Origin of the sequence: Streptomyces griseomycini, from assembly GCF_014203535.1 — a bacterium.
GTDB classification, from domain to species: Bacteria; Actinomycetota; Actinomycetes; order Streptomycetales; family Streptomycetaceae; genus Streptomyces; species Streptomyces griseomycini.
In genome coordinates, this window is the sequence record NZ_JACHJI010000005.1 from 509,539 (window position 1) to 619,612 (window position 110,074).

Annotated in this window: 105 protein-coding genes and 29 pseudogenes (2 of these 134 running past the window's edge); 77 read left to right on the plus strand and 57 right to left on the minus strand. The window is 69.5% G+C overall.

What is annotated here, in order from left to right:
• Both FHS37_RS16910 and FHS37_RS16915 read right to left on the minus strand, forming a co-directional pair.
• Window positions 1-368: the start of a LacI family DNA-binding transcriptional regulator gene (locus FHS37_RS16910; RefSeq protein WP_229890018.1), read on the minus strand. The gene continues 649 nt to the left of window position 1, outside the view; only the first 368 of its 1,017 coding nucleotides appear in the window; the start codon lies at window positions 366-368; its stop codon lies beyond the left edge, outside the window.
• Window positions 369-532: 164 nt separating this feature from the next.
• Window positions 533-2,062, minus strand: coding sequence for a glycoside hydrolase family 43 protein (locus FHS37_RS16915; RefSeq protein WP_184821922.1), 1,530 nt, complete (start codon window positions 2,060-2,062; stop codon window positions 533-535).
• A gap of 116 nt (window positions 2,063-2,178) precedes the next feature.
• Here FHS37_RS16915 and FHS37_RS16920 point away from each other — a divergent pair.
• The 3 genes and pseudogenes from FHS37_RS16920 (at window position 2,179) to FHS37_RS16930 (ending at window position 4,010) form a co-directional block, all read left to right on the plus strand.
• A pseudogene (locus FHS37_RS16920) lies at window positions 2,179-2,981 on the plus strand (IS5 family transposase).
• Window positions 2,982-3,032: 51 nt separating this feature from the next.
• Window positions 3,033-3,518: a universal stress protein gene (locus FHS37_RS41105; protein WP_375372307.1), complete on the plus strand. Its 486-nt coding sequence runs from the start codon at window positions 3,033-3,035 to the stop codon at window positions 3,516-3,518.
• Between the two features lie 111 nt (window positions 3,519-3,629).
• Window positions 3,630-4,010 (plus strand): hypothetical protein, encoded by a 381-nt coding sequence (locus FHS37_RS16930; protein ID WP_184821924.1) that lies wholly within the window; start codon window positions 3,630-3,632, stop codon window positions 4,008-4,010.
• Between the two features lie 126 nt (window positions 4,011-4,136).
• Here the strand turns inward: FHS37_RS16930 and FHS37_RS16935 are convergent, their stop codons facing one another.
• The gene (locus tag FHS37_RS16935) at window positions 4,137-4,451 is read right to left on the minus strand and encodes a hypothetical protein (RefSeq protein ID WP_184821926.1); all 315 of its coding nucleotides are present in this window, start codon (window positions 4,449-4,451) and stop codon (window positions 4,137-4,139) included.
• Between the two features lie 413 nt (window positions 4,452-4,864).
• Here FHS37_RS16935 and FHS37_RS16940 point away from each other — a divergent pair, with 413 nt between their 5' ends.
• The 3 genes and pseudogenes from FHS37_RS16940 to FHS37_RS16945 all read left to right on the plus strand — a co-directional run bounded on the left by FHS37_RS16940 (window position 4,865) and on the right by FHS37_RS16945 (window position 6,210).
• The gene (locus tag FHS37_RS16940; protein ID WP_184821928.1) at window positions 4,865-5,050 is read left to right on the plus strand and encodes a hypothetical protein; all 186 of its coding nucleotides are present in this window, start codon (window positions 4,865-4,867) and stop codon (window positions 5,048-5,050) included.
• Window positions 5,051-5,225: 175 nt separating this feature from the next.
• Window positions 5,226-5,396 (plus strand): annotated as a pseudogene (locus FHS37_RS39525) (RNA polymerase subunit sigma-24); the annotation flags it as partial.
• Window positions 5,397-5,751: 355 nt separating this feature from the next.
• Complete coding sequence (locus FHS37_RS16945) at window positions 5,752-6,210, plus strand: ATP-binding protein (protein WP_184821930.1); 459 nt, start codon at window positions 5,752-5,754, stop codon at window positions 6,208-6,210.
• Between the two features lie 75 nt (window positions 6,211-6,285).
• Here the strand turns inward: FHS37_RS16945 and FHS37_RS40505 are convergent, their stop codons facing one another.
• Window positions 6,286-6,414 (minus strand): hypothetical protein, encoded by a 129-nt coding sequence (locus FHS37_RS40505; protein ID WP_268254595.1) that lies wholly within the window; start codon window positions 6,412-6,414, stop codon window positions 6,286-6,288.
• A 129-nt stretch (window positions 6,415-6,543) separates the two neighbouring features.
• Between FHS37_RS40505 and FHS37_RS16950 the strand changes: the two genes are divergently transcribed.
• The 6 genes and pseudogenes from FHS37_RS16950 to FHS37_RS16975 all read left to right on the plus strand — a co-directional run bounded on the left by FHS37_RS16950 (window position 6,544) and on the right by FHS37_RS16975 (window position 10,301).
• On the plus strand, window positions 6,544-7,887 hold the full coding sequence (locus FHS37_RS16950) for an endonuclease domain-containing protein (protein ID WP_184821932.1): 1,344 nt from the start codon (window positions 6,544-6,546) through the stop codon (window positions 7,885-7,887).
• A 344-nt stretch (window positions 7,888-8,231) separates the two neighbouring features.
• Entirely contained in the window at window positions 8,232-8,555 is a 324-nt protein-coding gene (locus tag FHS37_RS40765) for a helix-turn-helix domain-containing protein (protein ID WP_308439493.1), read from the plus strand.
• A complete protein-coding gene (locus FHS37_RS41305; protein ID WP_435883573.1) occupies window positions 8,501-8,866 on the plus strand; it encodes a transposase in 366 nt (121 codons plus the stop codon). Before FHS37_RS40765 ends, FHS37_RS41305 begins: the two co-directional genes overlap by 55 nt.
• A pseudogene (locus FHS37_RS16965) lies at window positions 8,842-9,353 on the plus strand (transposase); the annotation flags it as partial. The gene FHS37_RS41305 and the pseudogene FHS37_RS16965, both read left to right, overlap by 25 nt.
• Before the next feature lie 132 nt (window positions 9,354-9,485).
• Entirely contained in the window at window positions 9,486-9,845 is a 360-nt protein-coding gene (locus tag FHS37_RS16970; protein ID WP_184821934.1) for a peptidase inhibitor family I36 protein, read from the plus strand.
• A gap of 249 nt (window positions 9,846-10,094) precedes the next feature.
• Window positions 10,095-10,301: a hypothetical protein gene (locus tag FHS37_RS16975; protein WP_184821936.1), complete on the plus strand. Its 207-nt coding sequence runs from the start codon at window positions 10,095-10,097 to the stop codon at window positions 10,299-10,301.
• Between the two features lie 66 nt (window positions 10,302-10,367).
• Here FHS37_RS16975 and FHS37_RS16980 read toward each other — a convergent pair whose 3' ends face one another.
• A complete protein-coding gene (locus tag FHS37_RS16980; RefSeq protein WP_184822179.1) occupies window positions 10,368-11,258 on the minus strand; it encodes a LysR family transcriptional regulator in 891 nt (296 codons plus the stop codon).
• Between the two features lie 181 nt (window positions 11,259-11,439).
• Between FHS37_RS16980 and FHS37_RS16985 the strand changes: the two genes are divergently transcribed.
• On the plus strand, window positions 11,440-12,663 hold the full coding sequence (locus FHS37_RS16985; RefSeq protein ID WP_184821938.1) for an MFS transporter: 1,224 nt from the start codon (window positions 11,440-11,442) through the stop codon (window positions 12,661-12,663).
• A gap of 222 nt (window positions 12,664-12,885) precedes the next feature.
• Here the strand turns inward: FHS37_RS16985 and FHS37_RS16990 are convergent, their stop codons facing one another.
• The 3 genes and pseudogenes from FHS37_RS16990 to FHS37_RS17000 form a co-directional block, all read right to left on the minus strand.
• The gene (locus FHS37_RS16990) at window positions 12,886-13,059 is read right to left on the minus strand and encodes a hypothetical protein (RefSeq protein ID WP_184821940.1); all 174 of its coding nucleotides are present in this window, start codon (window positions 13,057-13,059) and stop codon (window positions 12,886-12,888) included.
• Between the two features lie 45 nt (window positions 13,060-13,104).
• Window positions 13,105-13,659, minus strand: a pseudogene (locus FHS37_RS39530) (transposase family protein); the annotation flags it as partial.
• A gap of 129 nt (window positions 13,660-13,788) precedes the next feature.
• Entirely contained in the window at window positions 13,789-14,700 is a 912-nt protein-coding gene (locus FHS37_RS17000) for an alpha/beta hydrolase (RefSeq protein WP_229890019.1), read from the minus strand.
• A 240-nt stretch (window positions 14,701-14,940) separates the two neighbouring features.
• Here FHS37_RS17000 and FHS37_RS17005 point away from each other — a divergent pair, with 240 nt between their 5' ends.
• The gene (locus tag FHS37_RS17005; protein WP_229890020.1) at window positions 14,941-15,378 is read left to right on the plus strand and encodes a hypothetical protein; all 438 of its coding nucleotides are present in this window, start codon (window positions 14,941-14,943) and stop codon (window positions 15,376-15,378) included.
• Window positions 15,379-15,459: 81 nt separating this feature from the next.
• Window positions 15,460-15,930 carry a GNAT family N-acetyltransferase gene (locus FHS37_RS17010; protein WP_184821945.1) on the plus strand — a complete coding sequence of 157 codons (471 nt, stop codon included), beginning with the start codon at window positions 15,460-15,462 and terminating at the stop codon, window positions 15,928-15,930.
• 24 nt (window positions 15,931-15,954) lie between these two features.
• On the opposite strand, the pseudogene FHS37_RS17015 reads toward FHS37_RS17010, so the two are convergent.
• From FHS37_RS17015 to FHS37_RS17025, 3 genes and pseudogenes are all read right to left on the minus strand, one after another.
• A pseudogene (locus FHS37_RS17015) lies at window positions 15,955-16,504 on the minus strand (transposase); the annotation flags it as partial.
• Window positions 16,505-17,107: 603 nt separating this feature from the next.
• Window positions 17,108-18,061: an EamA family transporter gene (locus FHS37_RS17020; RefSeq protein WP_184821947.1), complete on the minus strand. Its 954-nt coding sequence runs from the start codon at window positions 18,059-18,061 to the stop codon at window positions 17,108-17,110.
• 53 nt (window positions 18,062-18,114) lie between these two features.
• Complete coding sequence (locus tag FHS37_RS17025; RefSeq protein WP_184821949.1) at window positions 18,115-18,756, minus strand: mycothiol-dependent nitroreductase Rv2466c family protein; 642 nt, start codon at window positions 18,754-18,756, stop codon at window positions 18,115-18,117.
• A gap of 229 nt (window positions 18,757-18,985) precedes the next feature.
• Here FHS37_RS17025 and FHS37_RS17030 point away from each other — a divergent pair, with 229 nt between their 5' ends.
• From FHS37_RS17030 to FHS37_RS41310, 5 genes and pseudogenes are all read left to right on the plus strand, one after another.
• Window positions 18,986-19,927, plus strand: a complete 942-nt coding sequence (locus FHS37_RS17030; protein WP_184821951.1) for a LysR family transcriptional regulator — start codon at window positions 18,986-18,988, stop codon at window positions 19,925-19,927.
• 729 nt (window positions 19,928-20,656) lie between these two features.
• Complete coding sequence (locus FHS37_RS17035; RefSeq protein WP_184821953.1) at window positions 20,657-21,508, plus strand: arylamine N-acetyltransferase family protein; 852 nt, start codon at window positions 20,657-20,659, stop codon at window positions 21,506-21,508.
• A 407-nt stretch (window positions 21,509-21,915) separates the two neighbouring features.
• Window positions 21,916-22,863, plus strand: coding sequence for an adenosine deaminase (gene add / locus FHS37_RS17040; protein WP_184821955.1), 948 nt, complete (start codon window positions 21,916-21,918; stop codon window positions 22,861-22,863).
• Window positions 22,864-23,092: 229 nt separating this feature from the next.
• A complete protein-coding gene (locus FHS37_RS17045; protein ID WP_184821957.1) occupies window positions 23,093-23,785 on the plus strand; it encodes a carbon-nitrogen hydrolase family protein in 693 nt (230 codons plus the stop codon).
• A gap of 41 nt (window positions 23,786-23,826) precedes the next feature.
• Window positions 23,827-24,033, plus strand: a pseudogene (locus tag FHS37_RS41310) (GNAT family N-acetyltransferase); the annotation flags it as partial.
• Window position 24,034: 1 nt separating this feature from the next.
• On the opposite strand, the pseudogene FHS37_RS17050 reads toward FHS37_RS41310, so the two are convergent.
• Window positions 24,035-24,822 (minus strand): annotated as a pseudogene (locus tag FHS37_RS17050) (IS256 family transposase); the annotation flags it as partial.
• An 11-nt stretch (window positions 24,823-24,833) separates the two neighbouring features.
• Between FHS37_RS17050 and FHS37_RS17055 the strand changes: the two are divergent.
• Window positions 24,834-25,486 (plus strand): annotated as a pseudogene (locus FHS37_RS17055) (IS5 family transposase); the annotation flags it as partial.
• Here the strand turns inward: FHS37_RS17055 and FHS37_RS17060 are convergent.
• From FHS37_RS17060 to FHS37_RS17065, 3 genes and pseudogenes are all read right to left on the minus strand, one after another.
• Window positions 25,467-25,700, minus strand: a pseudogene (locus FHS37_RS17060) (DUF6506 family protein); the annotation flags it as partial. The pseudogenes FHS37_RS17055 and FHS37_RS17060 overlap by 20 nt on opposite strands.
• A gap of 182 nt (window positions 25,701-25,882) precedes the next feature.
• Window positions 25,883-25,957: pseudogene (locus tag FHS37_RS40510) on the minus strand (DUF6207 family protein); the annotation flags it as partial.
• Between the two features lie 220 nt (window positions 25,958-26,177).
• A complete protein-coding gene (locus tag FHS37_RS17065) occupies window positions 26,178-27,353 on the minus strand; it encodes a penicillin-binding transpeptidase domain-containing protein (protein ID WP_184821961.1) in 1,176 nt (391 codons plus the stop codon).
• 361 nt (window positions 27,354-27,714) lie between these two features.
• Between FHS37_RS17065 and FHS37_RS17070 the strand changes: the two genes are divergently transcribed.
• Complete coding sequence (locus FHS37_RS17070) at window positions 27,715-28,149, plus strand: hypothetical protein (protein ID WP_184821963.1); 435 nt, start codon at window positions 27,715-27,717, stop codon at window positions 28,147-28,149.
• A gap of 141 nt (window positions 28,150-28,290) precedes the next feature.
• On the opposite strand, the pseudogene FHS37_RS17075 reads toward FHS37_RS17070, so the two are convergent.
• A pseudogene (locus tag FHS37_RS17075) lies at window positions 28,291-29,070 on the minus strand (transposase family protein); the annotation flags it as partial.
• Window positions 29,060-29,713, minus strand: coding sequence for a hypothetical protein (locus tag FHS37_RS17080; RefSeq protein ID WP_184821964.1), 654 nt, complete (start codon window positions 29,711-29,713; stop codon window positions 29,060-29,062). The gene FHS37_RS17080 and the pseudogene FHS37_RS17075, both read right to left, overlap by 11 nt.
• 530 nt (window positions 29,714-30,243) lie before the next feature.
• Between FHS37_RS17080 and FHS37_RS17085 the strand changes: the two genes are divergently transcribed.
• The 3 genes from FHS37_RS17085 (at window position 30,244) to FHS37_RS17100 (ending at window position 32,685) form a co-directional block, all read left to right on the plus strand.
• A complete protein-coding gene (locus FHS37_RS17085; protein WP_184821966.1) occupies window positions 30,244-31,182 on the plus strand; it encodes a tyrosine-type recombinase/integrase in 939 nt (312 codons plus the stop codon).
• Window positions 31,183-31,901: 719 nt separating this feature from the next.
• Complete coding sequence (locus FHS37_RS17095; RefSeq protein ID WP_184821970.1) at window positions 31,902-32,117, plus strand: hypothetical protein; 216 nt, start codon at window positions 31,902-31,904, stop codon at window positions 32,115-32,117.
• Window positions 32,104-32,685 carry a DUF6262 family protein gene (locus tag FHS37_RS17100; RefSeq protein ID WP_184821972.1) on the plus strand — a complete coding sequence of 194 codons (582 nt, stop codon included), beginning with the start codon at window positions 32,104-32,106 and terminating at the stop codon, window positions 32,683-32,685. The genes FHS37_RS17095 and FHS37_RS17100 overlap by 14 nt, the downstream gene beginning before the upstream one ends.
• 56 nt (window positions 32,686-32,741) lie before the next feature.
• On the opposite strand, the gene proS is transcribed toward FHS37_RS17100, so the two are convergent.
• Both proS and FHS37_RS17110 read right to left on the minus strand, forming a co-directional pair.
• Window positions 32,742-34,154, minus strand: coding sequence for a proline--tRNA ligase (proS, locus tag FHS37_RS17105; protein WP_184821974.1), 1,413 nt, complete (start codon window positions 34,152-34,154; stop codon window positions 32,742-32,744).
• A gap of 56 nt (window positions 34,155-34,210) precedes the next feature.
• Window positions 34,211-34,492: pseudogene (locus FHS37_RS17110) on the minus strand (diadenosine tetraphosphate hydrolase); the annotation flags it as partial.
• A gap of 379 nt (window positions 34,493-34,871) precedes the next feature.
• On the opposite strand from FHS37_RS17110, the pseudogene FHS37_RS17115 reads away from it, so the two are divergent.
• Window positions 34,872-35,063, plus strand: a pseudogene (locus FHS37_RS17115) (IS5/IS1182 family transposase); the annotation flags it as partial.
• Between the two features lie 7 nt (window positions 35,064-35,070).
• Here FHS37_RS17115 and FHS37_RS17120 read toward each other — a convergent pair.
• Both FHS37_RS17120 and FHS37_RS17125 read right to left on the minus strand, forming a co-directional pair.
• Window positions 35,071-35,868, minus strand: coding sequence for a hypothetical protein (locus FHS37_RS17120; protein WP_184821976.1), 798 nt, complete (start codon window positions 35,866-35,868; stop codon window positions 35,071-35,073).
• Window positions 35,869-35,902: 34 nt separating this feature from the next.
• Window positions 35,903-36,583 (minus strand): NAD(P)H oxidoreductase, encoded by a 681-nt coding sequence (locus tag FHS37_RS17125; RefSeq protein WP_229890022.1) that lies wholly within the window; start codon window positions 36,581-36,583, stop codon window positions 35,903-35,905.
• 117 nt (window positions 36,584-36,700) lie between these two features.
• On the opposite strand from FHS37_RS17125, the gene FHS37_RS17130 reads away from it, so the two are divergent.
• Window positions 36,701-37,630, plus strand: coding sequence for an AraC family transcriptional regulator (locus FHS37_RS17130; protein ID WP_221499863.1), 930 nt, complete (start codon window positions 36,701-36,703; stop codon window positions 37,628-37,630).
• Between the two features lie 282 nt (window positions 37,631-37,912).
• Here the strand turns inward: FHS37_RS17130 and FHS37_RS17135 are convergent, their stop codons facing one another.
• Window positions 37,913-38,497, minus strand: a complete 585-nt coding sequence (locus tag FHS37_RS17135) for a TetR/AcrR family transcriptional regulator (RefSeq protein WP_184821982.1) — start codon at window positions 38,495-38,497, stop codon at window positions 37,913-37,915.
• A 137-nt stretch (window positions 38,498-38,634) separates the two neighbouring features.
• Here FHS37_RS17135 and FHS37_RS17140 point away from each other — a divergent pair, with 137 nt between their 5' ends.
• Window positions 38,635-39,504, plus strand: a complete 870-nt coding sequence (locus tag FHS37_RS17140) for a class I SAM-dependent methyltransferase (RefSeq protein WP_184821984.1) — start codon at window positions 38,635-38,637, stop codon at window positions 39,502-39,504.
• Window positions 39,505-39,581: 77 nt separating this feature from the next.
• Here FHS37_RS17140 and FHS37_RS17145 read toward each other — a convergent pair whose 3' ends face one another.
• Window positions 39,582-40,871 carry an MFS transporter gene (locus tag FHS37_RS17145; RefSeq protein ID WP_184821987.1) on the minus strand — a complete coding sequence of 430 codons (1,290 nt, stop codon included), beginning with the start codon at window positions 40,869-40,871 and terminating at the stop codon, window positions 39,582-39,584.
• Window positions 40,872-40,897: 26 nt separating this feature from the next.
• A complete protein-coding gene (locus FHS37_RS17150) occupies window positions 40,898-41,209 on the minus strand; it encodes a hypothetical protein (protein WP_229890023.1) in 312 nt (103 codons plus the stop codon).
• Between the two features lie 535 nt (window positions 41,210-41,744).
• On the opposite strand from FHS37_RS17150, the gene FHS37_RS17155 reads away from it, so the two are divergent.
• The 3 genes and pseudogenes from FHS37_RS17155 to FHS37_RS38845 form a co-directional block, all read left to right on the plus strand.
• Window positions 41,745-42,293 (plus strand): YciI family protein, encoded by a 549-nt coding sequence (locus FHS37_RS17155; protein WP_184822182.1) that lies wholly within the window; start codon window positions 41,745-41,747, stop codon window positions 42,291-42,293.
• A 70-nt stretch (window positions 42,294-42,363) separates the two neighbouring features.
• On the plus strand, window positions 42,364-43,503 hold the full coding sequence (locus tag FHS37_RS17160; protein WP_184821988.1) for a GDSL-type esterase/lipase family protein: 1,140 nt from the start codon (window positions 42,364-42,366) through the stop codon (window positions 43,501-43,503).
• A 265-nt stretch (window positions 43,504-43,768) separates the two neighbouring features.
• Window positions 43,769-43,927: pseudogene (locus tag FHS37_RS38845) on the plus strand (DUF6308 family protein); the annotation flags it as partial.
• A gap of 404 nt (window positions 43,928-44,331) precedes the next feature.
• On the opposite strand, the gene FHS37_RS40515 reads toward FHS37_RS38845, so the two are convergent.
• From FHS37_RS40515 to FHS37_RS17170, 4 genes and pseudogenes are all read right to left on the minus strand, one after another.
• Window positions 44,332-44,460 carry a hypothetical protein gene (locus FHS37_RS40515; protein WP_268254597.1) on the minus strand — a complete coding sequence of 43 codons (129 nt, stop codon included), beginning with the start codon at window positions 44,458-44,460 and terminating at the stop codon, window positions 44,332-44,334.
• The gene (locus FHS37_RS41110) at window positions 44,457-44,762 is read right to left on the minus strand and encodes a transposase family protein (protein ID WP_373304311.1); all 306 of its coding nucleotides are present in this window, start codon (window positions 44,760-44,762) and stop codon (window positions 44,457-44,459) included. Before FHS37_RS41110 ends, FHS37_RS40515 begins: the two co-directional genes overlap by 4 nt.
• A 22-nt stretch (window positions 44,763-44,784) precedes the next feature.
• A pseudogene (locus FHS37_RS40770) lies at window positions 44,785-45,099 on the minus strand (helix-turn-helix domain-containing protein); the annotation flags it as partial.
• Between the two features lie 381 nt (window positions 45,100-45,480).
• Window positions 45,481-46,113 carry a class I SAM-dependent methyltransferase gene (locus FHS37_RS17170; RefSeq protein WP_221499940.1) on the minus strand — a complete coding sequence of 211 codons (633 nt, stop codon included), beginning with the start codon at window positions 46,111-46,113 and terminating at the stop codon, window positions 45,481-45,483.
• 376 nt (window positions 46,114-46,489) lie between these two features.
• Here FHS37_RS17170 and FHS37_RS17175 point away from each other — a divergent pair, with 376 nt between their 5' ends.
• Window positions 46,490-46,840 (plus strand): helix-turn-helix domain-containing protein, encoded by a 351-nt coding sequence (locus tag FHS37_RS17175; protein WP_184821990.1) that lies wholly within the window; start codon window positions 46,490-46,492, stop codon window positions 46,838-46,840.
• A gap of 1,271 nt (window positions 46,841-48,111) precedes the next feature.
• The gene (locus tag FHS37_RS17180; RefSeq protein WP_184822186.1) at window positions 48,112-48,840 is read left to right on the plus strand and encodes an SDR family oxidoreductase; all 729 of its coding nucleotides are present in this window, start codon (window positions 48,112-48,114) and stop codon (window positions 48,838-48,840) included.
• A 471-nt stretch (window positions 48,841-49,311) separates the two neighbouring features.
• On the opposite strand, the gene FHS37_RS40520 is transcribed toward FHS37_RS17180, so the two are convergent.
• Genes FHS37_RS40520 through FHS37_RS17195 form a run of 3 tightly spaced genes read right to left on the minus strand, consistent with a single transcriptional unit; the run spans window position 49,312 to window position 50,415 of the window.
• Window positions 49,312-49,434, minus strand: coding sequence for a hypothetical protein (locus tag FHS37_RS40520; RefSeq protein ID WP_268254596.1), 123 nt, complete (start codon window positions 49,432-49,434; stop codon window positions 49,312-49,314).
• A gap of 14 nt (window positions 49,435-49,448) precedes the next feature.
• The gene (locus tag FHS37_RS17190) at window positions 49,449-49,778 is read right to left on the minus strand and encodes a branched-chain amino acid transport AzlD family protein (RefSeq protein WP_184821992.1); all 330 of its coding nucleotides are present in this window, start codon (window positions 49,776-49,778) and stop codon (window positions 49,449-49,451) included.
• A complete protein-coding gene (locus FHS37_RS17195) occupies window positions 49,771-50,415 on the minus strand; it encodes an AzlC family ABC transporter permease (protein WP_229890024.1) in 645 nt (214 codons plus the stop codon). Before FHS37_RS17195 ends, FHS37_RS17190 begins: the two co-directional genes overlap by 8 nt.
• A gap of 167 nt (window positions 50,416-50,582) precedes the next feature.
• Between FHS37_RS17195 and FHS37_RS17200 the strand changes: the two genes are divergently transcribed.
• Window positions 50,583-51,041: an Lrp/AsnC family transcriptional regulator gene (locus FHS37_RS17200; RefSeq protein ID WP_184821996.1), complete on the plus strand. Its 459-nt coding sequence runs from the start codon at window positions 50,583-50,585 to the stop codon at window positions 51,039-51,041.
• A 33-nt stretch (window positions 51,042-51,074) separates the two neighbouring features.
• Here the strand turns inward: FHS37_RS17200 and FHS37_RS17205 are convergent, their stop codons facing one another.
• Window positions 51,075-51,233 carry a hypothetical protein gene (locus FHS37_RS17205; RefSeq protein ID WP_184821997.1) on the minus strand — a complete coding sequence of 53 codons (159 nt, stop codon included), beginning with the start codon at window positions 51,231-51,233 and terminating at the stop codon, window positions 51,075-51,077.
• 478 nt (window positions 51,234-51,711) lie between these two features.
• On the opposite strand from FHS37_RS17205, the gene FHS37_RS17210 reads away from it, so the two are divergent.
• Together FHS37_RS17210 and FHS37_RS17215 are read left to right on the plus strand one after the other, a co-directional pair.
• Entirely contained in the window at window positions 51,712-52,683 is a 972-nt protein-coding gene (locus tag FHS37_RS17210; RefSeq protein ID WP_184821999.1) for a GNAT family N-acetyltransferase, read from the plus strand.
• Between the two features lie 331 nt (window positions 52,684-53,014).
• A complete protein-coding gene (locus FHS37_RS17215) occupies window positions 53,015-53,581 on the plus strand; it encodes a dihydrofolate reductase family protein (RefSeq protein WP_184822001.1) in 567 nt (188 codons plus the stop codon).
• Between the two features lie 393 nt (window positions 53,582-53,974).
• On the opposite strand, the gene FHS37_RS17220 is transcribed toward FHS37_RS17215, so the two are convergent.
• A complete protein-coding gene (locus FHS37_RS17220) occupies window positions 53,975-54,844 on the minus strand; it encodes an alpha/beta fold hydrolase (protein WP_184822004.1) in 870 nt (289 codons plus the stop codon).
• 243 nt (window positions 54,845-55,087) lie between these two features.
• On the minus strand, window positions 55,088-55,441 hold the full coding sequence (locus tag FHS37_RS41395) for a helicase associated domain-containing protein (RefSeq protein ID WP_511256442.1): 354 nt from the start codon (window positions 55,439-55,441) through the stop codon (window positions 55,088-55,090).
• On the opposite strand from FHS37_RS41395, the gene FHS37_RS17225 reads away from it, so the two are divergent.
• Entirely contained in the window at window positions 55,343-56,299 is a 957-nt protein-coding gene (locus tag FHS37_RS17225; RefSeq protein WP_184822006.1) for an ankyrin repeat domain-containing protein, read from the plus strand. The genes FHS37_RS41395 and FHS37_RS17225 overlap by 99 nt on opposite strands.
• Before the next feature lie 99 nt (window positions 56,300-56,398).
• Window positions 56,399-56,983 (plus strand): hypothetical protein, encoded by a 585-nt coding sequence (locus tag FHS37_RS17230; RefSeq protein WP_184822008.1) that lies wholly within the window; start codon window positions 56,399-56,401, stop codon window positions 56,981-56,983.
• 69 nt (window positions 56,984-57,052) lie between these two features.
• On the opposite strand, the gene FHS37_RS17235 is transcribed toward FHS37_RS17230, so the two are convergent.
• Entirely contained in the window at window positions 57,053-57,229 is a 177-nt protein-coding gene (locus FHS37_RS17235) for a DEAD/DEAH box helicase family protein (RefSeq protein WP_390622713.1), read from the minus strand.
• Window positions 57,230-57,989: 760 nt separating this feature from the next.
• Between FHS37_RS17235 and FHS37_RS17240 the strand changes: the two genes are divergently transcribed.
• Together FHS37_RS17240 and FHS37_RS17245 are read left to right on the plus strand one after the other, a co-directional pair.
• Window positions 57,990-58,829, plus strand: a complete 840-nt coding sequence (locus FHS37_RS17240) for an endonuclease/exonuclease/phosphatase family protein (RefSeq protein ID WP_184822010.1) — start codon at window positions 57,990-57,992, stop codon at window positions 58,827-58,829.
• A 167-nt stretch (window positions 58,830-58,996) separates the two neighbouring features.
• Window positions 58,997-59,377 (plus strand): TrmO family methyltransferase domain-containing protein, encoded by a 381-nt coding sequence (locus FHS37_RS17245; RefSeq protein WP_229890025.1) that lies wholly within the window; start codon window positions 58,997-58,999, stop codon window positions 59,375-59,377.
• A 157-nt stretch (window positions 59,378-59,534) separates the two neighbouring features.
• Here FHS37_RS17245 and FHS37_RS17250 read toward each other — a convergent pair.
• The 4 genes and pseudogenes from FHS37_RS17250 to FHS37_RS17265 all read right to left on the minus strand — a co-directional run.
• Window positions 59,535-59,768 (minus strand): annotated as a pseudogene (locus FHS37_RS17250) (transposase); the annotation flags it as partial.
• 64 nt (window positions 59,769-59,832) lie between these two features.
• A complete protein-coding gene (locus FHS37_RS17255) occupies window positions 59,833-60,300 on the minus strand; it encodes a hypothetical protein (RefSeq protein WP_184822012.1) in 468 nt (155 codons plus the stop codon).
• Window positions 60,301-61,175: 875 nt separating this feature from the next.
• Window positions 61,176-61,793, minus strand: a complete 618-nt coding sequence (locus FHS37_RS17260) for a hypothetical protein (RefSeq protein WP_184822014.1) — start codon at window positions 61,791-61,793, stop codon at window positions 61,176-61,178.
• Window positions 61,794-62,117: 324 nt separating this feature from the next.
• Window positions 62,118-62,279, minus strand: a pseudogene (locus FHS37_RS17265) (IS3 family transposase); the annotation flags it as partial.
• Between FHS37_RS17265 and FHS37_RS17270 the strand changes: the two are divergent.
• The 6 genes and pseudogenes from FHS37_RS17270 to FHS37_RS40780 all read left to right on the plus strand — a co-directional run bounded on the left by FHS37_RS17270 (window position 62,265) and on the right by FHS37_RS40780 (window position 66,862).
• A complete protein-coding gene (locus FHS37_RS17270; RefSeq protein ID WP_184822210.1) occupies window positions 62,265-62,414 on the plus strand; it encodes a hypothetical protein in 150 nt (49 codons plus the stop codon). The pseudogene FHS37_RS17265 and the gene FHS37_RS17270 sit on opposite strands and share 15 nt — an antisense overlap.
• A 443-nt stretch (window positions 62,415-62,857) precedes the next feature.
• Window positions 62,858-63,298 carry a pyridoxamine 5'-phosphate oxidase family protein gene (locus FHS37_RS17275; RefSeq protein WP_184822016.1) on the plus strand — a complete coding sequence of 147 codons (441 nt, stop codon included), beginning with the start codon at window positions 62,858-62,860 and terminating at the stop codon, window positions 63,296-63,298.
• Window positions 63,299-63,855: 557 nt separating this feature from the next.
• Window positions 63,856-64,270, plus strand: a pseudogene (locus FHS37_RS17280) (pyridoxamine 5'-phosphate oxidase family protein).
• Between the two features lie 488 nt (window positions 64,271-64,758).
• On the plus strand, window positions 64,759-65,403 hold the full coding sequence (locus tag FHS37_RS17285; protein ID WP_184822018.1) for a CBS domain-containing protein: 645 nt from the start codon (window positions 64,759-64,761) through the stop codon (window positions 65,401-65,403).
• Window positions 65,404-66,123: 720 nt separating this feature from the next.
• Window positions 66,124-66,393 (plus strand): annotated as a pseudogene (locus tag FHS37_RS40775) (universal stress protein); the annotation flags it as partial.
• 43 nt (window positions 66,394-66,436) lie between these two features.
• Window positions 66,437-66,862: a universal stress protein gene (locus FHS37_RS40780; RefSeq protein WP_229890032.1), complete on the plus strand. Its 426-nt coding sequence runs from the start codon at window positions 66,437-66,439 to the stop codon at window positions 66,860-66,862.
• Window positions 66,863-67,438: 576 nt separating this feature from the next.
• Here FHS37_RS40780 and FHS37_RS17295 read toward each other — a convergent pair.
• Window positions 67,439-67,918: a nuclear transport factor 2 family protein gene (locus FHS37_RS17295; RefSeq protein WP_184822020.1), complete on the minus strand. Its 480-nt coding sequence runs from the start codon at window positions 67,916-67,918 to the stop codon at window positions 67,439-67,441.
• A 1,547-nt stretch (window positions 67,919-69,465) separates the two neighbouring features.
• On the opposite strand from FHS37_RS17295, the gene FHS37_RS17300 reads away from it, so the two are divergent.
• On the plus strand, window positions 69,466-69,813 hold the full coding sequence (locus tag FHS37_RS17300) for an STAS domain-containing protein (RefSeq protein WP_184822022.1): 348 nt from the start codon (window positions 69,466-69,468) through the stop codon (window positions 69,811-69,813).
• Between the two features lie 898 nt (window positions 69,814-70,711).
• Here the strand turns inward: FHS37_RS17300 and FHS37_RS17305 are convergent.
• Entirely contained in the window at window positions 70,712-71,386 is a 675-nt protein-coding gene (locus tag FHS37_RS17305; RefSeq protein WP_461791949.1) for a lytic polysaccharide monooxygenase auxiliary activity family 9 protein, read from the minus strand.
• Window positions 71,387-72,715: 1,329 nt separating this feature from the next.
• Here FHS37_RS17305 and FHS37_RS17310 point away from each other — a divergent pair.
• Both FHS37_RS17310 and FHS37_RS41120 read left to right on the plus strand, forming a co-directional pair.
• A complete protein-coding gene (locus tag FHS37_RS17310; RefSeq protein ID WP_184822027.1) occupies window positions 72,716-73,486 on the plus strand; it encodes a calcium-binding protein in 771 nt (256 codons plus the stop codon).
• Between the two features lie 378 nt (window positions 73,487-73,864).
• Window positions 73,865-74,350: pseudogene (locus tag FHS37_RS41120) on the plus strand (transposase family protein); the annotation flags it as partial.
• Between the two features lie 277 nt (window positions 74,351-74,627).
• Here the strand turns inward: FHS37_RS41120 and FHS37_RS17320 are convergent.
• A complete protein-coding gene (locus tag FHS37_RS17320; RefSeq protein WP_184822029.1) occupies window positions 74,628-75,005 on the minus strand; it encodes an STAS domain-containing protein in 378 nt (125 codons plus the stop codon).
• Between the two features lie 213 nt (window positions 75,006-75,218).
• Between FHS37_RS17320 and FHS37_RS17325 the strand changes: the two genes are divergently transcribed.
• The 4 genes and pseudogenes from FHS37_RS17325 to FHS37_RS17335 all read left to right on the plus strand — a co-directional run bounded on the left by FHS37_RS17325 (window position 75,219) and on the right by FHS37_RS17335 (window position 76,947).
• Window positions 75,219-75,647 carry an ATP-binding protein gene (locus tag FHS37_RS17325; protein WP_184822188.1) on the plus strand — a complete coding sequence of 143 codons (429 nt, stop codon included), beginning with the start codon at window positions 75,219-75,221 and terminating at the stop codon, window positions 75,645-75,647.
• Between the two features lie 100 nt (window positions 75,648-75,747).
• Window positions 75,748-75,999: a hypothetical protein gene (locus FHS37_RS17330; RefSeq protein WP_184822031.1), complete on the plus strand. Its 252-nt coding sequence runs from the start codon at window positions 75,748-75,750 to the stop codon at window positions 75,997-75,999.
• Window positions 76,000-76,450: 451 nt separating this feature from the next.
• Window positions 76,451-76,621 (plus strand): annotated as a pseudogene (locus FHS37_RS41400) (DUF8691 family protein); the annotation flags it as partial.
• Between the two features lie 170 nt (window positions 76,622-76,791).
• Window positions 76,792-76,947, plus strand: a complete 156-nt coding sequence (locus tag FHS37_RS17335) for a DUF6131 family protein (protein ID WP_184822033.1) — start codon at window positions 76,792-76,794, stop codon at window positions 76,945-76,947.
• Between the two features lie 82 nt (window positions 76,948-77,029).
• Here FHS37_RS17335 and FHS37_RS40785 read toward each other — a convergent pair.
• The 5 genes and pseudogenes from FHS37_RS40785 to FHS37_RS40790 form a co-directional block, all read right to left on the minus strand.
• Window positions 77,030-78,158: pseudogene (locus FHS37_RS40785) on the minus strand (IS630 family transposase).
• A 36-nt stretch (window positions 78,159-78,194) separates the two neighbouring features.
• Window positions 78,195-78,530, minus strand: coding sequence for a glyoxalase superfamily protein (locus FHS37_RS17345; protein ID WP_184822035.1), 336 nt, complete (start codon window positions 78,528-78,530; stop codon window positions 78,195-78,197).
• A gap of 462 nt (window positions 78,531-78,992) precedes the next feature.
• Window positions 78,993-79,517 (minus strand): copper chaperone PCu(A)C, encoded by a 525-nt coding sequence (locus FHS37_RS17350; protein WP_184822037.1) that lies wholly within the window; start codon window positions 79,515-79,517, stop codon window positions 78,993-78,995.
• The gene (locus FHS37_RS39580; protein WP_311136967.1) at window positions 79,429-80,460 is read right to left on the minus strand and encodes a transposase family protein; all 1,032 of its coding nucleotides are present in this window, start codon (window positions 80,458-80,460) and stop codon (window positions 79,429-79,431) included. The genes FHS37_RS17350 and FHS37_RS39580 overlap by 89 nt, the downstream gene beginning before the upstream one ends.
• Window positions 80,355-80,663: pseudogene (locus FHS37_RS40790) on the minus strand (hypothetical protein); the annotation flags it as partial. The pseudogene FHS37_RS40790 and the gene FHS37_RS39580, both read right to left, overlap by 106 nt.
• 110 nt (window positions 80,664-80,773) lie before the next feature.
• On the opposite strand from FHS37_RS40790, the gene FHS37_RS17360 reads away from it, so the two are divergent.
• The 7 genes and pseudogenes from FHS37_RS17360 (at window position 80,774) to FHS37_RS17385 (ending at window position 86,480) form a co-directional block, all read left to right on the plus strand.
• Entirely contained in the window at window positions 80,774-81,262 is a 489-nt protein-coding gene (locus FHS37_RS17360) for a DUF4265 domain-containing protein (protein ID WP_184822190.1), read from the plus strand.
• 109 nt (window positions 81,263-81,371) lie between these two features.
• Window positions 81,372-81,599, plus strand: a pseudogene (locus FHS37_RS39590) (IS6 family transposase); the annotation flags it as partial.
• Between the two features lie 258 nt (window positions 81,600-81,857).
• A pseudogene (locus FHS37_RS39595) lies at window positions 81,858-82,346 on the plus strand (IS6 family transposase); the annotation flags it as partial.
• 249 nt (window positions 82,347-82,595) lie between these two features.
• On the plus strand, window positions 82,596-83,642 hold the full coding sequence (locus FHS37_RS17370; RefSeq protein WP_184822039.1) for a glucose 1-dehydrogenase: 1,047 nt from the start codon (window positions 82,596-82,598) through the stop codon (window positions 83,640-83,642).
• Window positions 83,643-83,669: 27 nt separating this feature from the next.
• Window positions 83,670-84,179 carry a gluconokinase gene (locus tag FHS37_RS17375; protein WP_184822041.1) on the plus strand — a complete coding sequence of 170 codons (510 nt, stop codon included), beginning with the start codon at window positions 83,670-83,672 and terminating at the stop codon, window positions 84,177-84,179.
• A gap of 519 nt (window positions 84,180-84,698) precedes the next feature.
• Window positions 84,699-85,694: a GNAT family N-acetyltransferase gene (locus FHS37_RS17380; RefSeq protein WP_229890247.1), complete on the plus strand. Its 996-nt coding sequence runs from the start codon at window positions 84,699-84,701 to the stop codon at window positions 85,692-85,694.
• Window positions 85,695-86,279: 585 nt separating this feature from the next.
• Window positions 86,280-86,480: a hypothetical protein gene (locus FHS37_RS17385; RefSeq protein ID WP_184822043.1), complete on the plus strand. Its 201-nt coding sequence runs from the start codon at window positions 86,280-86,282 to the stop codon at window positions 86,478-86,480.
• 210 nt (window positions 86,481-86,690) lie between these two features.
• Here FHS37_RS17385 and FHS37_RS40525 read toward each other — a convergent pair whose 3' ends face one another.
• Window positions 86,691-86,861 carry a DUF6207 family protein gene (locus tag FHS37_RS40525; protein ID WP_184822045.1) on the minus strand — a complete coding sequence of 57 codons (171 nt, stop codon included), beginning with the start codon at window positions 86,859-86,861 and terminating at the stop codon, window positions 86,691-86,693.
• Between the two features lie 293 nt (window positions 86,862-87,154).
• Window positions 87,155-88,120, minus strand: a complete 966-nt coding sequence (locus FHS37_RS17395; protein WP_184822047.1) for an NAD(P)-dependent alcohol dehydrogenase — start codon at window positions 88,118-88,120, stop codon at window positions 87,155-87,157.
• A 100-nt stretch (window positions 88,121-88,220) separates the two neighbouring features.
• On the opposite strand from FHS37_RS17395, the gene FHS37_RS17400 reads away from it, so the two are divergent.
• From FHS37_RS17400 to FHS37_RS17410, 3 genes and pseudogenes are all read left to right on the plus strand, one after another.
• Window positions 88,221-88,904 (plus strand): TetR/AcrR family transcriptional regulator, encoded by a 684-nt coding sequence (locus FHS37_RS17400; RefSeq protein ID WP_184822049.1) that lies wholly within the window; start codon window positions 88,221-88,223, stop codon window positions 88,902-88,904.
• 113 nt (window positions 88,905-89,017) lie between these two features.
• Window positions 89,018-90,705, plus strand: a pseudogene (locus FHS37_RS17405) (ISAzo13 family transposase).
• Window positions 90,706-90,989: 284 nt separating this feature from the next.
• Complete coding sequence (locus FHS37_RS17410) at window positions 90,990-91,412, plus strand: VOC family protein (RefSeq protein ID WP_184822051.1); 423 nt, start codon at window positions 90,990-90,992, stop codon at window positions 91,410-91,412.
• Between the two features lie 73 nt (window positions 91,413-91,485).
• On the opposite strand, the gene FHS37_RS17415 is transcribed toward FHS37_RS17410, so the two are convergent.
• Window positions 91,486-92,976 (minus strand): SulP family inorganic anion transporter, encoded by a 1,491-nt coding sequence (locus FHS37_RS17415; RefSeq protein WP_229890246.1) that lies wholly within the window; start codon window positions 92,974-92,976, stop codon window positions 91,486-91,488.
• 424 nt (window positions 92,977-93,400) lie between these two features.
• Between FHS37_RS17415 and FHS37_RS17420 the strand changes: the two genes are divergently transcribed.
• Window positions 93,401-93,805 (plus strand): MerR family transcriptional regulator, encoded by a 405-nt coding sequence (locus tag FHS37_RS17420; protein ID WP_184822196.1) that lies wholly within the window; start codon window positions 93,401-93,403, stop codon window positions 93,803-93,805.
• Window positions 93,806-93,861: 56 nt separating this feature from the next.
• Here the strand turns inward: FHS37_RS17420 and FHS37_RS17425 are convergent, their stop codons facing one another.
• Window positions 93,862-94,524, minus strand: a complete 663-nt coding sequence (locus FHS37_RS17425) for a VOC family protein (RefSeq protein WP_184822053.1) — start codon at window positions 94,522-94,524, stop codon at window positions 93,862-93,864.
• A 530-nt stretch (window positions 94,525-95,054) separates the two neighbouring features.
• On the opposite strand from FHS37_RS17425, the gene FHS37_RS40795 reads away from it, so the two are divergent.
• From FHS37_RS40795 to FHS37_RS17455, 8 genes and pseudogenes are all read left to right on the plus strand, one after another.
• A complete protein-coding gene (locus FHS37_RS40795; RefSeq protein ID WP_221499867.1) occupies window positions 95,055-95,642 on the plus strand; it encodes a site-specific integrase in 588 nt (195 codons plus the stop codon).
• A gap of 3 nt (window positions 95,643-95,645) precedes the next feature.
• Window positions 95,646-96,080, plus strand: a pseudogene (locus FHS37_RS40800) (tyrosine-type recombinase/integrase); the annotation flags it as partial.
• Window positions 96,081-96,104: 24 nt separating this feature from the next.
• Window positions 96,105-96,443, plus strand: a complete 339-nt coding sequence (locus FHS37_RS38860) for a helix-turn-helix domain-containing protein (protein WP_221499942.1) — start codon at window positions 96,105-96,107, stop codon at window positions 96,441-96,443.
• Between the two features lie 3 nt (window positions 96,444-96,446).
• On the plus strand, window positions 96,447-99,101 hold the full coding sequence (locus tag FHS37_RS17435) for a hypothetical protein (RefSeq protein ID WP_184822055.1): 2,655 nt from the start codon (window positions 96,447-96,449) through the stop codon (window positions 99,099-99,101).
• 74 nt (window positions 99,102-99,175) lie between these two features.
• Window positions 99,176-99,514: an inner-membrane translocator gene (locus FHS37_RS17440; protein ID WP_184822057.1), complete on the plus strand. Its 339-nt coding sequence runs from the start codon at window positions 99,176-99,178 to the stop codon at window positions 99,512-99,514.
• 163 nt (window positions 99,515-99,677) lie between these two features.
• The gene (locus FHS37_RS17445) at window positions 99,678-100,193 is read left to right on the plus strand and encodes a hypothetical protein (RefSeq protein WP_184822060.1); all 516 of its coding nucleotides are present in this window, start codon (window positions 99,678-99,680) and stop codon (window positions 100,191-100,193) included.
• Window positions 100,194-100,302: 109 nt separating this feature from the next.
• Window positions 100,303-100,902 carry a hypothetical protein gene (locus FHS37_RS17450; RefSeq protein ID WP_184822062.1) on the plus strand — a complete coding sequence of 200 codons (600 nt, stop codon included), beginning with the start codon at window positions 100,303-100,305 and terminating at the stop codon, window positions 100,900-100,902.
• Window positions 100,903-101,264: 362 nt separating this feature from the next.
• Window positions 101,265-101,804, plus strand: a complete 540-nt coding sequence (locus FHS37_RS17455; protein ID WP_268254617.1) for an SMI1/KNR4 family protein — start codon at window positions 101,265-101,267, stop codon at window positions 101,802-101,804.
• A gap of 66 nt (window positions 101,805-101,870) precedes the next feature.
• Here FHS37_RS17455 and FHS37_RS17460 read toward each other — a convergent pair.
• The 3 genes and pseudogenes from FHS37_RS17460 to FHS37_RS17470 form a co-directional block, all read right to left on the minus strand.
• Window positions 101,871-102,621, minus strand: a pseudogene (locus FHS37_RS17460) (transposase).
• Window positions 102,622-102,927: 306 nt separating this feature from the next.
• A complete protein-coding gene (locus FHS37_RS17465) occupies window positions 102,928-103,269 on the minus strand; it encodes a hypothetical protein (protein WP_184822066.1) in 342 nt (113 codons plus the stop codon).
• A gap of 11 nt (window positions 103,270-103,280) precedes the next feature.
• A complete protein-coding gene (locus FHS37_RS17470) occupies window positions 103,281-103,517 on the minus strand; it encodes a nucleotidyl cyclase domain-containing protein (protein ID WP_184822068.1) in 237 nt (78 codons plus the stop codon).
• A gap of 148 nt (window positions 103,518-103,665) precedes the next feature.
• Here FHS37_RS17470 and FHS37_RS17475 point away from each other — a divergent pair, with 148 nt between their 5' ends.
• Window positions 103,666-104,493 (plus strand): class I SAM-dependent methyltransferase, encoded by an 828-nt coding sequence (locus FHS37_RS17475; protein WP_229890244.1) that lies wholly within the window; start codon window positions 103,666-103,668, stop codon window positions 104,491-104,493.
• A gap of 34 nt (window positions 104,494-104,527) precedes the next feature.
• On the opposite strand, the gene FHS37_RS17480 is transcribed toward FHS37_RS17475, so the two are convergent.
• Window positions 104,528-105,344, minus strand: a protein-coding gene (locus FHS37_RS17480) for an IS5 family transposase (RefSeq protein ID WP_184822070.1) whose coding sequence is annotated in 2 segments (ribosomal slippage) — window positions 104,528-104,996 and window positions 104,995-105,344 — 819 coding nt in all. Because the reading frame shifts where the segments join, the coding sequence is not laid out codon by codon here.
• A gap of 304 nt (window positions 105,345-105,648) precedes the next feature.
• Here FHS37_RS17480 and FHS37_RS17485 point away from each other — a divergent pair.
• The 3 genes from FHS37_RS17485 to FHS37_RS17495 all read left to right on the plus strand — a co-directional run bounded on the left by FHS37_RS17485 (window position 105,649) and on the right by FHS37_RS17495 (window position 108,766).
• Window positions 105,649-106,500 carry a methyltransferase domain-containing protein gene (locus FHS37_RS17485; RefSeq protein WP_184822072.1) on the plus strand — a complete coding sequence of 284 codons (852 nt, stop codon included), beginning with the start codon at window positions 105,649-105,651 and terminating at the stop codon, window positions 106,498-106,500.
• Between the two features lie 14 nt (window positions 106,501-106,514).
• On the plus strand, window positions 106,515-107,414 hold the full coding sequence (locus FHS37_RS17490) for an IS5 family transposase (protein ID WP_184822074.1): 900 nt from the start codon (window positions 106,515-106,517) through the stop codon (window positions 107,412-107,414).
• 596 nt (window positions 107,415-108,010) lie between these two features.
• The gene (locus tag FHS37_RS17495; protein ID WP_184822076.1) at window positions 108,011-108,766 is read left to right on the plus strand and encodes an SAM-dependent methyltransferase; all 756 of its coding nucleotides are present in this window, start codon (window positions 108,011-108,013) and stop codon (window positions 108,764-108,766) included.
• On the opposite strand, the gene FHS37_RS17500 is transcribed toward FHS37_RS17495, so the two are convergent.
• Window positions 108,751-108,939, minus strand: coding sequence for a hypothetical protein (locus tag FHS37_RS17500; RefSeq protein WP_184822078.1), 189 nt, complete (start codon window positions 108,937-108,939; stop codon window positions 108,751-108,753). The two genes, FHS37_RS17495 and FHS37_RS17500, sit on opposite strands and share 16 nt — an antisense overlap.
• Before the next feature lie 216 nt (window positions 108,940-109,155).
• Between FHS37_RS17500 and FHS37_RS17505 the strand changes: the two are divergent.
• A pseudogene (locus FHS37_RS17505) lies at window positions 109,156-109,520 on the plus strand (transposase); the annotation flags it as partial.
• 125 nt (window positions 109,521-109,645) lie between these two features.
• Here FHS37_RS17505 and FHS37_RS17510 read toward each other — a convergent pair.
• Window positions 109,646-110,074, minus strand: partial view of a serine hydrolase domain-containing protein gene (locus FHS37_RS17510; protein ID WP_221499868.1) — the end only. Its footprint extends 828 nt past the window's final position; the window shows 429 of its 1,257 coding nt (coding positions 829-1,257); its start codon lies off the right edge, out of view; the stop codon is at window positions 109,646-109,648.

The following is a 110,074-nucleotide window of genomic DNA, read 5'->3' on the forward strand; positions in this document are numbered from 1 at the left end:
GGCGAGGCGGGATCGACCAGCGTCCCGATCACGCCGACGGTGCGCCTTCTCAGAACCCGCGACACCCAGTCGCTGTGCGGCTCGGCGAGCGTCAGTACGACATCGAGTCCCGCTGCTGCCGCTTCTCGCCCGGCCCCGGCTATCAGCAGGTTCGCCCATGACCCCTCGAAGTGGGTGACCACGAGATCGAGCACGCTGGACAAGCCGCTCTCGTCCCTCACGCTCTCGCCCTTGGACCCGGCCCGGCGGGTGTAGCCGACGGCCTGCACGGCTTCCATGACCTTCGCGCGGGTCTCCGCCGAGACGTCGGTTCCGCCTCGCAGCACCTTGGACACGGTGGGCACGCTCGTACCGGCGGTTTTGGCCACCAAGGACAGTGTGGGGCGCGATCCGGCTGGTCGGGGAGGCATGGGGGACAGGTTAACTCAACCGGCGAGGAGGCCGTCCGGGGCCGGGGAGGCACCTCAGCCGGGACCGGGCCGACCGCGGGCGGGTGCCCCTCGGGGTACGGCACCCGCCCGCACACCGGGCGTCACACGGACGGCGCCGGGGCGTACTCGAACCAGTCGAAGGCGACCGCACCCTCGATGGCGTACATGCCGATCACACGGCCGGTGAAGCCGCAGGCGACCTCGGTGGACAGGTAGCGCCCGTCCAGTTCGGCGAGCGGCCGGGCGTCCGGGGCGTCGGGATCGTCGAGCCAGAAGGCGATGGTGTCGGGGCCCGTGGTGCCGCCGTCGGTGAGTTCGGGCGACGCGGGCACGAGGCCTGACGTCCGGATCGTGACGGTGAGGGACAGCGGCCCGGCCGGGACCGGTCGGCGGGCCACGGTCTGGCGCAGCGGCCCGATCCGGGCGACGACGCCGACCTCCCCGTCCCCGGCCTCCAGTTCGTAGTGGTGGGCCTCGTCCAGGCGGACGCAGAGACCACCGCGTCCCGTACCCGGGTCGATCATCGTGGTGGCGCGGCAGTCGTGGTGCTGCTGACGGCGGCCGACGAAGGTGTACCCGGGGCGGTCGAGGGTGGGGCCGGTGGCGTTGAGGACCAGCCGGCCAGGGCGCTCGGTGAGTGACCAGGAGCCCTCCGGGCGGGCGAACGGCGAGATCCAGTGCGGCGCGAGAGCGGCCCCGTCGAAGTCGTCGCGGGCGGGCGGGGCCGGAACGGGATGCCAGGCACCGTCCGGGGCCGCGTGGCTCTCGGGAACGGGCGCGACGACGGGCCAGCCGTCCTCGTCCCACTCCACAGGGGTCAGGAACGTCTCACGACCGAGTACGTGCACGTCGGGCGTGAAGCCGCGGGGGCGGACGCCGAGCAGCACCATCCACCAGCTGCCGTCGGGAGCCTGCACCAGGTCGGCGTGGCCGGTGTTCTGGATGGAGCGGGCAGTACCGCTGTGTGACAGCAGGGGGTTGGCGGGCGCGCCCTCCCAAGGGCCGCGCGGCGAGCGGCTGCGGGCTATGGACACGCTGTGGCCGCGTTCCGTGCCGCCTTCCGCGATCAGCAGGTACCACCAGTCGCCGATCCGGTAGAGGTGCGGCGCCTCGGGGTACTTGAGGCCGCTGCCCGACCAGGTGGCGAAAGGCCCCTCCAGCACCTCGCCCTTGACCGGGTCGATCCTGGCCATGTTGATGCCCCCTTCGGGGCCGGAGAAGGCGCACCAGCAGGTGCCGTCCTCCTCCCACGCCAGGTCGGGGTCGATCCCGGTCAGGTCGATCCACACCGGATCGCTCCACGGCCCCTCGGGCCGCTCGGCCGAGACGACGAAGTTGCCGCCACCGTCGACATTGGTGTTGATGACCCAGTAACGGCCGTCGTGGTGGCGGATCGTGGGGGCGTAGAGGCCTCCGGACGCCTTGGCGCCGGGGAGGGGAAGCGGCAGTTGCCCGGGCCGGTCGAGCACGTTGCCGATCTGCTCCCAGTGCACGAGGTCCTTGCTGTGGAAGAGCGGCAGCCCGGGGAAGTACTCGAAGCTGGAGCACACCAGGTAGTAGTCGTCACCGACCCGGCAGACGCTCGGATCGGGGTGGAACCCGCTGATCACAGGGTTGTCGTACAGGTGCACGGAAACGTCTTCCCTTCGAGCCGCCGGGTGCCGTGGAGCGAGTCTAGGCAGTTTCGTTCGGATCAGTCCGTCCTTGGCCCGGATGCGCCGTTGACCGGTGCGCAGGGGGGGCGCGGATCGAGCCGTTGCTCCCGGACCGGACACCGAAGCGGGATGACCGCTGGCGGGACCGCCGCGTGGTGAGTGACGCGATCGCCTGCAAGTTCCAGACCGGCACGCAGTGGGTGCGCCTGCCGGAGAGGTACGGCAACCGGCGGGGCGTCCACAACCGGCTGCGGATGTGGGCCGTGGACGGCACCTAGGAGCGGGTGTTCACCGCCCTGGTGGCCCGGGCCGACGCCGGCGAGGACCTGAACCGGGCCGTGCCGGCGGACTCCACGCCCGTGCGGGCTCACCGGCACACGGCCGGGGCCCGCAAAGAAGGGCCCGGGTAGGCGCGTCGGACAACCATGCCGTCGGCCGCTCCCGCGGCGGACTGACCACCAGGATCCACCTCGCGGCCGGTGCCCGCTGCCGGCCGCTCGCGTTCGTCCTCGCCGCCGGACAGGCCGGCGACGCGCCCGCCTTCACCGACGTCATGGCCCGCCTGCGCGTTCCCCGGCGGCGGGGTCGTCCGCGCACCAGGCCGGACGTGGTCCTGGCCGACGAGGCCTGCTCATCTCGCGCGATCCGCGCCCACCTGCGCGAGCGCGGTGTCCGGGCGGTGATCCCCACTCCGGTGGACCAGCGGAACCACCGGCTGCGACGCGGCAGGCCACCGGCCTTCGACCGTGAGGCACACAAGCAGCGCAACACCGTCGAGCGGTGCATCAACCGCCTCAGGCAGTGGCGCGGCATTGCGACCCGCTACGAGAAGACCGCGGCCGTCTATCTGGCCGGACTCCACGTGGCAGGCGTCTTCCTCTGGTCCGTCCGATGATCCGAACGGAACCGCCTGGCGCGGCGCGTCCTGCAGCAGGCCGAGGAGCGCGTGTACGCCGCGTGCCCTGAGGTACGGGTGTATGGCGAACAGGTCGAGGGGCCGGCCTCCGTCGCCCCGGTCGAGGCGGCGGGCGACGCCGAGCTGCTGGTGCTGGGCTCGCGCGGGCTGAGCCGCATCACCGGACTGCTCGTGGGGTCGGTCGCATCGGCGTCGTGGCGAAGGCGACGCGGTCCGTGGCCCTCGTGCAGGCTGATGCGGAGAGCGAGGACACCGAAAGCACCGGCCGACGGGACGTCGCCGTGCGCCCGGACCGCCGCCGTCCACGCCTCACCCCGCCCTGCCACCCCGGTACGCTGCCCACCTCGTCGACGCGAAGAACGCCGGGCCGGCGAGCAGCAGCTCCGCGGCGTCGCGGCTGAAGGCCTGGGCGAGGTCTACTTCCGCGACGGCGGCCGCCGCGCCCACGGCCTGGAGGCCGAGGTACCGACGCCGAGCACCTCGGGTGCGAGCTGTGAGGGCGGAAGACCGAGCTGACCGGTCGGCCGGGCCGGCGGGGCGAAGCGCGGTAGCCGTCACGCAGGCGGGTTCCCCGTCACCGGGGCCGACGGCGGAGGCGGGCTGTCGAGCAGGGGGTAGCGTTTTGGCATGACGTCAGCGCTGCCCAGGTTCCCGCCGCACCCGATCCGTGGCGTGCGCGTCCTGCACCAGAAACAGAACTGCGCGCCGCACTTCGCGGAGATGGAGGTGGACTTCGAGCCTGCAGCCGAGGGCTTCGCCTTCGAGGTGGCCCAGGGGCTGACGGTGGAGTACGAACCCGCCGAAGACCTGCCACGCTTTTTCGCGGCTGCCGCCGTGGGGATCGAGGAGCAGCTGAGCCTGCCCGAGCACGGAGTGGTGATTGCGACTCGGGTGGTGCTGCGGCGTGCCCGCGCCGATGCGTTCGGCTCTCATGAACTGGCGTTCAAAATCGCGGGCCACCTCACCGCCCGTAAGGCTTTGGGGCGTGCGGGTTGCCCGCGGCTTTGAGCGTCCTCCTATGACGGCTGACGGTTCGGTCCTCACGGTCAGCAGGGCCTCGAGATCCGCCTTGCTGCCGTGTGCGGCTTCCATGGGGGTCGTGCCCGGACCGTTGCGGAGCGGGCAAGGGTGGCGTCAGGGCTGATGGTTCCCGGAGATCACCGCGATCTTCCAGGCAGGAGTTCCGCCGGTCACCTGGATCTCGAAGTGCTGGGGTTTGTCCTCCACGCGGATGACGCCCACGGTGGGGGACTCCGTCGCAGGCGGCGGGACAAGAGTGCCGTTCCGGACCACGATCGACACCTCGCCCTTGCCCACACACGCCGCGTGGAAGGCGTAGGCACCTTCCTCCGGGGCGAACTCGGTCAGTTCCCGGTCCTTGTCGCTGGTGGCTTCGGCTGCCAGGGGCCGCGCGTTCTCGGGCAGGTCCGGAGCCACTCGGCCGGTCATGCGGGGCCGGCCGAGCACGGGTGCAGCACGTGCCGGGCGGCCAGGCCGGCGAACGTGGCCCGGCCGGTGGCCACAGCGGTGCCGGGGGAGCGGGGCAGGCGGTCGGCCATCGCGTCGGTATACGCGGACGGCACAGGGCCGGGGTCGCTCGTGGACGGCCCGGAGCCCGGGCAGGAGCGCGAGAACGTGCGTGCGTGTGCCTCGGGCGGCATCGCCGCGAGCAGCGTGTCGAGCTGACCCTGTGCCCGACGGCCACGTCCGCCTGGTCGCCGCGCTCTTCGACGGCGACGGGGCGAGCGGGGACGCCCGTCCCCGCCTTCCTGGCCTGGACGTCCGCCTCCAGCGGGGCGTGGCCCGGGCGCGTATGCTGCGCCAGTCCGGTGAACCGTCCGCTGAAGGGAAACCGCCCCGCCGTGTTCCAGCAGACCCCCGTCTACGACCGCCTCGTCGCCGAGCGCGGCGACGTCCCCGTCCAGGTCCGCGGTGAAGCCGAGCGCATACACCGCGACCTGGCCCAGGTACTGCGCCAGACGCCCACCCCCCGGCCGAGCGCGCCGCGGAACGTCTTCGACCCGAAGGTCCCTCCCACCGCCCTGTAAGGGCTCAGCCCCCAGGGCACCGGCCGTTCCGTGACCTGGGCAGGACGTTCGTCGTTCCGGATGGTGCCGCCCTTTCCTGTCGCGCTGCGGCGGTGCCCGGCGGAGTGCCGCGTCAGCCCACGACCGACGCGGACAGGCAGGTCCCGGACGCGCCGCGTCACTCACAGCGCCCCGCCGTGCGGCCGCGGCCGTCCGCCGGACAGCGCACCGCGCTCGTCGGCACGTCGATGCCCGCCGCCCCCGGCACATGGTCTCCGTGAGCGAGACTCGAGCGGCGCCGGAGTCGTTCCAGCGGGCGCTGGGAACCCGGGACCTGCAGGGGCTGCTCGACGTACTCGCCCAGGACACCGGCGCCAGCGAAAGCAGCTGCGCACCCTCGCCGCAGAGTCCCTCGGCGAGGTCTGCTTCCGCGACGGCCGCCGCGCCCACGGCCTGGAAGCGGAGTCCACCGACGTCGAACACCTGGAGTCCGGCCGGTAAACGCACCACGGCGTTTCCACGGACCAGGGTTGCTGTCAGTGCCGCTCCATGGTCCTGCACTGCCCACGCCTCTCCCCGGAGCCCCGTGGCCTGCTCCGGCATCTGACACCCGGAAGTGATGGCACCGTGATCAGGAAGTAGCCGTTTGGTGGGGAGTGTACTGAGGTTTTGCGGGCATGAGGGGTGGGCAACTGACTGCGCTTCGGAAGTGAGGCGGACCTGTGGTTTCTGCTGCCCAGAATCGGGACCAGGGGCCGCCTGGTGGCCTTCGTGTAGGGGTTGCCGCCGCGTTCGAGGGCGCCGCGGACATCGCTGAGGCCCGCACCCTGGCCCGCGACTTCCTCGCTTCCCTCCAAGCGGTGCACGGGGTGCCGGTGTCACTGCGCGCGGCCGGCATGGTGGAGTTGGTGGTGAGCGAGCTGGTGACCAACGCCCGTAAATACGCCCCGGGCCCGTGCCTGCTCGACCTGGAAGTCACCGACGGTGCCGTCCAGGTGAGCGTCTGGGACAGCAGCACAACACCGCCGTCCGTGCTGCCGGCCGACCCCCACCGCGTCGGCCAGCACGGCCTGGAACTCGTGGTGGCGGTATCCGAGACCTTCTGCGTCCACCAGGAACCGGTCGGCAAGCGCATCACCGCGACCGTCCACCTCGCCGACACCGCCCGCCGCACCCTGTGACGACCTGAACGGTCCGCACCGACCCCGGTCGCAGCGCCGCCCGGCGGGCTGCCCCCAGGGGGCGGAGGCCGGCTGTCACAGGGTTGCTCTGGCAGTCGGGAGGGTGTCGCGAAGTCCGGTGGCATGTGCGATGTGCTGGCTTTGTGCCAGTTGCAGGTCGTCGGTCGCCGTCGGCTGGTGCCCGTTGTGTTCTTTGCTGGTCATGGTGGGGACGGGGGACGGTCCGCTGCTGACACCGGAGCGGTGTGTACACCGAATTTCACCGCCGTGGGACGGCGCGTCCTCGGGTGGCCGACTGACACGGAACCGGGACGCCGCAATTAGCCTGTCGGTATGTCAAAGCGTGTCATGCCCGGTCGTAGGGACGGCCTGATCACCCTGGTTGCCGCAGATGCCCTGTGGGTCGATTTGACGGCCGACAGTGCTGTACCGACGGCTTCTGGGGCGTTCACCCGCTCTCCTGCCCGTGCCCGGACGGGGCACGTCTTGCTCGGCGGCCGTGTGGTGGCGACGGTGAGGACGAGCGGCGGTCAGTGGAGCGTTCCGGAGGCCGAGGTGCACCGGGCGGCCGCGGAACTGAACGCGGTGAGGATGGACCGGCAGGACCTGGTCCGCATCGGTCCCTTTCGCAGGGGGCCCAGACAGGGGTGCGACGAGGAAACGCCGCTGCGCTGGCGCCAGCGCATCACGGGGGAGCTGCAGGAGCGGGGCGGCCCCGAGCGGGCGGCGCAACGTGAAGTCGGCCGCCCGTACCACCTGGCGGGGATCGACTGGCGACAGGTACTCGTGGAGCGGACCCGCGACGGGACACAGCGCACGTGGTGGCTGCCGCGCGCTGTGGTCAGGCTGCTGGACGCGGCCGAGCACGCCGAAACGCAGTGGGTCCAAGCCGCGCGGACCCGCCAGGAAAGCGCAGCCGTCACCGACCCGCCCTCCCACCCCCGGCAGACCCAGAACGCCGGCGGTCGGCAGACGACGAACCCCAAGAGCCCCACCGCCTCACTGCGCCCGTACCACAAAGAGCTGGAAGGCCAGCTGTACTCGGCGCTCAGCAGGAAGCCCGGTACTTCCCGCAGGGTGGCCGAGTGGGCGTGCGCCGTCTGCCGCGCTGCGCCCGCCACCGTGCTCGACCACTGCCACGAACACGGCTACGTCCGCGCCCCCCTCTGCCAGTCCTGCAACACACAAGAGCGCCCAGACCACCTGTACAGCAACGACATCCGTGTGGCGAACCGCTACACACGCCTCTTCCACACCGACACCGCCGCCTGGCTCCACCACTGGCACCGCTGCCCCGGCTGCCGCGCACGCACCACCCTGCCCCTGCCGCACCTCGCCGCGTGGACCGCCTTCATAGCCTGCCGATCACTGCGCCCGACCCACCCTGCCCCCCGTGGACGCAAGCCCTGTGGTGTCCTGCGCGTGTCCTGGACAGGCAGCCAGAACACGCCCCGTTCCTGCCTGCTCACCGTCGCCGTCGACTTCTGCCCCTCCGGCGAACACCGCGTCCTGGCGCGCGTCCCCTACCGCGAGGCCGCCGAGCGGTTTCGCGTCTGGTTGACCGAGACGGCCCCTGCCGTGGCCGCTGCGGCCGGCCCTGACCGCCTGGACGGCCTCCCCGCACAGTTCCGGCCTGTCATCGCAGACACCAGTGGCGAGGACCTAGAACTGTTCTGAGCGGGGCCACTGACGTCGAGCACACGGAGTTCGGCCTGTAGGCGGTCCCGTTGCGGTGGCTTCATTACTGACCTTCAAAGCGTGGTGCCGGAGGGCTGACGGCCCAGGATCCCTGCGGTCCGCCGAGTACATGAGGTATGCCCAGGGCGGTGGTCTGCCGGCGAGCGCCGGGGTCTCCGTGAGAAGTCGTGGATGGAGGCGGCCGAACGGTTCCGGCACGGCGACGAGGACACGGTCATCGCCCATGATCTGCGGGTCAGCGTCCGGTCGGTGCAGCGCCGGCGCAAGGCCCGGTCGCAGGAGGGCCGGGGGCTCTGGCCTCGAAGGGCCCGGCGTCGCTGCCGTTGCTGAGCGACGAGCTGTTCGCCGTGCTGGAGCGTGAGCTGTTCAAGGGGCCGGTGGCGCATGGCCGGCCGGACCAGACGTGGACCCTGTCGCGGATCAGGACGCTGATCGGGCGCCGGTTCCACAAGAGCTGCACCGTGCAAGGGGTGGCCGCCCTGCTCAAGCGGCACGGCTGGAGCCGCCGGGTCCCCGCCCGCCGCGCGATCGAGCGGGACGAGGACGTGGTGGCCGGATGGGTGAAGGGGACCAGGCACCAGGCGGAAGGACCGTGGCGGCGCTCGACTCCCGGCTCGCCCCCGAGGACGAGGCCGGCTTCTCGATGACGCCGCCGACCACCCGCACCCGGTCCCGCCGCGGCCACGCTCCCGTGATCCGCCTCCGGGGCCGCTCCCGCCGCCGCCCATCGGTCGCCGCCCTGGTCTGCTACAAGGCCGGGGAGCCTTCCCGGCTGACCTGCCGGCCCTGCCCCGATGCCCGGCCCGACGGACGCAAAAGCGTCTCCTGGAAGGACTACCGCGACCTCGTCCAGACCGTCCACCAGCAGCTCGGCGACCCGATCGTGCTGGTCCGGGACGACCCCGACACCCACCTCACCGCCGTCCGACGAACCAGCTGGACCGGTCGCGGGCGGTGACCGACTCTCCCCCTGGCTTCGCCGGGGGCACCCCCCACCCACGTCGGAGCGGCTCGGCGGGGCCCAAAAGCGCGCCCAGGCCGGTCGACCGCGCCCGTCCGGGCAGCAAGCACCACCTCCTCACCGACGGCCAGAGCATCCCGCTCGCGGTCTCGCTGACCGGCGGCGACCGCGGGCGACGTCACCCAGCTGCTGTCCCTGATCGACAAGATCCCAGCGGTCGCGGGAGTCGTCGGCCGACCGCGACCACGACCACGACAAGTACCGCCGGCTCCTTCGCTAGCGGGGCATACGTCCGGTGATCGCCGAACGCGGCCAGCCCCACGGCACCGGCCTGGGCACCTTCCGCCGGGTCGCAGAGCGGACGATCTCCCGGCTGCACGGCTTCCGCCGACCGCGCGTCCGCTGGGAGGGACGCGACGACATCCACGAAGCCTTCCTCGGCCTCGCCGTCTGTCTGATCACCCACCGCCACGTCCAGAAGCTTTGCCGGGGCCGGTCGTCCACTCATACCCGGACGCGAACCCCACCTCTGGGTGATTGCCGCACATCGCACCAGACCGTGAGGATCGACTAGTTCATCCCGTACGCAGTGAAGGAGCGTGCCGCCATTCTCACCGTGACCGCCGCGAAGCTCCGCAGAGCCGTCCTCGCCGCGGCAGCCGCCCTCGCCCTGGTGCCCGTGACCGCGACCGACAGTGCCGCCGCCACCTGCACCGCCGACCACTTCTGCCTGTGGGAGGACGCTCCTCACGACAGTCCGATGGCATCGTTCGTCAACGGCACCGACGACACCGGCCGCGTCGGGCTTCCTGGCGGAGGCCGCACAGCCCAGAACAAAACCCAGCACGACTGGTGTGTGTGGTCGAAGCGGGACTACGGGGGGTCGAAGGCTGTGATCCACCCCGGTGAGTGGGTGAGCGCCCCGTTCACCGTGTACTCGCTGCTGCCGGAGACGACTTGGCGGTGCGTCACCTGAGTCCGGTGTGACCGTCCGCGACTCGCGGACACGGCCCGGCGGGTGGCCGGCCGCCCGCCATGGCGACGACCGACCCCGAGGCCCGGAAGCAGCGCCGCAGGACGCCGAGGTGCTGCTGCCGGCGGAGTGCAGGGGCGGCTGCGACTGGCTGGACCCGGTCCGCGCGATGCACGCGGTACGCGCGGCCGCCGACGGCACCGGGCGGCTGACGGTGTCCTGGCCACGCTGACCCAACTTGACGAGACACGGGTGGCAGCGGACGCCCTGGAGCACGACTTGACCCGGGCCGCCCGCAAGCGAGGAACATCCTGGCAGCAAGTCGCCGACGCGTCCGGGCCGGCCTCCCGCGCGAGCGCCGAGAGCTGGTTCGTCCGCCTGGAACACGACGCCGCCAGTTACCGCGGCGGCCACTGCCCCGGGCAGCAGCGCGTCGAGCGGGCACGCGACCGGGGGTGACGCCCGGTGCCGCGACCACGGCGGCACCGGTCCGGGCCTCGCCGTCGCCCGCGACCTGGCCCACCGTCAGTCCAGAGCGTCGGCCACCGCGTCGGCGAAGGCGCGGACCCACGCGGTCTCGCGGCCGCCGCGCCAGACGAGGCCGAGTGCGGAGTCGGGGAGGCCGGTCACCGACACGTACGCCACATCCCGGCGCTGATGGTGTTCGGTGGTGGGGTGGCACAGCAGCATCACGCCCCGGTTGGCCGCCACCAGTGACAGGCCCTCCTGGAGAGTGCTGACTTCTGGTCCCTGAGGTATCGGAGTGCCGGAGGGAGTGCGGGTGGGTGCCTGCGCCTCGCGCCAGTAGTCCGGCGCCGGGGCGGCGATGCCGACGAGTGGTGCGGTGGCCAGGTCCTCGGCGTCCAGGCCTGTCCGGTCGGCGAACGGATGCCTGCGGGAGACCGCCAGGTACTGCGGCTGGCGGGAGAAGACCGGTCCGAGTACGAGTGCCGGCTCCGCGACCGGCAGCAGTACCACGGCGATGTCCACTTCGTCGCGGTGCAGCGGTCCGAAGGGGTCGGAGAGCGGCAGTTCGGCGATCCGGGTGGCGGACTCGGGGAATCGGTCCTCGAACTCGCCGATCACGTCCATGAATCCGTATCCCACGACGCCCTGGAATCCGATGCGCAGCGGCCCGCTGAGTCCGGAGGCCGCCGCGCGGGCGTTGTCGACGGTGTCGCGCAGGGCGGTGTAGGCGGGGCGGAGGGCGGTGAGGAAGTCCTCGCCGAGCCGGGTGAGGCGCACCCGGCGACTGGTGCGGTCCACCAGACGGGCCCCGATGCGCTGCTCCAGGGAGCGGATCAACTGGCTGACGCGGCTCTGGGACACGTACAGCCGTTCGCCGGTCCGTCCGAAGTGCAGTTCCTCGGCGAGGACCAGGAAGCATTCCAGCTCACGGATCTCCACCGTGCCCACTGCTGCCCGCTGTCCGCCGGTGGTACCTGGTCCGGCCACCGCCATGGTGCAGCTCCCTCCTGCCTGGTGCGGTCCGGTGCGGGCTGCACTCTGTCCGCGCCGTCGTTCGATTAGCCCACCTCATGGAAGCATGAGAACTCCGTGCTTGTTCCGGCTGCGGCGGGGCAGTTGGCTTGGGGCCATGGCAGAAGTTGATGACCTGTCCGTGGCCGCGCCCGCACCGGGGAGATCCCCGAGGAGCGGGTGGCCCGCGGTGGTGGCCGTGGCGGCCGGCACCTTCACCGTGGTGACGTCCGAGATGCTGCCGGTGGGCCTGCTCACCCCCATCAGCGGTTCGCTGGAGGTGAGCGAGGGCACGGCCGGTCTGACACTGACCGTCACCGGTCTGGTCGGGGCGGTCTCCGCGCCGCTGATCACCGCGGTGATGGGCCGTATCGACCGACGCGTGGTCCTGTGCTCCTTGATGGTGCTGGTGGCGGCGGCCAACGTGGTCGCCGCATGGGCGCCGAACTTCGCGATGATGATGGTGGCCCGGGTGCTGGTCGGCATCGGGATGGGCGGTGTCTGGGCGCTCGCCGGCGGTCTGGCGGTGCGGCTGGTCGCGGCCAGGTCGACCGGTCCGGCGACCTCCGTGATCTTCAGCGGTATCGCCGTCGCCTCGGTGGTGGGCGTGCCGGCCGGTGCGTACATCGGTGAACTGGCGGGCTGGCGCGAGGCGTTCTACTCCGTGGCCGGGCTGGCGCTGCTCGTGGCCGTGGCCATGGCCGTGCTGCTGCCGCCGCTGCCCGCCGAGGAGGCGGTCGCGCTGGGCGGTGTGCTGCGGCTGCTCAGCAACCCCCGGGTGGCCACCGGGCTCGCGGTGGTGGCCCTGCTGGTGACCGGCCACTTCGCCGCGTACACCTACGTGCGGCCGGTCCTGGAGGAGGTCTCGGGCGTCGGGGCGTCGATGATCGGCACGTTGCTGCTCATCTACGGCATCGTCGGCATCATGGGCAACTTCGCGGTCGGTGCCCGGGTGGGCCGGTCGGTGCGCGGCACCCTGCTCCTGATCAGCGGCACGCTGGCCGCCTCCGTTCTGCTCGTGCCGTTGCTCGGGCTGTCCGTGACGGGTGTGGCGATCCTGCTGGTGGCGTGGGGTCTGGCCTACGGCGGTGTGTCGGTGAGCACCCAGGCCTGGCTGGCCCTGGCCGCCCCCAGCATGCGGGAGGGCGTGACCTCCCTGTTCGTGGGCGTGTTCAACGCAGCCATCGCCCTGGGAGCCTTCGCGGGCGGCCGGATGGCGGACGGCTTCGGCACCCGGTCGGTACTGTGGCTGGGCGGCGCGCTGGCGCTGGGCGCACTCCTGGTGACCTCACTTGGACGCGCCCCCTCACCACGCGACGCCGGAACCAGAGCCGCGGCCTGAGCGGCTCGGTGGGACGGCCCCGGACCGGCCGGACCACCCAGCCGGCCGGACCGCTCGGCAACAGCAACCGGCCCACCACAACGACACCGAGCCGACCGGCCGCAATGCCCCGCGCCGTGCAATGCTGGAAGAACTGTTCACCGGCGCGACCCCGCGGCGTCGAGGTGGGGCGAGCGCGATGCAGGCGGCATCCCGGACGTGCCTGTGCCCCATGCATTCTCATCACCACGTCAGCAGGTCGGTGAGTTCGGCGTCGGTCGCCGGCCTGAGTGTCGACAGAATGTGCCGGGCCGCGGACAAGTCGTGGTGGATGCCGTCCACGCTCACGGGGTAGATCAGGCCGTCACGGTGCAGGCGCAGCTCCCGGTGCTCGTAGCTGCCCTCACAGGTCACCAACTGGCGGCCTCCGCCGTCATTCGTCCAGTGAACCGGGTCCTAGAAGGTGCCACCAGCGCCCTGGTAGCCCTTGTCGCCGTAGCGAACCAGGCCGACCTCGGCCAAGGCGTCGATGACGCCGCGGGCGCGGGCCGCCTTGATGTCGTGCGCGGCGCCGGGCAGTGCGGCGGAGGCCCACAGCAGGCGGCCGAACGGGTCGGCGAGGACTTGGGACATTCCTCCCGTGCCTGCGGTGCCTGCCCGAGGAGAGGTGCCGGTCGGCGGCGATCCGGTCAAGGGTCGAGAGGGTGCCGTCCAGGATCACGAACGCCTTGACTGCCGCGTGTTTGAGGGTCTGCCGAAGCGTGGGAACCAGCGCGGCCAGGAGGTCCACGGCCTCGCGGACGTGGCGGTAGACCGTGGTCACACCTGTGCCGGAGGAGGCCGCCGGCTGAGCGCAGGTGTCACCGCAGCGCAGGTGGGCCAGGACGAGCAGGACCTGCCGGTTCGGGGGAGGCGCCGCCGGCGGGCGCCGACCTGTCGGCGGCGCTCGGCGATCCGACCGGTCAGGAAGCGCAAGTGTGAGCTGGACAGGTCGACCGCGGACGGGGAGGCGAGCACGACGATGCTCCTGGTCAAGCGGGTGGTCTTGGTTGTGGACTCGCCTGCCAGGAGCTTCACACCTTCATGTGACCAGGGTGCAGCTCCCCTCGCCGCGGCCGGCGCGAGGTCGGATGACGCGTGTACCGATCAATCCTCGTTGGGCCGCCACAGCCAGCGCAGAGCGTCCGGCAGCAGGACACCGCCGTGGTTGGGGCTGTGTCCGCCGTCTCCCAGGACAAGGCGGAAATCGTAGCCCGCTTCAGCGAGAGCGGCTGCCACCCGCAGGTTTTCGGCGAGCCAGTTCCGCTGCGGCTCATTCCAGTGCAGGTCGCGGTGGCCGCTTTGCATGAAGACGCGCAGCGGCTTGCGGGGGACGCGGGAGATGAGGTCCGGGTAGGGGTTGCCGCCCGGCATCTGCGTGAAACTGGACAGGTATCCGATGACGCGGCGGAACCTGTCCGGACGCAGCCACGCGGCGGTGAAGGCACAGTTGCCGCCGCTGCTCCCGCCGCAGATGCCCCACTGGTCGGGTGACTGGGCGATGGTGTACCGCTCCGCGACCTGCGGGATGATCTCGGTGAGGAGGAAGGTGACGTACTGGTCGTCGAAGGCGTCGTACTCGTTGTTGCGGTTCTTCGGCCTCTCCGCACCGGGGAAGACGCCGGGATCGACGAACACGCCGATGACGACGGGGATGTCGCCGCGGTGAGTGAGGTTGTCCAGGACGACCGCGCCGCGTACCTCCCCTGCGGGGTCCAGGTACCACCATCCGTCCTGGAACACCATCAAGGATGCCGGTTTTGCTGGGTCATACCGTGCAGGCACGTGGACCCAGAACTTCCGGAAGGTCCCCGGGTAGACCTTGCTGTCCCTCCACTCGAACGCAACCGTCTCGCCGGCAGGCACGCCCTGCTGCGGAGCGGAATCGGGTCCGTGGACGTAGCGCACGTCCGACTGGTCGATCGGAAGTGGCCGGTAGGGCATCTCGATGGTCACGGGAAGCAACCGTAGGACGATCACCGCCCTTGACCGCAAAGAATTTTCGTCCAGACGCTCCACCCCGCAGCTTCAGTGCGAGGTGGAAAGGGCTCAGTGTGGTCAAAGTGTCCCGCTCACGTCAGAAGCGGTGCGAGGGTGGTGGCTTCTGGTAGAACCGGGCCGTGACCTCTCCGGAGCCGGCCCGATGGCTTTTTGCCCGACGACGGCCCGTCCGCTGCCCCGACCCACTCCCTGGAGCCCGTTTTGTCCTTGCGAACAGCAGGTACTCGACCGATATCCCTCTTCCTGGCGACCGCGTTCGTGGCCTCTGCGCTCACCGGTTGCACGCTGGCGGATCTCGCCCGGGACTGCGAGGGAACCGACGCCCGGGTCGAGGAGATGGCGGCGCTCGACATCCTTGACTCCCGGCCCGACGAGGCCACCGTCGCCCGGGGCTTCGAGAAGGTCGACGCCGGCTGCTGGGCGGACAGCGGCGACGTCGTGGTGTACGCCGAGCGGACGTACGCCTTTCCCGGCACACGGGCCGAAGTGGCAGCGCATTACCGGACAGCAGCACAACAGGGCGGATGGAGCCCAGACCCCGATGCCCTGCCCGACGACCTGCGCTTCGTCAAAGAGACCATGAGCCTGCAGATCGTCTTCCTCACCGCAGGACTTCTCGCGGAAGAGGGCCGTGGAAGCCGCCCTGACCTCAGCACCGGTGCCGGTTACTCGATCAGCATCGACTCGTACGAATAAACGTTTTCCCGTAACTGTGGGCCGGGTCTAGGCTGAGCCGGCCATCTGAGTACCGACCTTGTGGAGGCTGGGACTGCGCCTGTGGACATATCCCTGCGCGAGCTTCAGGACGGCGACCTGCCGGTCTTCTGGCAACAGTTGACGGATCCCGAGTTGCGGCAGATGGCAGTTGTGACCAGGAAGTACCACTACGACCGCGGGCACTTCGACCAGCACTGGGCGAAGGTGCGCTCCAACCCTTCAGTGATCCTGCGAACCGTTCTTGCTGACGGCGTTGTGGCAGGTCATGCCGCGGTTTTCGGCCCGCCGCAGGAGCGTGAGGTCACGTATGTCATCGGGCGAGCTCATTGGGGCCGGGGCATTGCCACCGCTGCTCTTGCCGAACTGATCGGGCTGGAGTCCGTCCGGCCGCTCCACGCCGACGCCGCCGCGGATAACGCCGGCTCCATCCGTGTGCCGGAAAAGTGCGGCTTCGTCGTCACGGGGAAGAGCCGCTGTTACGCCCAGGCTCGTGACGAGGAGATCGACCTGGTTCATCTGACGCTGGGCTGAGGACGGCGCCGCCGCCAGGACCCCTCACCCGGTCAGAGCGAGGCTGTGCAGGCGGGCGGTGTTCAGCATGGCCTGGTGAACGCCGTTGCCCTTGAGCCGGTGATCCCGCAGGATCTTCCAGTTCTTCAGCCGCGACAGGACGTGCTCGCCCCGTGCACGGGCCCGGTGAGGGACGGCGTTCTCTGCTTCCTGCTCTGGGCCGAGGCGGATCTGGCCTCGTGGTTCGCGGTGCGGGGTGAGGAGGCCGGTGCCTTGGTGGCCGCCGCCGGTGACGGTCGGAGCTCCGCGGCAGGACCGATCGACGCCGGACTCTGCGAACGTCCGGCAGCCGTCGCGACTGCCGGGCGGCGGGATGCCGATGGCCACGACCGGGCGACTGTCGGCATCGATGACGACCTGCAGGTTGGTCAGGTACCGGCAGTTCTTTCCCGAGGACGCGATGGTTGCGGTCGCGGGTGGGCACCAGGGTGCCGTCGACGACGTAGACGGTGTCCTTGCATGGCCGGCGGGTCGGGGAGACGGCCAGCAGCGGTGCGAGGTGGTCGAGGATCCTGTCGGCCATGGAAGGATCGACAATGTGACCTGTGACCTGTGACGTGTGTGGACACGAAATGCGGCGGATGCCGGTAGCGGAACCGCGGATGAGACGGCACCCGCCGGTGCGGGAACGATGGTTCTGCTCCTGGTGCTACGCATGGACTGAGCTGGGGCGTGATTCCCGTGAGGTCTCACGGCCGCAGTACCAGCCTGTGCACGGGCGCTGGGAGCGGGCGGAATCACCGGAGCTGCCCGAGGCCGTGGCCCATGCCTACGACGTGGCTCACGCCTATTCGGATTTCGGCGCAACCCTGTGCGGCATAGCGCATGACAGTCTGTCTGCTTCTCCTTACCTGTGGGTGCCGGAGTGGCCCAATGCCTGCGAAGCCTGCAAGGAGACCGTGGTCGCCATCGACCAGCGCTGGCCGCTGGAGATGCGCGGGGGGAAGCGGACCGATCCCACTCCTCCACCCGGATCGGGCTGGCCCCCCTTCTGAGACGACCGACGCGCTGACGTGAGCCGTCTCCAGCAGGTCGGTGCGCATCCGAGCCTGAGGAACGCTTCGCGGATGCCATCGCGAATCTCCCGACGGATCCGCAGCCGACGGAACCAGTGCAGATGAGCGCGTGGCACCCGCCGTTATCCGCTGCGTTCCTGTTGCAGAGCGGGTTGGTCGGGGAGGTGCGAGGCGGTGGTGCGGGGTGCGGCCGGGGAGGTCTCCTCGGACTCCTTCCTGGGCGGGCGGGGCTGGCCGAGCAGGATCGCCAGGAAGACGACGCCCATGCCGACGATCTGGAGGGCGGACAGCAGCTGGTCCTTGACGAGGTAGCCCAGCAGCGCCGCCACGACCGGGCTGCCCAGCGCGAGGAAGGAGACCGCCGCGGCCGGCAGGCGTTCGATGCCCCGGAACCAGACGATGTAGCTCAGGACCGCGCCCAGGATGATGAGGTAGGCGAACCCGAAGGCGTTGGCACCGGTGAGGCCGTCGGGGAGGTCTTCCAGCGACAGCCAGAACGGCAGTAGGACCAGGCCGCCTGCGGTGAGTTGCCATCCGGTGAACGTGAGCAGGCTGACGCCCTCGGGTCGGCCCCACCGCTTGGTCAGGGTGATGCCCGAGGCCATGCACAGCGCTCCGCCGACTGCGGCGAGGACTCCCGTGGTGTCGAGGGACACCGTGCCCTTGAAGACGAGCAGCACCACGCCTCCGGCGCCCATGACACAGGCCAGGGCGGGGAGGGCTCTGATCCTCTCGCCGAGGAAGAGGGCGGCGAGGACCAGGACGAACATGGGCTGTGCCGACATGATCATGGCGGCGATGCCGCCTGGCAGTCGGTAGGCCGCGACGAAGAGCAGGAAGTTGAATGCGCCGATGTTCAGAACGCCCAGCACCAGCGCGCGCCACCACCAGAAGCTGACAGGAAGCCGCCGGCCGAGGGCCAGCAGGAACAGGCCGCCGGGCAGGGCCCGCATGGTGGTCGCCAGGAACGGCCGGTCCGGTGGCAGCAGTTCGGTGGTCACCAGGTAGGTGCTGCCCCAGACTGCCGGCGCCAGGCCGGTCAGGGCCGCCGTGAGTACGTTCTGTCTGCTCTTCATCTCGCCTCGCATCCTGAGGGAATCACCGCGGCCCCGACGTTCGTCCGGCCGGCTCAGTCGAAGATCGGGTCGCGGTCGCGGCCACGCTTCAGCTCGAAGAAGCCGTCGGTGCCCGCCACCGCCAGCACGCCGTCCCAGAGCTTTCCGGCCGCTTCGCCCCGAGGGGCGGGGGTGAGCACGGGGCCGAAGAACGCCAGCGGCTCTCCGTCCGGGCCGGGCACGTGGATCACGGGGGCGCCGACATCGGAGCCGACCGGGTCCATCCCCTCGTGGTGCTCGGCCCGCAGCTTCTCGTCCCAGGATGTGTTCTCCGCGGCCTCGACGAGGTCGGCGGGCAGACCCGCCTCCTCCAGGGCGGCGCGGATCATGTCGTGGCCGAGCCCGGCCTTCTCGTGGTGGATCAGACGGCCCATGGCGTTGTAGAGGGGGCGCAGCACCTCGCTGCCGTGCTGCTGTTGTGCCGCGACGCACACGCGCACGCAGGCCCAGCCGTCGGTCATGCCCTGGCGGTACTTCTCCGGGACTTCGCGGCCCTCGTTGAGGACCGACAGGCTCATGACGTGGAAACGGGTCTCCAACGGCCGGACCTGCTCCACCTCCAGCATCCAGCGTGAGGTGATCCATGCCCAGGGGCAGCGGGGGTCCCCCCAGAAGTCGGCGATGGTCGTCTCGGAACGCACTGGCGCGGTGCTCATGGTGGTCGTTCGTCCTTTCGGTGTCACGGGCGCGTGGGCGCGCGCAGGCGTGCCTCGGCGGGGTGCGCCCAGGCGCGGGAGGCAGGGAGGAGGAGGTTGCGGCGGTGCGGCTCGCGGACGTGCCGGAGGAGCCCGACCGGGGGCCCGCCCGGCGGAATCGGCCCGAGGACGCTCCTGCCGTGTGCGGTCGTCACCAGTGTCGGGCCGGGAATATCAATGAGTCCAACACATGCTTGTCAAGCGATGCATCTCGTATCACGATGGATCCGTGGAGCTCCAGCAGATGCGTTACGTGATCGCTGTGGCCGAGACGAACAGCTTTACGAGGGCGGCCCAGCGCTGCCTGGTGGTGCAGTCCGCACTCAGCCACCAGATCGCGCGCTTGGAGAAGGAACTGGGTGCGAGGCTCTTCGAACGCACCAGTCGCCGGGTCCGGCTGACCGCGGCGGGCGCGGCCTTCCTGCCCGCCGCCCGGCAGTGCCTGGACGCGGCGGAGCGGGCCGCCGCCGAAGTCGCGGCCGTGGTCGGGGAGGTGCGCGGACGCCTCGCGCTGGGACTGATCCCCAGCGTCGCCGCCGTGGACGTTCCCACCGTGCTCAGGGAGTTTCACCAGCGTCATCCGAAGGTCCGGATCAGCCTCAGTGTGGGAGCGAGCGACGAACTCGTCGAGCGGGTCAGGCAGGGCGAGATCGAGGTGGCCTTCCTCGGCATCCCGGTCACGGCCCGTCCCCGGGGCGTCATGGCCCGGGAGCTGGCCCGGGAGCGGCTGGTCGCCGTGGTCTCCCCGGACCACCCGCTCGCCGGCGAGACCTCGGTCGACCTCCGCCGGCTGTCCTCGGAGGTGTTCGTGGACCTCCCGGCGAAGACCGCCGGCCGGGCCCAGTCCGATCTGGCCTTCACCGCCGCCGGCCTCACCCGCGAGGTCGCCTTCGAGGTGACCAACGCGGACTACCTGACCCGTCTGGTCGGCGCGGGCCTGGGCGTGGCCCTGCTCCCGCCCGCGTACGTCGAGGGCCTCGCCGGTGTGGCCACGATCGAGGTCACGGACGCACCGGCCCGCGCCGAGTACGTGATCTGGGGCCGGGAGGGCCGCACCCCGGCGGCCGCCGCCTTCCTGAACCTGTTGGGCATCGAGGAGGAGCGAGCGCAGGCGTCCCCGGCTCGTTCCTGACCGGTGCGGCAGTGGCTCAGGTCCGGGCCGCCAGGGCGCGTTCGGCATGAGGCGTTGTCGGTGGGCTGCCAGGCGTTGATGGCCGCCGCCGTGGAGGCGGGAGGAGACGGACTCGGTGCTCGGCGGGCGGCGGTGGTGCTGGGCTGGGACAGCGCGTCCGCCTCCCGTGTCGAAGGAGCAAGGGCCCGGTCGAAGCGGATGGCGGAACGGGGCCGGCTGGTGGAGGACGATCCCGGCCGCTTCGCGCTGCCACGCCGGGGGCAGGGCGTTGCTGGTGCCGAGTGGCCGGACGGCGGCTCATGAGCATGGTCATCGACCGCAGGACGACGGCCTCGCTGGTGTCGGTGCGTCGCTCGTCGTCCCGCACCAGGGCCCACTGCGCGTCGCTCGTGTCCGAGCCGTACCGGGCTTGGCGCTCCGGCCGGTCGGCCGCGTTCCCGAACCCGTGGGCGAGGCAGTCACACCCGGGAGTGGACGGACTGGACCCGGCAACCGTGACCACGCGCCCGGACGTCGGGCCGCACATTCTGCATGACGATCACGACGGACGGCCCCGGGGGAGGTTACGAACGTCCGGCACCAGATGGCACGGCAGCCGAATGGACCCGAGAAGGCACCTCCGACCAGCAGATACAGCGAACTGCAACTGGAGTACTAGGACCAAAGGCCGGTGGCGGTTCCGGCCGCGGGGGCAGGTAGGCCGGGGCGGTGCGTCCGTACGGTGGAGGCATGCCTGAGACTGTACCGACGACGTCATTCGACCTCGATACCTATCTGAAGCGGATCGGGTGGGAGGGCGAGCGGCGGGCCGACCTCGCGACGCTGCGGGGCGTCCACACGGCCCACGCGCTGACCGTCCCGTTCGAGAACCTGGACCCCGTGCGGGGTGTGGTCCCCTCCCTCGACCCGGCCGATCTGACGGTCAAGCTCGTGCACGGTCGCCGTGGAGGCTACTGCTACGAGCACAACACGCTGTTCGCGGGCGTCCTGGAGGCGCTGGGCTTCCGGGTGACCCTGCTGGCCGCGCGGGTCGTGGTCGGCACCGACCGCTTCGAGAGCCGCCCGCGCACGCACATGGCGCTGCTCGTCGAGGTCCCCGGTGAGCAGCGGCCCCACCTCGCGGACGTGGGGTTCGGCGCGGTCGGCGCTCTGCTGGAGCCGGTGCCGCTGGTGGTCGGCACGGAGTTCCACGACGCGGGCCGTCGGCACCGGCTGGTGCACGCACCGCACGACGGCCCACTGGAGATGTGGGTGCTGGAGGCGTACGGCACGACCGGAACAGGCAGGGCGGACGGCTGGGAGGCGCAGTACGCCTTCACGGTGGAGCCCTTCGAGCAGCCCGACTTCGAGGTCATCAACTGGCACATCGCCACCCACCCCCGCTCCCCGTTCAGCCGCCGTCCCTACGTCCAGCGCCTCACCCCCGGCCGCCACCTGTTCCTCGACGGCCGCCACCTCACCGAGACCCGAGCCGACGGCGCGGTCACGACGCGGGAGTTGACCAACGAGAGGGAGGCACGACGCCTCCTCGATGAGGAGTTCGGGATCGACGTGCCGGACGGCGTCCGGTTGCTGGGCTAGGGCCTGTCCGGTGGGTCAGGAACAGAGGCGTCCACCCGGGCTGCCACGGGGCGCTTTGATGCCCAGGTGGTGAACTGGACGCAGACGCACGACTGCTACGGGGACGTCGATCACGTTCCCGCGCTTTTGGAGGCATCCCGGCGGCGACCGCTGCGAGCAGTGGACCGGTCGCGTCAGGCGCGCCGACCTGCGCGGCGTACGGGACCAGCACGCCCTCGGCGCCGGTGCCGACCATTGCGCCGGCAGCCCCGGTGCCAGCGGGGACGACGACGAAGACTGACCGTTGGCACGCCCGCTTCCCACGCGTTCGTCGATGTCAGCCGGCGGGCATCCACCGTGTGTGGTGGTCGGTGCTGCACGTCGAAATGATGTCGGTGCCGCGGGTCCCGACTGTCTAGGGTCTTGCTGTGAGAGATCTGCGCCTGTTGCCCAAGGCTCACCTGCACACTCATCTGGAAAGCACCATCCGTCGCGCCACGATCCGCGAGCTGGGAGGCGAGTCACCCGTCCAGGACCGGCCGTTCACGAGCTTCAGGGAGTTCGCCGACCAGCGGGCCGCGGTACGTGCGCTCCTCCGCGAGCATCGGCACTTCCGTCGTGTCGCCGAGGAGTTCTGCCAGGACGAGGCGGCCCAGGGTGTCCGCTACGCGGAGGTCACCTTCACCGCAGCGGCTCACGGCGAGCGTCTCGGCGATCCGGACATGCCGTTGGCAGCGGTGCTGGAGGGACTGGCCGTTGGAGCGGAGCGGTACGGCATCCAGACTAGGGTGATCCTGGACCACTCGCGCCGTCGCTCCGTCGACCGGCTGTGGCGCACCTTCAATCTGGCCATCCGGCACCCGCAGGTGATCGCCATCGGCCTTGCGGGAGACGAGTCCTATCCGGCGGCGCCGTTTGCCGAGGTGCTCCAGGCCGCCCGCGAAGCGGGGCTGCACCTGGTGCACCACGCCGGGGAGACGGCCGGCCCGGCCAGCATCCGGGAGGCGCTGACGGTGGGGCACGCGGAGCGGATAGGCCACGGCATTCGGGCGCTGGAGGACCCGGCCCTGGTGGCCGAGTTGCGGACACGCCGGGTGCCGCTGGAGGTCTGCCCGTCCTCCAATGTCCTGCTCGGACTGGTGCCGTCGCTGGCGGAGCACCCGCTGCCGCGTCTGGTCGAGGCCGGCCTGACGGTCACCGTGAACACTGACGGGGAGACGACGCTGGGGGCGGAGTACCAGCACGCCCGGGAAATCTTCGGGTACAGCGACGCCGAACTGGCGAACCTGGCCCGTGCCTCGGTCGAGGGCAGCTTCGCTCCAGCAGGGTTGAAAGCACAGGTCACCGCCGAGATCGAGCAATGGCTGAGCAGCTGAGAGGTAAGACGCTGCACTGGTTCGCTGGTCGGGTCCGCGTGATCAACTGTCGTGCATTGGTCCATCACCGGCCTGAACAGTGACTTCTGGGTGACGAGATCGGGGAGCGCCGAGTTCGGGCGAGCGGTGACGTGCTGATACGCGGTGGCAGTCTTCCGCGGCAGTGCGCAATGGCTCGCTGCGTGGCGCTCTGTAGGCTGATCTCGCGATTCGACGAGGGGGATTCGGGATGGGGCAGCTGTTGAGCATCGCGGTGGCGCAGCCGAGGTGCACGGCTTTCGACGTGAAGTCCAACGCGGTGGCCCATGGGGAGGCCGTTCGGGCGGCGGACGCGCGAGTGGTGGTCTTCCCCGAGATGTCGTTGACGGGATATGAGTTGGACGCGGCGCCGGTCCTTCCGGACGATGAACGGCTGGCTCCCCTCGTTGCCGCGTGCGCCGAGACGGGGACGCTTGCCTTGGTCGGCGCGCCTGTGCCGGGCCCGCGTATCGGCATGCTGGCCGTGGACGGCGAGGGCGCACGGGTGGCTTACGGGAAGGTGTACCTGCACGGCAGTGAGGCCGACCGCTTCGTGCCCGGGGAGCCCGCCGCGATCGAAGTGGACGGGTGGCGGCTGGGGCTCGCCGTCTGCCGCGACACGGGCATCCCCGAGCACGCCGCGAGGACCGCGGCGTTGGGCATCGACGGGTACGTGGCCGGGGTCGTCCACGCCGACCACGAGGCTGAGGTCCACGGCGAGCGCGCACGCCGGGTCGCAGCCGACCACGGGGTGTGGGTCGCCACGGCCGCCTTCGCGGGCCCGACCGGCGGCGGCTTCGACCACACGTCCGGCCGTTCAGGCATCTGGTCCGCCGACGGGGAACTGGTCGCGGAGGCGAGCGCCGCGCCCGATGAGATTGCGCGGGCAGTTTTCACCAAGTGAGCCCGGCCGGAACGCGAAGGCCGCGATGGGCAGAGGGCGCTCGAACCGGCGGACGCCGGGTGTGCTCTGGCTCCGCTTGGCGCGGGGGTGTTCGTCCGGACTGCCTGGCCACCAACGCTCGCCTGAGTGCGTACTACCTCGACGCCGGCTATCGGATCGTGGGACGCAAGGAGGGGAGACCGAAGCCGGGCGGTACGCCCAAGTCGTTCACGCTCCTCGAGAAGTCCGTTCGGGATGAGTCGAGGTAGGTCAAGCGGCGAGGACCTCTGGACGCTCAACGAGCTGGCCGCGTTCGAAGCGGGCTCCGGCGCGGACGAGGGCGACGAGATGGGGTCCGTTCACGGCCCGCCAGCGGGCCTGGGCAGACTCGACGAGCTTGAAGACCATGGCCAGGGCGGCGGCCGCGCTGCCGGCGCCTCGGGTTGCTTTGGTCCGCAAGCGGACGGCGGCGAAGGCCGGCTCAATCGGATTCGTGGTGTGCAAGTGGATCCAGTGCTCGGCGGGGAATTCGTAGAGCGCCAGCAGCTCGTCCAGGTCATCGGTGGTCTTCTTGACTGCCTCGGGGGACCTCACACCGTACCTCTCCTCGAACGCGGCGACGGCCTTGAGCGCGTGGTCGTGGTCCTCGGCGCTGTAGATCTCCTGCAGGGCCTTCTTCGCCCCGGGCTGCGCGGACTTCGGCAGGGCATTCGCAACGTCGACGATCCTGTGAACCCAGCACCTCCGGTGCCGCGTCTCGGGAACACCTCGGCCATGGCCCTCCAGAAGCCGGGCGCCCCGTCGCCGACCACGAGCACGGGAGCCCGCATCCCGCGCCGCCGGCGGTCGCGCAGCGAATCGGCCCAGGAGCCGGCTGATTCGCGGTAGCCGTCGCTCATGGCGACCAGCCCTTTCGCGCCGTCCGAACGGACACCCATCAGCACCAGCACGCACGACTTCGCCTCCCGAAGTCGTATGCGCAGACGGATGCCGTCGGCCCACACGTAGACGTAATCACCGCCGGACAGGTCCCGCTCGGCGAACGCCTGGGCAGTGTCCGACGGGAGGTGTGACTGTGGCTTGTCGGCGTCGTTCCGCCCTGCATGGGGCGGGGTGGCGCTGGAAGAGTCACCGCAGGGTGATCAACGGCATTCTCCTCCGGCAACGGACCGGTATCCCGTGGCGGGACCTGCCGACACGGTTCGGGAAGTGGAAAGCGGTTTATGACCGGCATCGCCGCTGGTCAGCGGATGGCACGGGGGAGAGGAGCTTGCGGGCCGTGCAGGCCAGGGCCGACGCGGAGGGCCGGATCGGCTGGAGCATGGTCAGCGTGGACTCGACCTCCTGCCGGGCTCGTCAGCACGCCGCAGGAGCCCATACCCGGGCGCCGCGCATTCCCGGGCGACGTGGCCGGCCTGGCCAGCACCGCAGTGATGAGGCCCCGGGCCGCTCCCGGGGCGGGCTGACCTGCAAGATCCATTTGGCGAGCGAAGGGGGTCGGCGTCCGCTCGCGTTCGTCATCACACCAGGACAGTGGGACGGCGCCCCCACAGCTCATCCCCGTCCTCGACCGCATTCGGGTCCCCGGACTCGGCGGCGGCCATCCCCGCACACGACCCGATCACCTGGGCGGTGACAAGGAGAAAATCGCGTGCACCTGATCGACCGCTTCGGGCCCATAGCCAACCGCGCCCACGGGGACCGCGCCGTCGATCGCCTCGATGACACGCCCGGCCCATACTGGCCCGAACCCCCCGCACAGTTCGATCAGTTGCACGCCCTCGTCCACCAGGCGGCGCGCGACCTCGATGCCCTCCTCGGGCTTCTCCACCCCGACGAACACACTGCGGCACGTACCCGTGTCCACGACGCTGACATCGCCACCCGCCGCGCTGCCGTCCGCCGTGTAGGTAAAACCCCAGTGCGTGAGCGCCATGCGTATCGACCTCCCGTGATCGTCAGAGCCACCAGCCGAGCAGAGCCAGGGCGGGAATGGCCTGGATCGGAGATGATCCGTGAGTGATCTCCGCCGCACTCCGGATGCCGGCACCGTCCGAACACGACAACGCCGACCACACTCGCATGACCCGTCGGACAAGCCCTACCGGTCGTGCGGTCGGCCGTCGCGGTCGCCCACCGGCCGGCGAGCGCCGCCTGGAGAGCGAGGGCGGTGTCGTCGTCCGCAGCAGGCAACGGACGACGACACCGAGTGTGACAGCATTCCCTCCCTCAGCAACCTCACTGTGGAACAACCTGTAAGTCATGGGCGTGCTTACCCAGGCCGACCAGGTCGCTCGGCGGCCAACTCCGCCGCTCAATCACACGCGCGCGAGCATCGGCTCCCGTGCCCGTGGGCATACGGCGGCGCGGCAGACCTGGCCGGTCCGTACGGCACGTACGGGCCCGCCTTCAGTCAGGAAAGCGCCTCGGCCATCGCTGTGGTGACACGGGCGGCCGCGCCGGCGTCCGAGGTCGCCGCACGGGCGACGAGTGCGACGGTGTCGCCTTTCTCGGTCTGGGCGTAGGTGAGGGACCAGGAAGAGGGGGTGCCGTCGTCGGCCTCGGTAGGTGCCCAATCCTTCTTTTCCCGCACCGCGGGGAGCAGCAGGTCCGCCGTGGCTGCCGGGACACTTTGCGCGACCTGCCGTTCTTCGTCCTGGACGACCAGGTGCGGACCCACCATCAGGCCTCGGTTGGCGAGGGCCGCCGTCACCCTGGCCAGCTGAAGCGGGGTAACGGCAATGTCCCCGTTCCGGTAACTTCCGTACCTGCTCTCCGAAACCCGGATCGGAACGTTCAGCTCGTCATCGCTGAAGCCGAACGCCTCCGCGGTCTCGCGCAGCCTCCCCTCGCCCAGATCCATGGCCAGCTTCGCGAAAGTCTCGCCGCAGGACCGGACCAGCGCCTCACGGATGGTGGCGTTCGCACACTCGCCCGAGCCGCCGTCCGTGGGCTCGTCCGCCGTGTCGTACAGGCCGTGGTCCAGAGCGGCCGCCGCGATCATGACGTCGAAGGTCTCCCCGGGCGCGGTCGCCTCACGCAGCGCCCGGTTGAACATCGGCTTGTCCTTGTCACCGTTCGCCTTCTTCCAGGCTTTCTGGTCCTTGGACGAGTAACCGCTGAACGCTTCCGGGTCGTAGGACGGTGTGCTCACGACAGCCAGCAGTGCTCCTGTCTCGGCGTTGAGCGCGACCGCCGCCCCACGCCGCTCGCCGAGTGTCTCGAAGGCCGCCTTCTGCACCTCCGGGTCAATGGTGGTCTCCACGTCCTCGCCCCTGCGGTGGGTCAGGGAGTTCTCGTAGACGGCCTCCAGCCCCGCGGTGCCATAGGCGAGCGAGCGATATCCGGTCACGGACGCGTACAACTCACCCTCTGTGTAGGTGCGTTGGTACGGGATCTCCTTGTTGCCGCTCGGCTTCGACCCCGTGACGGGCTTGCCGTCGACGAGGATGTCGCCGTACCCGTCAACGGATGCACCCGAACTCGGTTTCGCCTTGTTCCCGTTGGGCGAGTCCACGTCACCGGAACAACCGGTCAGCAGCACGAGGAGCCCGGGCACGACAAGGGAACGCTTGATGACCGATGCCATGATCACACTCTAGACAACACCCGTCGTCGGCTGGACGGGGCGAACTCTTCGCGGCTGCCTCGCGAACATGGGGCCGTACCGCCTGTAGCGGCAGCGGAGGGCGCGTGCTGGGTGGCGGCGACGCCAGTGGACCACGTCATCGCGTGAGCGCGGTCCGGAGCACGTCGGTCGAAGCATGCGGCGGTGCGGCGGACCTGGCCGGTCCGTATGGCGCGTACGGGTCCGTTCTCCCGCCGCTCGGGATCGCGGGCGAGAAGATGGCGTGAGCTGCCCGGGTGCAGCCGGATCGATGGGCAGAGCATCCCGTCTCCAGGACCTGTCCGGCCGGTCATGGTTGCGGGTGGTCTGGCATGATGCCGGGGTGAGCATCATCGTCGAGTTCTTCGCGGCTCCGGATGACGCGTCAGCGGCTCTGGTTCTTCGGACCGGGCCGCGACGCGCATTCGAGTCGCTCTCCTTCGGCAACTTCGATCCCGGAGAGGCTGTGGTCGAGTGGGAGTGCCTGTTTGCCGGCGCCAGCTTCGATCAACTCGTTGAAGCTGACGAGCCCCGTCTCGTCGCCGGCCAGGACGATGACGGGTGCGTCGTCTTCGCGATCTCGCCTTGCCTGTCCGCAGCGCTCGCCGAGGCCGAGCGGTCCGAGTTGAAGGATGCCGCTGTCGCATGGTCCTTTCAGCGGGCGGAGGACGGCGAGGTCATCGACCCGGAGATCGCCGAAGCGATCCTGAGTGATCTGGCTGCTCTCGTCAGCAGTGCCCGACGCCAGGGCCAGAACGTCTACTGCTGGGTCGCGTAGGAGTTCAAGTTCGGAGCCGGATCGCAACGGACGCCGCGGTGGCGGTGCCGAGGAAGACGCGGCCGCGCTTGTCGTGACGCGTGGCGACGGCCCGGGACTGCTTGAGGCGGCTGATCGCCCGTTCGACGGTGTTGCGTTTCTGGTGTGGACGGCTTGGACGGTGCGGCTGACGCGTCGGGTTGAGCAGGGGGCTCCGTGCAGCGCCCGCCAGGACTCCAGCCGGGCGGAGGCACGTTCGCCGGGAGCGCGCAGCCGGGCGTGGTCGCGGTTGTACTGCCGGCAGTGCTCGGGTAGTCCGCGGTGGCGGTGGTACGGGGTGTGGACGGTGGCACCGGCGCCCTGGTGGGCGCGGTCGGCCAGGACCAGGGCCTGCCGGGTGAGGCATGTCTGGACGACGCCGGGGGCGCGGGCTGCGGTCAGGCACGTGGGTGTGGCCCGGTGCAGTGCGGGAGAACCAGAGCGGTGTGCCGTGCGGGTGGGCGATGACCTGCACGTTCCTCCCGTGTCGGCAGTGTTTCACCGAGTGGTACGGCGCGTCCGCGGCCGCCCTGTCGGTGGGGATCAAGGTCCCGTCGACGATGACGAAGTCGCCTTCGCGGGCCCGGCAGGGGCCTCGTGCGGGCCCGGTGCCCAGGCGGCCGGGACCTCGAACGTCTCGTCCACGTACCGCCACGTCGTTGTCCCGGACACCCCGAACCCCGCTCCTGGCTGGGCGAACGTCTCGTTCTTGTGCAGGTGGGCCAGGACGAGCAGAGCCTGCCTGAAGCAGGCCAGCTTCCGCCACGGCGAGTTCAGTTCGCGCCTTCGGGCGTAGACGAGCCACGAGACGTGCCCGACCGGCTCATACGGGACATCGAGCATGGAAGGACGCGGAACCAACAGAGCCCCTCTGGCCGCCGACGTGCTTGGCTCACCCTCCATTCTCCTGGGCTTTGACGTGGTGGATCAGCTCGGTCGTCCTCAGCAGGAGGCGGAAGTATGCAAACGCCTGGGGGAAGACCCGCGGATAGCCCAGTTGGGCAACGTGCCGACGTAGCTTCGGCAGGCACTTCGTGATGATGCCCTGTCGACCGATGTCAAGATCCCCGTCATCTGCGAGAGAGGTGGAGACGCAGCCGGCCAGCCACGTGTCCAGCTCGGCCAGGTCCGCCTTGCTACCGGCTGGGACGTCGGGAGAGGGAGATCGGTAGTGGACGGCCCAAAGCCGTCCGACCTCGCCGAGCACCGCCTGCTTCCCGCCGGGACCGGGCCATCTCCACCCGAGCAGGTGTCGCACCTCCGCCTGGCGCGGAGTCCTTTGGTGCCGGGCCTTGTCGGCGCGGCGGCGATCTGCGAACGACTCCACCTTCCTCAGCCACACCGTGCGGCTGGCCTCCAGCTTCTCCAGAGCGTGAAGCAGCGCCGTCTCATCGTTCCTGAGGTCACCTGCCGTGCTCAGGTAGGACCACGTTCCGTGGAATCCGAGCGGACAGCAGCAGCCCACCGCGTCCCCCAAAGCTCCGAAGCGCCTACCGAAAGGGAGATCGCGGTCACGAACCTGCCTGGCATACACGCGGAAGCCCATGCGCTGATCATGTCGCAGTTGCCGATTGCCGGCGGTACGCCGCTTACGTCCTGGGCTGCAGGAGTACCGGTTCGGATCGTCGCGGCTACGGACACGAGGGGGGCGACGTCCAGGCTGGAAGCGGAGGTCACCCAAGCTGCGTCGTAGTAGAAGAACCAGTGTCCGCCGGTCGGGCGGCAGCCGGTACCTACCACGGGGATCTCGATGGCCCCGTCGAGGAGGGCTTCGACGCGGGTTGTCTGCACTGCCGTCCAGGGACTGAGTCACATGTGCCACAGGTGCTCCGATCCGCTGTGCCTCGCTGCTAGTGATCACGAAGTGAGGCACAAGAACCACCCAGGAGTGTCGATGTTGCGCATGGAACGGGCCGTGTCACCGAGCACGGGCGCCGTGACGATGGTTCTGGTCGACGACCGGACCTACGAGATCCACGGGGAAGCCCGTGACTTCTCGCTGCACCTGCGAGCACGTGGACGATCACCCCACACCCAGCGGAACTACCCGCCGCGCGTCGGCCGGTACTTGAACTGGTGCAGCGCAAGGGGAACCGACCGGCGAGCAGTCGCCTTGGCGAATTGGCCCGGTACAAGTTCGCTCTTGAACAGACCCCGGCCCGCCATAACCAGCGACTGCTTGCCGGTAAGACTGTGAACGCACACCTGACCACGGTCTGCGAGTTCTCGCGTTTCTGTGCCGCGCAGGGCCACATTCCGCAGGAGGTCGCCGACCGGCTAGTCGCGCCTCGTTTCCTTCACCACACGCCGCGTGGTTACCAACGCGGCGAGCATGGCGGACACAACATGATCCGGGCCCGCGTCCTGAAGGCTCCGGAGATCGAGAAGCCGCCGGCCACACTGACCTGCGAACAGACACAGCACATCGTCGATACCGCGCGGACGGCACGTGATCGCCTCCTGCTGAGCATCCTCCTCAACGGCGGCCTGCGGATCGGGCAAGCCCTGGGGCTGCGGCGCGAGGACATGCATCTCTTGCCGGACGCGAGCCACCTGGGCTGCACCCATCGAGGCGCTCATCTGCGTGTACGGCCTCGGCAGGACAACGCCAACGGAGCCCGGGCGAAGAGTGGCCGGTCCCGCGTCGTACCCCTCGTCCGCGAGTGCGTCCAGCGATACCGCGACCACGTGGCAGAACGCGAGGAGGTGCCGACGGCCGCCGGTTCCGATTACGTCTTCGTCAACTCGGTCGGCCCGTATGCGGCGAGGCCGATGACGTACTCCAACGCCAAGCAGATCATCGAGCGCATCGGCAACCGGTGCGGCTTTCGCGCACGTCCGCACACGATGCGGCACACGGCCGCCACCCGGTGGATCCGCAGCGGGGGCGATCCGGACGTGGTGCAGACGTTGTTGGGTCATGTCTCGTCCGCGAGCACGGCGGTTTACCTGCATGCGGCGGACGACGACTTGCGCACGGCCGTGGAGCTCGCCGCTGCGGGAGCCGGCCGGTGAGCGCGGTGCTCGCCGCGGTCCCGGCGCCTCGCGAAGCGGACGGCGAAAACTGGGGAGTGTGGCTGAACGGCCAGCTGGATGAGCAGCGGCGGCGGGGAGAACGGGATCCCGCCACGCACGTCTTCAGCGGCTCGGTGAGCAACCCGCTGACGGCGGCTCACCCCTGCCGCGTGCTCCGCTGTCCCGCAACGATGGAATCGTTCAGCAGCTACTGCTCCGGGTGCGCTCACGACCGGCGCAAACAGGGGAACCCACCAGACAGGGCTCGACGACCAGGGCAATCCCGTGCCGTGCGGCCGGACGGAGATCACCGTGTACGGGCTGCGGCACGCCTACGCCCAACGGCACGCCGACGCCGGCGTCCCGGTTGACCGCTTGCGCGAGTTGATGGACCATCGCGAAATCGACACCACCATGGGCTACTTCAAGGTCTCCCCGGAGCGGAAACGCAAAGCCGTCGAGACGGTCGCCCAGCTGACCGTCGACCGGCACGGCAACCCCCGCGGCTACAGCGACGTCCTGGCCTACGAAGGTCAGACCGTCGCCGTCCCTTACGGCGGGTGCAGCGAACCCAGCAACGTCAAGGCCGGCGGGCGGCACCGCCGTATCCGCTTCCAGTGCGCAGGCTGCGACTTCTACCGCCCCGACCCCTCCTACCTCCCGGCCCTGCAGAGCAGCAGGTCGCCGAGCTGCGGGCCGGCAAGGAAGCAGCCCTGGTCGTGGGCGCCGCCGACTGTGTCATCCGCAACTTCGACGATCAGATCACCGGCTACAACAAGGCACTGAACCAGATGCGGCGCACCCTGAATGCCCTGCCCGAGCCGGAGCGTACGGCTGTTGAGGACGCGGCGCGAGAACTGCGCAAGGCGCGCTCGGCCGCCGCCTTTATCCCCGTGGACGGGCTGACCATCCGGAGCGCACGTGACCAGCACTGAATCGTCCCGCGATGCCCGCGTAGCCCGCCTACGCCGGGCCCGCCAGGCGGACAGCGAAACCAAGACCATCCGCACGCAAGGCGCCATCCGTGACCTGCTCAACGCCGGACAACGCATCTCCTTCGTCCGGGTGGCGCGCGAAGCAGACGTGTCGACCTGGTTCGTCCACAACACACCCGCCATCAACGCTGCGATCCGCAATGCCATGAGCGACCAGGCCCAACACGGCAGGGAAGCAGCCGCAGTGCCACGACCCGAGCGGGCCACACCCGCCGGTCTGCACACCGACCTCGCACTCGCCCGCGAAGAGATCCAGGAACCCAAACGCGAGCGCGACGCCTTGAAGCGTCGCGTCCAACTCGCCCTGGGGGCGGAAATCGACAACGCGGCCCACACCGATCTCGTCCGCCGGATCCAGAACCTGGAACGTCAGAGTCAGGCTCTGACCAGAAATTTCGCCGAGGCCCACGCCCGTGCTGAAAGACTCGCCGGACAACGGGAGGAAGCGGAAGAGACCAGCGGATCGCTGCGCCTTGCGCTGCGCAAGGCGATGCGGGCCGTGCCGTGAGGCCGCCGGTCCGCCCACGGTGACCAGGCGGAGCAGCAGCACCGGTCTCTCCAGGGTCAGTAGGCGCGTGCCACGACGGCGATGTTGCCAGGCTGGTCGTCGCTCTCGGGAACGGAACCGTCTGCGGCGACCAAGCACCGCACGGTGACGCCCCGTTCGGCGAGCTTGGCCTCACCCTCCACGCCCAGCGTCTCCCAGGCAATGCGCGCCCAGCCGGTGCTCGCCGCCTCCGCAGCCTCCTCGACCGTGGTCACCTCGACGGTGCGGTCGTTGCGACGCTCACGGGACTGCGCCAGCAGAAGCGCCTGGTCGTCCTCCAGTACCGTGGGCAGGATCTCGGACAGTGCCCCGATCGGCGTCGGCTCCTTGCTTCCCGCTACGCGGCGGACCAGCACGGCAGTCCCGTTCTCCACGTCACGTGGCCCGACCTCGACGCGTACCGGCACCCCCTTGAGCTCCCAGTCGACCGCGCGGCGGCCGAACGGCGTGTCGGTGCGGTCGTCGACGTGTACGCGGATACCAGCCGTCTTCAACCGGTCACCGATCCCGCGGACCGTGTCCAGGACCGCGTCGTCGCCCTTGACGGCCACGATGACCACCTGAACCGGGGCCAGACGCGGCGGGACGCGAAGGCCGTCATCGTCGCCGTGCATCATCACCAGTGCGCCGACCATCCGGGTCGTGGAACCCCACGACGTCTGCCAGACGTATTCCTCACGGCCGTCCTTCGACAGGTAGCGCGTCTCGAACGCCTTGGCGAAGTTCTGGCCCAGTTCGTGGCTTGTGGTCAGCTGGAGGGCCTTGCCGTCGCCCATCATGCCTTCCAGGGTGAGCGTGTTGATCGCGCCGGCGAACCGCTCCCTGACCGTCTTGCGACCCGGTACGACATCCATGGCGAGGACGTTCTCCAAGAAGTCGGCGTACACCTCCTGGTGGATGTGTGCGGCGTAGTCCCGGGCGTCCTCGTAGGTGGCGTGTGCCGTGTGGCCTTCCTGCCACAGGAATTCCGTCGTACGAAGGAACACGCGCGGCCTCAGCTCCCAGCGGACCACGTTCGCCCACTGGTTGATCAACAGCGGAAGGTCGCGGTAGCTCTGCACCCACTTGGAGAAGTAGTCGTTGACGATCGTCTCAGACGTGGGGCGGACGACGACGGGCTCTTCCAGCTCCTTGCCCCCGCCATGAGTGACTACGGCCAGTTCGGGCGCGAAGCCCTCGACGTGCTCGGCCTCCTTCGTCAGGTACGACTGCGGGATGAAGAGCGGAAAGTACGCGTTCTGCGCGCCGGCCGCCTTGATCCGGGCGTCCACCTCCTGCTGCATCCGCTCCCACAGGCCGTATCCGTACGGTCGGATGACCATGGTGCCGCGCACCGGCCCGTTGTCGGCCAGTTCGGCCTTGCCGACCAGGTCCTGGTACCAGCGGGGGAAGTCGTCCGCCTGGGGTGTGAGAACGGGTGCTTCTGCCATGACGCGCAGAGTAGGACGCGGCTCCACCGAGGCGCGACCCGATTACTTCCCACACGTCAGGATGCCGGCAGGTCCAGTTCGTCACCGATGGCCTCGCGCAGTACGTCGTGCTGCGGGCCGAGGGCGTGATGTTCGTCGCTCCATCGCTCACGCGGACACAGCCACACCGGTCCGCCCACGAGATCGGCTGGCTCCCAGCCGGATCGCGGCCACCCATGCGCATGCGGGAACGGATCGGCATTCCCGAGGATCTCAAGATTGACTCGCAGGAAAGCCGGATCCAACCGCTCACAGACGCGTTCGACGGCCTCGCCCAGCTTGTCCATGCCGGACAGGAACAAGTTCCGACAGCCGCTGCACCAACGGCGTTGTGTGCTGATCCAACCCGGGAGTGCGGATAACGCGGGTGCGGCAACCGTCGGCAGGGTCGAGCCCAATGTTCCAGTGACGGAAGCTGTCCCGGCTGTAGTCGTGGCGGGACCGGGTGACCGCCTCGGCCGGCGGCAGGACTTCTGCGGCGTGTGCGGAGGTGGGGAGGGGGCAGGGGCAGGACGACGAGCACGGTGGCGGCAGGGCAGCGCAACACGCTGGGGAGCGTGCGCTGTGGGTAGCGGTTCGCCCAGCCCTGGCACGGGCCGTCACCAAGGACGCCACCCGCGTGACGTCAATGGTCCTACCGCACCAGGTTGGCCCGTGCCCGTGACCGGCGGGCGCAGCCGTTGCCGAGGCAGTAGGGGCGGCCGACCGACCGGCTTCGATCGGGCGATCCACCGCCGTCGCGACGAAGTGGGGCGAACGACCAACCGACTCAAGAGCTTTCGAGTCGTGGCAACCCGCTGCAACAAGAGGGCCTACCTTTTCTGCGGCACGGTCATCGTCGCCGCGATCCGGCCGTGGCTCCACCCGTAGCCGTGGCTTACCGCATGACCGGGCGGTTGGCGGAGGTGTACTCGTCCGCGACGGTGAAGACACTGGCGCAGCGCGGGCATTCCGCTTTGCCGAACAGGTGGGCAATTCCGTTGGCGAGCGCCTCCTGCCCGTCGCGGACGGTGATCCGGTGCATCCATCGGCCGGTTCCGGTGAGTTCCCCGGCGGCCGCCGGACGCAGATCCCGTCGGATCTCCTCGTCCCCGTCGCGCACCTCCGAGTAGCAGCCGAAGCTGCCGATGGCGATCGTCACGCCCACGCGACAGTGAGGACAGTCCACGCCGATGATGTCGTCCGTGAAGCCCTCCAGGGTGTTCGCCCAGTGGTACTCCTCCTCGACCGCGAGCAGGGCACGGAAGGACGCAAGGTAGTCGGCCGGCCGCGACCGCAGGTGTCCGTCCAGCACCTCACGGAACTCCTTGATCGCGCTGGCGCAGTCCGCCAGCAGGCCATCGCAGCCGTGCCGTCCTGCCGCGCGCTCCAGGATCCTCCCGGCCAGGCCGCGCGCCTCCGCGCTGCGGGGCGCGAGGCGCACCAGGCGTGGCAAGGCGGCGAAACCGGCCGGAGACACCAGATCGTGCTCGAGGACGAGCCGCCAACCCAGCTCCTTCCACGCTTCAGGGTCGTCCTGGCGCTCCACCCGCTCCAAGAGCTCAGGAACGCAATCGACGTCGAACCTGCAGTCGCGCATCCGTGCCCAGTCCACCACCTGGGCATTGAACCCTCCCGGGGCGGCCGGGGGCGACTCCGCGTTCCCAGGAGTGCCGGTTCGGCCTTCGACGCCCACAGGTCGTCCACCGCCACGTATGTCTTCCCGGCGGTCAGGCCGCCACGCGTTCCTCGGTGGCGAACTTCTCCACGAACTCCCGTGCACGCCGGTCGAGATCGGCGTACTGCGCCTCTCGCTCGGCGCCCGTGACCGCGTCGCCGACCAGGAGGTTGCCCTCGGCGTCGACGCGCTGCGGGCGCTCCTCCGCGTCGGTGAGCAGGCCGACGGTGGAGTGGGAGAAGCCGCAGTAGTAGGCGATGCCCTCGCTCAGGTTGGTCTCGAGGACGGTCCGCATTCCCTCCACGACGGGATCGTCGGCGGTGGCGCCGGCCAGGCCCAGCCACAGGATGCGCTTGCCGGCGAGGCGGGGCTTGCTGCGGCCGTAGGCGAGCCCGTAATTCCATACGCGGTCGATCCAGCCCTTGAGGATGGCGGGCACACTCTGCCAGTACACCGGGAAGACGGCGACGACGGCATCGGCGTCGAGGAGGCGCCGCATGTGGGCATGCACTTCGTCCGAGTACCTCTTCTCCCGGTCGCCCCAGTCGGGCTGGTCCGCCGTGTTCATCCGGGGGTCGAACCCCTCGGCGTGCAGGTCGAGCAGGTCGACGCGGTAACCGGCGGCTTCGAGCCGGGCGGCGGCACGGCGGGCCGTGTGCGCGGTGAGGGAATCGGTGCGGTGGTGTGCGACGACGACGAGGGCTGTCCTGGCACGGCTGTCGTGCTGCGTCACGGGGTCTCCCGGCTGGTCTCGGTCGGTTGGATGAACGAGTTCAGTACAGCCGCGACGACGTAGATGATCCATGGGAGAAACGCTCTGAAACATAGGAGAACGTCTACGGTGTCTTCCATGGATCCTTTGAGTTCGCTGCTGAGCGGCATCCGGGCCGAGGGGTCGGTCGTCAGCCACGCCGTACTGACGGCGCCCTGGACCGTCCGCTTCACCGACGCCGCACCGCTCACCATGATCAGCGTGCTGCGGGGCGGGGGCACCCTGCTGCTGCCCGACGGAACGGAACGAGCGATCGGCGCGGGCGACACCGCCGTCGTGCGCGGACCCGACCCGTTCCACCTCGCGGACCACCCCGCCACCGTGCACAGCTCCCACGCCGCGTACGAGATCGCCTGCTTCACCGAGAGCGCCGAGTGCAGCGCCCGGGAACTCGGCGGTATCCACTGGGGCACCGACTCGGAGGAGGCGACCGCGCTGATCGTGGGCGCCTACCGGGCCTCGGGCCACCGCCACGAGCGGCTCCTGCGTGCGCTGCCGCCCGTGCTGGTGGTGAAGGAGGACGCCGAGGTCTGTGCCTGGCTGGAGACGGCCGCCGCCGACGCCGCCCGACTCTCGGCCGGTTCGCAGGCGCTGATGGACCGGCTCCTCGACTGGGCCCTGGTGTGCACGCTGCGCAGCTGGTTCGACCAAGCGGGCGCCGACGCGCCCAGCTGGTACCGGGGCCTCGCCGACCCGGTCCTCGCGCCCGCCCTGCAGGCCTTCCACGACCGGCCCGCCGAAGCCTGGACGGTGGCCTCCCTGGCCGCTCGGGCCGGCGTCTCCCGGGCGCTGTTCGCCAAGCGCTTCACCCAGCTGATGGGCCGCCCGCCCCTCGCCTACCTCACCGAATGCCGCATGGACGAGGCCGAGGCGCTGCTGTCCGACACCGACCTCGGCATCGCCCAGATCGCCCGGTCCGTCGGCTATGCCGACGCCTTCGGCTTCAGCGCCGCCTTCAAACGCCACAAGGGCCTGAGCCCCAGCACGTTCCGCGCCACGGTGGTCTGAGTTGCGGTCCGACGACCAGGGGGCCCTTTCCACGGAGGTCGCTCTGCGTACGGCGGACCAGGCCGCCCACCGATCGGCCGCTCCGTGCCCGAACCGTGCGGTGGCGCCTTGGGAAACGAGCAGTGTACGGATTCCCGCTCGATCCGGGTGTTCGGTGCGGTGTGGGGGTGAGTGCCCGGACACGAGAGCGGCCGGCGCCCGATCTTCGAGACGCCGAGCCCCGGGCACGCCCATTGATCGTGCCGCCGCACCGGAGGACTTCCAGATCCCCGAGGAGCCGGGCTATCCCTCCACCAACGCGGTCACCAGGCGCGTCATGAGGGGCCGCGGGTCGGGTGCGCCCGGCCAGCCGGTCATCAGGAGGTGGTGGGCGGTGCCGACGACGGCAAGGGCCACGGTGTACGGGTCGATGGTCTCCGCCACCCGCCCGAGGTCCCTCTCGGCCTCCAGATAGCCGGTGATGGCCTGCTGGATCGCGGTGAAACCGGGCGCCCCGCCTTCCATGGATGCGCGGACACGAAGCGCGGCAGCGGGGCGGGCCATGGCCAGGCTCGAGATGGCGGGGCCGCCGGAGTCGAACAGCGCGAGGGCGACGGCCTCGAGGTTCCGCACCACCGTGCCCCGTCCGGCGAGTTCCGGCAGTTTCTCCGCCTTCGCCGCCGTCCGCGCGAACCGGTCGAGACAGAGCTCGGCCACGAAATCGTCGAACCCCGCGAAGTGCGCGTGCAGCAGCCCTTTGGCGCAGCCCGCTTCAGTCGTGACGGAGCGGCTGGTGAGCGCGCCGGGCCCGTCCCGTTCCACGACGCGCTCGGCGGCCGCGAACAGCCGCTCGCGTACGTCCGGCGTCGCCACTCCACGCGGTGACATGGGCCCTCCTCCGTTCCGCATCCGCCGCCCTCACGGGGACACAACCCACTGGATAGTAACGGGGATTGCCAGTTTGGGCATACGCCCATACTGTTTGGGCGCACGCCCATTCTTGTCGTTCCTCACAGGAGGCACTCGTGCCGGACATCGTCAACACCGAGCAGGCGCAGGCATGGAACGGTCCCGAAGGAGCCCACTGGGCCCGCAACCGGGACCGGTGGAACGCCGTGAACCAAGGCTTCAACGAGCCGCTCCTCGGCGCCGCCGGAATCACCGGGGACCACCGGATCCTCGATTTCGGTTGCGGCTCGGGGCAGACCACGCGCCTCGCCGCGCTCCGGGCATCCCGGGGACACGCACTGGGTCTCGACCTGTCCGGCCCGATGCTGGCCGAGGCCCGGGCCCTCGCGGAGCGGGAGGGCGTCGTCAACGTTTCCTTCACGCAGGGCGACGCGCAGGTACACCCCTTCGAGACGGGCACCTTCGATGCGGCGATCAGCCGCTACGGAGCGATGTTCTTCGCCGATCCCGTAGCGGCCTTCGGCAACATCGGCCGAGCGTTGCGGCCCGGCGGGCGCCTGGCGATCGTCTGCCCCGCTGATGCCGTGCTCAACGACTGGGTGACGGCGATGGCGTCACTGCGCGGCTTCCTGCCGGTCGGCGACTTCGGGCGGGTGGGGTCGCCCGGCATGTTCTCCCTGGCCTCGCCGGATCGCATCCGCGACGTCCTCACCGCGGCCGGATTCACCGGCATCACCATTACCCGGGTGCAGGCTTACGGGACATGGGGACACGGAGCCGAGGACGCGGCGGAGTTCCTGCTGGGAACCGGCCCCGGCCGCCACCTGATGGAGGAAGCCGACACGGCCGCTCGAGTCCGGGCCCGCCGCACCCTGACGGAACATCTGCGCAACCACGAGGCGTCGGACGGAACGGTCCGGCTGCGCAGCACCTCGTGGCTGGTCACGGCGGACCGTCCGGCCGACCCGTCGGACAAGTCCCGGTAGCGTTTGGCCGAGTTCGTATCGGTGTGGGCAAGTCACGGTGGCGGGTGGAGCAGGCGCCGGTCCAGGCGGCAGTGCCTCTAACGGGATTCCACGGCCGACCTGGTGATGTTCTTGAGGAACAGCACCGGCGTCACCGCTGTGGCCACTGCGAACACCGCGAAGGCCAGTCGCATACCGCCCAGTTCGGCCAGCAGGCCCACCAGGGCCGCACCCAGCGGCATGGCGCCGAAGTTGAAGAGCCGGGTCGCCGCGCTGTAGCGGCCGAGCATCTCGTCGGGGACCTTGCGCTGGATGATGGTGCGGGTGTTGACCGTCCAGAGCGTGCTCCCCATGCCGCCGAGGAAGGCACCGGCCGTCACGGCCCAGGTGTTGGCGGTCAGGGCGGGCAGCACCACCATCGCGGTGGTGCCGACCAGATCGGCGAACATCGCCCAGCGAGCACCGAGCAGCCGGTTCACCCAGGTCACCGCCACCGCGCCGACCAGGCCGCCGACGCCGAGGGCGCCGACCACAAGGCCGTACTGCTGTGGTTCGAGTTCCATGGCCCGCTTGGCGTAGAGCGGCATGAGGGCCACCCAGGCGCCCCAGGCGGCGGCGAGCACGGCGACGACCAGCGACAGCGTGCGCAGCACGTCGTCGCGCCAGAGGAAGCGCAGCCCTTCGGCTATCCGGCCGTTGACCGAGACAGGAGCCGCGTCCGGAGCGCGCCCGTCGGCCCGGAAGCGGCCCACGAGCAAGAGCAGGGTGAGCGCGGCGAGCGCGTAGGAAGCGCTTATCAGTCCTAGCGCGATCCCCGTCCCGGCAGCCAGCAGAAGCCCTCCGACGAAAGGTCCGGCGAACTCCTGTCCCACGGTCTCGGCACCCACCATCCAGGCGTTGGCGCGTTCCCGTCCGGCCTCCGGTACCGCAGCCGGGACCAAGGCGGACGCAGAGGTGGAGGCCAGTACGTCGGCGACACCGAGGATCCCCCCGGCGGTGAAGAGCTGCACGAGCGTGAGGCCACCGTTCACGGCGGAGACCGTGAGCCATCCCATTGACGCTAACCGCATCCCGTTGGCAGCCCAGAGCAGCCGCCGCCGGTCGAAACGGTCGACGAGCACGCCGATGTGCAGGGCGACGAGCAGCCAGGGCAGTGTGAGGGTCAGCGAGACGGCGGTGACCTGGACAGGAGAGCCGGTGAGCTCGACCGCCAGCAGCGGCAGAGTCATCTTCATCATGCCGTCGGCGAGGTTGGTCACAGCGGTGAAGCCGACCAGCACGGCGGTGTTACGCCGAGCGCGGCAGGCTGGAGGACGGCCCTCTGGCGTCGAGATTCCAGGGCTTTCGCCGGTCTCCGTTCGCTCAGGCACCGTCGCGCCCATGACCATCTCCTGACCTTCGACCTTCTCATGCCTCAGGCGGCTGAATTTGGGGATTCCTCAGGACGTGCTGTCGAGCCATCGAAGAGGGCGATGCAAACGGTGGTGCGCTTTCCAGCCGATTCGCGTCGAGATTCGAAATTCCGGCAAACGACCACGGCGGTTTCCCACTCATGCCGGCTGGCCCGTCCCGCATCCGCAGCTCTGGCCACCGGCAGAACCGGATCGGGGTTCCACACGGAGACCTCCACCAGGTCGCCGGTGATTCGCGGTTTCACCGTCAGGCCCAGCACGCACTTACGGGTGTCAATGACCGGTTCATCGACGACCAGCCGAGTCGGGTCCATCGCGCGGGCGGGGGCCGGGATGCCGCGTTCGGCTTGGACACGGGGGGAAGGAGGGAGGCCACCGCGCGGTAAAAGGCTTCGGTGATGCGCGCACTGCCGCCGTCCAGGGCGACGACGTCCCGTACGGCACAGAGCCTCGTACCACCCCGCCGCCCGGTGCCCACTTCACCGCATCCAGTGCCGCTCCCCCGTCCACGGGTACGCGTGTACCCGCGCTGACGCCCCACACGCCCCTGTACCGTTTCCGGAACGGCGACGCCGACCACACCCGGACGGCAGCCCGGCACCTGGACGAACCGCGGAGTACCGCCCAGCGCCCCGGGAGTCGGCAGGAACTGGCCGAGGCCCGCCGCACCTGGCGCCTGCGCCTGCAGGACCTGTTGACGAAGCATCCCGACGCCACCGACGAGCTCCGATCGGCGAACCGCCGCTTGCGCCCCCGCGTCCACGGCCGCAGCCCGGCAGGTGGAGAGCGGGGCCATCGTTGCCAAAAGCCAGTTGAGGCGGTGCTCTTGGTGAGGAAGGGTCTGTGGTCATGGAGTTCTTCTGCTACCACCGTGATCGGCCCGGCTCCCTCGCGTTACGCGAGGAGTTGCTGGAGGAGCATTGGTCCTACATGGACCGGTACGCGAAGGAGCTGATCGCTCGCGGCCCGACCTTCGCCGATGACGGTGAAACACCCACCGGCAGCGTGCACATCGTCGACCTGCCCGATCCCGCCGCCGCCCGCGCCTTCGCCTTCGACGAGCCCAACTACCAGGCCGGCGCGTACCGGGACGTGCTGCTGCGCCGGTGGCGCAACGTGCTGGGGCGCACCATGTGGGATTTCCCCGGTGGCCGGACCGGTGGCAACCGCTACCTGGTGCTCGGCCTCGGCGAGGGCCCGGACGCCGACCTCGCCCTGCCGCTCGACCGGGACGAACTGGTCGCGTACGGGCCACTGCTGTCCGACGACGGCAACTCCTGGCTGGGTACGGCGGTGCTGCTCAGGGCCCCGGATCCGGACACGGCACGAGCCGTCCTGAATCCGGACCGGTACGCGGACATCGCGGTCCACGACTGGGAGTTCGGTGGACGTCGATGAGCCGCGAAGGCACCGGGGTGATGTCATTTTCGGGCCACATCGGCCTGGGACAGGAGCGGTGACGGTGGCGATGCGGGCGGTTCCACTGGTGGGCGGGCCGGTGGAGTTGCGGGGCGCGCTGGACCTGGAGACCACACAGGCAGGGGTGATGCCGCGCCGGCTGCCCGCGTGGACCAAGGAGCAGTACCAGGACCCGTCGGTCTACGGGGTGACCGTGATGCCCTCGGGGGTGCGGCTGGTGTTCCGCACCGATGCGCGCGAGTTGGAGTTCGAGGTACTCACCTCCACCGGCCAGCTCGACTCCGACCCCCGCCCCCGGCCGACCGGGATGCTGGAGTTGCTGGTCGACGGCGTCTTGGTCGGGCGTCAGCAGGCGCCGGTGGGCAACGTGCTGCGGATGGCGGGCCCCGGGGCCGTGCAGCGACTCGTCCCGGGCGAGCCAGGGACCGTACGGTTCGCCGGGTTGCCGGCCGGCATGAAGGACGTCGAGTTGTGGCTGCCACAGCAGACCCCAACGGAACTGGTGGCACTGCGCGCTGACGGCGACGTGCTGGCACCGCTGCCGGACGGGCGGCGCCGCTGGGTGCACCACGGCAGTTCCATCAGCCACTGCATCGAGGCCGACGGTCCGACCGGGACCTGGCCGGTGGTGGCAGCGGCGCTCGGAGGAGTGGAGGTGATCAACCTCAGCCAGGCGGGCAACGCGCTGCTGGACCCCTATGTCGCCCGGACGATCCGCGATACTCCCGCCGACCTGATCAGCCTCAAGGTGGGCATCAACATCGTGAGCCTGGCCGCCTTCCGGCTGCGGACATTCGGCCCGGCGGTACACGGATTCCTGGACACGATCCGGGACGGACACCCAGACGTCCCGCTGCTGTTGATCTCTCCGGTGAGCTGTCCGGCCCTGGAGGAGGCCCCCGGCCCGACCGCGACCGGCCCGGACGGCAGGCTCGCTGCCCTGGGCGACCCGGCCGACGTGGCCGGCGGGGCATTGTCGCTGGCGGTGGTCCGTGCCGAGCTGGCCCGGATCACCGCGGCACGACAGGAGTCTGATCCCCACCTCCACTATCTCGACGGACGCGAGCTGCTCGGCCCGGACGAGGCAGAAGACCTGGCCGACGGTCTTCACCCCACCGCTGCCGCATACCGTCGAATGGGCAAGCGCTTTGCAGCCCACGCCTTCGCGACCGACGGTCCCTTCCGCTGAGTGAGCTGGGCTCCACGCCCTGCATCAGGTGTGGAGCTTCCACGCTCCTCCGGCCGGAGATGGGCGGTGGGGGATTCGGGGCACTGCTCGCCTCATGAAGGACGGGTTCGTGTGATCTCTTCCACTGGGACATCGTCGTCGCCGTTGGGGCAGCGGTTGCGCGTGCTGCTGAGTGCGGGGTGTGCCGTCGCTGACCTGCGGCGTTACTTCGGCATAGGCATGCCTCCTGGCGGGGTGCCCGTTCACCGGCAGCCGGTTCGAGCATCTGGCCGATGGGGGAGACCGGCCGGAGACAGCCGATCGAATCACGGCGGAGGGCCTGGTCCCGGTGCAGACCTCGTCGGCCACCGTTCCGACGCCTGTTGCGCTGGACATTCTGGAGGGCCGTCTCGGCGTGCGGCTGTCCGGCCTGCTGCAGGCCGTCCCCAGGGACATGGACATGGTCGAGGCGGAGGTATCCGACCTGGTTCCGGGGTCGTCGGCGGTCCGGGGTGCCGGCTCATGCCCGACACCCTCAGCGACCCCACAGCACCATCCGTACGGCTGTCGCCGACCCCATGCCGGACACACCTCTGGCTGGAGCGGGCGGAGGGGACGAGCGGCACGGCCGAGGACCGCGGCGCCGCTCAGCCTGCTGCGCGTCGCCGGGGCCTCCGCGCGGTCCCGTGTGCGAAGTGCCGTTCCAGTGTCAGCGGCTGCGTATCGTTCCTCTGGCATCGGTGAATCCCTCGAAGCAGCCCTCTGGCCCGGGAAAAACGTGTTTCCTGCACTAACGACCTCGTGCACGGTGGGCGGTGAGGCGCCGAGGACGGCGGTAGGGCTCGGTGTTCACGTCCGTCGTGCCGACGCCAGGTCCGCGGTCTGCTGGTGCGGGAGCAGGCTGGCGACGGCCTGGACGACGTGGCTCATGTGTTCGCGGCGGCCGAGGTGGCGGATCAGGGCCCGCCAGTTTTTCAAGTGGGCGACGCCGTGCTCGACGCGGATGCGTCGGTCAGGAGCTCTACCAGCCCGAGCCGGCGGGCGTGGTTGGTGTCCGCGCAGCTGCCGGGCCTGGTCGGGCTGCAGAAGAACACGCGGCCGTCGCCGTCCGTGACGACCGTGGTCTTGACCGCGTTCTGCTTGCTCTTGCCGGGGACGAACCTGTCCCGGTCCCGGCGTCCGGCCGGCGGACCCGGATCTCGGTGCCGTCGAAATGCCGGGCTTCCCGCTGGTGCCGAGGTGGTCGACGACCTCGGCCAGGGGCCGTAGCCGAAGGCCAGGGCTCATCGTGCATCCTCGCTCGGCGAACAGGGGCCGCACCTCGCCGATGGCGCGGGTGACGGTGGAGCGGTCCACGCCGAACCAGCAGGCGAGCACGTCGTGCGTGACTCCGTGTCGGAGGTGTACGAGGGTGGCCAGGAACCGGTCGACGAAGACCAGCCGGTGCTTCGTGCCGGCACCGATCGCCCGCTTCCGGAGCCTGGAGGCAAGCCTGGTCTGATGCCGTTCGTGCCACAACGGACCTGTCCCGGCAGCGGGTTCAGCGATCACATCAGCCGACAGGCCCGTGATCCTCCGGTCGCTGGTGATCGCTGCACGAGACGTGTTCCCCACCACAGGACCATGATCGACGATCAGGAGCCCGGCGTCTCACCGCCTACCGTGCACGAGGTCGTTACGCTCACCTCCGCACCGAGTTCGAGCGACGTCTCCAAGTCCTGCAGCAGGCTGGCGATATCCCGACCCCCGTGAGGCTCAGATCACCCGTCTCAAGGCGGAGAACGCCGAGCTCGGGGAACGGCTGACCCCATCGGAGCAGACGATCGGTGAGCTCAAGAACCTCCGCACCCAGACCCTGGCCCGGCTCGCCGCACAGCACGAGGAGATCGTCCGGCTCCGCGAGGCCGCAGCCGGAACAAGCCGGGTCAGCCGCCTCCCAGCACCACGAACCACAGTGATCGGGACCTGCAGTCGAGGCGGGTACGGGCGGCGGTCCCGTCAGCCGCTGTTGCGAAAGACGAGCAGATAGCGCCAGAAGAGGAGCCTGCGGATGCTGCATCCAGGCAGCAGGACCGCGGCCTCCCGACGGATCTGCAGCAGGGGAACGGCCGGCTGGCTCACCGGCGCTTTCACCTGTTCTCGACCGGTCGCAGCGGCGGCAGGGCGGAGCCTGTCCTTCAAGGCGACGGTCAGCCTGGCGACGGCGTTGACGGGCACGGCCGCCAGGCTCCAAGCCCAGTCGAGCCGGGTCTTCTCCGGATAGCAGCCCAAGATCACGAGTACGCCGCCGGGCGCGAGTGCGTCACGCAGTGCGGCGACGGTGTCGAACGGCATGTGATGGATGCTGGCGAGGCACGATATGAAGTCGTAGTGAGCCTTGGGCAGTTCGACTTCGGTGACGTTCGCGTGCTGGAAGCGTGGGCTCCGGTCACCGGCTATCCGCCCCGACAGCGCGCGGGCCTGCGCGATGGCCTCCTCCGACGAGTCAATCGCATCGACCTCTATGCCCAGGTGAGCGAGCCGACGAGCGAACCGGCCGGTCCCGCAGCCGACGTCCAGGGCCACACCGCAATTCCGCGGCACCTGACGCAACAGCAGACGGTGATAGTGGTCGTTGTGATCAAAGGGCATGGTCCGACCCTGCCACAGCGGACGCGCACGGCCCGGCGGTTCCACCGCCATGAGCAAGGCAGTGAGCTGCGTCACGCCGGCAGGGCTGGGATGCAACACGCGCCGCTGGCACCGTCGCGAACGCGGTTCCGGCAGCGGACCTGCTCGATGGTCACACGAAGTCACCCGCACACGGCCTCTGCGGACACAAGGCACTCGTATGTCACGGACCTGACCGAGGACGGGGTGGACCGGTGCTTCGTCCAGCAGCAGGTCGGCCACGAGTGCGGCAGTTCTCTGGCCGTCTACACGCACGTCAGCGATGACTTCGCGAACACTTCCCTGTACAAGGAACTGGCCCCGGCGTTCGACGGGGCCAGACAGGAGGGATCCGGCGATGGCCGCCAAGCCCGACTACCACTGGCACCTGCGCAAGGTCACGGCCGACCGCGGGATGTTCTCCACCAGCGACCTCCTCCCTCCGCTCGCCGAACGCGGCATCACGCTGTCCACGAGCCAGGTCTGCCGGCTCGTCGTCGAGCGACCGGAGCGACTGAGCCTGAAAAACCCTGTGGCCCTGCTCGACATCCTCGACTGCACCATGGACGACCTCATCGAGCTCCCTGCGGCGGCCGGGGCCGTGAAGAAGCCGAAGAGGGCAGCCGCCGGCGGCTCGGCGCGCGGGTCGGAGGGGCTCGGCGGACTGCGTCCGAAGCGTGCTCGGATCAGAGGGGTCGACCGGCCTTGACCACGACTGACCAGCTGGATCGCGCCGTCGCGGACCCGATCGGCCTGATCACAGGCCTCGTCACCGATGCCGAGGAGGAACTCGGCGTCGTGACGATCCGGACCGTGGTCACCGCGGTCGCGGACGGCCGAGCGAGGTCACGACAGGTGGCCAGGGCCCTGGCGGTGCGGTTCGCCGCCCTGACCGACGGCCGGTCCCCGGCACCCCGGATGATCGGCGATCTGCTCATCGAGTTCCGCAAGGCCGGCGCCCCGGCGATCGCGGCACCGGTCTGCGCGGAGTGCGGCAAGCAGCTGCGCACCCTCCAGCGCGAGGAGCAGGACTGGCGCTGCTCGGTCTGCGGGCAGGAGACCGCCGAGTGCACCGTCTGCGGAAACGTCCGACGCGTCAGCTCCCGGGACCGCAGGGGCCCGGCGCGCTGTTCGATGCGTCCCGACACCGACGACCGTGATCCTGCCGCGGTCGTCCACGAACTGATCACCGCGATCGCCCCGGGCGCCGACCACGATGCGGTCGCCGAGGCCCTCCGCCGGTCGGCGCCCCACCGTCCTCACCATCGCCAGAGAGCGGTCTGGGCTCTGGAGGACAACCCTCGCCTGCTGACCGGGGAGGGTTGCCTGGCGCAGCACCGTGCCATCCTGCGGTTCGTCGACCTGCTGCACGAGGCCGGGGTCGCCGGAATCGTCCGGCCCGCCTGCCCTCGCTGCCACCGGCTGGTCCGCATCGACAAGCCACTGGACGGGCAGCGGGTCTGCCGCAACCGCATCGCCAAGTCCCGCTTCGAAGAATGCGTACGCTGCGGCGCCCGGCGCGAGCCGGCCACCCGCGAGGCCGAGGGGCGACCACTGTGTCCGGGCTGCCTGGTCAGGGACCCGGCGCACCTGGAGACCTGCATCACCTGCGGCGAGTCACGCATGGTCGACTCCCGCACCGGGGACGGGCCGATCTGCCCGAACTGCCGTCCCCTGCCCATCCTGCTCCGTCCGATCTGCGGTCGCACCGCGCCTTGCACGCTCTCGAAACTCACCGGCCTGCCCCGCTGCGGCGGCTGTGACAGGCGCCAAGCTCACTGCACCGTCTGCGGACGAATGCGCGGCATCCACTCCGGCACCGCCGACGCTCCCTTCTGCGGCCCCTGCACCACGCCGGACGCCGAGCTCCGGCGCCCCTGTCCCACCTGTGGACAAGCCGAACGGCTGCACACGCCGGGACCGTGCCCCCCCCCGCTGCACCTCACCACAACCCCGCCTCTACGCACCAGGAGCACTGACATGAGATTCGACGATCACCGTGTGGTCATCACCGCCGCCGGCCGCGATTTCGGACGCACTCTGGCCATCCGTCTCGCGGACCTCGGCGCCGAGGTCTTCCTTTCCGCGCGCACTCTCGCCGCCGCTGAACGTGTCCGCGACGAGATGCGCGGCCGAGGGCACCAGCAGGTCCACGCCTTCGCCTGCGACCTGACGGACCAGGCCTCGATCCGCGACTTCGCTGCCGGCGTCGCCCGGCACACCGACCGCATTGACCTGCTGATCAACAACGGGTCCCGCTACCTCGAAGGACCAGACCTCCCATCCGCCTCCGACGCCGACGTCGTCGACACCATCGCATCCGGCGCCACCGGCACCGTCCTGACCGTGAAGAACTTCCTCCCTCTTCTCCTCAACTCGTATAAGCCGGACGTGGTGACCATGGTTTCCGCCTGTGGAACAGCCGGTCATCACCGCTCGGACGCACACGACGCGTTCTACGCGGCCAAGAGCGCCCAGGCAGGGTTCGCCGAGATCCTCTCCAAGCGCCTGAGGCCCCAGGGGGTCCGGGTGATCTCCCTCTACCCGCCCGACTTCGACAATCCTGACCCGCTCTCCGAGGAGTGGGAGACCACACCGCGCGAGGCCAAGGATGCCCTCACCGCGCAGTCACTCGTGGAGTGCATCCTCTTCGCCGTCGCCCAGCCCCGCGACTGCTTCATCAAGGCGTTCCACTTCGAGCAGGTCTGACCGGTTCCCGGCACGGCCACGCACGGCGACTCGCACCGCGGTCCGGCGGCCCATGGGCCCCGGACCGGGGGCACTCAGGCAGTTCCAATACCCGAGTCCACCATCAACGGTCTTCCGGGAAGACCTGGTCCGTTCCTACCGTTCCTTCCTCGGTCAATGACGATCCCTGCGGACGGCCCTGCGGAACGCCCTGCAAACACGAACACGCCTGCATCCGCCACCCCATGCTTCGAGTCGGCCCCACTCAACGGACGCGACTGATCGAGATCACCCGCAGCCTGACCGAGCGCACCGCAGAGGCCAAGCTCAACGGCTGGCTCGGCGGAGAAGAAGGCCTTCGCGTGAGCCTCGAAGCCGCACGCAACAAGCTCACCGCCATGGATCGCACCCGGAACCAGAACACAGCCCGGATCGCCGATCCCGGAATCCCGCAGATCAGGAAACCCTGGCACACGCGAAGCGGGGCCCACCTCACGCCGCGCCTCGCGCCCAGCGGGCTGAAGTGCCGTTCGTCGGGTCCCATGCCCCGCTGGCGTGTGCGGTGGGCCCGTAGCGGCGTTCGCCGATGGGCTCGAAGTAGCTGCCGGTGCTCAACGGGGGTGTCCTTCTCAGTGGGCGAAGACGGTACTGGCGAGCGTCACGTGGACGGCGGTGCCGCCGAGGATGCTCAGCAGGGCGTTGCGGCGCCACAGGTGCAGGGCGACGGTGACGGCCAGTGCGGCGAGCGGGGCCGCGGCGCGGGCTTCGGTGACGGGCAGGTCGTGCAGGCAGTAGACGACCAGGATCACCATGACGCCGGCGGGCACGCGGGTGCCGAGGTACTGGACGGTGCCGCTTTCGCGCAGGGGGGCGAGGGCGGCGAAGGGCAGGGCGCGCAGGGCCCAGGTGACGGCGGCGGCGACGAGGACCGCGGCGATGGCGTAGCGGGGGTCAGGCATGGCGGTGCTTCCTGCCGGTGGCGAGGTGGCGGGCCAGGAGCCCGGTGGTGAACAGGGCGAAGGCGGCCAGGAGCATCTGGTCGGGGAAGACCAGCCGGGCGGCCACGGCGGACAGGGGTGCCAGCACGAGGGTGGGGACGTCGCCGTGCAGGTCGCGGATGGCGTCCAGGGCCAGGACGGTGAACAGGGCGGTCAGTGCGCAGTCCAGACCGGTGACGCTGTCGGGGACGAGCGCGCCGAGCAGGGCGCCCGCGGTCGCACTGCCGGCCCAGTACAGGTGCATGAACAGCTGGACCCACAGGATGCGCGGGCTGGACCAGGAGCGGGAGTGCTCGGTGGAGGTCAGGGCGTACGCCTCGTCGGTGAGCGCGAAGGTGCTGTACGTCTTGCCGAGACGGCCGCGTACGCGGTGCAGGGGGAAGGACAGGGCGTAGAAGACGTGCCGGGCGTTCACCAGGAACGCGGCCACGGCTATGGACACCAGCGGTGCTGCGGCGGTGACCATGCCGATGAGCAGGAACTCGAACGAGCCGCCGTAGATCAGCGCGGCGGACAGGCCCGCCCACCACCAGTCGAGGCCGGACTGGACGACCAGTGTCCCGAAGGCGAGGCCGAGCGGGATCATAGCCAGGCCCACGGACGCACAGTCGCGGGCAGCGGCCCGTGCCGCCGACCGTTTCCTCGGCGCAGGAGATGACAGCGCCGGGCGAGAGCACTCAACGACGGCGGGACTTGATTCCATGCCGCAATTTTAGTAAGGGTCTGCCCTTATATGGTTTCCTCTTGGGCCCTTATGATCACCCTGTGGGCAATGAAATTCAGCTTGATGCGGTAGACCGTGAAATTTTGTTTCATCTCAGTCAAGACGGTCGGCTGACCAATGTGGAGCTGGCCAAGCGGGTCGGGCTGACCCCACCGCCGTGCCTGCGCCGGGTCAAGCGCCTGGAAGAAGCCGGGGTCATCACCGGCTACCGGGCGGCCATCAACCCCGAAGCCGTCGGTCGCGGGCTGGAGGTCTTCATCGATGTCGAGATCTACGCGAACGACCGCAAAACCGTGGAGGAGTTCGAGACCACTGTCGCCTCCTATGAGGAGGTCGTCGAGTTCCGGCGCATGTACGGCCGCCCCGACTACTTCATCCGCGTCGCCGTCGCCGATCACGCTGCCTACGAAGCCTTCGCCACCGGCAAACTCAGCGGCCTGCCCGCCGTCCTGCGCTACACGTCCCACCTCATCATGAAGACGATCAAGACAACCGGCTGAGCCCGGCCGTCCGGACGGTAAGCGCCCTGCCGGTCAGGCGGAGGTTGGAGCGTGCGCCTTCGAGCCGTCCTCGCAGGGCTCGTGTTCCTGGGACAGCTGCTGGACGCGCCGCTTGAGGGTGGTGTTCCCGGTGGTGATCCGTTGGACGGGTTCGCCGGGAACCATTTGTCCGAAGTCCATGAGCTGGCCCATCAGCTCCCCGATCCGCTGCCGTTGAGCGAGTATCTCGTCCTGGAATCGGGCCAGTTGTTCTTTGGCGTTGAGTGCTCGCTCCCGCCAGGATGCTTCGATGCGCCCGTGCCCTGTGCTGGTTCTGCTCGCGGATCACGGCAGCGGTCGTTCAGCACTCTGGGTGGCGCCCGCCCGGGGGCGAGGGCGATGTTCACGGGAACGGACAGCACCCGTCGGCTGACTCCCATCCCGAGCAGGGTGGCTTTCCTCAGCCTCCGCACTCGTAGGAGCCGACCCGGGCCGCTTACCGTGCGGAGCCGGAGAGGGCGGTCCAGGCGGCCATGGGGTCGCCGGCGTCGGCTGCCTGCCGCGGTTCCCCCGGAAAGGCAAGGCAGACCGGCCTGGTCCTCGATCCTCGGGTATATCGCCGGACCGTTCGCCTAGCTTGCGAGGCACCTCCCGTGGTGCGATGGAACGGGGGTGGGAAGGAGAGAGAGCGATGATCCCACCAGCAGCGGAGCGCAAAAGCGGAGTGGCCCCGGTATCAGTCCGCCCGCTGGATGAGTCGGACCTGGATCGGGCCGATGAGATCTGCAGGATGGCCTTCGGGACGTTCCTCGGGGTCCCCGATCCTTTCGGGACCGTCGACTACGTCCGCACCCGCTGGGCGGCAGATCCGCGGGCGGCGTTCGCGGCGACAGTCGAGGACGAGCTCGCCGGATCGAACTTCGCCACCAACTGGGGCAGCGTCGGTTATTTCGGCCCGTTGACCGTGCGTCCGGATCTGTGGGACCAGGGCATCGGCAGGCGTCTGATGGAGCCGGTCATGGGCTGCTTCGACGCCTGGGGGAACCGCCACCTCGGCCTGTTCACCTTCTCCCACAGTGCCAAGCACCTTGAGCTCTACCGCCGGTACGGCTTCTGGCCTCGATTCCTCACAGCCATCATGAAGAAGCAGGTCACAGACGGTGCCGCAGTCCCCGGCAGAGTGCTCTACGGCGAACTGCCCGCCGCCGAGCGGCCCGACGCGCTGAGCCTCTGTCGCGCACTGACAGGATCCGTGTACGAGGGCCTGAGCCTGGAACGCGAGATCGTGGCCGCGCACGCGCAGGGACTCGGCGACACCATCCTGCTCCACGGCGCTGGCTCCGAGCTCGATGGCCTGGCCGTCTGCCACTGCGGAGCCGGGTCAGAGGCCGGCACGGACGTGTGCTTCGTCAAATTCGGCGCCGTACGTCCTGGTCCGGAGGCCGCCGACCGGTTCGAGCGACTGCTCGACGCGTGCGAGCGGCTGGCCGCCGAGCGCGGACTGGGTGAGTTGGACGCCGGAATGAACCTGGGTCGCCCCGATGCCTACCGGCGCATGATCGACCGCGGTTTCCGCACCTGGCTGCAGGGCGTGACCATGCACAGGCCCAACGAACCCGGATACAGCCACCCCGACGCGTACGTGATCGACGACTGGCGCTGAGACCACCGCCGCGCTCGGCCGGCCAGGAAGGTCCGGTGCTGTCAGAACCTGGGTCCTGGCACAGCTTCTGCGGGGCATCCACGCTCCGCAATCGTTGATCTTCGTATCGGCTGTCCTCGATCGTCCTGAGATGCGCTATGCCCGCTGTGCCGTGCCCGAGAGTCCGGAGCCGTGGACGAAGTGCTGCTCCGGCTGGAAGAGCTCCTGTTCCTGTCGGACCCTGAGGTGGCGGTGGTGTCGGCGGAGGACGACGGCGAGGCGATCTGGACCGATGAGTTTCCCGCGCCGCGCTGGTCCATACACCGGACACCCACGGACGGAAGGCTGGGCCATGCGGAAACTGATCTACGGCATGAACCTGACCCTGGACGGTTACATCACCGCGGCGGGCGACGACATCGGCTGGAGCGGACCGCCGAGCCACGAGCTGTTCCAGTGGTGGCTCGACCACGAGCAGGCGAGTGGCCTGTCGCTGTATGGGCGCAAGCTGTGGGAGACGATGAGCTCCTACTGGCCTACCGGCGACCAGCAGCCCAACGCCACCCCGGCGGAGATCGAGTTCGCGCGGAACTGGCGGGACACGCCGAAGGTGGTGTTCTCCTCGACGATCGACAAGGTCGACTGGAACACCCGCCTGGTCACCGGCGACGCGATCGCCGAGATCACCCGGCTCAAGGCCGAGGACGGCGGCCCGATGAACATCGGCGGCGCAACGCTCGCCGGGGCGGCCATGCGCGCCGGGCTGATCGACGAGTACGTGATCGCCGCCCATCCGGTCCTGGTGGGCGGCGGCACGCCGTTCTTCACCGCGCTGGACAACTGGGTGAACCTGAACCTGGTGGAGACGCGGACGTTTCCCGGCGGCGTGGTCCTGACCAGGTACGAGACGAGGCGCTGAGCAGCAGCACCCCACACGCTTCAGTCTCACGGTGATGTCGTACACGGCACCGGTACGACACGGCCCGTGAGGTTACGACATCAGCAACGAGGCCCTGCAACGGAGATCACAGCACCGGACAGGCCTGGTGATGCCGGGCGAACCGGCCCGCCCCCGTTCCCCGAGGATTCCCTCCGGTCCCTGTCCACCCGCAGGGGGGACGGGCGGACCGTCGGCAGGGATGACGTCCCGACCGCCACCACGATCCAGTTGTTCGGCGGCGACCCCGGGCAGCGGGCCCTCGCCGAAGCGTGCGAGGCGACACGGAACACCTCGGCCGGCTGAGCGGGTGCGACCGACATCGCCGCCCGCACCCTCGTCCGCCACCGCGGACTCGCCGAATGAGACGGCCTCTCACTCAGGCCGTCCGGCGAAGAATCCCGCAAGGGAGGATACGAGCGCTTCCGGAGCCTCTTCGGCTACGTGGTGCCCGGAATCGATGCCGTGGCCGCGTACGTCTGGGGCCCACTGCCGCCAGATCTTCAACGGGTCCCCGTACAGGTCCTCGAGGTCGTCCCGCAGCGACCACAGGATCAACGCCGGGCACTGGATCTGTGTCCCGGCGGCGCGGTCGTCCTCCTCGTGCCGCCGGTCGATGGTGAGGCCGGCCCGGTAGTCCTCCAGCATCGCCCTCACCACGTCGGGGTTTCTCGTAGCCGCGCGCCACTCGTCGTAGTTCTCCTGCCCCATCCTCTGGGGATCGCCGCGGTACCAGCTGTCCGGATCGGCGTTGATGACCCGCTCGGGAACATCCGGCTGGGCGAAGAAGAACCAGTGCCACCACTGCGTGGCGAACTCGGCCGTGATGCGGGACAGGTGCTCGGTGAGGGGCAGACAATCGATCAGCGCCACCCGCGAGACCGCGTCGGGATGATCGAGTGCAAGACGCAGCGCGACAGCGCCTCCGCGGTCGTGCCCGGCGAGCGCGAACCTGGCATGGCCGAGGGAGCGCATCACCTCGACCACGTCACCTGCGACGGCCCGCTTGGAGTACCCGGCGTGGTCCGTGGTGGGTGCCGGACCGGTGGATCGGCCGTACCCCCGGAGATCGGGACAGACCACGGTGAAACCTCGCCGGACGAGGAGTGGGGCGACACGATGCCACGTCGCAGATGTCCGGGGGTGGCCGTGCAGCAGTACCACCGGAGGCCCTTCCCCACCGTAGCGAACGAGAATCGATGCTTCACCGACCTGGACCCGACTGGTCTCGAATCCCTCGAACAAGGCCCGAACCTCCCGCCCTCGTTGGTACACCGCCCACGGCGCCTGTGGGCCCAGGACACGCCTTGCACTCGCCCACGAGGACCCCGGGCCAACAGACAGCGCAAGCTGCCCCCGGTGCCGACGAGTGCGGAACCGACACAGCCTTCCTCCTGCCCCGCAGACCCTGTGGACACAACTGCCTGATTCGCCAACGGTGTCGCTCACCGGCGGGCCGACATCGCCAGTACAGGGACTGAATCAGGCTCAGCGCATGCCGATGGCGGAGAGTGGTTCGACGCGTTCCGGCGTTAGCGTCGCGGCTCTGCTCCGTTGGTTGCTGACCCATGCCCCGAACTCGAACTCTCGGACCCCCTGATCCTGGCTGCTTCGGCCGTCCCCGTCCCGGTGTTCGGGGTTGATCACGCGATCACCCTGCCGGGGAGAAGCGCTCAGTGCTCCGGATGTCAGACCCGTGTGCGAGCGTGTCACGCGAAAGAGCGCGTGACACGAGGGGGACCGATGACGGCGGGAAGCGACGGCTGGGTCGGCATGGGCTGGGACTGGACGGACGCGGCCGAGATCCGCCGGCGTCTCGACGGAGGCGCTGATCCGGAGCACTGGAGCGGGGGACGCCCGTTGCACCGCGCGGCGGTGTTCGGGTCCTCGCAGGTCGTCGCCGAGCTGGCCGGCCGGGTCGCGGACGTGGACGCGACGGAGAACGGAGTGACGGCGCTGTGGGAGGCCGTCGTCTCCCGGAAGCCGGACAACGCCCGGGCACTCGCCGCCGCCGGGGCCGACCCATGGCGCCCGTCGCTCGGCGGCTGGTCACCGGGACGGCTGGCCCTGGCCGGCCCGACACCGGACCTGTTCCCGGTGCCGGAAGGCGAGTGCCTGACCGACGCCGAGCGTGCGGTGGCGCAGGAGGCCCATCGGCTCATCACGGCACTGGGCACGTTCTACTACGACGGCACCGGGCTGGCCTGCGTCGCTGGCATCGACGCGGCCGAGGCGGTGCGGTGCCTGGAGGCGGTGCCGGTGGCGGACGAGGTCATCGACGTACTGCTGGAAGACCCGTACGAGTACGACGCCGACGAAAGCCTGCGGATCGTCGGTGTCACCTCGGTGCCGGGCGGCTGCGTCGTCACCCAGCCCTGGGGCTACGCACCGCAGATGCCGGGCGTCCTGACCCGCTTGTCCACCGGCACCGTCTGCTACGGCCTGTACGCCAACCCCAAGAGCGGCAACCAGGGCAGCATTGCCCGCGACGGGACCGTCGAGGGCTGGGACCTGCATCCGGGCGGGGGACCGGATGAGCACGACACTCCGGAGGAGGTACTCGTCTCGTACCTCTACCGGGGCAACGCCGTGGCCTACTCCTGCGCCTTCGCGGGACTGCGCCCGACCGACGCACGCGGGGTGGTCGGACCCCCCGATGCCTGGGTCGAACTGCCACACCGCGACTACTGGGGACGCTGACGCATCGTCATCGTGCACCGCGTCCCTGCGCGACAGCGGGGATGCCGGCGGCCGACGGGGGTAGCCGGTCGAACACAGCAGGGAGGAAGGGGGCTGGGCATGTCCGGATCGGCCGGTGAGGCGCGCGTGGGTGCGGGACGCACGAGTACGGTGGGGATCCTCCTCGCCGTACTGCTGGCAGCGGCATTGGCAGGCTTCCTGCTGGGAGCGGTCGTCGGGGAGGACGAAGTGGACGTTCCTCAGGGCCTGCTGTTCGCCGCGGTCTCCCTCCTGCTGGGCCTGGGGGCGACCGCCGGAGCATGGTGGTGGATTCGGCGCCGAGCGGCGCAGTTCGGACTGAGCGCGAGCCGGTATCTGCGGGTGGGGCGCCGTGTACAGCGGGGCGAGCTGCCGGAAGACTCCGCCGAGTTCCCCGCCGCGATCGACATCGTCGCACGTCAGCGCCGCACACTGGACACCCAGCAGCGCCGGTGGGTGCGCTGGGTGACGGGAGCCGCCGCGCTGCTGTGGCTGGTGAGCGCCGTCATCCAGATCCTCGCCGCCCGCTACGGGTACGCCTGCTTCCAGCTCCTCGTGGCCTGCGGGTTCCTGGTCAACCCCCTCACCGCACGTCGGCAGCGGCGGCGCCTCGACGCCGTCGAACAGGCCCTCCACGACCATCGGACTCCGCGGGGCACCCCGTGAACGTGAGGGAAGGTCGCCTCCTCACCTCACAAGGACGAGACCCCGATCATCGGGCTTGTACGGCCTCCCTCACGCCACGCGGCCTCGGCCTGAGCGAGCAGACCCAGGGGAGGGCACGAGCACCAGCACGCGGCCCGCACGGAGCTCTTCGGCACTTCGGGTGGCCACCAGGGTCTTGCCCGATCCGGTCACCGTGATCACCTGAGTGCGGAGACCTCGCTCCGGCACAGTAGATCGTGCAGGCAGTTCCGGGGACCGCGGTCTCGCATCGACGGCTTCTCGCTGATGCGGACGGACTTCCTTCTCGAATGCCGGCTTCGGGCGGTGCGCACGCCGCCGGTCCCACCGAGCGCGGCGACGCGCGAGGCGAGAGCCGGCCCCCCTCCACCCGGAGAGGCGCTGATTCCCCTACCGCGTCCGGCCCGGGCCGTCAGGGGTGTGCCCCTCCGGCGTTCCGCCGGGGCGTGGGCGAAGGGGGCCGCCCGGGAACCACCGCGCCTTGCCGGGCGGCCCTCTTTCCTCTGCTGTTCACAGGGTGTGCAGGACAGCGACGACCTTGCCGAGGTTTTCCACCGAACTCGACCACCCCGACGCGCTGCAACCCGTCGTTGATCTGGTGAGAGCACTCGACCTGCTGAACGATGGACCTCCGGACCAGCAGCACATCCGCGATCTGGTCACCTCCGCGGTGCGAGACTTTCTCGCCCCAGAAGCGCACCAGAAGCACAGCCTTTGAGCTACGTCACATGACCCACCGCGACCGGTTCACGGAAAGCGAGTCAGAACCAACTCGTGCACAGAACCGGTCTCCCTCGCCCAGCGTCGTCACCTTGAGTGCTGAACTCAGTGGACGTGGATCCGAGCATCCAGGGTCTCTCCAAGGTTTTCTCAAGGCGGTGTTCCTACGTTCGTGATGAGCCCACAAGGAACAGGAGAAAACGTGAGCAGACCGAGCAGCACAGCACGCACGGCACGGCGCGCCACGAAGGCGTGGCTGATCGGGTCGATGGCGCTGGTGGCAGGGCTCATGACGCCCGCGTACGCCGGACCTGCGAACGTCGGGCCTGCCGCCGCCGAGGAACCCCTGAAGCCGATCGCCAACCGATTCATGACATGGAACACGAACGGACAGGGCCTCGGCACGCCGAAGGCGATCGCGAAACAGATCAAGCACTTCCTGCCACAGGTGGCCGCGTTGCAGGAGTCCTGCCTGAACGAAGTGCGTGAGGCCGTTCGGCAACTCAACGAAGCGGGGCTCAAGTACGAGTACCGGAGTGGACTGGCCGCCCTGAACGCCGGGTGCCCGGGCCGGCTGGGCACCGCGATCATCTACGCCAAGGGCACCACGGTCAGGGCGCACAACAAGAAGGGCTACAGCGACGACGAGGGGTGGACGGAGGCGCGTGGCATGCAGTCCTTCACCACGAAGCTCAACGGCCAGTGGATCCGGGTGTTCAACACGCACCTCAGTGCACCGGGCCACGAGGAACTGCGGAAGTTGCAGGCTGGAGAACTGGCGGCCGCCACGCGACCGCACCCTCGCGCACTCGTTCTCGGTGACTTCAACACCCGGCCGCACGTCACGAAAGTCATGGACCCGATCTGGAAGGCCGGGTTCAAGGACGTCGACCAGTTCTGTGGGCCGGTCAAGGATCCCCGGTGCAACAAGACCCTCCCGAGGACCGGACCCGGGTTCCCCACCGAGGCGGCCAAGTTCGACTACATCCTCGGCCGGGGCGTGAACTTCCGTAGCTGCAGGCTGCATACGCCCACCGAGGACCACCGGATCGTGGTCAGCGACCTCACCGTGAACGATGTTCCCCGGCCGGCGTGCACCGTGACCTGACGGAGGTGGACGGGGCAGGGCGGCCTGGTTTCCCGTCCGCCCTGAATCCTGTCACCCGTACGCGGGCCGCCCCGCCCGTCGCCGTACGCAGGGTGGGGTCTGTGCGATCCACGGCGGTATCGACCGCCTCGATGTCGGCACGGGTGCGGCGGGGACAGCCTCCGGCCGTGCCGAACTTCGAGATCACACCGATAGGTACAGTCCTGAACAATCGGACGGACGTCCAGCACACGGATAACGGGGGTGCTGTCCGCAGCACGACCACCACCGACGAGCGTTTCGGCGAGACCTGTCTCCAGGGTCTGGAGGGGTGCTCCCACGTGGAGGTCCTCTTCATCTTCGACCAGTTCCCGAAAGACGACGACTACCGTGGACCCCGCCCCTACCGCGGCCGCTCCGGCCTCCCACCCGGCGGCGTCTTCGCCGGACGTGGCCCCCGTAGACCGAACCACATCGGAGTGACGTCCTGCGCCATCAGGTCCGTTCACGGCCGCGAACTGACGGTGATGGGCCTCGACGCGGCCTCAGGGCCCCGGTCGTCGACCTGAAGCCGGTGGTGGAGGAGTTCCCTCTGGTGAACATCAAGCAACCAGAACGGGTCAGCCGTCTGATGTCAGAGTACTTTCAGCCGTAAGACGCGGCGGTAAGGATGACCGTTGTCAGCGCAGCACGGTCATCACACCACCGCCGGCCGCTGCCCTGCACCCGCAGCCGACGCCAGGCCGTCACGCCGGAACAGCCCACGACCTCGGCCGGCACGTCGCGCCAGGCGACGCCGGTCCGCAGCACGTACATGATGCCGACGAGAGCCGCCCTGCCCGGAACGCGCAGTCGCCCGGGATGGCGGTGGCGTCGTTCGGGAGGAGGCGGCAGCACCAGGGCCACCCGCTCCCACAGGTCGTCCGGAACAAGATCAGCGCGCCCCCGGACACCCTCCAGACCAAGATCGCCGAGCGCAGGACCCACAGTTCAACGCCCAGAAACGGCCAGGAGGAGCGTTGGATCAGATTTCTCGCCGGTTGGCCGGCCAGGGGATCTCCCGGAGAACGTCCTCAGGAGTCGGTACCGCGTCCGGGAAGTGCTGGCGGATCTCCCGGACCACCGAGGCGTCCGCGGTGCAGAGGTCCCAACTCGTGCTGTCGAACTCCCGCAGCACCACCTTCAGCTCATGGTCCGCGTACCCCGCGAAGTCCGCGTCAACGAACTGAAGGTCCGGCGCGACCAGGGCCAGTAGCTCCAGGGTGCCGATCCCGGTACCGGAGGAAGCCTTCTCGATTTCGGCAAGCCTGGTGACCAGTCGAGCGCCGTCGATCCGCACCTTCCAAGTGAGGCCGAGCCCAAAGCTCCCGAGGCGCACGAGGAGTTCCGCCAGCGTGACGTAGTACCGATCGGAGGCGCGGTTCTGCCCAGGAAGACGGTCACGCCAGGCCGCGAACGTGATCGACTGGAATGCGCCGGGAAGTCCTGCCATCGATGCGGGCTCCGTTCGCTTGCGGGGCTCAGCGTGCTCTCACAGCATGATCTCCCTCGACCGCAGCTGCGGATCATTTCGAAACCGTCAGTCAGCTGCTTCAGCAGCTGCCGTTCCTCTCCCGTGAGACCGGAGTTCGGTTCACGGAGCCGCGAGGAAGCCAGGGTCTGCCGCTGCCCGCGGACGTCCGTCGGGCGTCGGCCACGGCAGCGGACCCCCACGGAGCTGTCCGCCACGTCCGGTCGGCCGGGACGCGGATGGAGCCGGGCGGTGGTGCCCTGGTGGGCCGACAGCTCCGGGAACAGCGCCTCGACATCGAGCGGGCGCGGCGGTGTGGTCCTCGACATGCAGGTGACCTTGAACAGCCGCCAGCCGCCAGCCGCCAGCCGCCAGCCGCCAGCCGCCACGCCCCAGCACCCCTGAGGGCAACCGCTTCACATCCGTGCTGTCGAAACCCGCGAACGCTTCGATCCGCACGCGGGCGTTGACTGTCTCCCAAATCGGCGCACAACTGCTGCCCGTACTCGAGTTCCGGCACACATCCCGTCAACGATCTCGAATCCGGCCTCACCGGACCCCGGTGACGCATGCTCCGTGCAGCCCACATGAGGCGCGCCTCCTGCCGGCGAGAACCACCAAGACCATTCACGGAGCATGTGCCAGAACCGCAGCTGTGAAGTCACTTGTCGATGGGTTCGGAAGACACCCCGGTCTTTGGCCAGGTGGTGTTGGTGAGTTCGGGAGGCGCCGGGCTCTTGCCAGGGCCGAATCGGGAGGCTCTCGGTGAAACGTGCCAGTCGTGCCGCAGATGTCGAAGGGCGAGCCGTACGCAGCGATCCGGCGTGGCCACGTCCCGCGAGGCGACCGGTCGTGCCCTACTCGCTCAGCCCCACGAGTCCCCAACCTCGCCGGGCGGCTTCGGAAAGGACGCGGCCCCAGCCGTCCAGCAGGTCGGTGAACTCGTCGAAGTCGCGGACCCAGCCCTCGGGCACGGCGGCATGCTCGTCGAACGCCCCACGCAACCCGTCGAGCCAGGTCCGTACCTCCTCCCACGTCGCTGACAGTTCCCGCACGCTGTCCGGCGACCTCGCGAGCAGCACGCCATGGGTGACGGCGGCGTCATCGCAGAAGAAGCCCTGATCCACATGCTCCGCATCACCGTCCAGCCCTCCCCAGATCAGCGCGAGCAGCAAGGTGTCCAACCTGGCCCGCACCAGCGGGTCGGCATGGTCGCGTACGGCCTCCCACCGCTCTCCAGCCCAGAAGTGCGCCTTGAACGAACCGAGGGTTCCTTGGAACTCGTAGACGGCGAAGGAGGAGTTGCTGGGCCCTCGTGGCCGTTCCCAGTCGCCTTCGACCACCGGCGCGTCGTGATCCCACAGCCCGCTCTCGTCGGCGTACCAGGCATCCCGCAACCGCGACAGCCTCTCGCCGGGCGGAACCTCACCCAGCCATGACCAGTCGGCGATTATCACGGTGATGTCCAGCCCCATGCCCGGGAGAGTACCGACCTCCCGTACTGCCAGGCGCCGGTACCGGAGCACGCCTCGGACGCCTGTCGGCGACTGCGAACGGACAGCCCGGAGCCCTCTTCCCTCGTGATCCTGACCGCTGGACGACAACGGTGCCCGTACCGTCTGCCCGGCCGCCCCTGCAGACGTGACTGTCGCTGGCGGCGCGGCCGGCCCATACGGCGTACCCGCCAGTCACCTCCATGAGGGGTGCCGTCCCCTCTCGTCGGCAGCCCGGGTTGGGCTGATCACCAACTGTCGTCGGAACCCGTCAACAGACGCTGTCCGTGGACATCAACGAAGCCACCTGTCCACGGTCGTCGTCCGTTTCCTCTTCCGCAGGTGCCGGCCGACGACGCGGTTGATCCGCACCAGCCGGGCCGGGCGCTTGCGGTTGATCCTGCGCCCTCTCGCCCGCAGCTCGGCATGGACGCGCGAGGCACCGTAGGCGCCATGGTGCTCGGCGTGGTGCAGGAGGTACGAGCCGAACGGGCGGTGATGGCCCTGTCCACTATGAGCGTCCCCACCGCCGGAGACGTACGGGACGGCGAGGAACGCTCCCTTCCGGCCGCCGGGGTGATGCCCGGTGACCTGGCCTGGTGACCGAGGGCCCGGCCGCTACGACCAGCGTCACCCACCACATGGCCACCCTCTTCCCCCAGGCCGTGCCCCATCAAGCCCCCGTCCAGCGGAAGACGCTGCTTCGACGGCTCTCCCTGGCCCCGCGCCTTCACGAGGCAGGCTGTCCGGCAGACGGTCGGAAAAGCAGAAAGCGCCTCCGGGCGGCAAGAACGAGGATCGTCGAGGTCCTTGTTCCCGCTGGGACCAGAGGCGCTGACAGGCATCGGCCGGGAGAGCTTGCTGGGTGCGGCTCTGGCTCGGTGCGGCCTGAAGGCGGCACAGGCATCCGGGGGAGGGGCGCAGGGTCCCCTCGGGGCGGGGGCCGTTCCGCGACAGGCCGGGGACGGTCGGCCCTCACCGTCGGCCGCCGCACTCGTGAAGGATGGAAGACCGCACCGGACGACACACGGAAAGACGACCGGCTGATGTACCGCAACGACGGATTCCGCGAACTGAACCGGCAGGAGAGCCTGCGCCGCCTGGCCGAGGCGACCGTGGGCCGCATCGTGCACACGCGCGACGCTCTGCCCGCCGTCCTGCCGGTCAACTTCCTCCTGGAGGAGAGCGGTGCCGTGCTGCTGCGCACGTCGGCCTCCTCGGAGCTGGTTCGCGCCGTCGACGGTGCCGTGGTCGCCTTCGAGGCCGACGAGGTCGACGTCGCGGCGCATTCCGGCTGGAGCGTCGTCGTCACCGGCCCCGCCTCGGTGGTGTCCGACCCCGACGAGCACGAGCGCCTGGTCCGCACCGGGCCCCGGTCCTGGGTGCCCTGGCCCGTGGAGGTCTTCTTGCGGATCGAACCGGAACTGGTCACCGGCCGGGAACTGGTCGGCGGGCGCACCCTTTACGGAATCGACCCGCCGCCGTGAGCCGTCGCGTGCGCCGCTGGGACGGCGGGGGCCTCGACTGCTTCTGGACCTGGGCCGGGCTGCTGCTCGGATCGACCAGCCGATGACCGGCCGTACGGACGCGTGGACGCCGCACGACGCGGGAGCCGTCCCCGCCGGTGGCTGTCGACGCCTACGGGGCGGCGTGGGCGCCCGTGCCGGCGCTGATGGATGGCACCTCCGCCGGTACAGCCCCCGTCGTGCTCGGCGTCCGCCGCCACGGCAGCCTGCCCCGACGTCGGCACCCGGCCCCGCGCACACGACTGCGTGCCCACCACCAGGTGATCGTCGTACCCGGAGGGCTGAGACGCTCCGCTCAGCGAGCTGGTGCGGGCCATGTCCCGCCGGACCAGGCAGCCGACCTTCCGGACTCGGAGAAGAGGGTTGTCGGTGTCGTCTCCGAAGCCGGCCTGCTGTGCGGGAAGGAGGATCGGAACCGCGGCATACGGCCCGCTGCGGGCGTCTGCTGCCGGGCAGGGGACGGCAGTAGGGCCGACCGGCCCTACTCGCCGCAGGACGGCCGCGCCGATGACGGCCTGATGCCCGAGAACGACGTCTTTCGCATTCCCGACCGGCAGGAGTGCCTTCGCCCGTTGGCCAAGGCGCCGGTCGGCCGGGTCGTCTACACCCGGCAGGCGCTGCCCGCGGTCCTCCCGGTCAGCTTCTCCCCGGGCGAGGACGTCTCCGTCCTGCCGTACCGCGGCCGGCTCCGATCACGTACGCGCCATCGACGAGGTCGTGGTCGAGGTGGACGAGTTCACCGCGGTGGCCCAGTCCGGCTGGAGCGTGATCGTCACCGTCCGGGCCTCCGTGGTGGCCGATGCCGCGGAGCACGAACGACTCTCGTGGACCGGCTCGCATTCCTGGATGCCCGTACGTGACGGGGGCTTCGTACGCATCGGGTCCGAGCCGGTCGCCGGACGCGAGATCACGGGCGTCCGCACCACGCGGTGAGCCGCATCCGGTGCGGCCGCGCACGGCCGCCCTCGAGGCCGTAGCCGAACCGGATCAGCAGCTGCAGGCGGCAGCGCTGGCGTGATCAGCCCGTCGCCGCCCGCAGGTTCGTCCGTACGGCATCGAACCGAGCGTCGCCCATGACGAGGCGGTCGTCGGCTCCGGAACTGGTGAGGTCGCACGGTCGGGACATCGTGCATCCGCGGCTCGATGAAGCTGAGTGAGCGGCCAGAAGAGTGAACGATCGTCCCGGTGACAGGCGCGAGGGCCGGGTGCCCCGGTGCCGGCAGCATCTCGCCGCGTGGCCGTGTCCCCTGGTCCTGGGGACGGTCGGCCTTCCCTGCCAGGCCGAACGTCACTGGTCGCCCGAGTGGCGCGGTGTTGTCATGGGGAGGGAGGACGGCGTGTACGAGTCGACGCACCGGACGTCGTCCGCCCGGGCGGTCCGACCGCGGCCGCCCCGCCGCGATGCGGAGGAGACCGTTGCCATGCTGCACCGCCGCACGGTCGGAGACGTGATGACCGAGGAGGTCGTCACCCTCCGCCCCACCACACCACTCCAGGAGGTCGCCGCCCTGCTGGACGCGAACGACATCGTCGCGGCACCGGTCGTCGACGACGAGGGCGCCCTTGTCGGCGTCGTGTCCGCGTCCGACGTGCTGCGGCACGAGACCGGTACGCCTGATCCCCAGGGACAGGACGGGACCGACGAGCAGGCCTGGAGCAAGGCCCGGGCACGGACCGCAGGCGCGCTCATGAGCAGCCCCGTCTTCACCGCCCGCGCCGACTGGACGATTCCCCGGGCCGCGCGGGAACTCCGCAGGCGGCACGTGAAGCAGCTGCCGGTGGTCAGTGACGAGGGGCTCCTCACCGGCATCGTGACCCGCAGCGACCTGCTCGACGCCTTCATCCGCTCGGACGCCGAGATCCGCGGTGAGGTCGAGCAGGACGTCCTGGGGCGCATCCTCGGCCTGGAGGAGGGCACTGTCGCCGTCGAGGTCCAGGGCGGTGTCGTCACCCTTCGGGGGCACGTCCCGGGGCCGCGTCTCGTCCCGGTGGTCGTGGGCCTCTGCCAGGGTGTCGACGGTGTCGTCGCCGTGGACGCCCACCTCTCCGTCGGCCGGTCGGGCTAGCCACGCGCGGACGACCGGCCGCTCCACCGTCGTCAACGGCAACGGGATGGAGGCGCAGGGGGAGTCCTTGATGGAGGTGCGCAAGGGGAACGGTGCCCACTGTCGTGCCGGGTCCGTGTACCAGGCCGGATGGGTCGATCGGCTTTCTCTGTGAGGACGATCGGGTCGTATGAGTACGGGTGCAACGGGGCCGGACCCGCTGGTCGGGCGCGCGGCCGCAGCGGCCCCGGCCACCCCTCGGTCCGTACGGGCCATGAGCGCGCCCTGTCTCCGCACGGGTCACCGGTGACCGATGCACGCGACTTGAGCGGGTCGACCCGGTTCGGGAGCGGCGGGCCTCGAGCGGAATGTCTTCACGTTCCCTGAGACGGCGGATTCGGTGGTGCGCAGAAGACGCGCAGCCTTCCCGAGGGACGGCAGCGTTCCGTCGGCGGTCGTGGAGGACCCTCCCGAGGTTTTGGACGCCCCACCGGCCGGGGATACCGCGATCGTCCCGGGAACGACGGCGGACCGCCTTGTCACGGAGGACGTCATGGAGTCAGCTTCCCTGCCCGGGGATCGGACCGTGTTTCGTATGTCACCCGGCTGGGGCGACCGGCGCGTCCGCCCCGCCTGGGGATGGGCCTGACGGCCGTCGGAATGGACCCGCCGGCCCCTGCGTACGCGGCCCCGCCGGCGTGACGCTGATGGCGGGGGAGGCCCTCACGGAAGGTGGATGTCGTGCTTTCGCCTGTTGTCGCCGGAGTCGATGGTTCCACCGAGAGCCTGGCAGCCGCCGAGTGGGCGGCCCACGAGGCTGTACGCAGCGGACGGCCGCTGCGGCTGCTGCACGCACGGAACTGGCGCCCGCGCCGGGGCGGAACGGAGGTCGCCCACGCGGCCGAGCGGCACCTGGCGCGGCGCGTCCTGCAGCAGGCCGAGGAGCGCGTGTGCGCCGCGTGCCCTGAGGTACGGGTGTATGGCGAACAGGTCGAGGGGCCGGCCTCCGTCGCCCCGGTCGAGGCGGCGGGCGACGCCGAGCTGCTGGTGCTGCGTGCAGGCCGACGCGGAGAGCGAGGACACCGAGAACATCGGCCGACGGGACGTGGTGCTCGGTGTCGATGTCACCGATCCGTGCGACGAGGTGATCGAGTTCGCCTTCGAGGCGGCCCGCACGCGTCACAAGCGGCTGAGGGTCCTGAGTGCCTGGAGCGCGCCCGACCCGCTCACCCTGGGCCCCGGCGAAGTCGGCCTGGTGAGCGATCCGCAGCGGACCGACGAACGGCTCGGTTTCCTTTCCGCCGTGCTCCGGGTGTGGTGCGACAGGTGCCCCGATGCCGAGGTGCTGGCGACGGTGGTGCGGGGCAAGCCGGCAAGCGCGTTGACGAAGGCGGCGTCCGGAGCGGAACTGCTCGTCGTCGGGCACCGGCTCACCGACCCCCCGAGGACGCCGCGTACCGGCCCGGTCCCCCCACCGTGATCCACCACGTCACCTGCCCCGTGGCCGTCGTACCGCACTACCGAACCACGGGGGTGGCCCTCACGATCGGGCCGGTCGTGGCCGGTCTGGGCGGTTCGCGCGAGGACGACACCGAGGTGAACCTGCGCGAGCCGAGCGCACCGCAGTGGTCCGCTGCCGCCCGCTGTCCCTGGTCGTCACCGGCGGGCAGCAGGCGGGCTGCACCCAGTTCTAGACGGTGCTGGGGAAGACCCGTGTTCCGCGGGTCGGCCGCGCGCGGAGCCGGACAGCATCGTGGCCGACAAGGGCTACAGCAACGGCCCGTGCCGCGACTGTCCTCGATGCCGTGGTACCCGGCGCACGATCGCGGAGAAGGCCGACAGCCGGGCCGCCCGCCTGCGCAAAGGCTCATGCGGCGGACGGCCACCCGGCTTCGGCGAAGAGCGGCACAAGAAGCGCGACACCGTCGAACGAGCGATCAACCGGCTGAGGCAGTCCTGCGCCGTGGCCACTCGCCATGACAAGCGCGGCTATGTGTTCCTCGGCACCGTCATCACAGCAGCCCCGGTCATCTGGTTCTCTACTGATCGCACAGTCCTAGGCCGAGGGGGCCGGGGCCAACTCGTTCGGCAGTTGCGGAGGGGAGCCCTGGGTCCACACCACCCGCAGTGTTGAGGCGGAGATCCGCCAGCCGTCAGCCGTCCTGACCAGCTCGGCGTCGGCATGGCCGGCGGAGATGAAGACGCTGCCTGAGCCATCTGCCAGGACGTGGGTGCTCAGCTGGGCGCCACGGACAGTGGCCCGGGCACCGTCGATCTCGATGATGGCGTTGGTGCCCAGATGCACGGTTCGGTCGAACAGCGCCATTCCTCCCCGGACATGGGCCAGCAGGGCATCGCGGCCATGGACGGTGCCGATGGGCATCTCCGCGGTGACGTCTTCTGTGTGGAACGCGCGAGCCCATTCCTCGTCGAAAACCCCGTCGTCCAGGGAACGCAGGTAGCGGTCCATCAGATCGGTGATCTCAGCGCGGTCGGTCAGGGCCTGTAACTGTCGCTGCATCTCGTTGGTGTCCATGGCGACAGACTCCTCCCTCAAGTGCACTTGAGGTCAACATGTCTGCCCCGAGTGCAACCGACCGCCCCGCCACTGTCACGGCTGACGTTGTGTCCGCAGTCATTCGAGTTCGAGCGTGGTCACCTGGACAGTTCCTGGTCGTAGTGGGTCACCGAGAGCAGAGGCCTGGTGTCCGGCGGAGGATGGTTGTGCCTCCACTCGCGCAGGAACGTCACGGTCGCCGCACCCGGCCGGCGGCCGACCGCGGTGCCGGGACCTCGGCGACAGCGGGTTCGTCTTCAGCCCGGGCCGCCTTGTGGGCCTCCAGCGCCACCGCGTCCGCGGCCAGGGACCCGGCCCGCAGCGCGGTGGCCAGGCAGGCGACGACGGGCTGGTGCGCTGGACAGACCGGCCCCGGCGACCACGACCACGCGACACTTCGACAACAGGGCCTCCTGCTTCTCGCTGGACTCGACAACCGCGAGCTGCCAGGAGGCCCTTCCTTCACACCACGACGTCGACCAACGCACCTGGTCCATGACTCCGTTCGAACCGGACCGAGCACACGAACGGATGGAGAACGGCCAGTGAGGGAGGAAGAGGACCACCGCGGTGTTCCATGTGCCGGCGGTCGTTCTGGCTGTGCCGGAGGTCTGTGGGCGCAGCCGCACGTCCGCCGCAGGCGATGATCGCCCTTACCGCACTCGCGATCGACGTCGGCGACGAGCTCACCGAGTCCCAGGTCCGCGGAGTGGACGAGGCCGACCGGATGTTTCCTGACGGTTCCTGCACGACTCCGTCGGACGTCCCGGAGTGCGGTGCACGTGTGACCTCCGCAGGGTGGTGCCACAACCACTCAGCCCGTGGTGACGCGTGCGGTTCTGTGTCGCGTCGCGTGGCCGTGGGGCGTCTCGGAGAGTGACATGCTCACACGCAGCGGGCCCACGGCCCGTACAGCCGCCGCGGCCGCCATCTTCTTGACCAGCCTGACAGTGCTGTGTGCGGCCCGGCCCGCGGCACGGACACCGTCACACCGTGATGAGCGTCGTTGTCGGGGTGGTGCCGCTCCTTTCCTCACCGCGGTGTGACGGTGCCCGGCCGAGTGCCGCGTCAGCCCACGACCGACGCGGACGGGCAGGCTCCGGACGCGCCGCGTCACTCACGGCGCCCCGCCGTGCGGCCGCGGCCGTCCGACAGGCACCGGATCGTGGGACCGGCCGGAAGACGGGATGAGAACCGGGTCAACGTCCGCACGCCACCCCGAACATGGTTGTTCTAGCCGGTAACCGCTCATGCGTACTCCCGGGCGGGTTCTGTCCAGCCGGCCGGTGGCCTCGGATGGTGACGGGCTTCACAGAACATCCTCATCGTGGGGAGTCGTGGTGGCGGGCGCCGCTGTGCGACGGTGGACGGACAACGAGACGGACCGGAGCCCCCTGGCTGCTGGTCTTGCGGGGAAGCTGGGTGTTGCCCCCACCCTGGGCACCCGGCCCCCCGCCATCGTCGCAACACCCCCGAAGGGCGTTTCGCCTTTGGGCTCGTCAACCCCCGGAAGGGGGCGTGTCCGCATGAACATCACCACCACCATCGACGGCACCACCGCACGCATCCACGCGCGCGGAGAGATCGACTTCGACACCCTGCCCCCGCTGCGCGCCGCGGCTGCCGCGCTGCCGCCGCAGGTGACCGACCTGCTGTGGGACCTGACCGACACGCCCTTCATGGACGTCGCCGGCCTCCACCTGCTGTTCCACCCCACGACAAGCGGCCCGCACTGCCGTACGACGGTGACCGGACTGGGTCCTCAGCCGCTGTGGCTGCTGCTCACTGCGGCCGAGGCGGACCCGGGCGTCTTCGATCTCTCCCGCCTCCTGCCCGACATCCCCCCGCCCGGCTTCCGGCCCCCGGCTCTTTGAGCGACCGAACAGCGCTCCGGCCGCGGCGCGGGAGGGCCCTGCAGCACAGGGACGAAAACCGGCCGACGATGTCTCGCCGCTGAGGGGCCGTGGGGCATGCCCCAGGGCGCGCCACGTGTACCGTCCCACGCTGCCCGTGCCCTGCGCCGGATCAACGGCTGGCAGAGAGCAACCAGCGAGCCCAGCCCTGTAGCGGAGCCGGGCGACAGCCTCAGCGAAGACGACGCCAAGGTCCCCACTCTCGGGGTTTCCAGTGCCACCTACCAGTGCTTCACGCATGCCGTCGACGAACCCAAGAGCGAATACGCCGCTGCCTCGAGCGAGCCCACGACAACGTCGGCAAGGGCAAGGAGTTCATGTATCGGGCGCCGCCTGTACGCGGCGTTCGCTGACGCCGCACATCGTCACGGTGCGCTGCGATTGAAGGCGATCACGTCACTCGGAAACACCGGCTCGATCGGATTCCATCGCGTTCTGCCGCTCGATGCAGTGCAGCCCTGAGCGACCAGCCGTCCCCTCACCGGCAATCGTTCCCCGTGCCGCAAGTGAGGCGTGCTCCGGGAGGGAGCTCCGTCAGGGCATGAGGTCTCCGGGAGTTGCCGGCGGCCGGGGAAGACCAGGGCGGCGCGGGTACGCCGGGCGGCGCGATACGCCCCGGTGGGCTGACGGTGCCGAGGATTCTCCACGGCCGTTGAGTGCCGGAGTCGTACGACGAGACGGTGGGGAGCCGGCTACCGTGCGACTGCCGCGCGATCGGGTGTGTCCACACCAGGAGCGCAGGGAGCCCCGTCGGGGCAGGGTGACCAGGTGGGTCCCCTGCCCCGACGGGGCTCGGTCGGCCGGGCGGCGGGTTACCGGCGCCCGGCAGAGGCCGGTGCCGTGTGCGGCGCTCTCCGGCTCAGCCGAAGTTCACGTCGCTGCACCACATGTAGGCCTGGTCGAGGTGCGAGGCCTGCCAGATCACGAACAGGATGTGGTGTCCGGTGTAGCCGGAGGTGTTGACGTTGAACCTGATGTCCTGCGCCGGGGCGAAGCGGCCGGTCTGCGTGATGAAGTCGAGGTTGCCCCAGCCCAGGGTCTGGGTCTTGGGGTTGAAGCCCTGCTTGCTCACGTAGACCCTGAAGTAGTCGGCACCGTGGGACGCCTGGTCGTGCAGCTGGACCGTGAAGTTGTTGCTGACGTTGGTCGTCTTCCACTGCCCGGGCTTGTTCAGGCTGGCGTTCCTCGAGAGGTTGTTGCTGCAGAGCGTCCCGTCGGGGGTCCGCGCCTGGAACTGGCCACCGAGACCGTCGCGGAGCGCGCTCATCCAGTTCCACATGGTGTCGGGGTTGGCCTGGAATGCCTGATAACACATGGGGTCTTCGGTCTGCATCGCCGGGCTCGTGTGGTTGCTGCCCCACGTCTTCCAGCACTGGTACGCGCGGGAGGCGGGGTTGACGATGGTGCCGTGAGCCTGGGCGGGGGCCGACCAGGCCAGTGCGCCGACAATCACGGCGAACACCATGACGAGCGCCTGGAGAGGCCGGCGGAGGGACGACCGCGAACGCCCGGTTAACGGAATCTGTTTGCGCATGTGGGGGGAACCCCTTCCAGTTGTAAGACTGTCATGGGAGCGCTCCCAACGGTACGACTTCTGAGTGAAATGTCAATGAAACAAACGGAGTTGATCACAGAGGTGGGCGGTGAGCAGGGAATCTACCGTGAGCCGGGAGTCAGAACCGTTCCCGGAACCGGAAGGCGAGCGTGCGGCCCGGACTGGTGTGCGGGGCGATGCCGGGGAGGGGCGTTCGCGGCATGACAGCGGGACCTGGTTCCGGCGTGAGGGCTGTCCAGTTCCACAACACGCGAGACCCCAGGTCCCGATGGTGCGCTTCCGTGCACCCGAGTCGGTCTCGCCGGGCAAGTCGCCTGGTAGGAGCTGTGGTGGTACGGCGCATCGGGCGGGGAGCGCGGCCGATGGCACGCGGCGGGAACGTGCGTACTCCTCGATCTGAACCGACGACACTGGAGCATGGGTGCCGTGGCGAGGGAAGCCACCAGCAACGCAGATCAGTCTCGACGCGCTCCCACTCGCCTGGGCCGCCGCCGCGGCCCCAAGACGCTCGTGGACCAGGTGCCGGAACACTTCCCGGTGGACCGTCGGCCGGGCCATGGGGAAGAGGCCCGGCTGATCACGCCCAGGTCCGTTCCACGTTTGCCGGCACGGCTGTTCCGGGCAGGGCTGCCCCGCGGTGAGCGGGCGGCATGGGCTGCGGCTCGGCTGTCGCCCATTCCCCACTGGTGATGGTTCCCCCGCCGAGCCCTCCGCCCTCACCCGCGTGGCGGCCACCAGCTCGACGATCCGTCGGTAGTCCTCCGCGAGCACCTCCACGGTCGCCGCCTCGTGCCAGTGCGACACGACAGCCCCCGCGCCAAGGGCCTCTTCGACCACCACCGATACCGCCCCGCGTACCCGCAGCGGGCACTCCCGCCACGTCCGGAGAGGTCAGGGCCTCGACGAGCTCCTCCCGGTCGATCACCCGACGCTCCGGCACCGCTTCCGCCTCGGCGAATCCGACCGCGATTCGTTCCGTCCGAGGGCGAAGCTCCTCCGCCCGCACCCGGGCAGCCGCCTTCCGCTCCTCCGACAGTCCCAACCATCGACTGCGTCGGTCAACTCGCCCTCGTTGATCCGGAATTGAGCTGGCGAACCCTGTCGCGGCGACACCGGGAACATGCCTGACCAAAGAAGCCCAACCCTCACATCCGGAGGGATACCGGCTCATCCTGACGCCACGTCAATTCGCGGTCTTGCAGATCCGGACCGGCAGGGGAGACTGCCTTTACGACCGGGTCCGCCCGGTCCCCGGCAGCACCACGTCAAGCAGGTCGGCCCACCGTCACTCCACCGAGATGAGGTCTCATGAACCGAAACCGAGCCACCGTCAGCGCGGTCGCCGTGACCCTGTTCACCGCCGGCCTCGCCGTCGGCCCGGTAGCCGCGGCCACCGCCGCCGAGGCGAAGGCCCGCGTCGGAGCCGACTGGGCAACTCAGTCGATCGTCTTCACCGCCGCTGCAGGACAGACCAACAACCTCAACATATTCTCCATGTACACCAGCGACGGGATCCGGCGGATCGGCTTCAGCGACGTGGTCCCGCTCGAACCGGGCGACCACTGTGCGTACTCCAGACCCGAGGACACCACCTCCGTCGTCTGCGAACTGCCCGCCGACAGCCCCCGGCCCGACAGGATCGACGTCTTCCTCGGCGACGGCAACGACACGATCGCCGCCTTCACCCCCGGGATCGGCACCGTCAGCGGCGGCCCCGGCGACGACGAACTGCACGCCCACACCGCACGCACGGTGCTGGGCGACGCGGGGGACGACATGGTCATGGGACCCGCAGTCCTGCACGGCGGCGACGGCATGGACCACCTGATGGGTGACAACAGCAACCAGCAGATGTGGGGCGGCCGGGGCGACGACATGATCGAGGGCTACGGCGGTGACGACACCGTGCACGCCGGCCCCGGCGACGACCACGCCATGGGCGGGGACGGCCGCGACATCGTCCTCGGCGGCCCCGGCAACGACACACTGGACGGCGAAGGCGGCGACGACCTCGTCTGCGGTGGCACCGGGAAGGACGCCCTCGAAGGCGGACCCGGCCGCAACATCGTCCTCCCGTAAGTGCGCCTCCATGCCCGAAGGCCCTGGCCCGCGGCGCGAACAGCGTCGCGGGCGCCGAGCCACCGCCGTCGGCGACCCGCCCCCCGAGCCGCGTCAACCGCGAACGCGCCGCAGACGGCAGGTCCCCGCGCGACACGAGGTGACCCGGCGGAACCGGACCGTCGAACCTGTTGGCCGGCGCGGGCACGAGTCTCCACGTTGCTCGGCCTGCCCGATCCCGTAGGGACCCGGCAGGTCGACCAGCAGGAGATCATCGCGTTGGGCCACTGTGCCAACCAGATCGGGGACCCAACCCGGTGAACCTGTGCGGTCACAGCTCTAAAGGGTGTTGCAGAAGGCCGTGAACTGGGCATCTCCGTTGCATGGCTGGGGTGTTGAGAGCCGGGCGGGTGTGGGTGGGGCCGTCCGTGGCGGCTGCCGCTGGCCGGGCGGGTGCTGCTGGTGGCCGTGTACCACCGCACGAACCTCACCATGCGGCAGCTCGCCCCGCTGTTCGGCGTCTCGCCCGCAACGGTGTGCCGGGTGATCCAAAGGCTCGGCCCGTTGCTCGCGCTCGAGCCGGCCCGGGCCCCCGCCGATGCCGCCGCCTGGCTGTGGATCGTGGACGGCACCCTCGTCCCGGTCCGCGACCGCAAGGTCGGAGCGTCCTCGAGCGACTACCGGTTCTCGGCGAACGTGCGGGTCGTCGTGGACGCCGAGACCCGGCTGGTGACGGCCGCGGCCCGGCCGGTGCCCGGCACCACCGCGGACGCCGAGGCCTGGCGGAACTCCGGCCTGGCCGCCCACTGCGAAGGCGCGACGGCCCTCGGCGACGGCGCCCGCACCACCACCGGTCTGATCGTCGCGGACGTTTCTCGCGCCGGCTGAACGGGTGGTGCGGGGTGGTGGCTGTGGGAGTTCGAAGTCTGTGCCGACCGTGCCCGTCGGGGTACACGACCGGGTTGCGCACCGGGGGAGAGGAGCCCGGAACTTTTCACCTTCTGCCGCAACCGGCCGGTCCGTAGGCTTCCACGCCGGATATGGGCTGGAATCATCAGAAACACGCAATGGTTTGACGGATCGCCTGTCGCCTGGGGCTGATGATGGTGGGCGTGAACGGAATCGTGCGTGTGCCCGGCTGCGGCCGCGAGCGGTCAGAGGGTCAGGGAGGGGGGAGGGTGCCGCGGCAGTCGATGAGCGCGTCGATGCCGACGAGGCTCAGGACGCGTTGCACGGGGGTGGTCGGGCCGGCGAGGCGGAGCCGGCCGCCGGCTTGGGTGATGTGCTGGTGGGCGCTGATGAGGAGGTTGATGCCGCTGGAGTCGAGGAAGGTGACCTGGCGCAGATCGATCACGATGCGGGGCTGGGCGGTGCCGGTGACGTCCAGAGCCTGTCTGAGGCGGTCACCGGTGTGGTGGTCGATCTCACCGACTGCGGTCAGTACCCGGATGCCGTCTGTGGCGGTGGCAGTGATGGACAGCCCACCAGGCTGCTGCGCCTGATCGGCTTGTTCGGGTTTCAGCCTGGGCGTTTCAGCCATGCTGGTGATGCTTGCATACCGAAGGCTTTATCGCAGGTGTCGTTCCGTGAGCACGGGTGACGTGTTGTGCGTGACGAAACCGGCACGGGCACGCACGGCGTGTCCAGTGGACGCGCGGGTAGACGGCAGGCCGAGGTGTACGGGGCGGCGAGGACGAACGCGAGGGATACAGCACCGGTGGGCGAGGACGGGACCCTGCCGTACGAGCGGCTGATGCAGACCACGGTGTCGCTGGACGGGGACGGCACGGACATCGCCCACGCCCGCCGCCTGGCCGTCGGTTTCCTCACCCGCGTGCAGGCCGAGCACGGGCTGCACGTCTCCGCCCGCGCCTTAGACGTGACACAGCTGGTGGTCAGCGAGCTGGTCACCAATGCCCGCAAGTACGCGCCCGGCCCGGTGCTGCTGGACCTGCGCATCACCGGCGACCTGGTGGAGGTGGTGGTGCGGGACTCCGATCCGGTGCTGCCGGTGGCCCGGACGGCGGACGCGGGCCGGGTGGGGCAGCACGGTCTGGAGATCGTCATGGCCGTCTGTCAGAGTTTCGAGGCGCGGCGCGAGACGGTCGGCAAGCGCATCACCGTCGGCATCACCCTCCTGGATGACCCCGGTGGCACACCCTCGGGACGGCCCCCTGTGTGACTGCTCCCACAACAGGCGCAGCCCTTTCCCACCCGCACCCCGTCGACGGACCGAGCACGGGCACCCGTGGACAGGATCGCCTGCCGTGGAGGGGGAGTGGGTGATCTTGGTTGCGGGTCTGCTCCTGCCGGGCATGGCCGTACTGCTGTGCACCATGAGCCGTATCGAGGAATGGCTCGCCCGCACCGCCCAGCCACCCCGCCACACCCGTCGCCGACACCTGCACCTGATTCCCGGCGGCAGGCAGGAGGTGAGCACGCGCCGCACGAACGGCGGCACCGGCGGCCTGACCACGATCCCGGCCACGCCTGTAGCACGGGCCCGGCCGGATGGTCCCCGGCCCCGACCGTGACCGGTCAGCGCACCGGTGCCGTGTCCGAACCGTCGCCGAGCGCCGACCCCACAAGCTGTGCATCCTGTGCGCAGGCGTCTGCGCGGTGCGCTGACCTGTCCTGGTGGGGGCCTGTGGCCGGGGTGCCGGCGACCGTGGCCGGAGCCTGGACGGTCGTGGTCGGGCCCGTGGCCGGGGTGCTGTGCCGCCCCTGCGGCGCGTCCACGGGTGCGTCCAGCCGACGCGCTGGTCGGAGGTTGTGGACGGGCTGACAGGCGGGCGTGGAGGAGCCCGTCGCGGAAGGATCTCGGTCGACGCCGCGACGAGGACGGGGAAGCCCGGCAGGGCGTCCGGCGAGGTTCACTCGGCCGAGTCGCCGGTGGGACCGGTGCGGGTCCGCTCACCCGGTGCGGGTGACGCCGTCAGACCGGAGTCGGGTTCAGTATGTGCAGGTCTGTGCAGGAGTGAGCGCATGCGGTATGAACTCCGGGTCCCTGGTCCTGTTCCGGACAGCGCCGCGGAGGTGTTCCCCGAGCTGGAAGCCGCGACACCGGGCGAGGACACCGTCTTCTACGGGGCCGTCGTCGACGAGGCGTATCTCTTCGGTCTCCTGGCCCGCTTCCGCATGCTGGACCTGCTGGTCACAGAGATGCGGCAGGCACCCTCGTCAGCCAGCGGCTACCGGGCGCCGCCGACGGATCAGCCCCGGCGCAGCCCACCGTCCCTGGCCGTGCGCTCAACCACACTGACGCTTCCCAAACGCGACGCTGGGGTCCACAGTGAAAGCAGTACTACTGCGCAACGGAGGCGGTCATGCTCCTCCTCGGCATCATTTTGCTGGTCGTCGGCTTCGTCACCGGCATATCGATCCTGTGGACGATCGGAATCATCCTCGCGATCATCGGCGCGATCTTGTGGATCATGGGCTCCATGGGGCACGCGGTCGCCGGGCGTCGGCACTACTGGTGATCTCCCTGCACACGAACTGAACCCGGCGGAGATCTCGCGAGCAGGGCCCGGCGCACCTGCCCAGACGTCCTCTAGTGCCGCATCAGGCAACGTTCGCCCTGTCGACCACGGCTCGTAGCCGTTGATCGGCGGCGTGACGGTTTCGCCAGATGACGGAGCGGCGGGTCACGCTGCCCTGCTCCCTGTGGCTGGCATGGTCGGTGTCGTCCAGAGCGAAGTAGCGCAGGGCGGTGAACCGGGCCTCGATGCGGTTCAGCCACGAGCTGTTCGTGGGGGCGTAGGCGAGCTCGACGTTGTCGGCCTCGGCCCAGTCGCCGACTCGGGTGTCCTTCTTCGCGGTCAGGGGTGGGGAGTAGCTGTCGAGCACGATCGCGATGCGGATCTCGGGCGGGTAGAGGCGGCGCAGGCAGCGACAGAATTCCAGGAGCCTCCTCCGCTTCTTCTTCGGCTTGATGTGGCCGTGGACCTTGTCCTTGTCAGGTCGTAGGCGGCGAAGAGATGCTGGACCCCGTGCGGCGGGTGTAGGTCGCCCGCCGTCGGGGCCGGGGCTCCCGGCCGGGGTCCTCGTGCCGCCCGCTGCGCTCGGTCCACTGTCGGCCGGGGTGGGGCTGGAGGTTGAGCGGGCCGAACTCGTCCAGGCAGGAGATCACCTCCGGCTCGCTGTCCTCGGGTACGACTTCGCCGTCGGTGATCGCGTAAAGGTGCTCGACGCGGGCCTTCTCGGCGGCATAGCCAGGGGCGCGGGAGGTCTGCCGGGTCTTTGTGCGTTGAAACGACACGCCTCCTCGCGGAGCAGGACCCGAAGGCCCTCGTGGCTGATGTCGTCGACCACCCTCTCGGCGACCAGGAAGGCGGCCGGTTTGGACAGGCTCCAGGTCGAGGACGGGAGACCGTACTCGGCCGGCCTGGACTTGGCGGTCTCTTGATCTCCCGGCGTTCTGGGAGGACGAAGGCCATGGGCCGGCCGCCTTCGTACTTCGGGTAGAGGGAGTCGAAGCCGTCGGCGTCGACGTTGTGGATCACATCCCGGACCCGGTCCGCGCCGGTGAACGTCACCTCGGCGATCTTCGCCACGGACATGCCCTGCCGGGGCAGCAGCACCGTCTGCGCCCGCAGCCAGGTCACCACCGACCCGCTGCCCGGCGGATGATCCTCAGCAGGCGCTTCCCCTCGTCGTCACCGATCTCGCGGACACCTACTCGCTCAACCACCAGCGCAGCTTCCCTGCCGCGCGCTGCCGGCGATGGTCATTCCGTCGGCGTGCCGATCCGAAGCCGGTTGCCGTCGGGATCGCGCAGCTCGATCTCGCGTGCCCACGGAGCATCCTCCGTCTGCACACCGAACTCGGACGCGATGGCCTCGACATCACGAACGCGGAGGTAGACCAACGTGTCGGGACGGGCATCACCTTTGTGCTCCGACAAGAACAACCGCACCCCGCCCCGGGCGACCTCGACGAACACGGGAAGTCCCGGTTCGAAGCGGTGTTCCCACTGCTTGTCGAAGCCCAGCCGCTCGTACCAAGTGACCGCCGCCGCAGCGTCCTCGACGCGAAGAATGGGAATGACTTCTTCCTCGTCCATGGAGTCATCGTCGCAGACCGCCCAGGGCGAACGTTGCCTGATGCGGCTAGAACGTCCAAGGGACGCGTTGGTCGGGGTTCTGGTGGCCATGGTCGGGGCCTGCGTAACACCCGACTATGATCCCGACCACGGCTGCCGGGCGGCGGGGTGGCCGATGAACGCCCGCCGCAGCGTCCGCGACCACGAACGTCTGCTCCAGCACTCCGAAGCCCGCCTGACCTGGGCTCTCATCACCGTGGTGATCAAGCGCCTGACCCGCGAGGAACCGGCGCACGGCTGGAAACGGAAACCGCCGGCCAACCGCTGGCAGCTCGCGTCACGTCATCGTCCACGACCCCGGTCCTCACCTGCCTCCGTGTGAGCGGAGTGGTGTTCCCTGTACTCGCAGTGGACACACCGCTGGCACTCGGGACAGACCTTTCACCCGCACTCCATGCGGCGCAGCGGCTCCGGCACGGTCACTCAATAGGTCGGGGAGGGGCTTTCGTCATAGGCGGGAATCTGCGACTGGATGTTAAAGGTGATCGATCCAGCCCTCTCGAACCGCATGGTGAACTCCATGAAGTCGCCGCCCCTGATCACTTCGCGCACGTCCCGCAGCACCAGGTGGGACTTGCTCGGCTCCAGTTCCACGAGCTCGTTCGCGGGCAGGTCCACCCCGTCCGCAAGCGGCCTGCCGTCGGAGTTGACGACGTCCACCGAGGCCGCATTCGGTGTGCTGGCGCCGACGAGCCTGTCAGCCTTGCCGCCCTTGTTGTAGATCCACACATATGCAGGGACGTCGTCGCCCGGCTGCCATGGCTCACCCCGCGGCTCAGCCACATGCGCGTACCGGATCATGATGTCGCCGACGCGGGCGTTCTGCCCCGGCGCGTCCCACTCCGGCAGGGAGAAGTCGTCACCCCCGCACCCACCTGCGGTCACAGCCAGGGCCAGAGCAGCCGCCGCGAGAGCGCACCGGCCACGCAGCCTGAAGAGGGCCGCCATCGAAGCTCCTCTCATCAGCCCATCGGTTCCACATTGAGTGCCCGCACGAGTCAGGGCAAACGGGACAGGGCTGCCTGTGACAGCCCCGGCGGACAGGACTGGGGATCAGGAACGGCTTCCTGACGAGCTCGTGCACGGCAGGCAGGAGGGCGTCGAGGATGTCGGCGGGGCTTGATGTCCACATCTGCCGTGCCGGTGTCAGGTCCGCGGTCTGTTGGTGGGACGGCAGTCCGGCGACGGCCTGGAGGGTGTCGCTGATGTGTTCACGGCGGCCCAGGTGGCGGGTCAGGGCCCGCCAGTTCTCCAGGTGGGCGATGCCGTGCTCGACCCGGATCCGCCTCGAGGAGTGGGCTTTGCGCCGGCGCTCGTGCATCTCCTCGTACCGGTCGGGAGCGTTCTTCTTGAACTTGCGGTGCGGTGGTGTGACCGCCCGGCCGCCGGTCTGGGCGCCCAGGCCCTGGTAGCCGGCATCGGTAAGGATCTCGACCGCGGGTCCGTCGGCCAGGAGCTCTACCAGCCCGAGCCGGCGGGCGTGGTTGGTGTCCGCGCAGCTGCCGGGCCTGGTCGGGCTGCAGAGCAGCACGCGGCCGTCGCCGTCCGTGACGACCGTGGTCCTGACCGCGTTCTGCTTGTTCTTGCCGGGGACGAACCTGTCCCGGTCCCGGCGTCCGGCCGCCGGACCCGGATCTCGGTGCCGCCGATGATCCCGGTCTTCCCGTCGGCACCGAGGTGGTCGACGATCTCGGCCGGGGTCCGCAGCCGCACACCCGGGCTGACGGTGCACCCTCGCTCGGCGAGCAGGGGCCGCACCTCGCCGATGGCATGGGTGACGGTGGAGCGGTCCACATCGAACCAGCAGGCCGGCACGTCGTGCGTGGTCGCGTGCCGGAGGTGCACGAGGGGGCCGGGCGCCGGTCGACGAGGACCAGCCGGTGCTTCGCACCCGCGCCCACAGCCCGCTTCCGCGGCCGGGACGCAAGTCTGGCCTGGTGCCGTTCGTGCCACAACGGATCCAGCTCTGCGACGAGTCCAGCAATCAGGTCGGCCGACAGGCCGGTGATCCTCCGGTCGCTGACGATCGCCGCACGGGACGCGTTCCCCACCACACGACCATGATCGACGATCAGGAGCTCGACGCCTCACCACCCACCGTGCACGAGCTCGTTGGCTTGTCCTTCAACCTCAGGTACGTGGTGTGGCAGTTGAGGTTGATCACCCGACTCGGCCCCGGTGCGGGCGGAGCTGCCGGTCGGCGCATGATGACCTGCATGGAGAGCGTGGTCGAGAAGATCAAGGTCTGGTTCCGGTTCGTCCCTCGTGAGGGGTGGTTCCCACAGGACACCGAGGGACTGTGGGCGACGAAGCTCAGTGATGACACGGCCAGTGTGCAGAACGCCCCCTTCCTCCAGGACGGGGTAGCCGAAGGCGATGTGGTGCGGTACCGCACCGACTCCGACGGGACCCACTGGGCCGTCGGGCGGGTCAGCTCTTCCGGCAACTGCACGATCCGTGTGACGCCCGTGCCCACCGGCCCTCTGGGACGCAGTCCGCAGGCGGTGCATCAGCGCCTTTCAGCCTTTAACCTCGGAGGCGAGGTCTTCAGTGAGGACTTCCCCATGGTGGCCTTCACCGCGCCGGCCGGTGCGGATTACACCGGGATCAAGGCCCTCCTGACGCAAGGCCAGGAGGAAGGCTGGTGGCACTACGAGGTCGGCTGCGGCACCGACGAGTGGTGGAACGCCTGAGCTTGTCTTTCAGCCTCTGATCTCGAACACCGAGTCGCACGGCGCTGTCACGTTGACTGACCGACCTGGAATGATCTTGAAGTTGATCATGCGGGGGAGGGGATCGCCCGTGTCGTCCGCGTCACCGTCATACCGGGGGCACCGGTATCCGGTCGAGGCCGTTGCCACTGTGTGGCTGTACCACCGCTTCCCGCTGTCGTTCCGCGAGGTCGAGGAGCTGATGCTCGAGCGCGGTGTGCTCGTCTCCTGTGAGACGGTCCGCCGCTGGTGCGCCCAGTTCGGGCAGGTCTATGCCGGCGCGCTGCGCCGCCGGCAGCCCCGGCCCGGGGACAAGTGGCTCTCCCTTCTTGAACGGGTTGGTCCTCCCGTTCGTAGGGTGAGGACACCCAGAGGAGCTGGGTGTGGCTGACAAGGGGGCTGTCGCCCGTGGCTTCAGATGCTGGGCCACCCGGCTCCCCACGACGACTCGGCCGCCGAGGGGGAAGCGCGAACGAGTCGCTGTGCAGAGCAATGCCGGTGAGGTCGTCCGTGTACGCGAGGCAAGTACGACCGAATGGAGCACGGTGAGCCGGATATGGACGGGGACCGACTGCGGCACCCGGACGGGGTCTTCAGCAAGATCAACGGAGAATGGAGGTACCTGTGGCGGGCCGTGGACGCCGACGGCGCCGTCCTGGACATCCTCGTACAGAAGCCGGCGGGACGTCGCTGCGGCCCAGCGCTTCTTCCGCAGGCTGCCGAAGAAGACCCGCCCGGTGCCACGGGTGATCGTCACGGACAAGCTCCGCCCCTACGGCGCGGCCCACCGCGAGGTCATGCCCTTCGTCGAGCACCGCTCGCACAAGGGCCTGAACAACCGGGCCGAGAACAGCCACCAGCCCACCCGGCAGCGTGAACGCGCCATGAAAGGCTTCCGCGGCGTGGGCGAAGCCCAGCGGTTCCTGTCCGCGTTCAGCGGCATCCCACCCGCTTCCGACCCCGCCGCCATCTGATGACCGCCCTCGGCTACCGAACCGAGACGGCCATCCGCTTCGCGATCTGGGATCAGATCACCGGCGCCGCCGGCCGACCCGCCGAGCCTTGAGCACCGGTCCGAAACCCGGCCCCTCGCCACGCCCCGATGCGCCGTCAAGAAGCCACGTGTTCAGTAATGTGACAGCGCCGGATGTCCAGGTGGGGCGCGAGTCTCCGTATCCGGAGGAGTTCAGGAGGAATGCGGCCGCGTGGCTGGTGCTGAAAAGGCCTGAGCGGGATACACGTAAAGCCGGGACGGACGGCAAGCATCGGCGCGCACGGTATGAGGCGCCGCGTGGCGAGAGGGACGAGGTGGGCGATGCGTGCACTGACCGTGCGGCCCGGCGAGAAGGATTCCCTGGAGGTACGGGAGGTGCCCGACCCCGTCCCCGCCGACGGCGAACTGCTGGTGCGGGGCTTGGCGGTGGGGGTGTGCGGAACGGACAGGGAGATCGCCCGGGGCGAGTACGGGTGGGCCCCGCCGGGCCATGAGCGGCTGGTGTTGGGGCACGAGTCCCTCGGGCAGGTGCGGCAGGCGCCGCCCGGCAGTGGCTTCTCGACCGGTGACCTCGTCGCCGGGGTGGTGCGCCGGCCGGACCCCGAACCGTGCGGGGCCTGCGCCCGCGGGGAGTTCGACATGTGCCGCAACGACCGCTACACCGAGCGCGGCATCAAGGAGACCGACGGTTATGGCGCACAGGCGTGGTGCGTGGAAGCCGACTACGCGGTGAAGCTGGAGCCGCGTCTGGAGCGCGTCGGTGTGCTCATGGAACCGACCACCGTGGTGGCGAAGGCGTGGGAGCAGGTCGAGCGTGTCGGTGGCCGTTCGTGGTTCGAGCCGCGTCGCGCCCTGGTGACGGGAGCGGGGTCCATCGGGCTGCTCGCCGCCCTGCTGGGGACACAGCGCGGGCTGGAGGTGCATGTCCTCGACCGGGTGACCGAAGGGCTCAAGCCCGCCCTGGTACGGGAACTGGGCGCCACCTACCACGCGGAGGACGCCGAGCGGGTCGTCTCCGCCGTGCACCCGGACGTCGTCATCGAAGCCACAGGCGCGAACGAGCCCGTCCTCGCCTCGCTGACGGGCACCGCGCCCTACGGGGTGGTGTGCCTGACCGGTGTGTCACCCGCCGGCCGCAGGATGACCGTGGACGCGGGCGCCCTCAACCGGGAGATCGTGCTGCAGAACGACGCGGTGGTGGGCTCGGTCAATGCCAACCTGCGCCACTACCGCCAAGCCGCCGAGGCGCTGGCACGGGCCGACAGGTCGTGGCTTGAGCGCCTGATCACCCGGCGGGTGCCGCTGGAGCGCGCGAAGGAGGCGTTCACGCCGCGACCTGACGACGTCAAGGTGGTCATCGAGCTGTAGGCGACACGGTACGAAGGAAGGCTCCGGATGTCTCATCACACTGCTCCACTGGTCGTCGTCATGGGCGTGTCGGGTTCGGGGAAGACCACGGTGGGCCGACTGCTGGCACGGCACCTCGGCGTCCCCTACGCCGAGGGGGACGACTTCCACCCCGCACCCAACGTGGCGAAGATGCGAGCGGGCCACCCACTCGATGACGAGGACCGTCGCCCCTGGCTGGACGAGATCGCACGGTGGCTGGCCGGCCATGCGGACGGCGGGGGCGTGGTGACGTGCTCGGCGCTCAAGCGCCGCTACCGTGCCCGGCTGGCCTCCGCCGCGCCGCGCGTCTTCTTTCTCCACCTCGATGGCTCACCCGAGCTGATCGCCGCACGGATCACCGCGCGACAGGGCCATTTCATGCCGCCCGAGCTGCTCCGTACACAGTTCGCCGACTTTGAACCACTGGGCGACGACGAAGCGGGCTCGGCCATCCCGATCGACGGCACGCCGCAGGAGACGGCGGCTCTCGCTCATGCCGCCGTCACCTCGACCTGATCCGCATGCCGCAGCCCGCGGCGATTCCACCGTCAGGCACGACTGCCTCTGGGCTCCAGCGGGAGACTGCTCACCGCTACCTTCCCCAGCGGGCAAGCGCCGTCGTGCTCGGTCGAGTCCAGCGCGGGATCCGGCCCGAACTGCTTACCCGTGGATGGCTCTCCTGACGTGCCGTACCGGAAGGACACCCTCACTGGGGCCTGATACAGAGGAACCAGGAGAAAGCCGTCACGACATCCACCAGGTACATGAGGCCGTCCACCGGCGAGCCGTCCGTCGGCATCGACAGCTCCACGGTCCTCCAACAACCTGGCCGTCACCCGATCGCCTGGCGGTGGTCCCGCCACCGGCCGTACCGACCGTTACTCATGAACAGAAACGGCCGCTGCCGGTTCCACGCCTCGTCCGGCAAGTCCCGCACACGTTCGCGCTGCGGAAAACGAGTTCCGCCGTCTGATCGGCACGGCCTACGCTTCGGTGGTCGACGGTACGAAAGCTCGATACAACGGGGGTCTTGGCGTGGGCGTGAACAGCGGCAGCGCCCCTGCACCGCTGGAACGGGTGCCCGGCTACGTCTTTCGGCCGTATCACGGCCACGAGGACCACGGTGCCATGGCCGCCGTGCGGCTGGGCTGTGCAGAGCGGGACCGGATCGACGCTCGCTCGGTTGTGGAAGGACTCCCCACGGCAGCCGAGATCGCCGAAGCCTCCGCCAGGCTGGACGACCCGTCCGAGAACCAGCTCTTGGTGGAGTACGACGGTGACGTCGTCGGCTACTCGACGATCAGGTGGTGGCAGGAGCGGGACGGGACGTGGTTGTACCTCCACCGTGGTCACCTGCTGCCCGGGCACCGCGGCCAGGGCGTCGGCTCAGCCATGCTCGACTGGGCGGAAAACCGTGTTCGCCGGCTCGTGCAGCAGCATGGAACCGCACGGAGGGCCGTGCTCGGCGCGAACGCCATGGCGTCTGAACGGGATGCGACGGCGCTGCTGCTCGAAACGGGATACCGGCGTGTCTTCAGTCTGGTGGAGCTTGAGTTGGCCGATCTCGGACGGCTCGCCGACGGCGAGCCGCTGCCTGCCGGCATCCGAGTGGGTGCCGTCGAGCCGAGCAGCTACCGCGCGGCCTGGAAGACGGTCATCGATTCGTATGCGGACGCCGCCTTCACGAAGAGGTGGACGTTCCAGAGCTTCCTTGCCACGGCTGCCCCGACCTGCTGGCGGGCTGCTTGGGAGGGGGAACACATGGCCGGTGTCGCCCTGTGCTCGATCCGTCGGCAGGATCCGGCTGTGGGCGAAGTCGAAGAACTGAGCGTTCGGGCGGAGTCGAGGCGTCGGGGACTCGGGCGGGCTCTGCTGCTGGACGGGTTGCGATGCCTTCGCGAGCACGGTGCGGAGACCGCCCGCCTCTACACCGGGACCGCGAATCCGCACCGATCCTACGACCTCTACGAGAGCATAGGGTTCCGGCGCCAGAACGAATACGTCCGCTACCGCAAGCCGATCACCGTCTGATCCGAGAGAGGTGGCTCCTTCGCACCTTGGCGGGTCGAATCCCCGAAGAGCGAGCCCGGCTCGATCGACCGGAGAGGTCATGGTGTTCCGAGTCGGAGATTCGTCGGCAGGAGAGGAAGTGCCGGGTAGCGAGTCGGACCGCCTTCCACATCAGTGCGCGGAGGCGGGCGCTGAGTATGCGCATGCGGCGGGTGAAACGCCGGCGGTGGATTGGCTGGGCGGGCCGCGGAGCGTCCGCGACGGACACGAGTTCCCCTGCAGGTACAAACGGGCCAGGGTGATCGGCTGCGCCAGCGGTGACGGCCTGGCGGAAGCGGTGAGTATTCCGAGAGAACACGGCGGCGCCCCCCTGACCCTGAGGGAGGGAGCCGCCGTACACGCCTCAGCCAGCAGCTCACGGCTCCCGCCCCGTCGTCCGCGTCCTGCCCGCCCAGCCCCGACCACCCGCCGGCTGAGGATGGGGCAGCGCACATTGCTGCCATCAACCTGTGGCTTCTCGGTTTCACCGGCCGGTCCTTCCTCGTCCCCACCCCGGAGGAAGCCGGATCCCTCCACGCCTGCGCCACCAGCGGCGAACGCGAGGCCGTGGACGCCTGGGCGTCCCGCATCGTCTACGGCACGCCCGACCGCGTCACCGAGAGCGTCAACCACGTGCAGGCCGCCACCGGCGCCGACGAGATCATCCTCGTTCCCGAGGCCCACTCCCTGGATGCCCTGGCCCGCTCCACCGAACTCATCGCCGACGTCTACGGCACGCTCGACACGGCCGCAGGCAAAGCAGCCTGACCTCTTCCGCCTGTTGCACGAGCACGTGAGGGCGGACCGGGCCACCGCTCCTGCCGTGCAGCGCGCCGCTCTCTCACCGGCCGGCTCCGCTTTCCGCACACCGCCCGCCCGGCACAGCACACCGTCCTTGCCGTGCGGGTGCCACCCCGGCCTTCGCCGCTCGTGCTCGCCGAGTCGTAGGCGCTGATCGGCATCGGCGTGCTTCCTGCCTCAGCAGGTCCAGGAGCCGGGTTGCTGCCGCAGGTCCAGGTAGCAGCACAGCCGTACACCCGGTTCGCCTGGCTCGTGGGCTGTACGGTCCGCCGACGCGATCGCCCACCGTGTGGCGAGCAGTTCCTGGATGGCGAACGCGGTCTCGTCATCGGCGGTCGCGGCCTCCACGGCCCACCGAAGTTCTCCAGCACGAGCAGTGTCACCCGGACCGGGTACAACGGGGGCGTACGTGCTGACTTCCCGCAGCCTGACCGCCTGACTGCGCAGGCGCGCGCTCGATGGCGCTCCCGGCCTTCCCTGAGGGCATGGTGCCGCTCCTGCACGACCAGGGGTGCGGGCGGCGTTCCCAGCAGGCGTCACGCCGTCGCCACGCGATACGACAAGCCGGCGGTCGGCTACGAGGCGACCGCCCTCATCGCTGCTGTCAACGAGTGACTGCGATCAGCACCTTCACAGGGGCCCTACGCCACCTTGACCACGTACTTGCCCTGGACGCCGCCCGCCTCCAGCGCCCGGTGTGCTGCTGCTGTCTCCTCCAGGGGGAAGACCGTGTCCACCGCGGGGCTCAGCTTGCCCTCGACCACATGGCGGGCGAGGTCGTCGAAGTCCGCCCGCGTGGGGTTGCCGCTGAAGAAGCGCACCCGCCCGTGCCCGTGGACCGTGCTGGCCACGAGGTAGCCGAGCGACGCAGCGGGCCGTTTCAGGTCGAAGGCGATGGTGACCATGCGCCCGCCGGAATTCAGTAGGCGCCTAAAGGCACGCAGGTCGGTGCCCACGGTGTCCAGAACCACGTCGAAGCGGCCCAGTTCCGCCAGCCGCACGGTCCGGTGGTCGACGGCCTGGTGAGCCCCGAGCCCACGCACGAATTCGAGGTTGGCGGCGCGGGCGAGGGCCGTGACCTCAGCGCCGTACGCCCGTCCGAGCTGGACGGCCGCATTGCCGACACCGCCCGCCGCGCCCCGCACGAGGAGTCGTTCGCCGGGGCGCAGCCCGGCCTTGTCCCGCAGGGCGGTGACGGCTGTGGTGGCTACCGGCAGCGCGGCGGCGTCCACCAGGCCAAGGCCGTCAGGGAGCCGGCCGACCCGCTCGGCGGGCACGGTCACGTACTCGGCGGCGCTGCCGAACCCGGAGGTGCGGCCCAAGACCCCCCATACGCGGTCGCCGGCCGCGAACTGTGTGACTCCGGCACCCAGTGCGGCGACCTCGCCGGTGAAGTCCAAGCCGACGCGCTTGGGGAACTTCCGGCCGCTCAGGAGACGGAGACGGCCGGCACGGGCTGCCAGTTCACCGCCGTTGACGCTGAACGCGCGCACCTGCACAAGGACCTCGCCGAGGGACGGCTCGGGGCGTGGCACACGGCCCGTGTAGAGCACATCGGGGCCGCCGTAGCGGTCGTAGAGCACTGCCTTCATCATGTGGTCGTTCATCGTTCTGCCTTTGCCGCCGGGGCCGTACAGGGGTCTGGCATCGACCGTAAGCTCTTGAGTGGACGCAATCGTCCGCTTGAACCGGAAGCGAGAGACAGTGATGGCGGAATCCTCTCGGATCACAGCCCGGGACGGGGTGCGGGCGGACGCCCGGCGCAACCGGGAGCGCGTTCTCGCCGCCGCCCGCGAGGTCTTCGCGGAGTACGGGATCGACGCCCCGATGGCGACCGTGGCCCGTCGGGCCGGAGTTGGCGTGGCGACGCTGTACCGGCATTTCCCGACCCGGGACGTCCTGGTGAGGGGCGCGTTCGCGCAGCAGATGGAGACCTGCGCGCGGGCGCTCACCGAGGCTCTGGCCGCTCCCGACCCGTGGCAGGGCTTCCAGCAGTTGGTCGAGACGGTCTGCGCTCTGCAACGGGAGGAACGCGGGTTCCCGGCCGCGTTCGTCGCGGCCTTCCCGGAAAGCATGTCGGAACACGCGCAGTCCCGGCAACGAGCCGAGCGGGACTTCACGACCCTGGTACGCAGGGCCCAGGCGTCGGGCGCGCTGCGGGCCGACTTCCACCCTTCCGACCTCGCCGTGGTCCTGTTGGCACACTGCGCTCTGGTGACAGCCCTACCGGATGACGGTGCGGCGTCCCGGCGCCTGGTGGCCTACCTGCTCCAGTCGTTCCGCGCCGACACGGCCAACGAGCCGCTTCCCCCGCCGACTGCGCTGACACTGCGCAGTCTCCCGATTGCACCTGACAGTCCCCGGGGGTGGCGGCCCCAGAGCCTGACATGACACGGTGCCTGCCGCAGAGCACGTCCAGTCCGGCAACTTCACTTTCGCAACAGGCCTAAGCGCTCGGAGAGAATCAACGTGTTGCTTTCGGTCCTGTGGCTCGTTGATGTGGTATAAGCGTCTCCGAGTCGATCCGTGACCAACTTGCTGTGAAGTTCGAGGTGCCGTTTCCGCACCTGGACGAGCGCCAGCGCCGTCCGCTGAGGGGAGCCGTGGCCCGGATCCTGGGCCACGGCGGGACCCGGGCCGTCGCGCGGGCGGCCCAGGTCAGCGAGACCACCGTCCGCAACGGCGTCGACGAGCTGGAAGCGGGGGCGGAGCCGCTGGGTCGGGTCCGCCGCCACGGCGGCGGCCGCAAGAGGGCCGCCGAGGTGGATCCGGGGCTGCGTCCTGCACTGTTGGCGCTGGTGGAGCCGGACATGCGCGGGGATCCGATGTCGCCGCTGCGCCGGACGGTGAAGTCGACATGCAACCTCGCCGCCGGGCCCACCCGGCAGGGCCACCGCGTCTGTGCGTGCGCCGTCGGCGACCTGCTGCGCGAGGAGGGCTTCAGCCCGCAGGCCGACGCCAGGACGCTCGAGGGCACGCAGCACCCGGACCGCGACACCCAGTTCCGCTGCATCAGCGAACGAGCCCGCGACCACGGGGACGCCGGGGAACCGGTGATCAGCGTGGACACCAAGAAGAAAGAGCTGGTCGGCCAGTACAGGAACGGCGGCCGTGAGTGGCTGCCGAAGGGGGAACCGGCCAAGGTCAAAACGCACGACCTCCTGGACCGGCAGGGGCCGGCAAGGCCGTCCCGTACGGGATCTACGACACCGCCGCGAACACCGGCCGGGTCAGCGCCGGCGCCGACCACGACACCGCCGCGTTCGGGGTCGTCTCGATCCGCCGCCGGTGGCAGGCGGTCGGTCGGCGCGACCACCTGCAGGCCAACCACCCGCTGATCACCGCCGGCGTCGGCGGATCCAACGGCTGCCGCACCCGCGCCCGGAAGAGCGAACTCACCGTCCCGGCTGCCGAGACGGGCCTGGAGATCACCGTCTGTCACCTGCCGCCCGGGACGTCGAAGTGGAACAAGGTGGAGCACCGGTTGCTCCTCCACATCTCCATGAACTGGCGCGGCAGGCCGCTGACCAGCCATGAAGTGATGGTGCAGAGCATTGCCGCGACCGCCACCCGCACCGGACCGAAAGTGCGTGCCGAAGCTCGATACCGGCACCTACGACACCGAAGTGAAGGTCACCGACGCCGAGACCGACACGCTCCCCATGACCCGGCACCGCTTCCACGGCGACTGGAACTACACCCTCCACCCTCAATCTCGCGACACCACCAGCGCAGACAAGAGCCCGAGGTCAGTCGGCGGCCCGTCCCGGCAGCCCTGCACCGGGTGTCCACGCACCCCGGAGCTGACCGGCACGCCCGAACCGGCACTGGACAAGCTCGTCGACCGACTGACAACGAGACTCGATGAGTTACGCGAGTGAGACGGCTCCAGCAGCGAGGAGGCGAACGCATCCGTGCTCGCGACGCAGGGGCCAAGGACAAGCTGGCCACCGCCGACAGAGTTCTGGCCACCGTGCCCTACCTGTGCAAACTCGGCACCCGAGACCTGCTGGCCCAGCTCTTCGGAGTCAGCGGCAGCACCCTCACCAGGGCCGTTCGCCAAGTCCAGCCCTTCCTGGCCGAGCACGGCTGCACCATCCCACCCTCTACGGCCAGGTTCCGTACACCCACCGACGTGGCTGCGTTCCTCGCCACAGCCAACGACGGAACGAAGAGCAAACCAGCGTGTTGATTTTCTGCGAGTCCTCAGCCCGCTCGGCCCGAGCAGCCGCAACGTCCCCTGGCCGCCACCACACCGACAGCCCGCCGGGCCCTACGAGCCCTGACCTTGCGACCACCTGGTCCGAGATTCAGTGCGGTTAAGCCCGCTCTGCTGGCGAGGAGGCAGTGCTCCCACCATGCGTTATTCGGTTCCTCCGTACGCGCGTTGATCAGAGCTCCGGGGCACCGGGGCACCATCTTGGCCAGGGCCGGGGGCCCTGGGACGTAGCGGCCTTTGGACCTACGATGAGGGGCATGTCGCCCGATGCCCTCCCGTCCTCCGTCTGGCCGGTCCTGCACTACGACGACACGCAGGCGGCGTTGCGCTTCCTGGTCGGCGTGCTGGGCTTCGAGCAGGCGGTCGCTGCGCCGGACGAACACGGCGGGATCGGACACGCCGAGCTGCGCTGGCCCGGCGGCGGTGCGCTCGTGTTCGGCTCGACCCGCCACACCGACAGCGTGCACGGGCGGATGCGGGCGGGCACCAGCGCGGTCTACGTGGTGAGCGACGACGTGGACGCGGTACACCAGCGGGTGGTCGACGCCGGCGGCGTGGTTCTCGAAGCGCCGCATGAGACCCGCTTCGGTTCGGGCGCGGCAGCGTACGTGTGCACGGTGCAGGACCCGGAGGGCAATCTGTGGACCTTCGGCACCTACCGTGGTCCTTCACCGCGATAGAGCGCCGGGACGAGACGGGAGGACCCCGGCCTGTCGGGCCGGGGTCCTCTGCTGTGGTGGGTGCGGTGCGGGGTCAGTGGCTGCCGGCGAGTTCACCGGTGAGCCTGCCGTGGAGGTCGGCGCTGGGGTCGTTCAGGCCGGTGATCTCCACCGTCTTGCCGCGCTGGGCGTACTTGGTCTCGATCGCGTCCAGGGCGGCGACGGAAGAGGCGTCCCAGACGTGCGCCGCGGAGAGGTCGATGACGACCCTGCCTGGATCACTCGCGTAGTTGAACTGGCTGACGAGGTCGTTGGAGGAGGCGAAGAAGAGCTCTCCGGTGACCCGGTAGACGACCGTCTTGCCGTCGGGATCGACCACCGCGGTGACCTCGGCCAGGTGGGCGACCCGTTTGGCGAAGATCACCATCGCGGTGATCGAGCCGACGACGACACCGATGGCGAGATTGTGGGTGGCGACCACACAGGCGACGGTGATCACCATGACGGTGATCTCGCCCGCGGGCATGCGCTTGAGGGTCTTGGGTGCGATGGAGTGCCAGTCGAAGGTCGCGAAGGACACCATGATCATGACGGCGACCAGGGCGGCCATGGGGATGTCGGAGACGACCGGGCCGAAGACGATGCACAGCACCATGAGGAAGCTGCCGGCGAGGAAGGTCGAGACACGGGTGCGGGCGCCGGACACCTTCACGTTGATCATGGTCTGGCCGATCATGGCGCAGCCGCCCATGCCGCCGAAGAAGCCGGTGACGATGTTGGCGATGCCCTGGCCGATGGACTCGCGGGTCTTGGAGGAGTGGGTGTCGGTGATGTCGTCGACCAGCTTGGCGGTCATCAGGGACTCCATCAGGCCGACCAGGGCCATCGCGAAGGCGTACGGGGCGATCGTCGTCAGGGTGTCCGGGGTGAACGGCACGTCCGGCAGGCCGGGGACCGGCAGGGAGGAGGGCAGTTCGCCCTTGTCGCCGACGGTCGGCACGGCGATCCCGGCGGCGACCGTGATGACGGTGAGGATGACGATCGAGACGAGCGGGGCCGGGATCACCTTGGTGACCTTCGGGAAGAACACCATGAGCGCCAGACCGCCGATGATCAGCGGGTAGACCGGCCAGGGCACGTCGTGCATCTCGGGTACCTGGGCCATGAAGATCAGGATCGCCAGGGCGTTGACGAAGCCGACCATCACCGAGCGCGGGATGAACCGCATCAGCTTCGCCACCCCGACCGCGCCGAGCACGACCTGGATGACACCGGCGAGGATCACCGCGGCGACGAGGTACCCGAAGCCGTGCTCGCGGTTGAGCGGGGCGATGACGAGGGCCACGGCGCCGGTGGCGGCGGAGATCATCGCCCGGCGGCCGCCGACGATCGAGATGACCACGGCCATGGTGAACGAGGCGAACAGTCCGATCGCCGGGTCGACACCGGCGATGATCGAAAACGAGATCGCCTCGGGGATCAGCGCGAGGGCGACGACCAGGCCGGCGAGGACCTCGGTGCGCCAGACCTTCGGATTGTTCAGCCAGTCCGGCTTGAGGCCGCGCAGCCGCGCAGCGGGAGTCACAGCAGTAGAGGACAAGGAGATGCGTACCTGTCGTGCTCGGGCACACCCCTGCGGCAGACCGAGGCGTGCGGGAAGGACGCGCGGGGGCCGGGCCGGCACCCCGCGGACGGCCCGCAGAGCGGGCCGGAAGTCGAGGAGGTGGACGCGAGGCGGGGTGGCGCGTACGGGCGGCTCACATCCGGGGGCGAAGGGTCACGGCGGGCAGGCGGCGGCGATCGGCGTCATGGGCTCGCGCACGCTCTCTCCTGCAAAAATCGGATCCTCGCCGGGGGCGCCGTCGGCCCCGGAACGGCAGCAGCGGGGCTGCCGAGCCGCCCTCACCGCCAATAACTCTACCCTAACGTTAGAGTAGAGGTCGGCGGGGCCGCACGGGACGCGGCCAGCCACGAGGAGAAGGGCCAGGGACACGGGCGTGGACGGGCACATGCAGATCGGCGAGGTCGCCGCGCGGACGGAGCTGTCCCTGCGCACCATCCGGCACTACGAGGAGACCGGCCTGGTCATCCCCTCCGCCCGCTCCCAGGGCGGATTCCGCCTCTACACGGAGTCCGATGTGCAGCGGCTCATGGTCATCCGCCGTATGAAGCCCCTGGGCTTCACCCTGGAGCAGATGCGCGACCTGCTGGATGCCACCGACCGCCTCGACCATGCCGAGACGGCCGACGGTGCCGAGCGCGAGGCACTCCTGGAGCGGGTGAGGACCTACGAACAGGACGCCGGCCGCAAGATCGAGGAGCTGCGTATCCAGCTGGCCCGCGCCGAAGACTTCGCCGCCACTCTCCGCACCCGCCTGGACGCCGCACACTCCCAGCAGAGTGCCTCGGTCTGACCTTCGGCCATCAGCCGGCGCCACGCGTCATAGAGCGGGCTGCCGCCTCAGCGGCTTCATGAGGCGGCAGCCCGGATGTGGAACGTCAGTCCGTCCGGGCTGGTAAGACGCTGTCCGCCGACGTGATCGGGCCCGTGCGCCATCTCGTGCCCCAGCCCGTGTACGCGGGCGGCCACGGCGTCCGGGTCGTCAACGGCGACCACGAGTTCCCAGCGAGGTTCAGGCTCCTCTGCGCCGTGCGTCGGGACGAAGTCGGCGAAGCTGGGGACCGTGCCGAGCACGTCCCGGTAGAAGCGGCGGGCCTGCGCGGGGCGGGGGCAGGCAAGGACCATGCGCTGTGGTGCGCGCGCCGACGGAGACCATCGGTTGGCAGGGCGTGTCTGCCACAGCGAGAAGGCCGCGCCCACGGGATCGATCAGTGTGGCGATGCGGCCCTGGTCTCCGGCGTCGAACGGCGCGAGCACGAGTTGGGCACCCGCCGCGGTGGCGGCTTCGGTGCGGGCCTCGATGTCATCGACGGCGAGGTAGTAGGCGATGTGCGCAGGAGTGCCCGGCGGATAGAGCGGAGAGCTCAGGTCGCTCACGCCGCCGATCTGATGTCCGTCGGCGAAGATCTTGATCGCGCGGCGCCAGTCGCTTTCGTCCACGGCGAACCGCCACCCCAGCACAGCGGAGAAGAAGGCCGCCGTGCCCGGCACGTCGTGCGTCTTGACGTCCATCCAGCAGAACTCGTTCAGCGCACCGAGGTGAGATGACGTCAACTGCCTGCCCCCTTGCTGTGTCGACCAGCTGTTGTCGTAGCTGACTTGCTGTCTCCTCAGCAACCCGTTTCGGGCTGGTAGCCGTGGAGGAACGCCCGCACCCCGGAGGTGATGAGCGCGGTACGGGCCGGGGTGGCTTCCTGCCCCGCGTGCGGGTCACGCCCGGAAACCGGGCAGCTGCTGGAACACCCGCGCCACCAGATCCGGCGACGGCCGCCGGGAACTGCCGCTGCCCGCGTGCGGGAACGGGCAGCGGCAGTTCCCGGACGTCGGCAAGGACCTGATGCCAGGCGCCGGGGTGCGCCCACTGCGAGCAGAGCGGCGACTCCGGGGAATTGCATCTGATGCGTGATTCTGGGTTGTCCGAGCTGGGGATCTGTGGCATCAACGTGCCTCCTGATGGTGAGCGAGGCGGGCTTCCGGCCTGCGCTCTCGCTGTAGATCAGTCATCTGATGCATGATTCGCGCACCCTGAGGAAGAGGGCTGCGTGACGACGACGGACTTGAGCGAGGGCTCTGCCCGTCTGGTGTTGCTGAACGGCGTGACGCTGCTGCACCCCGAAGACGCCGTTTTCGACGCAATGTTGGAGGGCTGGACGCGGCAGCAGCGAGGAGGTCGGCGTCTGCAGGCGAAGACGATCAGCGACCGTCTACGCGTGGTGCGTCAGTTCAACGACTTCGCCGGGGCGTACCCGTGGAGCTGGTCGGCTGCCGCGATGGATGAGTGGACGACGTACCTGATCGCGGAACTTCACCGTGCGGAGTCGACGATTCGTGGCTACCAGACTGCCATTCGCCAGTTCTGCGACTACATCACCTCGCCGCATTACCAGTGGCCGCAGGAGTGCGAACGACGCTTCGGCACGCACCCGGTGCAGATCTGCCACGAGTGGAACACCGCCGCACACCTCGTCGACTACGAGGGGAGGGCGGGCCGGCGGCCGATGACTCGCGAGGAGATTCAGCTCTTCCTCGACTACGCCGACGATCAGGTCGACCGCGCTATCAGGCTCGGCCGCAAAGGGGCGCTGGCCGCGTACCGGGATGCCACCGCGTTCAAGGTTATCTACGGCTGAGGGCTGCGGTGCACGGAGGCGTCGAAGCTGGATCTCAACGACTGGTACCGCAATCCCAAGGCGCCAGAGCTGGGCCGGTTCGAATCGCTGCACGTCCGGTACGGCAAACGGTCCAAGGGCTCTGCGCCCCGTCGGCGGATCGTCCTGAGCGTGATGCCCTGGGCTGTGGAAGCGGTCGACGACTACGTCACCAACATCCGCCCTCGCTACCGTGCCGCGGCCGGGGCGGCCCTGTGGCCTACCGAGCGCGGCGGCCGGCTCCAGAGCCGCGAGATCGAGGACCGCTTCGCGGAGTACCGCGATGCCCTGGGGCTGGACTCGGATCTCGTGCCGCACTGTCTGCGGCACAGCCACGTCACCCATCAGATCGAGGACGGCGCCGACCCGGCTTTTGTCCAACGGCAGGTCGGTCACCGCCACGCCTCGACGACCGCGCTCTACACCGGGGTGAGCGGTGACTTCATGAACACGATGATGCGCAAGGTCTTGGACAAGGCCCTGTACCAGATGTTCTCCACCACCGATCTGAGGCCCCTGCTGGCTGAACGCGGCATTGACCTGTCGGCCAGCCAGGTCTACCGGCTGGTGGTCGAGCGTCCGGAACGGCTGAGCCTGACCACGCTGATGGCGCTGCTCGACATCCTTCAGCGCCGTATGGAGGACTTGATCGAACCGACGGCCGCCCGGGCGGCGAGCAGGAGGACGGCAGCGGCAGGAGGCGAAGGCACGGCTGCCGGTCCGGCAGCCGGAGTCGGCGAGTATCGGCCCAAGCGCGCCCGTATTACGCCCGCGGGGGAGTAGTTCGTGGACGCCTCCGCCCTGCCCCGTTATGCCAGCGATCCTGAAGGCGTGATCGCTGAGGCGGTCGTCGCCGTCGAACTGGCCATGCCCGCAGAGCTGATCGGATCCGTGGTGAGGGCCACCTTTCCTCGCGGCGCCCAGCGGCGGAAGCTCGCCGAGCTCCTCCAGCGGGACCTGTCGTGGCTGACGCAGGGGCGGTCGGAGTCGCCCGCCATCGTTGAACGGTTCGTCCGGGCACTGCGCGAGCAGGGCGCCGTGCACGTACAGCAGCCGCGTTGCGGGGCTTGCGGCCAGGCGCGCCTCCTTGTCGGTGTCCTTCCCGGCAGCGGGTCTCGCATCTGCAACACCTGTGAGGGGCGACGTCGGCACGAGGCGAACCCCTGCGCCGTATGTGGCCGCCACGAGTTCAGGACCCGAGATCGCGAAGGGCGGCCCCGCTGCCGTGCTCATCCCCCGGACGACGGCGTTGACCCGATGGATGGGCTGTGCCAGGTCATCCAGCAGATCTGCCCGACCCTGCCCGAGCAGACGGTTGCCGAGGCCGTTCGAGCGGTTGAGCCGGTTACAGCTCGACAGCGCAAACTGCTGTGGGCTCTGGAAGACCGTCCCGGGCTGCTGACCGGCCAAGGCGCTCAGGGCCCGGTCAAGGCTCTGCACCTCATCGCTGCGCTTCGGGAGCGAGAAGCTGTGAACCTGGTGGTCCCGGGGTGTCCCTACTGCGGCCGGAACGTGCCGCTGCCACGTACACGTAACGGGCTCCGCTGCTGCGCCGAGTGCCGCTCGGCCGCACGCGCCGAGCCGTGCGCCTGGTGCGGGCGCGACCGGCCCGTGATGGGCCGCACCCACGATGGCCTGCCTTTGTGCCAGACCTGTCGGCAGCGCAACCCAGTCGTGCACCAAATCTGTGCGCAGTGCGGGGAACGCCGCTACATCCAGGCCCGCGAAGACGACCACCCGCTGTGCGGGCGCTGCCACCAATACCCCACCGCGGCCTGCAGCGAGTGCGGGGAACGGCGTCCGTGCCTGCACGTCTCCACCGACGCCCCGATCTGCTTCTCGTGCACGCGGAAGCGGCGCCCCCGCGCGATCTGCGTCGGCTGCGACCGCGATAACCAGATCAGCTACCGCACGGCCGACGGAGAGCCGCTGTGTTCGTCTTGCGGCGCCACACACCGCCCCTGCGCCCAGTGCGGCCGGACGCTGCGCATCCATGCCATCGCGCCGAACGGCGACGAACTGTGCCCAACCTGCTGGCGCCACCACCCGGCCCGCAAGCGGCCGTGCAGCGAGTGCGGCACAGCCACCCATCTGCACCATTACGGCCTGTGCCCCGACTGCGCTGCCCGAGCGCGCCTTCGAGAAGTGCTCAGTGTCGAGGGACGCATGCGCCCCGGCATCGAGCCGGTCTTCAAAGCCCTGTCGAGACAGCCCGGCACCAACCTGCTGTACTGGCTGAACCGCCGCCCCGCCCGGCGCAGCGTGCTGCGTGCCCTGGCAGCCGGAAGCGGACCGGTCACCCATGACACCTTGGACGGCATGCGGCCGGCCAAGGTGATAGACAACCTCCGTATGCACCTGGTCGCCGGCGGCGCACTGCCCGCGCGCGACGAGCAACTCGCCGCCCTCGAGCGCTGGCTCGCGGCACGGTCCGCACAGGTCCGTGACCCGGAGAGCCACAAGGTGCTCCAGGCGTACATCGCCTGGCACCTGCTGCGTCGCCTCCGTCGCTTCGCTCATCACCGCCCGGTCAGCCAGGCACAAGCACATGGCGTCCGCGCCTACGTCACCCAGGTCGTCCGCCTGCTCAACTGGCTCCACACCCAGGACATCGCCCTCAGCACATGCACCCAGGACCTTCTGGACACCTGGCTGGACGACTACCCCGCCCGCGGCCCGCGGGTACACAGCTTCCTCGCCTGGACCAGCCGCCACGGCCACACCCGGCAGCTGACCGTCGAACTCCCCATCCCGACCTTCACTGGTCAACTCATCGCTCAGGACACCCGCTGGCAGCTGGTCAACCGGCTTATCCACGACGACGAGATCCCGGTGCCCGACAAGGCAGCCGGGCTCCTCGCTCTCCTCTTCGCCCAGGACCTGTCCCGAATCGTCGTCCTCACCGCCAAGCATGTGGAGGTCACCCCGAGCACAGTGCTGCTCCGACTCGGGCAGGTCCCGGCCCAGATGCCACCGCCTCTCGACGGCTACATCCGAACGCTCCACGCCCAGGCGACGGCCACGGACACTGCCGGGGAACGCTGGCTGTTCCCAGGCCGCTTTCCGGCCCAGCACCTCAGCCGCAGCCAGCTCGTGTGCCGCCTCCACCCGCTCGGCCTCCGCCCACGCATGGCACGCAACACTGCTCTCGTCGAGCTGGCTTCCGAACTGCCCGCCCTCGTGGTCAGCCGGCTGCTCGGCGTCCACCAGAACACTGCAGACTCCTGGAATCGCATCGGCGGACAGGACAACGCCTACGCCGCCGAGGTTGCCAGCCGCCCCTACCCCACCCCGCCTACGTGCCTCTCATCGCCACCAAGGAGGGCCGGGAGCTGGAAAGGCAGAGGCTGCTGCGCGCCTCGTTCGGGCCGTCCTCGTCCTCCACCTGACCTGATCAAACTGAGTGACTTCAGAGATCACCGGGACCCGGTAGGACCATGAAGAGCGGAGCACGTCTGGATTGCGAGTCGGCGACGGACCGTTCGGAAGAGTAGGATCCAGGCGATCGTTGTGCCATGTCCGAACATGCCGACAAGCAACCCTCCGGCGGAGAGGGTGCCCTCACCGCAGGTTGTCTCCTGTTTCTCGTACTGGTGGCTGACGTGGCGGCCGGGCTGTTGGTCGTCATCGTGCTCGCCGTACGGGGACTGGGCCGGATGGACACCAACTCAGGGCAAACAGCAGCCAGCGCGCCCTCCGTAGACTGGGCGCCAGTGCTGGGATACGGCGCTCTGGCCTTGACGGTCGGCGTAACGGCCCTCGTGCTGCTATGGATCGGACATCGAGCTATCGGAGCGGTGCAGATGACGTTCTGCGCTTTCCTGGCAGTCCACACGCTGGCCTCTTGGCCCTGATCCAGATGCAGTCACAGCCACCGGAGGCGCCTGGGAATAGAGGGCTCCGGCACAGGCACTGAGGTAGGAGGACGCTCACTGCAGCCCCACCCCTGAGGGCCGGACCGCAGGTCATGCATTGGACTACGCAGCGGTGTCAGTGCCATCGCATATGTTGCGCAGCATGCTGCATTGGATACATGGCCCGCTCGGCTGGATACACGGTCAGATCCCAAACGGTGAGGAGACCAACGTCGTCTTCTTCCGGGGGATGTCGTTGGACGCGATCACGCGAGGGCTCCTCAGCCAGCGCCACCGGCCCCTTGCCTACGGCAAGGGTGCCGACTGGAGCCTGATGATGCACGACATGCTCAGCTGGGACGATGGCGATTACAGCACCACAAACTATGGCCAACTGTGCCAGCCTGGCGGTGAACTCGCCGTGTTCGTGACTGAGCCGTGCCTGGCGAAAGCCCACCGTCCCCACTTCGCGTACTACCGTGACGGACGCCTCCACACGTGGCTCAGCTTCGAGGACCTCGGCAACGGAGTAGGGGAGGAGCCTTACTTCCTGCTCCCTGCTCTCACAGAGGCCCACTTGGTCGGCCCCGCTGCAGACCTCGATCGCAAGAACGTTGAGGAACGCGCCGTGGAGGCCATCACACGCTTCCTCTCCCTCCCTGACCTGGAATTGCCGTGAACCGGCTGCCCTCGGCAGACCGCGGGCACTCCAAGACCGTTGGATCAAGCGAGTCCCAGTCGGCCTAGGCTGCGGTGGCCACGTCCGAACACATCTCAAGGAGAAGTTCATGTCTGACGCGAAGGAGGCCGGAGACAGAGCCATGTCACATGAGGCAGCGGACGGCAGCGACCGAGACGGCGGGACAGGAACCTCTGGGCTAGGGCGGCGGCTTTCCTGCCTGGCCGTTGTGGTGGCCGTTCTCACCGTCGGGACGGGAAGCCTCGTCTGGTTTTTCCAGGACCAGCTGCTCCACCCCTTCGGGGACGCCCGAGCCTGCGAAGGCAGCGACACGAAACTGCCGCAAGTGATATCAGCCGGAGGTGTTCCGATACCTGCAGGCGCCTCCGACGTCCACTACTTCACCCGGAACGGAAGCGCTGAGGTCGCCTTCGTAAGCGGCCAGATACCGGACTACCTCCACCGTGCCGGCATCCTCCCGGATGGCGAGCCCCTGTTCGATGAGAAGTACGGCACCAAAGCGGTCGCCGACGACGAGATCGAGCTACCCGATGGTTTGTGCGGCTCTCCCCTGCGTGGCCCCGTCTGGGTCTACCACTCCACAAGCGCCACCGGATCCAGCGTCAACGTTATGGTCGAGCGCTCTCCCACAGTCAACGAATCCTTCCGCTTTCCGGCCCGTGCCGTGGTCACCTACAACCTCCCCTGACGCGCACAGTGGAAGGTCGCGGCCTACTGAGCATTTTCAGCTTCGCCGCTCCAGGGTCACGCCGTAGTCCTCGCTTGATCCCTGGAATCTCCTCGGCTGGACCCCCCGGGCACAGTTTGTTGTCTGTGAAAAGTCGTGGACGGCCACTTCGCTGAGGGGCCGGCCCTGCGCTTCGGGACGGAAGATGATCGCGGGGAGGGATGGAACGCATGCTCGAAGTACCATCCCTGTGAGGTTTTCCGGCCGGTACTTCCCAACCTCCGCAGTGGCGTAGTCGGACGGAGATATCCCTGTGGAGAGGGCAGAGGGCAGAGGGCAGAGGGCAGAGGGCGATGAGTGTGGCTGAGAGTTGGTCGCGTGTGATGAGCCTTCTTCGGGAGCACGCGCCGGCCGATCACGCGGATCTGCCAGGACCCGCTACGGAGCAGAGGCTCGCGGCAGCCGAGGAACGAATGGGAATCTCCCTGCATGGAGACCTGCGGACGTGGCTGTTGCAGAACAATCTGGATCTGCCGGAGGAAGACGTCGACGACGAAGTGGCATGCTGCGGCTTCGACGGGTTTCCCGACGAGGGAAGCTTCTTTCTGGGCATCCGGGCGCTGGAGAGGCTCTACGCGAACCGCTCCACGCCTGGTGGCTTCGACCCTCCGGACCAGCCGGACAATCCGTTCTGGCGTAACGAGTGGATCCCGTTCCTGTCGGACCAGGACGGCTGGATGGGAAAGTTCATCGATGTGCGGGACGGCCGCGTCGGCAGCTGGTGCGTGGGAGAGGTCACGGTCACGGGCGAGTACGAATCGCTGGCCCAGTATTTCGACTCCGTGGCGGAGACGCTGACGAGGATCGCCGATGGAAGCTACCCGGTCTGTCGGTTCACCGAAGGTCGACTTGTCTGGTCGTGAGACGGTTCCCAACTGGATGACGGCCATTGCCGATCCGTCCTCACCGTGAAACGGCAATGAGATTCATCAGCGTTGACGCTCCAGGGTCAGGGTGGCTGCGACGATGACGGTCATCCGGTTGGGGCTGCAGCGGGCCCGGCGGAGGATCTGCCAGGACTTGAGTCGCGCGATGCTTCGTTCGACCGGTGCTCGTGCCGCTGGCAGGGCTCGGTTGATCGTCTGCTGGGTCGTGGTGAGGTCCCGGTTCGGGAGCCGTCTGATCGGTGTGGTTGCCCCGGGGGGCCGGCCCCGATGTAGGCACGGTCGGCGAGGACGGGGCGCCCTGGCGTTCGCAGATCCGGACGATGCGGTGGGCGCGGGCCGCAGTCAGGTCATACGTGCGGCCGGGCAGCGCTGGCGAGATCCACAGCAGGTTGCCCGCGGGACCGGTCGCGACCCGCACGTTCACGCCGTGACGGCGGTGCTTCTGGGAGAAGTCTGCCCGGCTGTCGCCGACACGGTCGCACTCGGCGAGCGTCCCGTCGAGCAGGACGCAATCCCGATCCGCCTCGCGCAGGACCCGCAGCAGGACCGGCGCCCGGCCGGACAGGTGCTGGACGACGGCCATGACGTACGCGTGGGCGGTGCCGACGGATATGCCGAGACCGACGGCGATCTGCGCGAGCGTGTCGTGCCGGCGAAGGTAGACCAGGCCCACGCGAGCACGCTGGTGGGGCGGCAGCTTGCAGCGGCGGCCACCCTCACGGGTGACGATGAGCATGGATACCCACGCGACCAGAGCATGGGGCAGGCCGAGTGCGGCAGGATGGGCATCCAACAGGGCTCCTGTACCGATGGGTTGAGACTTCGAACACCCCCCTCAACGGCGCGGGAGCCCTGTGCGTTGCGGTCCTCATCCTGACTGGACCTGGGTCACTCGATCAGTGGCCACTCTAAAAGAGCTCACTGATCGCTTCATCGTTGTGGGTCGTCCCACCAGTCCCACCATGCTCAGCATGGACGACCGTAGTGGAACGTGGCGTCCTCGGAGGCATCACTTCAGCGTCATGTCCTTACAACTCTCCGAAACTCTCACCACGCCGAAGGACTCTGCTGGTCGGGCCCGGCTGGGAGTTGCAGATGCTCAACACCGCCTCCCGCTCACCAGCGTTGGATGAATCCGCAAGTTGCAATAGCCGCACTTACCAGCAGCGTCGTCGAAGTCCTGGTGGCAGTCGATGATGTGGGCGACGCCGATCACCGCGCCCATGACCAGGTCGCGGCTGCGGATCGTGCGGGCGATCAGAGGGGTGCGCAAAGCGAGCCGGTCGATGGCCTTGCCCACGTACAGCAGCATCCAGCCCGGCCGCCACCGGGCAGGCCGGTTCTCTACCGTCTTGGCACCGGCGGGGATGCACGCGGCGGGCGGCTGCCTGGTGGTGATGCCGCGGATCCAGTCGCCCTCGGGCAAGGCGACGATGCTCATGCGGCTCGCCCCTACAGGGCCGTGCCCGGGCGGCCGACGCGGCGGCCGTTGACGGACGGCACCGCGGCGTGCGCGGCGGTGGCGATGGTCGCGCGGCCGGAGTGCTTGCCGTCGTGGAGGGCGGCATCGGCGGCCCGCTGCAGCGCGCTCAGGTCACGGGAACCGATCGTGTCGGGGGGGGCAATACCGACCGAGGCGGCCACGTCGACCGTGCGGCCGTCGTCCAGGACGACCAGCGCGTGCGGCATACGGACCAGCTGCGCGAGGCGCTGTGCGCGGCGTGTGCGGGCAAGTCCAGGGCGACGGCGAACTCTTCTCCGGACTACCGGCGGCAACGCAGCAGCTGCCGGTAAATCAGTGGCGTCCCCGTGGACGGGCCTCATAGCTTGTGCGTTCGTGACTGATGATCCGAAGGCGCACCCGAATCGACACGGCCTCGGCCGGGTGTTCAACGAGGTGCCGGAGCTCTACGACCGGGTCCGGCCGGGATACCCCGACGAGTTGTTCACGGACCTTTGCGCCATCACCGGCATGGACGAACGGTCGTCGGTGCTGGAGGTGGGCTGCGGCACCGGGCAGGCGACGCGCTCGCTTGCAGCGCTCGGATGCTCAGTGACCGCCGTCGAGCCGGGCGCAGATATGGCCGCACTCGCTCGCCAGCGGTTGGCCCCTTTCCGGAACGTCGAAGTCGAGACGTCGAGGTTTGAGGAGTGGGACAACCGCGGTCGACGCTTCGATGTCCTCGTGGCTGCGTCGTCGTGGCACTGGGTTGACCCGTCGATTGGCTGGCAGCGAGCGCACGACATGCTCCATCCCGGAGGCTGGATGGCGCTGCTCGGTCATGTCGTTGTCCGCCGGCCGGGGGAACCGGAGGTGTATGCCGAGACCGCCGATCTCCACGAGCGGTTCTGCCCGGGGAACCCTGATTGGGGTCATCCGCCACTCGAAGAAGACGTGCGCGGCACCGACGAGGGCTGGGGCCTGGTCGATGATCCCGGAGAACTGTTTGGCCCAACGATTGTGCGCTGGTATCCAACCGTTCAGTGGTTCACCGGGGACGGCTTCGCCGATCACCTTCGCTCGTTGTCGCTGTACCGGAGACTCGATCGCGAAGTCCGTGAGCCTTTGCTCGACGCCGTCGCCGAGCGGATCCGCACGCGGATGGGCGACCGGGCATCACGCCGTTACCTGAGCGTCCTCCGCGTTGGACGGCGCGCCCGGTGAGGCCAGGGACCTGCCCCTGAACTAAGACTGTGTCCTACGTGGTGAGGCGGACAAGGCGCTTGAAGCAGCACGGAGCGGCGGAGAGTCCGAGAAAGGCCAGGTAGTTGCGGGAATCGCGCTCGTAGCGGGGGCTGAGCCGGCGGTGACCGGAGAGCCACGACATGGTGCGCTCGACGACCCAGCGGCGTCGCCCCAATCGTTCGCTGGACTCGATGCCCTTGCGGGCGATGCGCACGCCGATGCGCTTCCAGCGAAGCCCTCTACGCAGGTCGGCACGGTCGTAGGCTTTGTCTGCGTGGAGGCGCTGGGGCTTGAAGCAGCGGCCGCGGTGAGGGTCGTGTCTCGTTTGGTGACCCCCGACCATGGGCTTCAGCCCTTCGCTGTCATGGGTGTTGTCGGCCGAGACGCCGACGAGGAGGGGCAGTCCGTTCGCGTCCGGCAGGACGCGCATCCTGGAACCCGGCTTGCCGCGGTCCACGGAGCTCGGACCTGTGTGTTCGCCCCTTCTTGGCGCGGACGTGGGCGGTGTCGAGGACGACGCGGGTGACGTCGACCAAGCCGGCGTCGTCAAGCCGGTGCGGCACGGCCTCGTGCAGTCGGGGCCAGACACCGGCTCTGGACCAGATCATGAACCGGCGGTGGGCGATCGACTTCGAGACGCCGAAGCACGGCGGCAACGTACGCCAGGCGCAGCTGGACACCAGGACGTAGATGTTCGCGGCGAACAGCGTCTCATCAGGCGTGTCCTGCGTTCCCCCGCCCTGCGGCCGCACCTTCGACGGCGGGATCAGCGGCTTCGCGATCTCCCACAGCCCGTCCGGAACAAGCCAACTCCACGCACCCCACCGCATGCCGAGTTCAACGACGCCTCACCACATAGGACACGGTCTTAGGCCGTGTCCCCCACTCTTCTTGGGCACTGAGGCATGACGGTCTCCGCCGTGCCCGTAGACTTATGACGTGGCATTCATGAGCACCCCGCACTGCTGCTTCCTGTGATTGGAAGGCGCTGAGGGCGACGCCGGACGGCGTCGCCCTCCTTGGTGTGCCTGATGCGGGAGTCACGTCCCGATGCTGCCCGTTCCTTCCTGAGGCAGTGACGTTCTGATCGCGCAGGCACGATCCCTTCCCCTCACCCCTTGCCAGGAGTGCCTCGTGCCTGTGTCGCTTCCCCCTGCCCTCGATCTGTCCCTCGACCTGCTGCGCTGCCCGACGTGCCGTACGCGCCGCCTGCACCCCGACCACGGTGCACTGCGTTGCCCGGTGGGCCATACCTTCGACATCGCCCGGCACGGCTATGCCAGCCTGCTGACGGGCACCCGCGCCATCAGCGGCGACGACGCGGCAATGGTTCAGGCCCGGGACCGGTTTCTGTCCACCGGCACCTACGCGCCCATCCGCGAGGTCGGGGCCGGCCTGACGGCCGACGCCGTGTCCGAGCAGGGCACGGTGGTGGACGTGGGGTGCGGCACGGGCTACTACCTGGCCGGCGTACTCGACCAGCTGCCCAGCGCCCGTGGTCTGGGGCTGGACACATCGGTGCGCGCGCTGCGCTCGGCAGCCCGTGCCCACGACCGGGCTGCCGCGGTGGCCTGGGACGTGTTCCGTCCCTTCCCACTGGCTGACGGGGTGGCCGATGTCGTGCTGAACGTGTTCGCTCCACGCAATTCGACCGAGTTCCGCCGCGTTCTGCGCCCAGCCGGTCGGCTGATCGTGGTCCGACCCACCGGTCGGCACTTGGCCGAGCTGCGTGGCCAGATGCCTGCAATGGTCACAATCGACCCGGCCAAGGAACAGCGCCTGCACCGAGCGCTCGACCCCCTCTTCGAGGCCGTCGTCACCGAGCAGGTGGAGTACTCCGTTCCGTTGACCAAACTGGACGCCCTGGATCTGGTTGGGATGACGCCGAGTGCACGCCACGTGAGTCGTGCAGACCTCATCGACGGCGGCGTCCTGCCCGATCAGGTCACTGTCTCCGTGCTGGCCACCGCCTACCGGCCTCGGTGACCACGAGCGGGCGCATGCGCCTGCTGACCGACGAGCAATGGGCACGCCTGGTGCCCTGCCTTCCCCGCGGCGCGGGGAAGGCAGGGTGTCCGTTCGCCGACCACCGCCGCATCATCGAAGGGATCATTCATCGGTACCGCACGGGCATTCCCTGGAGAGATCTGCCCCGCGAAGCATTCGGTCCCTGGCAGACGGTGTGGAAGCGCCATCGCAGGTGGGCGGCTGACGGCACCTGGGACACGGTTCCGGCCCAGCTGACCGCCCAGGCGGACTCGGTCAACGGGATCGACTGGACGGTCGCGGTCGACTCGACCATCAACCGGGCCCACCAGCACGCCACGAATACGGCCCGGCCGGAGAAGGACATCAGCGCTGTCACCTGCCAGAGCAAGAACGAAACTCCGGCTACCGGGGGCGAGCCAGCCGGCCACGCCATAGGTCGATCGCGTGGCGGCCTGACGACCAAGACTCATCACGCCGTGGACGGCAATGGCCGCCCGCTGGCCGTCGTGGTCACCCCTGGCCAAGTCCACGACGTGCAGGTCCTCCCTCTCCTGCTGGGCGACATCCGAGTCCCGCGACCTGGCCCTGGCAGGCCGCGCACCACACCGGACGCACTGCTCGCAGACAAGGCGTATTCCTCCAGGCAGGTCCGCGAAGACCTCGCGGTCCGCGGCATCCGCACGGTGATTCCCGAGCGTGCCGATCAGCAGGCCAACCGCAAGAGGAAAGGCCGCAGCGGCGGACGGCCCCAGACTCTGGACACCGAGACCTACAAGCGCAGGAACGTCGTGGAACGATCATTCAGCCTGCCCAAGCAGTGGCGGGGCCTGGCCACCCGTTACGACAAACTCGCGATCGTCTACCGCTCCGCAGCCGTGTTGGCGGCGATCATCACCTGGTTACGGAGTTGAGAGACACGACCTAGGCAGGAGGCGGTGAAGGGCACCGCCGGGATCGTTCTCCTTCGGCGTCGCGCAGCAGGGGAGTGGGCGTTCGGGCGTCACCGCACCCGTGTCCCGGGCATCCTCGGTCCAACAGGCTCGGGGAAGGGGATGGGGTGGAGTTCGTCTTCGAGTGCGGGTGGTGCGGTGAGGACAACTACTTCGTGGGCAAGCAGGCCGGCTTCTGGGTCGACAAGTGGGAGGTGCCCGCGGAGTGGATGCTTTCGACGTCCTCTGCGGGGACCGCTCGGGCAACGAGTTCGGGGACCAGGGTGCTCCGTTCGTGAAGGTGGCGGACAACTTCGCGAGTTCATGATCGGGAACGGGAGCCACCTCTGGCGACTGACTTCATGCCCGGTCTGTGCGGGGTTGCGAGTGTCCGCGATGAGGAAGCCGCGGTCGGCGACAGCGTGTGTGTCACCGGGCCTGCTGGCCCGCGTCCCTGACGGGCGCGGTTCGAAAGGGCCCGGCTTCTTGCGCGAAACCGGTCGGATCCGGCTTCCGGTCCGGGTAGCCCCGCCGGAAATCAGGTGCGTGCGAGTCGCCGGGCGTGTCAGGCTCCGCCGGTGGACCGTGAACAGATCTCCCGGCATGCTCATGCGGATCATCCGATCGCAGCCCCGCTCGACGACGACTCGGTGCGTCGACTGCTGGAACGTGGTCTCTCACGCGGTGACGAGCGCGTACTCGACCTCGGCTGCGGCGGCGGGGAGTGGCTCCTGCGGGCCCTGACCATGCATCCGCAGCTGCGGGCCGAGGGCGTCGACATCTCCGGGAGCTCGCTGGCGCACGCGCGTCAGGCCGCGCGGCGGCTCGGCGTGGAGGACCGCCTGGTCCTCCACCATCAGGACGCCGCGCATTTCGCCGCCTCCCACGCCTTCGACCTGGTGCTCTGTGTGGGAGCCACGCACGCTTTCGGTGGCCTGCTCCCCACTCTCGCGGCGGCGCGTAAGCACCTGGCGCCTGGGGGACGTGTTCTGGTCGGTGACGGATTCTGGGACCGCGACCCCTCTCCCGAGGCTGTCGAGCTGTTCGGGGAGCTCACCGACCTGCCGACCACACTGGACCGGGTCGCCGCGGACGGGTGGACGCCCGTCCAGGGACACATCAGCACCCGTCGGGAGCTCGACGCCTACGAGTGGGCCTGGACGGGGTCGCTGGCCTCCTGGGCCCTGGACCATCCCACCGATCCGGACAGCGCCCAGGCGCTCGAGGCGGCCACCACCCACCGCGACCAATGGCTGCGCGTCTACCGGGACGTCCTGGGCTTCGTCTGCCTCGTCCTGCGTCCGACGAGTGGGCTCTTTCAGCGCGGCCACTGATCGGGTGACGGGCTGAGCCGGAGCACGTTAGTTGTCATACAGGCAGGCTTGCTGTCACCGTTGGTTTCGACCAGGTAGTGGTTGTGGTAGACGAATCGGTGGTCGGTCGTCACCGTCTCCGGAGTGAAGAACGGCAGGCCGGCCAACGGGTGCCCGGCGAATTCGGCAACCATCGCGGCGGGGATGCCGGGGCAGGGCCACTTCAATTTCTTGCCCCAGTCCGCCCCGGCGGGCGCTGCCGAGCGTCACAGCGCCGGATACGCCCTAGCCTCGCGCTTTCACCAAGCGGGCTGTCCGAGGGTTGATCAAAAAGCGGGAAGTGCCTCTGACCTGCAGCGATGGGACTTGCTGAGGGTCCTGTTGGCTGCAAGGAAAGAAGCACTTCCCAGGTGAAGAAGCGTGTCGGGTGCTACCCGCGTGTCCGCGTCGAGGGCGGCGGTCGTGGGGCGGTCTCGCAGGCCGGGCCGTGCTGCTGGTGGAGACGGTCCGCAAGGCCGGCCTGCACCAGGCGCTATCGGCGGCGTTCGCGCCGTGGCGCAAGGCCGGGGTGGTGCATGATCCGGGCAAGGTGCTGCTGGATGTGGCGCTCGGGGTGGCGCTGGGCGGGGACTGCCTGGCCGACGTCGCACTGCTGCGGGCCGAGCCGGCCGTGTTCGGGCCGGTCGCCTCGGACCCGACGGTCTCCCGGCTCGTCGACACCCTCGCCCCCGGCGGGATACGGGCTCTGACCGCCCTCCGCGCCGCAGTACGCGAATCGCTGGAGGCGAGCCTGCGACGTCTGAGAACCGATCGAGTGGACCTGTTGTGGGCCCATGCTCCCGACTACGCGACTCCCATCGAAGAAATCAAGCGGTGTCTTCTGCGGGTGTGCGCCCCCGGTCACCCGCGCTTCCGGTCGCCGCACACCGCCCGGTCCAGCAGGCGGACCGCGGCCTCCGCCTGCTCGAGGAAGCGCTTCTCGTCATCGAAGCGCGTGGTGAAGACAGCGGCCGCGGCCGACACCCGGCCGTCGGGCGTGACGGCGGTCTCGGAGGCGGTGCCGAAGGACGTGCCGCCGTGGTACCAGATCCCGCCCCCGCAGCCCTCGGCCGGGCGCCAGGCGAGGCCGAGCCCGTAGCGGGTCCTGCCGTCGGTGGCGTAGCCGGGCGCCGGGACGGTGGTGCGCATCTGCTCCAACTGCTCCGGCGGCAGCAGCCGGCCGCCCATCAGGGCGCGCAGGAAGGTGTTCATGTCGCGGGTGGTGCTGATGATGCCGCCGTCCGCGCCGCCGCCCACGGCCAGCGTGGTGTCGATGAGGTCGTCCCGGCC

What these genes read in the sequence shown, in the direction of transcription:
- FHS37_RS17410 (WP_184822051.1), top strand. Translation starts at nt 90,990, where the DNA reads ATGTCGCCCGATGCCCTCCCGTCCTCCGTCTGGCCGGTCCTGCACTAC.
- FHS37_RS17275 (WP_184822016.1), top strand. Translation starts at nt 62,858, where the DNA reads ATGTACCGCAACGACGGATTCCGCGAACTGAACCGGCAGGAGAGCCTG.
- FHS37_RS17175 (WP_184821990.1), top strand. Translation starts at nt 46,490, where the DNA reads ATGGCCGCCAAGCCCGACTACCACTGGCACCTGCGCAAGGTCACGGCC.
- FHS37_RS17045 (WP_184821957.1), top strand. Translation starts at nt 23,093, where the DNA reads ATGGGGCAGCTGTTGAGCATCGCGGTGGCGCAGCCGAGGTGCACGGCT.
- FHS37_RS17440 (WP_184822057.1), top strand. Translation starts at nt 99,176, where the DNA reads ATGTCCGAACATGCCGACAAGCAACCCTCCGGCGGAGAGGGTGCCCTC.
- FHS37_RS17145 (WP_184821987.1), bottom strand. Translation starts at nt 40,871, where the DNA reads ATGGTCATGGGCGCGACGGTGCCTGAGCGAACGGAGACCGGCGAAAGC.
- FHS37_RS17240 (WP_184822010.1), top strand. Translation starts at nt 57,990, where the DNA reads ATGGCGCTGGTGGCAGGGCTCATGACGCCCGCGTACGCCGGACCTGCG.
- FHS37_RS17030 (WP_184821951.1), top strand. Translation starts at nt 18,986, where the DNA reads ATGCTTGTCAAGCGATGCATCTCGTATCACGATGGATCCGTGGAGCTC.
- FHS37_RS17130 (WP_221499863.1), top strand. Translation starts at nt 36,701, where the DNA reads ATGGATCCTTTGAGTTCGCTGCTGAGCGGCATCCGGGCCGAGGGGTCG.
- FHS37_RS17450 (WP_184822062.1), top strand. Translation starts at nt 100,303, where the DNA reads ATGTCTGACGCGAAGGAGGCCGGAGACAGAGCCATGTCACATGAGGCA.
- FHS37_RS17470 (WP_184822068.1), bottom strand. Translation starts at nt 103,517, where the DNA reads ATGCCGCACGCGCTGGTCGTCCTGGACGACGGCCGCACGGTCGACGTG.
- FHS37_RS17225 (WP_184822006.1), top strand. Translation starts at nt 55,343, where the DNA reads ATGACGGCGGGAAGCGACGGCTGGGTCGGCATGGGCTGGGACTGGACG.
- FHS37_RS17035 (WP_184821953.1), top strand. Translation starts at nt 20,657, where the DNA reads ATGCCTGAGACTGTACCGACGACGTCATTCGACCTCGATACCTATCTG.
- FHS37_RS17270 (WP_184822210.1), top strand. Translation starts at nt 62,265, where the DNA reads ATGGTGCTCGGCGTGGTGCAGGAGGTACGAGCCGAACGGGCGGTGATG.
- FHS37_RS16935 (WP_184821926.1), bottom strand. Translation starts at nt 4,451, where the DNA reads ATGACCGGCCGAGTGGCTCCGGACCTGCCCGAGAACGCGCGGCCCCTG.
- FHS37_RS17230 (WP_184822008.1), top strand. Translation starts at nt 56,399, where the DNA reads ATGTCCGGATCGGCCGGTGAGGCGCGCGTGGGTGCGGGACGCACGAGT.
- FHS37_RS17320 (WP_184822029.1), bottom strand. Translation starts at nt 75,005, where the DNA reads ATGGCTGAAACGCCCAGGCTGAAACCCGAACAAGCCGATCAGGCGCAG.
- FHS37_RS17025 (WP_184821949.1), bottom strand. Translation starts at nt 18,756, where the DNA reads ATGAGCACCGCGCCAGTGCGTTCCGAGACGACCATCGCCGACTTCTGG.
- FHS37_RS17335 (WP_184822033.1), top strand. Translation starts at nt 76,792, where the DNA reads ATGCTCCTCCTCGGCATCATTTTGCTGGTCGTCGGCTTCGTCACCGGC.
- FHS37_RS17420 (WP_184822196.1), top strand. Translation starts at nt 93,401, where the DNA reads ATGCAGATCGGCGAGGTCGCCGCGCGGACGGAGCTGTCCCTGCGCACC.
- FHS37_RS17020 (WP_184821947.1), bottom strand. Translation starts at nt 18,061, where the DNA reads ATGAAGAGCAGACAGAACGTACTCACGGCGGCCCTGACCGGCCTGGCG.
- FHS37_RS17425 (WP_184822053.1), bottom strand. Translation starts at nt 94,524, where the DNA reads ATGGACGTCAAGACGCACGACGTGCCGGGCACGGCGGCCTTCTTCTCC.
- FHS37_RS17065 (WP_184821961.1), bottom strand. Translation starts at nt 27,353, where the DNA reads ATGGCATCGGTCATCAAGCGTTCCCTTGTCGTGCCCGGGCTCCTCGTG.
- FHS37_RS17305 (WP_461791949.1), bottom strand. Translation starts at nt 71,386, where the DNA reads ATGCGCAAACAGATTCCGTTAACCGGGCGTTCGCGGTCGTCCCTCCGC.
- FHS37_RS17350 (WP_184822037.1), bottom strand. Translation starts at nt 79,517, where the DNA reads ATGGCGGCCCTCTTCAGGCTGCGTGGCCGGTGCGCTCTCGCGGCGGCT.
- FHS37_RS17160 (WP_184821988.1), top strand. Translation starts at nt 42,364, where the DNA reads ATGCGGGCGGTTCCACTGGTGGGCGGGCCGGTGGAGTTGCGGGGCGCG.
- FHS37_RS17295 (WP_184822020.1), bottom strand. Translation starts at nt 67,918, where the DNA reads ATGGACACCAACGAGATGCAGCGACAGTTACAGGCCCTGACCGACCGC.
- FHS37_RS17500 (WP_184822078.1), bottom strand. Translation starts at nt 108,939, where the DNA reads ATGGTTGCCGAATTCGCCGGGCACCCGTTGGCCGGCCTGCCGTTCTTC.
- FHS37_RS17300 (WP_184822022.1), top strand. Translation starts at nt 69,466, where the DNA reads ATGAACATCACCACCACCATCGACGGCACCACCGCACGCATCCACGCG.
- FHS37_RS17465 (WP_184822066.1), bottom strand. Translation starts at nt 103,269, where the DNA reads ATGAGCATCGTCGCCTTGCCCGAGGGCGACTGGATCCGCGGCATCACC.
- FHS37_RS17325 (WP_184822188.1), top strand. Translation starts at nt 75,219, where the DNA reads ATGCAGACCACGGTGTCGCTGGACGGGGACGGCACGGACATCGCCCAC.
- FHS37_RS17260 (WP_184822014.1), bottom strand. Translation starts at nt 61,793, where the DNA reads ATGGGGCTGGACATCACCGTGATAATCGCCGACTGGTCATGGCTGGGT.
- FHS37_RS17370 (WP_184822039.1), top strand. Translation starts at nt 82,596, where the DNA reads ATGCGTGCACTGACCGTGCGGCCCGGCGAGAAGGATTCCCTGGAGGTA.
- FHS37_RS17255 (WP_184822012.1), bottom strand. Translation starts at nt 60,300, where the DNA reads ATGGCAGGACTTCCCGGCGCATTCCAGTCGATCACGTTCGCGGCCTGG.
- proS (WP_184821974.1), bottom strand. Translation starts at nt 34,154, where the DNA reads ATGGCAGAAGCACCCGTTCTCACACCCCAGGCGGACGACTTCCCCCGC.
- FHS37_RS17490 (WP_184822074.1), top strand. Translation starts at nt 106,515, where the DNA reads ATGCGCCTGCTGACCGACGAGCAATGGGCACGCCTGGTGCCCTGCCTT.
- FHS37_RS17180 (WP_184822186.1), top strand. Translation starts at nt 48,112, where the DNA reads ATGAGATTCGACGATCACCGTGTGGTCATCACCGCCGCCGGCCGCGAT.
- FHS37_RS17150 (WP_229890023.1), bottom strand. Translation starts at nt 41,209, where the DNA reads ATGGACCCGACTCGGCTGGTCGTCGATGAACCGGTCATTGACACCCGT.
- FHS37_RS17400 (WP_184822049.1), top strand. Translation starts at nt 88,221, where the DNA reads ATGGCGGAATCCTCTCGGATCACAGCCCGGGACGGGGTGCGGGCGGAC.
- FHS37_RS17135 (WP_184821982.1), bottom strand. Translation starts at nt 38,497, where the DNA reads ATGTCACCGCGTGGAGTGGCGACGCCGGACGTACGCGAGCGGCTGTTC.
- FHS37_RS17395 (WP_184822047.1), bottom strand. Translation starts at nt 88,120, where the DNA reads ATGAACGACCACATGATGAAGGCAGTGCTCTACGACCGCTACGGCGGC.
- FHS37_RS17310 (WP_184822027.1), top strand. Translation starts at nt 72,716, where the DNA reads ATGAACCGAAACCGAGCCACCGTCAGCGCGGTCGCCGTGACCCTGTTC.
- FHS37_RS17080 (WP_184821964.1), bottom strand. Translation starts at nt 29,713, where the DNA reads ATGGGCTTCCGCGTGTATGCCAGGCAGGTTCGTGACCGCGATCTCCCT.
- FHS37_RS40505 (WP_268254595.1), bottom strand. Translation starts at nt 6,414, where the DNA reads ATGACCAGCAAAGAACACAACGGGCACCAGCCGACGGCGACCGACGAC.
- FHS37_RS17360 (WP_184822190.1), top strand. Translation starts at nt 80,774, where the DNA reads ATGATGACCTGCATGGAGAGCGTGGTCGAGAAGATCAAGGTCTGGTTC.
- FHS37_RS16930 (WP_184821924.1), top strand. Translation starts at nt 3,630, where the DNA reads ATGACGTCAGCGCTGCCCAGGTTCCCGCCGCACCCGATCCGTGGCGTG.
- FHS37_RS17375 (WP_184822041.1), top strand. Translation starts at nt 83,670, where the DNA reads ATGTCTCATCACACTGCTCCACTGGTCGTCGTCATGGGCGTGTCGGGT.
- FHS37_RS17210 (WP_184821999.1), top strand. Translation starts at nt 51,712, where the DNA reads ATGATCCCACCAGCAGCGGAGCGCAAAAGCGGAGTGGCCCCGGTATCA.
- FHS37_RS17285 (WP_184822018.1), top strand. Translation starts at nt 64,759, where the DNA reads ATGCTGCACCGCCGCACGGTCGGAGACGTGATGACCGAGGAGGTCGTC.
- FHS37_RS17155 (WP_184822182.1), top strand. Translation starts at nt 41,745, where the DNA reads ATGGAGTTCTTCTGCTACCACCGTGATCGGCCCGGCTCCCTCGCGTTA.
- FHS37_RS17215 (WP_184822001.1), top strand. Translation starts at nt 53,015, where the DNA reads ATGCGGAAACTGATCTACGGCATGAACCTGACCCTGGACGGTTACATC.
- FHS37_RS17445 (WP_184822060.1), top strand. Translation starts at nt 99,678, where the DNA reads ATGCTGCATTGGATACATGGCCCGCTCGGCTGGATACACGGTCAGATC.
- FHS37_RS16985 (WP_184821938.1), top strand. Translation starts at nt 11,440, where the DNA reads ATGGCAGAAGTTGATGACCTGTCCGTGGCCGCGCCCGCACCGGGGAGA.
- FHS37_RS17345 (WP_184822035.1), bottom strand. Translation starts at nt 78,530, where the DNA reads ATGGACGAGGAAGAAGTCATTCCCATTCTTCGCGTCGAGGACGCTGCG.
- FHS37_RS38860 (WP_221499942.1), top strand. Translation starts at nt 96,105, where the DNA reads ATGAACACGATGATGCGCAAGGTCTTGGACAAGGCCCTGTACCAGATG.
- FHS37_RS17455 (WP_268254617.1), top strand. Translation starts at nt 101,265, where the DNA reads ATGAGCCTTCTTCGGGAGCACGCGCCGGCCGATCACGCGGATCTGCCA.
- FHS37_RS17190 (WP_184821992.1), bottom strand. Translation starts at nt 49,778, where the DNA reads ATGCCTGACCCCCGCTACGCCATCGCCGCGGTCCTCGTCGCCGCCGCC.
- FHS37_RS17170 (WP_221499940.1), bottom strand. Translation starts at nt 46,113, where the DNA reads ATGCCCTTTGATCACAACGACCACTATCACCGTCTGCTGTTGCGTCAG.
- FHS37_RS17205 (WP_184821997.1), bottom strand. Translation starts at nt 51,233, where the DNA reads ATGGGCCAGCTCATGGACTTCGGACAAATGGTTCCCGGCGAACCCGTC.
- FHS37_RS16950 (WP_184821932.1), top strand. Translation starts at nt 6,544, where the DNA reads ATGTCAAAGCGTGTCATGCCCGGTCGTAGGGACGGCCTGATCACCCTG.